Source organism: Burkholderia anthina (assembly GCF_001547525.1).
GTDB classification, from domain to species: domain Bacteria; phylum Pseudomonadota; class Gammaproteobacteria; order Burkholderiales; family Burkholderiaceae; genus Burkholderia; species Burkholderia semiarida.
This window is the reverse complement of the sequence record NZ_LNJP01000004.1, coordinates 173,015-285,466: the sequence shown is the minus strand read 5'-3', so window position 1 is coordinate 285,466 and position 112,452 is coordinate 173,015. Positions and strand designations below refer to the sequence as shown.

General features: G+C 67.7%; 111 protein-coding genes and 3 pseudogenes (2 of these 114 only partly in view). 48 read left to right on the top strand and 66 right to left on the bottom strand.

The window, feature by feature from the left end; translation table 11 throughout:
• On the top strand, window positions 1–145 hold the 3' portion of the coding sequence (locus tag WS64_RS30495; RefSeq protein ID WP_059584900.1) for a hypothetical protein. The gene continues 104 nt to the left of window position 1, outside the view; 145 of the gene's 249 nt are visible here — the last part of the coding sequence; the start codon falls outside the window, past its left edge; its stop codon occupies window positions 143–145.
• Between the two features lie 151 nt (window positions 146–296).
• Window positions 297–770, top strand: coding sequence for a nuclear transport factor 2 family protein (locus tag WS64_RS30490; RefSeq protein ID WP_060968761.1), 474 nt, complete (start codon window positions 297–299; stop codon window positions 768–770).
• Window positions 771–794: 24 nt separating this feature from the next.
• Here the strand turns inward: WS64_RS30490 and WS64_RS30485 are convergent, their stop codons facing one another.
• Window positions 795–1,580: a BPL-N domain-containing protein gene (locus WS64_RS30485; protein WP_244166689.1), complete on the bottom strand. Its 786-nt coding sequence runs from the start codon at window positions 1,578–1,580 to the stop codon at window positions 795–797.
• Between the two features lie 371 nt (window positions 1,581–1,951).
• On the opposite strand from WS64_RS30485, the gene acnB reads away from it, so the two are divergent.
• Window positions 1,952–4,537 (top strand): bifunctional aconitate hydratase 2/2-methylisocitrate dehydratase, encoded by a 2,586-nt coding sequence (gene acnB / locus WS64_RS30480; RefSeq protein WP_059584897.1) that lies wholly within the window; start codon window positions 1,952–1,954, stop codon window positions 4,535–4,537.
• A 146-nt stretch (window positions 4,538–4,683) separates the two neighbouring features.
• On the opposite strand, the gene WS64_RS30475 is transcribed toward acnB, so the two are convergent.
• The 16 genes from WS64_RS30475 to WS64_RS30400 all read right to left on the bottom strand — a co-directional run bounded on the left by WS64_RS30475 (window position 4,684) and on the right by WS64_RS30400 (window position 19,318).
• A complete protein-coding gene (locus WS64_RS30475; RefSeq protein WP_060968759.1) occupies window positions 4,684–5,085 on the bottom strand; it encodes a PPC domain-containing DNA-binding protein in 402 nt (133 codons plus the stop codon).
• Between the two features lie 74 nt (window positions 5,086–5,159).
• Entirely contained in the window at window positions 5,160–5,711 is a 552-nt protein-coding gene (locus WS64_RS30470) for a GNAT family N-acetyltransferase (protein ID WP_060968758.1), read from the bottom strand.
• A gap of 169 nt (window positions 5,712–5,880) precedes the next feature.
• Entirely contained in the window at window positions 5,881–7,281 is a 1,401-nt protein-coding gene (locus WS64_RS30465) for an MFS transporter (protein ID WP_059639668.1), read from the bottom strand.
• A 38-nt stretch (window positions 7,282–7,319) separates the two neighbouring features.
• The gene (locus tag WS64_RS30460) at window positions 7,320–8,564 is read right to left on the bottom strand and encodes an NAD(P)/FAD-dependent oxidoreductase (protein WP_060968757.1); all 1,245 of its coding nucleotides are present in this window, start codon (window positions 8,562–8,564) and stop codon (window positions 7,320–7,322) included.
• Entirely contained in the window at window positions 8,561–9,523 is a 963-nt protein-coding gene (locus WS64_RS30455; protein ID WP_060968756.1) for a VOC family protein, read from the bottom strand. The genes WS64_RS30460 and WS64_RS30455 overlap by 4 nt, the downstream gene beginning before the upstream one ends.
• 18 nt (window positions 9,524–9,541) lie before the next feature.
• Entirely contained in the window at window positions 9,542–11,032 is a 1,491-nt protein-coding gene (locus tag WS64_RS30450) for an aldehyde dehydrogenase (protein WP_060968755.1), read from the bottom strand.
• 72 nt (window positions 11,033–11,104) lie between these two features.
• Window positions 11,105–11,932: an aspartate dehydrogenase gene (locus WS64_RS30445; protein WP_060968754.1), complete on the bottom strand. Its 828-nt coding sequence runs from the start codon at window positions 11,930–11,932 to the stop codon at window positions 11,105–11,107.
• Window positions 11,925–13,592, bottom strand: coding sequence for a thiamine pyrophosphate-binding protein (locus tag WS64_RS30440; protein WP_059639672.1), 1,668 nt, complete (start codon window positions 13,590–13,592; stop codon window positions 11,925–11,927). Before WS64_RS30440 ends, WS64_RS30445 begins: the two co-directional genes overlap by 8 nt.
• A complete protein-coding gene (locus WS64_RS30435; RefSeq protein ID WP_060968753.1) occupies window positions 13,585–14,382 on the bottom strand; it encodes an SDR family oxidoreductase in 798 nt (265 codons plus the stop codon). The genes WS64_RS30440 and WS64_RS30435 overlap by 8 nt, the downstream gene beginning before the upstream one ends.
• A gap of 79 nt (window positions 14,383–14,461) precedes the next feature.
• Window positions 14,462–15,319, bottom strand: coding sequence for an IclR family transcriptional regulator (locus WS64_RS30430; protein ID WP_059639674.1), 858 nt, complete (start codon window positions 15,317–15,319; stop codon window positions 14,462–14,464).
• Window positions 15,316–16,212 (bottom strand): alpha/beta fold hydrolase, encoded by an 897-nt coding sequence (locus tag WS64_RS30425; protein ID WP_060968752.1) that lies wholly within the window; start codon window positions 16,210–16,212, stop codon window positions 15,316–15,318. The genes WS64_RS30430 and WS64_RS30425 overlap by 4 nt, the downstream gene beginning before the upstream one ends.
• An 18-nt stretch (window positions 16,213–16,230) precedes the next feature.
• Complete coding sequence (locus tag WS64_RS30420; protein ID WP_034180369.1) at window positions 16,231–16,758, bottom strand: cupin domain-containing protein; 528 nt, start codon at window positions 16,756–16,758, stop codon at window positions 16,231–16,233.
• Window positions 16,759–16,792: 34 nt separating this feature from the next.
• Entirely contained in the window at window positions 16,793–17,563 is a 771-nt protein-coding gene (locus WS64_RS30415) for an SDR family oxidoreductase (RefSeq protein ID WP_060968751.1), read from the bottom strand.
• The gene (locus WS64_RS30410) at window positions 17,556–18,626 is read right to left on the bottom strand and encodes an aromatic ring-hydroxylating dioxygenase subunit alpha (RefSeq protein ID WP_060310752.1); all 1,071 of its coding nucleotides are present in this window, start codon (window positions 18,624–18,626) and stop codon (window positions 17,556–17,558) included. The genes WS64_RS30415 and WS64_RS30410 overlap by 8 nt, the downstream gene beginning before the upstream one ends.
• 60 nt (window positions 18,627–18,686) lie before the next feature.
• The gene (locus tag WS64_RS30405) at window positions 18,687–18,998 is read right to left on the bottom strand and encodes a recombinase-like helix-turn-helix domain-containing protein (RefSeq protein ID WP_060968750.1); all 312 of its coding nucleotides are present in this window, start codon (window positions 18,996–18,998) and stop codon (window positions 18,687–18,689) included.
• A gap of 2 nt (window positions 18,999–19,000) precedes the next feature.
• Window positions 19,001–19,318 (bottom strand): non-heme iron oxygenase ferredoxin subunit, encoded by a 318-nt coding sequence (locus tag WS64_RS30400; RefSeq protein ID WP_059584879.1) that lies wholly within the window; start codon window positions 19,316–19,318, stop codon window positions 19,001–19,003.
• A gap of 444 nt (window positions 19,319–19,762) precedes the next feature.
• On the opposite strand from WS64_RS30400, the gene WS64_RS30395 reads away from it, so the two are divergent.
• Complete coding sequence (locus WS64_RS30395; RefSeq protein ID WP_059639679.1) at window positions 19,763–20,842, top strand: porin; 1,080 nt, start codon at window positions 19,763–19,765, stop codon at window positions 20,840–20,842.
• A 107-nt stretch (window positions 20,843–20,949) separates the two neighbouring features.
• Here the strand turns inward: WS64_RS30395 and WS64_RS30390 are convergent, their stop codons facing one another.
• The 5 genes from WS64_RS30390 to WS64_RS30370 all read right to left on the bottom strand — a co-directional run bounded on the left by WS64_RS30390 (window position 20,950) and on the right by WS64_RS30370 (window position 25,384).
• Complete coding sequence (locus WS64_RS30390) at window positions 20,950–21,843, bottom strand: IclR family transcriptional regulator (RefSeq protein WP_059584877.1); 894 nt, start codon at window positions 21,841–21,843, stop codon at window positions 20,950–20,952.
• 286 nt (window positions 21,844–22,129) lie between these two features.
• Window positions 22,130–22,609 (bottom strand): type 6 secretion system effector deamidase TecA, encoded by a 480-nt coding sequence (gene tecA, locus WS64_RS30385; RefSeq protein ID WP_059639681.1) that lies wholly within the window; start codon window positions 22,607–22,609, stop codon window positions 22,130–22,132.
• 365 nt (window positions 22,610–22,974) lie between these two features.
• Window positions 22,975–23,181, bottom strand: coding sequence for a hypothetical protein (locus WS64_RS30380; RefSeq protein WP_059585120.1), 207 nt, complete (start codon window positions 23,179–23,181; stop codon window positions 22,975–22,977).
• Window positions 23,182–23,484: 303 nt separating this feature from the next.
• Window positions 23,485–24,084, bottom strand: a complete 600-nt coding sequence (locus WS64_RS30375) for an alpha-ketoglutarate-dependent dioxygenase AlkB family protein (protein WP_060968749.1) — start codon at window positions 24,082–24,084, stop codon at window positions 23,485–23,487.
• A 154-nt stretch (window positions 24,085–24,238) separates the two neighbouring features.
• Window positions 24,239–25,384: a metallophosphoesterase gene (locus WS64_RS30370; RefSeq protein WP_060968953.1), complete on the bottom strand. Its 1,146-nt coding sequence runs from the start codon at window positions 25,382–25,384 to the stop codon at window positions 24,239–24,241.
• Between the two features lie 127 nt (window positions 25,385–25,511).
• Here WS64_RS30370 and WS64_RS35620 point away from each other — a divergent pair.
• The 6 genes and pseudogenes from WS64_RS35620 to WS64_RS30335 all read left to right on the top strand — a co-directional run.
• Window positions 25,512–25,900: pseudogene (locus WS64_RS35620) on the top strand (LysR family transcriptional regulator); the annotation flags it as partial.
• 376 nt (window positions 25,901–26,276) lie between these two features.
• Window positions 26,277–26,570, top strand: a complete 294-nt coding sequence (locus WS64_RS30355; RefSeq protein ID WP_059584872.1) for a hypothetical protein — start codon at window positions 26,277–26,279, stop codon at window positions 26,568–26,570.
• Window positions 26,567–27,616, top strand: coding sequence for a multidrug transporter subunit MdtN (gene mdtN, locus WS64_RS30350; protein ID WP_060968746.1), 1,050 nt, complete (start codon window positions 26,567–26,569; stop codon window positions 27,614–27,616). The genes WS64_RS30355 and mdtN overlap by 4 nt, the downstream gene beginning before the upstream one ends.
• Window positions 27,597–29,639: an FUSC family protein gene (locus WS64_RS30345; RefSeq protein ID WP_060968745.1), complete on the top strand. Its 2,043-nt coding sequence runs from the start codon at window positions 27,597–27,599 to the stop codon at window positions 29,637–29,639. The genes mdtN and WS64_RS30345 overlap by 20 nt, the downstream gene beginning before the upstream one ends.
• Window positions 29,626–31,170: a TolC family protein gene (locus WS64_RS30340; RefSeq protein ID WP_060968744.1), complete on the top strand. Its 1,545-nt coding sequence runs from the start codon at window positions 29,626–29,628 to the stop codon at window positions 31,168–31,170. Before WS64_RS30345 ends, WS64_RS30340 begins: the two co-directional genes overlap by 14 nt.
• 302 nt (window positions 31,171–31,472) lie before the next feature.
• Window positions 31,473–32,180 (top strand): MgtC/SapB family protein, encoded by a 708-nt coding sequence (locus WS64_RS30335; RefSeq protein ID WP_059639689.1) that lies wholly within the window; start codon window positions 31,473–31,475, stop codon window positions 32,178–32,180.
• A gap of 48 nt (window positions 32,181–32,228) precedes the next feature.
• On the opposite strand, the gene WS64_RS30330 is transcribed toward WS64_RS30335, so the two are convergent.
• Window positions 32,229–32,948, bottom strand: coding sequence for an autoinducer binding domain-containing protein (locus WS64_RS30330; RefSeq protein WP_059584867.1), 720 nt, complete (start codon window positions 32,946–32,948; stop codon window positions 32,229–32,231).
• Window positions 32,949–33,021: 73 nt separating this feature from the next.
• Here WS64_RS30330 and WS64_RS30325 point away from each other — a divergent pair, with 73 nt between their 5' ends.
• From WS64_RS30325 to WS64_RS30315, 3 genes are all read left to right on the top strand, one after another.
• A complete protein-coding gene (locus WS64_RS30325) occupies window positions 33,022–33,465 on the top strand; it encodes a DUF4902 domain-containing protein (protein WP_060968743.1) in 444 nt (147 codons plus the stop codon).
• A 209-nt stretch (window positions 33,466–33,674) separates the two neighbouring features.
• Window positions 33,675–34,283 carry an acyl-homoserine-lactone synthase gene (locus tag WS64_RS30320; RefSeq protein ID WP_059584865.1) on the top strand — a complete coding sequence of 203 codons (609 nt, stop codon included), beginning with the start codon at window positions 33,675–33,677 and terminating at the stop codon, window positions 34,281–34,283.
• A gap of 51 nt (window positions 34,284–34,334) precedes the next feature.
• Window positions 34,335–35,099, top strand: coding sequence for a hypothetical protein (locus tag WS64_RS30315; protein WP_060968742.1), 765 nt, complete (start codon window positions 34,335–34,337; stop codon window positions 35,097–35,099).
• Between the two features lie 207 nt (window positions 35,100–35,306).
• Here WS64_RS30315 and WS64_RS30310 read toward each other — a convergent pair whose 3' ends face one another.
• Entirely contained in the window at window positions 35,307–35,597 is a 291-nt protein-coding gene (locus WS64_RS30310; protein WP_060968741.1) for a hypothetical protein, read from the bottom strand.
• 299 nt (window positions 35,598–35,896) lie between these two features.
• Here WS64_RS30310 and WS64_RS30305 point away from each other — a divergent pair, with 299 nt between their 5' ends.
• Window positions 35,897–36,283, top strand: a complete 387-nt coding sequence (locus WS64_RS30305) for a VOC family protein (RefSeq protein ID WP_060968740.1) — start codon at window positions 35,897–35,899, stop codon at window positions 36,281–36,283.
• A 281-nt stretch (window positions 36,284–36,564) separates the two neighbouring features.
• Here WS64_RS30305 and ribA read toward each other — a convergent pair whose 3' ends face one another.
• Entirely contained in the window at window positions 36,565–37,215 is a 651-nt protein-coding gene (gene ribA, locus WS64_RS30300) for a GTP cyclohydrolase II (protein ID WP_059584856.1), read from the bottom strand.
• 177 nt (window positions 37,216–37,392) lie between these two features.
• Here ribA and WS64_RS30295 point away from each other — a divergent pair, with 177 nt between their 5' ends.
• Window positions 37,393–37,854 (top strand): CBS domain-containing protein, encoded by a 462-nt coding sequence (locus WS64_RS30295; protein ID WP_012339746.1) that lies wholly within the window; start codon window positions 37,393–37,395, stop codon window positions 37,852–37,854.
• A 157-nt stretch (window positions 37,855–38,011) separates the two neighbouring features.
• Here the strand turns inward: WS64_RS30295 and WS64_RS30290 are convergent, their stop codons facing one another.
• Window positions 38,012–38,341 carry a DUF4148 domain-containing protein gene (locus tag WS64_RS30290; RefSeq protein ID WP_059584855.1) on the bottom strand — a complete coding sequence of 110 codons (330 nt, stop codon included), beginning with the start codon at window positions 38,339–38,341 and terminating at the stop codon, window positions 38,012–38,014.
• Between the two features lie 514 nt (window positions 38,342–38,855).
• On the opposite strand from WS64_RS30290, the gene WS64_RS30285 reads away from it, so the two are divergent.
• Window positions 38,856–39,254, top strand: coding sequence for a GreA/GreB family elongation factor (locus WS64_RS30285; RefSeq protein WP_027781009.1), 399 nt, complete (start codon window positions 38,856–38,858; stop codon window positions 39,252–39,254).
• 175 nt (window positions 39,255–39,429) lie between these two features.
• Here the strand turns inward: WS64_RS30285 and WS64_RS30280 are convergent, their stop codons facing one another.
• Entirely contained in the window at window positions 39,430–40,551 is a 1,122-nt protein-coding gene (locus tag WS64_RS30280; protein WP_060968739.1) for a porin, read from the bottom strand.
• A gap of 579 nt (window positions 40,552–41,130) precedes the next feature.
• Between WS64_RS30280 and WS64_RS33970 the strand changes: the two genes are divergently transcribed.
• Entirely contained in the window at window positions 41,131–41,502 is a 372-nt protein-coding gene (locus tag WS64_RS33970) for a YXWGXW repeat-containing protein (protein WP_081103981.1), read from the top strand.
• 222 nt (window positions 41,503–41,724) lie between these two features.
• On the opposite strand, the gene WS64_RS30275 is transcribed toward WS64_RS33970, so the two are convergent.
• Window positions 41,725–42,111: a winged helix-turn-helix transcriptional regulator gene (locus WS64_RS30275; protein WP_060968738.1), complete on the bottom strand. Its 387-nt coding sequence runs from the start codon at window positions 42,109–42,111 to the stop codon at window positions 41,725–41,727.
• A 324-nt stretch (window positions 42,112–42,435) separates the two neighbouring features.
• Here WS64_RS30275 and WS64_RS30270 point away from each other — a divergent pair, with 324 nt between their 5' ends.
• Window positions 42,436–42,912, top strand: coding sequence for a nuclear transport factor 2 family protein (locus tag WS64_RS30270; protein ID WP_059639697.1), 477 nt, complete (start codon window positions 42,436–42,438; stop codon window positions 42,910–42,912).
• A gap of 160 nt (window positions 42,913–43,072) precedes the next feature.
• Here WS64_RS30270 and WS64_RS30265 read toward each other — a convergent pair whose 3' ends face one another.
• From WS64_RS30265 to WS64_RS30240, 6 genes are all read right to left on the bottom strand, one after another.
• Entirely contained in the window at window positions 43,073–44,323 is a 1,251-nt protein-coding gene (locus WS64_RS30265; protein WP_060968737.1) for an MFS transporter, read from the bottom strand.
• 291 nt (window positions 44,324–44,614) lie between these two features.
• Window positions 44,615–45,262: a glutathione S-transferase family protein gene (locus tag WS64_RS30260; RefSeq protein ID WP_060968736.1), complete on the bottom strand. Its 648-nt coding sequence runs from the start codon at window positions 45,260–45,262 to the stop codon at window positions 44,615–44,617.
• Window positions 45,263–45,529: 267 nt separating this feature from the next.
• Window positions 45,530–45,985 (bottom strand): MarR family winged helix-turn-helix transcriptional regulator, encoded by a 456-nt coding sequence (locus WS64_RS30255; protein WP_059639700.1) that lies wholly within the window; start codon window positions 45,983–45,985, stop codon window positions 45,530–45,532.
• A gap of 161 nt (window positions 45,986–46,146) precedes the next feature.
• Entirely contained in the window at window positions 46,147–47,670 is a 1,524-nt protein-coding gene (locus tag WS64_RS30250; RefSeq protein ID WP_060968735.1) for an efflux transporter outer membrane subunit, read from the bottom strand.
• Window positions 47,667–50,840 carry an efflux RND transporter permease subunit gene (locus tag WS64_RS30245; protein WP_060968952.1) on the bottom strand — a complete coding sequence of 1,058 codons (3,174 nt, stop codon included), beginning with the start codon at window positions 50,838–50,840 and terminating at the stop codon, window positions 47,667–47,669. The genes WS64_RS30250 and WS64_RS30245 overlap by 4 nt, the downstream gene beginning before the upstream one ends.
• Window positions 50,841–50,853: 13 nt before the next feature.
• Window positions 50,854–52,020, bottom strand: a complete 1,167-nt coding sequence (locus tag WS64_RS30240; protein WP_060968734.1) for an efflux RND transporter periplasmic adaptor subunit — start codon at window positions 52,018–52,020, stop codon at window positions 50,854–50,856.
• Between the two features lie 79 nt (window positions 52,021–52,099).
• Here WS64_RS30240 and soxR point away from each other — a divergent pair, with 79 nt between their 5' ends.
• Window positions 52,100–52,579 carry a redox-sensitive transcriptional activator SoxR gene (gene soxR / locus WS64_RS30235; protein ID WP_059639703.1) on the top strand — a complete coding sequence of 160 codons (480 nt, stop codon included), beginning with the start codon at window positions 52,100–52,102 and terminating at the stop codon, window positions 52,577–52,579.
• A 24-nt stretch (window positions 52,580–52,603) separates the two neighbouring features.
• Here soxR and WS64_RS30230 read toward each other — a convergent pair whose 3' ends face one another.
• Window positions 52,604–53,365: an SDR family NAD(P)-dependent oxidoreductase gene (locus WS64_RS30230; RefSeq protein ID WP_060968733.1), complete on the bottom strand. Its 762-nt coding sequence runs from the start codon at window positions 53,363–53,365 to the stop codon at window positions 52,604–52,606.
• A gap of 108 nt (window positions 53,366–53,473) precedes the next feature.
• Here WS64_RS30230 and WS64_RS30225 point away from each other — a divergent pair, with 108 nt between their 5' ends.
• A complete protein-coding gene (locus WS64_RS30225; RefSeq protein WP_060968732.1) occupies window positions 53,474–54,385 on the top strand; it encodes a LysR family transcriptional regulator in 912 nt (303 codons plus the stop codon).
• Between the two features lie 24 nt (window positions 54,386–54,409).
• Here the strand turns inward: WS64_RS30225 and WS64_RS30220 are convergent, their stop codons facing one another.
• Window positions 54,410–55,063, bottom strand: coding sequence for a TetR/AcrR family transcriptional regulator (locus WS64_RS30220; protein ID WP_059584843.1), 654 nt, complete (start codon window positions 55,061–55,063; stop codon window positions 54,410–54,412).
• Between the two features lie 145 nt (window positions 55,064–55,208).
• Here WS64_RS30220 and WS64_RS30215 point away from each other — a divergent pair, with 145 nt between their 5' ends.
• Together WS64_RS30215 and WS64_RS30210 are read left to right on the top strand one after the other, a co-directional pair.
• Complete coding sequence (locus WS64_RS30215) at window positions 55,209–56,501, top strand: NAD(P)/FAD-dependent oxidoreductase (protein WP_059584842.1); 1,293 nt, start codon at window positions 55,209–55,211, stop codon at window positions 56,499–56,501.
• 44 nt (window positions 56,502–56,545) lie between these two features.
• On the top strand, window positions 56,546–56,935 hold the full coding sequence (locus WS64_RS30210) for a DUF3331 domain-containing protein (RefSeq protein WP_059584841.1): 390 nt from the start codon (window positions 56,546–56,548) through the stop codon (window positions 56,933–56,935).
• A gap of 3 nt (window positions 56,936–56,938) precedes the next feature.
• On the opposite strand, the gene WS64_RS30205 is transcribed toward WS64_RS30210, so the two are convergent.
• Together WS64_RS30205 and ggt are read right to left on the bottom strand one after the other, a co-directional pair.
• A complete protein-coding gene (locus WS64_RS30205; protein WP_059584840.1) occupies window positions 56,939–58,267 on the bottom strand; it encodes a dicarboxylate/amino acid:cation symporter in 1,329 nt (442 codons plus the stop codon).
• A 151-nt stretch (window positions 58,268–58,418) separates the two neighbouring features.
• Complete coding sequence (gene ggt, locus WS64_RS30200; protein WP_060968731.1) at window positions 58,419–60,170, bottom strand: gamma-glutamyltransferase; 1,752 nt, start codon at window positions 60,168–60,170, stop codon at window positions 58,419–58,421.
• 373 nt (window positions 60,171–60,543) lie between these two features.
• Here ggt and WS64_RS30195 point away from each other — a divergent pair, with 373 nt between their 5' ends.
• The 3 genes from WS64_RS30195 to WS64_RS30185 all read left to right on the top strand — a co-directional run bounded on the left by WS64_RS30195 (window position 60,544) and on the right by WS64_RS30185 (window position 62,879).
• Window positions 60,544–61,422, top strand: coding sequence for a MurR/RpiR family transcriptional regulator (locus tag WS64_RS30195; RefSeq protein ID WP_059639709.1), 879 nt, complete (start codon window positions 60,544–60,546; stop codon window positions 61,420–61,422).
• Window positions 61,423–61,573: 151 nt separating this feature from the next.
• Window positions 61,574–62,518 (top strand): metallophosphoesterase family protein, encoded by a 945-nt coding sequence (locus tag WS64_RS30190; protein ID WP_060968730.1) that lies wholly within the window; start codon window positions 61,574–61,576, stop codon window positions 62,516–62,518.
• A gap of 19 nt (window positions 62,519–62,537) precedes the next feature.
• Window positions 62,538–62,879 carry a cupredoxin domain-containing protein gene (locus tag WS64_RS30185; protein WP_060968951.1) on the top strand — a complete coding sequence of 114 codons (342 nt, stop codon included), beginning with the start codon at window positions 62,538–62,540 and terminating at the stop codon, window positions 62,877–62,879.
• Between the two features lie 30 nt (window positions 62,880–62,909).
• Here the strand turns inward: WS64_RS30185 and WS64_RS30180 are convergent, their stop codons facing one another.
• Window positions 62,910–64,079, bottom strand: a complete 1,170-nt coding sequence (locus WS64_RS30180) for an alpha/beta fold hydrolase (RefSeq protein ID WP_060968729.1) — start codon at window positions 64,077–64,079, stop codon at window positions 62,910–62,912.
• A gap of 346 nt (window positions 64,080–64,425) precedes the next feature.
• On the opposite strand from WS64_RS30180, the gene WS64_RS30175 reads away from it, so the two are divergent.
• Window positions 64,426–64,734: an ArsR/SmtB family transcription factor gene (locus tag WS64_RS30175; RefSeq protein WP_059584834.1), complete on the top strand. Its 309-nt coding sequence runs from the start codon at window positions 64,426–64,428 to the stop codon at window positions 64,732–64,734.
• A gap of 80 nt (window positions 64,735–64,814) precedes the next feature.
• Window positions 64,815–65,876, top strand: a complete 1,062-nt coding sequence (locus WS64_RS30170) for an alkene reductase (protein WP_060968728.1) — start codon at window positions 64,815–64,817, stop codon at window positions 65,874–65,876.
• A gap of 18 nt (window positions 65,877–65,894) precedes the next feature.
• Here WS64_RS30170 and WS64_RS30165 read toward each other — a convergent pair whose 3' ends face one another.
• The 10 genes from WS64_RS30165 to ypfJ form a co-directional block, all read right to left on the bottom strand.
• Entirely contained in the window at window positions 65,895–66,422 is a 528-nt protein-coding gene (locus WS64_RS30165) for a GNAT family N-acetyltransferase (RefSeq protein ID WP_059639714.1), read from the bottom strand.
• Between the two features lie 37 nt (window positions 66,423–66,459).
• Window positions 66,460–66,681, bottom strand: a complete 222-nt coding sequence (locus WS64_RS35725; protein ID WP_060968727.1) for a hypothetical protein — start codon at window positions 66,679–66,681, stop codon at window positions 66,460–66,462.
• Between the two features lie 92 nt (window positions 66,682–66,773).
• Window positions 66,774–67,985 (bottom strand): porin, encoded by a 1,212-nt coding sequence (locus tag WS64_RS30155; protein ID WP_060968726.1) that lies wholly within the window; start codon window positions 67,983–67,985, stop codon window positions 66,774–66,776.
• 171 nt (window positions 67,986–68,156) lie between these two features.
• Window positions 68,157–69,095: a helix-turn-helix domain-containing protein gene (locus WS64_RS30150; protein ID WP_059584816.1), complete on the bottom strand. Its 939-nt coding sequence runs from the start codon at window positions 69,093–69,095 to the stop codon at window positions 68,157–68,159.
• Window positions 69,096–69,164: 69 nt separating this feature from the next.
• Window positions 69,165–69,755 carry a DUF3156 family protein gene (locus WS64_RS30145; RefSeq protein ID WP_060968725.1) on the bottom strand — a complete coding sequence of 197 codons (591 nt, stop codon included), beginning with the start codon at window positions 69,753–69,755 and terminating at the stop codon, window positions 69,165–69,167.
• Window positions 69,752–71,254, bottom strand: coding sequence for an APC family permease (locus WS64_RS30140; protein WP_060968724.1), 1,503 nt, complete (start codon window positions 71,252–71,254; stop codon window positions 69,752–69,754). The genes WS64_RS30145 and WS64_RS30140 overlap by 4 nt, the downstream gene beginning before the upstream one ends.
• A 221-nt stretch (window positions 71,255–71,475) precedes the next feature.
• A complete protein-coding gene (locus WS64_RS30135; RefSeq protein ID WP_060968723.1) occupies window positions 71,476–72,816 on the bottom strand; it encodes an aspartate aminotransferase family protein in 1,341 nt (446 codons plus the stop codon).
• Window positions 72,817–72,877: 61 nt separating this feature from the next.
• Entirely contained in the window at window positions 72,878–74,380 is a 1,503-nt protein-coding gene (locus WS64_RS30130; RefSeq protein ID WP_060968722.1) for an aldehyde dehydrogenase family protein, read from the bottom strand.
• Window positions 74,381–74,549: 169 nt separating this feature from the next.
• Window positions 74,550–75,278 (bottom strand): helix-turn-helix transcriptional regulator, encoded by a 729-nt coding sequence (locus WS64_RS30125; RefSeq protein ID WP_060968721.1) that lies wholly within the window; start codon window positions 75,276–75,278, stop codon window positions 74,550–74,552.
• A 170-nt stretch (window positions 75,279–75,448) separates the two neighbouring features.
• A complete protein-coding gene (gene ypfJ, locus WS64_RS30120) occupies window positions 75,449–76,330 on the bottom strand; it encodes a KPN_02809 family neutral zinc metallopeptidase (RefSeq protein ID WP_059639988.1) in 882 nt (293 codons plus the stop codon).
• 439 nt (window positions 76,331–76,769) lie between these two features.
• On the opposite strand from ypfJ, the gene WS64_RS30115 reads away from it, so the two are divergent.
• From WS64_RS30115 to WS64_RS30095, 5 genes are all read left to right on the top strand, one after another.
• A complete protein-coding gene (locus tag WS64_RS30115) occupies window positions 76,770–77,561 on the top strand; it encodes an SDR family NAD(P)-dependent oxidoreductase (RefSeq protein WP_060968720.1) in 792 nt (263 codons plus the stop codon).
• A 102-nt stretch (window positions 77,562–77,663) separates the two neighbouring features.
• Window positions 77,664–78,689 (top strand): LysR family transcriptional regulator, encoded by a 1,026-nt coding sequence (locus WS64_RS30110; RefSeq protein ID WP_059639723.1) that lies wholly within the window; start codon window positions 77,664–77,666, stop codon window positions 78,687–78,689.
• 98 nt (window positions 78,690–78,787) lie between these two features.
• Window positions 78,788–79,477, top strand: a complete 690-nt coding sequence (locus tag WS64_RS30105) for a DUF4286 family protein (protein ID WP_060968719.1) — start codon at window positions 78,788–78,790, stop codon at window positions 79,475–79,477.
• Window positions 79,478–79,535: 58 nt separating this feature from the next.
• Window positions 79,536–80,855: an MFS transporter gene (locus tag WS64_RS30100; RefSeq protein WP_060968718.1), complete on the top strand. Its 1,320-nt coding sequence runs from the start codon at window positions 79,536–79,538 to the stop codon at window positions 80,853–80,855.
• Between the two features lie 49 nt (window positions 80,856–80,904).
• Window positions 80,905–81,606, top strand: coding sequence for a DUF2848 domain-containing protein (locus WS64_RS30095; protein ID WP_060968717.1), 702 nt, complete (start codon window positions 80,905–80,907; stop codon window positions 81,604–81,606).
• A gap of 365 nt (window positions 81,607–81,971) precedes the next feature.
• Here the strand turns inward: WS64_RS30095 and WS64_RS30090 are convergent, their stop codons facing one another.
• The gene (locus WS64_RS30090) at window positions 81,972–82,949 is read right to left on the bottom strand and encodes an NAD-dependent epimerase/dehydratase family protein (protein ID WP_060968716.1); all 978 of its coding nucleotides are present in this window, start codon (window positions 82,947–82,949) and stop codon (window positions 81,972–81,974) included.
• A gap of 99 nt (window positions 82,950–83,048) precedes the next feature.
• On the opposite strand from WS64_RS30090, the gene WS64_RS30085 reads away from it, so the two are divergent.
• A complete protein-coding gene (locus tag WS64_RS30085; RefSeq protein WP_060968715.1) occupies window positions 83,049–83,951 on the top strand; it encodes a LysR family transcriptional regulator in 903 nt (300 codons plus the stop codon).
• Between the two features lie 85 nt (window positions 83,952–84,036).
• Here WS64_RS30085 and WS64_RS30080 read toward each other — a convergent pair whose 3' ends face one another.
• Window positions 84,037–84,909 (bottom strand): LysR family transcriptional regulator, encoded by an 873-nt coding sequence (locus WS64_RS30080; protein ID WP_059584791.1) that lies wholly within the window; start codon window positions 84,907–84,909, stop codon window positions 84,037–84,039.
• Window positions 84,910–85,053: 144 nt separating this feature from the next.
• On the opposite strand from WS64_RS30080, the gene WS64_RS30075 reads away from it, so the two are divergent.
• Window positions 85,054–86,514: an MFS transporter gene (locus WS64_RS30075; protein WP_060968714.1), complete on the top strand. Its 1,461-nt coding sequence runs from the start codon at window positions 85,054–85,056 to the stop codon at window positions 86,512–86,514.
• 90 nt (window positions 86,515–86,604) lie between these two features.
• Here WS64_RS30075 and WS64_RS33960 read toward each other — a convergent pair whose 3' ends face one another.
• On the bottom strand, window positions 86,605–86,802 hold the full coding sequence (locus tag WS64_RS33960) for an oxidoreductase-like domain-containing protein (RefSeq protein ID WP_060310679.1): 198 nt from the start codon (window positions 86,800–86,802) through the stop codon (window positions 86,605–86,607).
• Between the two features lie 167 nt (window positions 86,803–86,969).
• Here WS64_RS33960 and WS64_RS30065 point away from each other — a divergent pair, with 167 nt between their 5' ends.
• Complete coding sequence (locus tag WS64_RS30065; protein ID WP_059584786.1) at window positions 86,970–87,392, top strand: RidA family protein; 423 nt, start codon at window positions 86,970–86,972, stop codon at window positions 87,390–87,392.
• Window positions 87,393–87,471: 79 nt separating this feature from the next.
• On the opposite strand, the gene creD is transcribed toward WS64_RS30065, so the two are convergent.
• The 4 genes from creD to WS64_RS30045 all read right to left on the bottom strand — a co-directional run bounded on the left by creD (window position 87,472) and on the right by WS64_RS30045 (window position 91,997).
• Window positions 87,472–88,866: a cell envelope integrity protein CreD gene (creD, locus tag WS64_RS30060; RefSeq protein ID WP_060968712.1), complete on the bottom strand. Its 1,395-nt coding sequence runs from the start codon at window positions 88,864–88,866 to the stop codon at window positions 87,472–87,474.
• Between the two features lie 105 nt (window positions 88,867–88,971).
• Complete coding sequence (gene creC, locus WS64_RS30055; RefSeq protein ID WP_060968711.1) at window positions 88,972–90,441, bottom strand: two-component system sensor histidine kinase CreC; 1,470 nt, start codon at window positions 90,439–90,441, stop codon at window positions 88,972–88,974.
• A gap of 15 nt (window positions 90,442–90,456) precedes the next feature.
• A complete protein-coding gene (gene creB, locus WS64_RS30050) occupies window positions 90,457–91,170 on the bottom strand; it encodes a two-component system response regulator CreB (protein WP_060968710.1) in 714 nt (237 codons plus the stop codon).
• A gap of 113 nt (window positions 91,171–91,283) precedes the next feature.
• Window positions 91,284–91,997, bottom strand: a complete 714-nt coding sequence (locus tag WS64_RS30045) for an SDR family NAD(P)-dependent oxidoreductase (RefSeq protein ID WP_060968709.1) — start codon at window positions 91,995–91,997, stop codon at window positions 91,284–91,286.
• A 406-nt stretch (window positions 91,998–92,403) separates the two neighbouring features.
• Here WS64_RS30045 and WS64_RS33955 point away from each other — a divergent pair.
• Window positions 92,404–93,110 (top strand): annotated as a pseudogene (locus WS64_RS33955) (dihydrodipicolinate reductase).
• 95 nt (window positions 93,111–93,205) lie between these two features.
• Here WS64_RS33955 and WS64_RS30030 read toward each other — a convergent pair.
• Both WS64_RS30030 and WS64_RS30025 read right to left on the bottom strand, forming a co-directional pair.
• Window positions 93,206–94,015, bottom strand: a complete 810-nt coding sequence (locus tag WS64_RS30030) for an SDR family oxidoreductase (RefSeq protein WP_060310672.1) — start codon at window positions 94,013–94,015, stop codon at window positions 93,206–93,208.
• A complete protein-coding gene (locus tag WS64_RS30025; RefSeq protein WP_060968949.1) occupies window positions 94,012–94,845 on the bottom strand; it encodes a molybdenum cofactor biosynthesis F family protein in 834 nt (277 codons plus the stop codon). The genes WS64_RS30030 and WS64_RS30025 overlap by 4 nt, the downstream gene beginning before the upstream one ends.
• A gap of 170 nt (window positions 94,846–95,015) precedes the next feature.
• Here WS64_RS30025 and WS64_RS30020 point away from each other — a divergent pair, with 170 nt between their 5' ends.
• The 3 genes from WS64_RS30020 (at window position 95,016) to WS64_RS30010 (ending at window position 97,676) form a co-directional block, all read left to right on the top strand.
• Window positions 95,016–95,810: an AraC family transcriptional regulator gene (locus WS64_RS30020; protein WP_060968706.1), complete on the top strand. Its 795-nt coding sequence runs from the start codon at window positions 95,016–95,018 to the stop codon at window positions 95,808–95,810.
• Between the two features lie 185 nt (window positions 95,811–95,995).
• Window positions 95,996–96,928: a DMT family transporter gene (locus tag WS64_RS30015; RefSeq protein WP_060968950.1), complete on the top strand. Its 933-nt coding sequence runs from the start codon at window positions 95,996–95,998 to the stop codon at window positions 96,926–96,928.
• Window positions 96,929–97,127: 199 nt separating this feature from the next.
• Window positions 97,128–97,676: a hypothetical protein gene (locus WS64_RS30010; RefSeq protein ID WP_060968705.1), complete on the top strand. Its 549-nt coding sequence runs from the start codon at window positions 97,128–97,130 to the stop codon at window positions 97,674–97,676.
• 94 nt (window positions 97,677–97,770) lie between these two features.
• Here WS64_RS30010 and WS64_RS30005 read toward each other — a convergent pair whose 3' ends face one another.
• A complete protein-coding gene (locus tag WS64_RS30005; RefSeq protein WP_006485835.1) occupies window positions 97,771–97,905 on the bottom strand; it encodes an entericidin A/B family lipoprotein in 135 nt (44 codons plus the stop codon).
• Window positions 97,906–98,138: 233 nt separating this feature from the next.
• Here WS64_RS30005 and WS64_RS30000 point away from each other — a divergent pair, with 233 nt between their 5' ends.
• Window positions 98,139–99,434 carry an aspartate carbamoyltransferase gene (locus WS64_RS30000; RefSeq protein ID WP_059584768.1) on the top strand — a complete coding sequence of 432 codons (1,296 nt, stop codon included), beginning with the start codon at window positions 98,139–98,141 and terminating at the stop codon, window positions 99,432–99,434.
• A gap of 140 nt (window positions 99,435–99,574) precedes the next feature.
• On the opposite strand, the pseudogene WS64_RS29995 reads toward WS64_RS30000, so the two are convergent.
• Window positions 99,575–99,730: pseudogene (locus WS64_RS29995) on the bottom strand (VapC toxin family PIN domain ribonuclease); the annotation flags it as partial.
• A 176-nt stretch (window positions 99,731–99,906) separates the two neighbouring features.
• Here WS64_RS29995 and WS64_RS29990 point away from each other — a divergent pair.
• Genes WS64_RS29990 through WS64_RS29980 form a run of 3 tightly spaced genes read left to right on the top strand, consistent with a single transcriptional unit; the run spans window position 99,907 to window position 103,589 of the window.
• Window positions 99,907–102,150: a TonB-dependent receptor gene (locus tag WS64_RS29990; RefSeq protein WP_060968704.1), complete on the top strand. Its 2,244-nt coding sequence runs from the start codon at window positions 99,907–99,909 to the stop codon at window positions 102,148–102,150.
• 3 nt (window positions 102,151–102,153) lie between these two features.
• Window positions 102,154–102,909 (top strand): tetratricopeptide repeat protein, encoded by a 756-nt coding sequence (locus tag WS64_RS29985; RefSeq protein ID WP_060968703.1) that lies wholly within the window; start codon window positions 102,154–102,156, stop codon window positions 102,907–102,909.
• Window positions 102,906–103,589, top strand: coding sequence for a Fe2+-dependent dioxygenase (locus WS64_RS29980; RefSeq protein ID WP_060968702.1), 684 nt, complete (start codon window positions 102,906–102,908; stop codon window positions 103,587–103,589). The genes WS64_RS29985 and WS64_RS29980 overlap by 4 nt, the downstream gene beginning before the upstream one ends.
• Window positions 103,590–103,630: 41 nt before the next feature.
• Here the strand turns inward: WS64_RS29980 and WS64_RS29975 are convergent, their stop codons facing one another.
• Entirely contained in the window at window positions 103,631–105,673 is a 2,043-nt protein-coding gene (locus WS64_RS29975) for a hypothetical protein (protein ID WP_060968701.1), read from the bottom strand.
• 185 nt (window positions 105,674–105,858) lie between these two features.
• Between WS64_RS29975 and WS64_RS29970 the strand changes: the two genes are divergently transcribed.
• From WS64_RS29970 to WS64_RS35040, 5 genes are all read left to right on the top strand, one after another.
• A complete protein-coding gene (locus tag WS64_RS29970; RefSeq protein WP_021158157.1) occupies window positions 105,859–106,098 on the top strand; it encodes a type II toxin-antitoxin system Phd/YefM family antitoxin in 240 nt (79 codons plus the stop codon).
• Entirely contained in the window at window positions 106,095–106,490 is a 396-nt protein-coding gene (locus WS64_RS29965) for a type II toxin-antitoxin system VapC family toxin (protein WP_060968948.1), read from the top strand. The genes WS64_RS29970 and WS64_RS29965 overlap by 4 nt, the downstream gene beginning before the upstream one ends.
• A gap of 170 nt (window positions 106,491–106,660) precedes the next feature.
• Window positions 106,661–106,858, top strand: a complete 198-nt coding sequence (locus WS64_RS35445) for a M15 family metallopeptidase (protein WP_347876650.1) — start codon at window positions 106,661–106,663, stop codon at window positions 106,856–106,858.
• Between the two features lie 102 nt (window positions 106,859–106,960).
• On the top strand, window positions 106,961–107,545 hold the full coding sequence (locus tag WS64_RS29960; RefSeq protein WP_059584758.1) for a nucleotidyltransferase family protein: 585 nt from the start codon (window positions 106,961–106,963) through the stop codon (window positions 107,543–107,545).
• Window positions 107,546–107,716: 171 nt separating this feature from the next.
• Window positions 107,717–107,857, top strand: a complete 141-nt coding sequence (locus WS64_RS35040; protein ID WP_012339712.1) for a hypothetical protein — start codon at window positions 107,717–107,719, stop codon at window positions 107,855–107,857.
• 51 nt (window positions 107,858–107,908) lie between these two features.
• On the opposite strand, the gene WS64_RS29950 is transcribed toward WS64_RS35040, so the two are convergent.
• The 5 genes in view from WS64_RS29950 to WS64_RS29930 are tightly spaced (at most 46 nt apart) and all read right to left on the bottom strand, a layout consistent with a single transcriptional unit that may run on beyond the window.
• Window positions 107,909–108,667, bottom strand: a complete 759-nt coding sequence (locus tag WS64_RS29950; RefSeq protein ID WP_060968699.1) for an SDR family oxidoreductase — start codon at window positions 108,665–108,667, stop codon at window positions 107,909–107,911.
• Window positions 108,664–110,211: an FGGY-family carbohydrate kinase gene (locus tag WS64_RS29945; RefSeq protein WP_060968947.1), complete on the bottom strand. Its 1,548-nt coding sequence runs from the start codon at window positions 110,209–110,211 to the stop codon at window positions 108,664–108,666. Before WS64_RS29945 ends, WS64_RS29950 begins: the two co-directional genes overlap by 4 nt.
• A 29-nt stretch (window positions 110,212–110,240) precedes the next feature.
• Window positions 110,241–111,329, bottom strand: a complete 1,089-nt coding sequence (locus WS64_RS29940) for an alcohol dehydrogenase catalytic domain-containing protein (RefSeq protein WP_059639746.1) — start codon at window positions 111,327–111,329, stop codon at window positions 110,241–110,243.
• A gap of 46 nt (window positions 111,330–111,375) precedes the next feature.
• Complete coding sequence (locus WS64_RS29935; protein WP_060968698.1) at window positions 111,376–112,383, bottom strand: ABC transporter permease; 1,008 nt, start codon at window positions 112,381–112,383, stop codon at window positions 111,376–111,378.
• Window positions 112,370–112,452, bottom strand: partial view of a sugar ABC transporter ATP-binding protein gene (locus tag WS64_RS29930; RefSeq protein ID WP_060968946.1) — the 3' end only. It continues 1,438 nt past the right edge of the window; only the last 83 of its 1,521 coding nucleotides appear in the window; its start codon lies off the right edge, out of view — the gene reads right to left on this strand; its stop codon occupies window positions 112,370–112,372. Before WS64_RS29930 ends, WS64_RS29935 begins: the two co-directional genes overlap by 14 nt.

Below are 112,452 nucleotides of genomic sequence, written 5' to 3'. Positions count from 1 at the left end.
CGAGCAAGGCGCCGCGCAAGTGAAGGCCGATGCGCTCGGCCGCGGCTTCGGCGAAGCCGCCGCCGGCAGCCAGAGCGAGGCCTTCATGTCGGGCTGCCTGGTGACGGGACGCAGCAGCCAGGACGTTGCGATGGCGGCCCGCTGACGCGTATCATCCGGCGGCAAACCAGCCGCGCCCGAGCCGGCCGCGCTCGACGTGGCTCGCGCGGGTGTCGGCTCGCGCTGCCCGCCGCCGCTTTTCCGTTCGACGTTTCGACGAACGTCACCACCCGCCTCCCCGCGCACTCATACCCGACATGACCGATCCGAACACCGCATTGATCCAGCGCTTCTACACGGCCTTTCAGCAGCGCGACATCGACGCGATGCTCGCGTGCTATGCCGACGACATCGTGTTCAGCGATCCCGCGTTCAGCGAACTGCGCGGCGAACTCGCGCGCGACATGTGGCGGATGCTGGTCGCGCGGGCGCAGGAATTCTCGCTGACGTTCGGCGAAGTCGCCGCGGACGGCCAGGCCGGGCGCGCGCAGTGGAGCGCGCATTACCGGTTCGCCGCGACCGGCCGAATGGTGGTCAACCGGATCGATGCGCGCTTCCGGTTTCGCGACGGACGCATCGTCGAGCATCGCGACCATTTCGACCTGTGGCGCTGGGCGCGTCAGGCGCTCGGGATGAAAGGCGCGCTGCTCGGCTGGACGCCTTTCATGCAGCGCGCGATCCGCGCGCAGGCGCGGAAGAATCTCGACGCGTATCGCGCCAAACGGCGATAAACCGCGCGCGCCGCGGCCACTCCGCTAAGGCTTCATCGTCGCGTCGATCAGGTCGTAGGCCAGGTCCGGCGCCACGCCGTCCGGGTTCGCGAGACCATTCTGGCGATACCAGCTTTCATCGGCCTCCGGATGCGGGCCGGCAAGGCCGACGCGCCCTTTGCCGTAGCGGTACGTGGCCGCCGCGATGTCCTTGTTCGGGTAGATCGCCAGCACGATCCCGCCGGAACCGATCGGCGCGACCGGGAGCCTCGCGCCGTCCTGAAAGTAGATCCAGCGCTTTTTCCCGCGCCAGACGACCGGCGTCACCGTGTCGGCGATGCCGTGAAGCGTCGAACCCGGCCGGCCGACCTCGGCATCGATATCGCCGGCAACCAGCCCGAAACCCTGCGCGCCGGCCAGGTAGGCGCCCATGCACAGTCCGAGATATCGGCCGCCGTTCGCTACGTATCGCCGCACGGCCCGCATTTCGTTTCGGCCGATGCTGGCTGCCGCGCCGGGAATGTCCTGCCCACCGCCGGGCTGCACGTAGAGCGCCGCACCGGCCAGCGCCGCGGGCGTGATCTTGAGCTTTTCCGCCGGCCCCACGTAGATCACCCGGAACCGGTGGTCCGATTCCCGCAGGCGCCTGGCGATGGTTTCGGCGCACCCGTCGCACGCGGCAGGACCGCGATAGACCAGCGCGACCGGCCGGCTCGCCGCATCCCGCGTTTCGTCGCCGGGCATGGCCGCGTGAACGGCCGGCGACGCGACGATCGCCATCATCAGGAAAATCGCGTCTCTGGAGCGCATGTGGTGGATCGCCGGAGTCAAGGGAATCGCTGCCGCCCGGGCCGGATCGACAGGCGCGCGACGACCTCCGCCTCCCGTTCCGACACTCGATGCAAGCCGCGTGACAGCAAGCGTAGCGGCCCGAACGCGCCCGGTGTGTACCGTTTCCTGCGCGCTTGTGCAGATATGTGCGACACCGGCGGACCTGAACCGACGCCCCAGCATCCGCCCGACAAGGCCGGCTGCGCGATACGGCCGCGCCCCGTCTTTCACACCTCCAAGTCTTATATAAGACATAAGACATTTGACGTTCCAGACCATTGAGACTAGAATCCCGCTCAAAGCAGTGCCTGGAATAGCCCCGGAGTGCCGGCAAGGCCTTCCCCTCCAACGCAATATCAGCAGGTCTCCCCATGCTTGAAAACTTTCGTGCTCACGTGGCCGCCCGCGCCGCGCTCGGTATTCCTCCCCTGCCGCTGACGGCTCAGCAAACCGCCGAACTGGTCGAATTGCTGACGAACCCGCCCGCCGGCGAAGAGCAGACGCTGCTCGACCTGATCACCCATCGCGTGCCGGCCGGCGTCGACGAAGCCGCCCGCGTGAAGGCCGGCTTCCTGGCCGCCGTGGCCAAGGGCGAGACCGCCTGCCCGCTGATCTCGCGGGCGCGCGCGACCGAACTCCTCGGCACGATGCTCGGCGGCTACAACATCCAGCCGCTGATCGAGCTGCTGTCCGACGAAGCCGTCGCCGCGGTCGCCGCCGACGCGCTGAAGAAAACCCTGCTGATGTTCGACCAGTTCCATGACGTGAAGGAACTCGCCGACAAGGGCAACGCGCACGCGAAGGCCGTGCTGCAGAGCTGGGCCGATGCCGAATGGTTCACGAGCCGTCCGGAAGTGCCGGAAAGCCTGACCATCACCGTCTTCAAGGTCACGGGCGAAACCAATACCGACGACCTGTCGCCTGCGCCGGACGCCACCACCCGCCCCGACATCCCGATGCACGCGCTGGCGATGCTGAAGAACGCGCGCCCGGGCATCACGCCGGAAGAAGACGGCAAGCGCGGCCCCGTCAAGTTCATCGAATCGCTGAAGGAAAAGGGCCACCTGGTCGCGTACGTCGGCGACGTGGTCGGCACCGGCTCCTCGCGCAAGTCGGCCACCAACTCGGTGCTGTGGTTCACCGGCGAGGACATCCCGTTCGTGCCGAACAAGCGCTTCGGCGGCGTGTGCCTCGGCGGCAAGATCGCCCCGATCTTCTACAACACGATGGAAGACGCCGGCGCGCTGCCGATCGAGCTCGACGTGTCGCAGATGAACATGGGCGACGTGGTCGAACTGCGCCCGTACGAAGGCAAGGCGCTGAAGGACGGCAAGGTCATCGCCGAATTCCAGGTGAAGTCCGACGTGCTGTTCGACGAAGTGCGCGCCGGCGGCCGCATTCCGCTGATCATCGGCCGCGGCCTGACCGCGAAGGCGCGTGAAGCGCTGGGCCTGCCGCCGTCGACGCTGTTCCGCCTGCCGCACCAGCCGGCCGACAGCGGCAAGGGCTTCTCGCTCGCGCAGAAGATGGTCGGCCGCGCATGCGGTCTGCCGGAAGGCCAGGGCGTGCGCCCGGGCACGTACTGCGAACCGAAGATGACCTCGGTCGGCTCGCAGGACACCACCGGCCCGATGACCCGCGACGAACTGAAGGACCTCGCGTGCCTCGGCTTCTCGGCCGACCTCGTGATGCAGTCGTTCTGCCACACCGCCGCGTACCCGAAGCCGGTTGACGTGAAGACGCACCAGACGCTGCCGAACTTCATCAGCACGCGCGGCGGCATCGCGCTGCGCCCGGGCGACGGCGTGATCCACTCGTGGCTGAACCGCATGCTGCTGCCCGACACCGTCGGCACCGGCGGCGATTCGCACACGCGCTTCCCGATCGGCATCAGCTTCCCGGCAGGCTCGGGCCTCGTCGCATTCGCGGCCGCCACCGGCACGATGCCGCTCGACATGCCGGAATCGGTGCTGGTCCGCTTCAAGGGCAAGATGCAGCCTGGCGTCACGCTGCGTGACCTCGTCAACGCGATTCCGCTGTACGCGATCAAGCAAGGCATGCTGACGGTCGCGAAGCAAGGCAAGAAGAACATCTTCTCGGGCCGCATTCTCGAGATCGAAGGCCTGCCCGACCTCAAGGTCGAGCAAGCGTTCGAGCTGTCCGACGCGTCCGCCGAGCGTTCGGCTGCCGGTTGCACGGTGCGCCTGAACAAGGAGCCGATCATCGAATACCTGAACAGCAACATCACGCTGCTCAAGTGGATGATCGCGCAGGGCTACCAGGATCCGCGCAGCCTGCAGCGCCGGATCGCGGCGATGGAACAGTGGCTGGCCGACCCGCAACTGCTCGCGCCGGACGCCGACGCCGAATACGCGGCCGTCATCGAAATCGACCTCGCCGACATCCACGAGCCGATCGTCGCGTGCCCGAACGATCCGGACGACGTGAAGACGCTGTCCGACGTCGCCGGTGCGAAGATCGACGAAGTGTTCATCGGCTCGTGCATGACCAATATCGGTCACTTCCGCGCCGCGTCGAAGCTGCTGGAAGGCAAGCGCGACATTCCGGTCAAGCTGTGGGTCGCGCCGCCGACCAAGATGGACCAGAAGCAATTGACGGAAGAAGGCCACTACGGCGTGTTCGGCACGGCCGGCGCCCGCACCGAAATGCCGGGCTGCTCGCTGTGCATGGGTAACCAGGCGCAGGTGCGCGAAGGCGCGACGGTGATGTCGACGTCGACCCGCAACTTCCCGAACCGCCTCGGCAAGAACACGAACGTGTACCTCGGCTCGGCGGAACTGGCGGCGATCTGCTCGCGTCTGGGCAAGATCCCGACCAAGGAAGAGTACATGGCCGACATGGGCGTGCTCACCGCGAACGGCGACAAGATCTATCAGTACATGAACTTCGACCAGATCGAGGACTTCAAGGAAGTCGCCGACACCGTGCAGATCTAAGCGCGCAACCGGGCGGCGGCGGGTGGTCGACGTCGCCGCGCACCGCAAGGCGCCGCGGGCCGAATGGCCGCGGCGCCTTTTTTATGCGGGCGGAAAGGACGCAGCGATCGGCGCATCGCGGTGTCGATGCGGCGTCGCCACCCCGCTCACGAAGGCGCGCTCCGAATCACCAGTTCGTTGAAACCGGTGTCCGCATCGGGCTCGCGCGAAAAACGATGCGCGGGCAGCAGCGCGAGCAGGATCTCGGCCGTCGTGCGCACCAAGCAGCCGCTCGCGACGTGGCCGCCCGTCACGCGGCCGGCTGCATCCGAGATCGACATATGCAGATGCGCGCCGTCCGGCGACACCGAGCCGGCCAGCGTCAGGATTTCGAGGTCGCCGCGCAGTTCGGTCGGCTGATCGGCGCCGGCGAAACGCAACTGCGCGACGTTCAGGCTGCCGATGCCCTGGATCACGAAGGCCGCGTGCGAGTCGTGGCGGCGCAACGCCAGCTCGATCGCGCCGCGCAAATCGTCGCCGGGGGAAAGACGCAGAGGATGAGCTTGCATGGTCGATAACCGGTGGGTGGACCGTGATATCGACCAAGCGTACGTTCGCCCGGTGAATCCGGCAAGCCGGCCGTTTACGCGCGACGCTCGCGCGCCAGCAACCCGTACAGCGCACTGTCCGACACTTCGTCGCCGACGATCCAGCGTTCGCGCAGCAGCCCTTCCCGCACGAAGCCGAGCCGTTCGAGCAGCCGCGCCGACGCGGCATTGCGCGGATCGATATCGGCTTCGAGGCGGTTCAGTCGCAGCGTGGCGAAGGCATGATCGATCATGGCCGACGCCGCTTCGCGCATGTAGCCGCCGCCCCAGAACCTGCGCCGCAGGCTGAAGCCGATCTCCGCGCGCCGGCACTGCGCGTTCGCATGGAACAGCGCGCATTCGCCGAGCGCTTCGCCAGTCTCCCGCAGTTCGAGCACGCAGGTCAGGCTCTCCCCGCTCGCGGCGGTCTGCACGTTGCGCGCGACGCGCGCCTCGGCCTGTTCGAGCTGCGTCATCGGCGAGAACGAGAAGTAGCGCATCGCCTCCGCATCGGACCAGATCTCGAAGAAAGCATGTGCGTCGGCGTCGCGAAGGGGCCGCAGGACGAGGCGGGACGTATTCAGCGTGACGGGTTCGAACAGGGGCATGGCAACGGTCTGATGAAAATCGGGACCGTGAATTAGAACACGTGAGCCGTGCGGTAACCATGGCGCCCGTTGGCAGCGCTCGACATGGAACGACGGACCGCCGCGAAATAAAAAAGGCCCGGGGAACATCCCCGGGCCCGAGTACCTGAACTGTGACTGCCGGCCACGCTTACGCCTCGAGCGCCTCCAGCACCTTCCCCTTCGTCTCGATCCCGACGAAGTGCACGGTCGCCGCCGCGATCAGCGGCACGATGCCGATCAGGTAGAACGCCGGCGCGAGGTTCCCGCCGATGATCGCGTGCGGCACGATCATCGGCGCCGCGAACGACGCGATCTTCAGCCACGCGCTGCCGAGCCCGCAGCCCGACGCGCGGATGCTCGTCGGATACTGCTCCGGCGTATAGACGTACGCGGTAATGAAGCCCGACGCCATCAGCCCGAGCGACAGCGAGCAGAAAGTCGCGACCACATACACCGACGACGCGTGATAGATGCCCGCGAACGCCAGCGACAGCGCGCACAGCACGAACGACCACACGATCACCGGCTTGCGGCCGAGCTTGTCGACCAGCAGCGCGGAGGCCAGCGACCCGAGCACGCCCATCACCGAGCCGATCACCGCGAGGTTCAGCGCGAGCTGCAGCGGCGCGTGATAGAAGTTCTTGTAGATCGTCGGCAGCCAGGTCGACAGCCCGTACTGGATGAACCCGCAGGTCGCCCACAGCGTCGCCACCGCGAGCGTGCGCTTGCGATACGCGGCGCTGAACAGGTCGCTCATCCTGCGCTTCGGATGCTGACGCACCATCTCGTCGAACGCGGCCGCCTGCGTGGCCGGCGGCAACTCGCCGCGCACCGATTCCTCGAACGCGCCGACCGCACGCCCGGCCTCCGCGAGCCGCCCGCGCGACGCGAGCCAGCGCGGCGACTCCGGCACGAGATGCGTGAGCACGAGCGACAGAAGCAGCGGCAGCCCGCCGACGAAGTACATGATCTCCCAGCCGAAGCGCGGCACGAGCCACGCGCCGAGCGCCATCGACACGAGCAGGCCGATCGGGAACACGATCTCGTACAGCAGCACGAAGCGGCCGCGGCCATGCGCGCGCGTGATCTCGTTGATGTACGTCGCGGCGACCGGCAATTCGCCGCCGAGCCCGAGCCCCTGCAGGATCCGCAGCAGCACGAACACCTCGAACGTCGGCGCGAAGCCGCACGCGATGCTCGTGATCCCGATCACCGCCGAACTCCACGCGATCGCCTTCACGCGGCCGTGCTTTTCCGCGAGCGCGGGAAACAGGAAGGCGCCGATCAACTGGCCGATCGCGCCGGACGCGATCAGCATGCCGATCTGCGTCGGCGACAGCCCCCATTTATGAATCAGCAGCGGCAGCGTCGCCGCGATCGTGATCACGTCGAAGCCGTCGAAGAACGTCGCGGTGCCGATCAGCACGCGCGCACGGATCTGCATCGCGTTGGCCGGCAACCGCTCGAGCCGCGCGATGATCGCACCGGGCGTGGCGGCGGCAGCTTCCATCGTGGCCCTGCCGGCCACGACGTTGTCGAAAGTGCTCATGCGGGGTATCTCCTGGATCTCTTTCCGGGTTGGACCGGTCAGGCAAGCGCCTGGGTCGTGTCTGCCAGAGCTTCCGTATCCACCGCCCGGCCCTGGTTCATCCACTTGCGCGCGAGCTTCAACTCACGCGCGTTGTTCACCGCGACGACACCTCTCACATGCCCGTCGCCAACGAAAAACAGCGTCGCACGGCGCGCGGCGAGATCGCCGCGCACGACGAGCTGCGCATCGGCCGGCAGATCGCCGAGGATCTGCAGGTTCACGTCGTACTGATCGGACCAGAACCACGGAATCTCCGCATACGGCGCGCGTACGCCGAGCACGGCCTTCGCCGCCGCGATCGCCTGGTTCTGCGCGTTGGCCCACGATTCGAGCCGCACGCGCCGCTTCAGCCAGCCGTTGTGATGGTTCGCGACGTCGCCGCACGCGAAGATCGCCGGATCGCTGGTCGCGCCGTATTCGTCGACGACGATGCCGTCGTCGATCGCGAGCCCCGCGTCGCTCGCGAGCGACACGTTCAGCGCGAGGCCGATGCCGGCCACCGCGAAATCGGCGTCGATCGTCGTGCCGTCGGCAAGCGTCGCGCGTACCTTCGACGCGTCGTCCGGCTGCGGGTCGAGCGACGCGAGCGCCGCGCCCGTGCGCACCTCGACACCGTTCGAACGATGCAGGTCGAGCAGGAAGTCCGACACGATCTGCGGCACCGAACGGCCGCACAGGCGCGGCGCACCTTCGACCACGATCGCATCGACGCCGAGCTTGCGCGCCGTTGCCGCGACTTCGAGGCCGATCCAGCCGCCGCCGATCACGAGCACGCGCCGGCTCGCGCGCAGCTTCTCGCCGAGCGCGGCCGCTTCGTCGAGCGTGCGCAGGTAATGCAGGTTCGGCGTGTTGACGAGCGCATCGGGCAAGCGGCGCGACGTGCCGCCGGTCGCGATCACGAGCCGGTCGTATGCGATCTCGCGGCTGCTTTCGGTCTTCACCACGCGGCGCGCGCGATCGATCGACGCCGCGCGTTCCGGCTGCCACGCTTCGACGTTCAGCGCATCGAATTCGTCGGGGCGCACGACGCGCACGGTTTCGATGTCGGCGTCGCCGGCCAGCACGGCCTTCGACAGCGGCGGGCGCTCGTACGGCAGATGCGGCTCGTCGGCGATCATCACCAGGCGGCCCGCGAAGCCTTCCGCGCGCAGCGTCTTCAGCACCCAGCCGGCCGCCTGGCCGCCGCCGATCACGACGACCGTGCCCGGCGCGGCCGATTCCTGCGAGTTCGTTTCGCTCACGATTTCCGCTCCGTCATGAACTTGCCTTCCGGCGCCTTCGCGTTCTTCTGCCGGCGCGTGTTGCCGTCGAGGCCGCCGTCGACGGCCCATTCGGCGAACACGGTCGGGCCCGGCTCGAATTCGCGCGGCTGCCACTCGGGCGTGAGCACGTCCTCGTCCGCGTAGTACTCGATCAATGCGCCGGCCGGGTTCTGGAAGTACCAGAAGTACGCGGACGACACCGGATGACGCCCCGGGCCGAGCTGCGTTTGCCAGCCGCAGCGGTCGATGTGCATGCCGCCGCCGAACACTTCGTGGATGTCGCGCACGGTGAACGCGACGTGGTTCAGGCCGCGTTTTCCATTCGGCAGCGCGAGCAGGAACAGGTCGTGATGGCCGCCGTGCGGCGCGCAGCGCATGAACGCACCGCGGCCCGGGTAACGGTCCGACGTCTCGAAGCCGAGCAGTTCGTGATAGAACGTTTCCTGCGCGTCGAGGCAGTTCGTGAAGAACACGACGTGCCCGACCTCGACCGGCTCCGCGCGCGCATAGATCGGGCTCGGCTGGTCGACGCGCAGCGTCTGGCCCCACACGTTCGACGGCGAGCCCGTGATGTCGAGTGCGCGCTTGCGCGTGACTTCGACGCGGATCGCCATCCCGTTCGGATCGATGCAGCCGACCGCATCCTCCTGCGCGTAATAGCCGGGCTGGCCGGCGAGCTTCGTGCGCAGCGCGTCGAGTTCCTGCCGCGTCGCGACGCCCCACGTGACTTCACGCAGCGTCGGGCCGGCTTCGAATGCGGGCGGCAGCGACGGATCGTCGGCCCGCACGACCAGCACGGTGCAGCCGTTCAGCGTTTCGAAACGGGCGCGGGTGTCGTCGTGCGCGACTTCCTTCAAGCCCCAGTCGGCGAAAAAGCGCCGGCAGGTGGCGAGGTCGTCGACACCGTACGTGATCTGCTCGATTCCCAAGATGCTCATTGCGTCATTCCCCTTCGCTCAGTTCGCCCACGGCAGCGGCGCGTCGTTCAAGCCCCAGTAGAGGCTCTTCTGCTGCATGTATTCGCGGATGCCGAGACGCCCCTTCTCGCGCCCCATCCCGCTCTCCTTCCAGCCCGAGAACGGCGTGGAGATCGAGAACAGCTTGTACGTGTTGATCCACACGGTGCCCGTCTCCAGCGCCCGCGCGATGCGCCACGCACGCTTGTAGTCGCGCGTCCAGATGCCGGCCGCGAGGCCGAACACGCTGTCGTTCGCCTGTGCGATCAGCGACGCTTCGTCGTCGAACGGCATCGCGACCAGCACCGGCCCGAAGATTTCCTCCTGGCAGATGCGTGCGCTGTTCGGCAAGCCTTCGAGAATCGTCGGCTGATAGAAGAAGCCGTGCTCGCGCCCGTCGCCCGTCGGCCGCTCGCCGCCGCACAGCAGGCGGCCGCCTTCTTCCAGCCCGAGCACGACGTAGCGTTCCACCGACTCGCGATGCTTCGCGGTGATCAGCGGGCCCATCTGCGTGTCGGGCCGCGCCGGGTCGCCCACGCGCAGCGCGCGCGCGCCGGCCACCAGGCGCTGCATGAATGCGTCGTACACCGCGCGCTGCACGAACAGCCGCGACCCGGCGATGCACGCCTCGCCCGACGAGCTGAAGATCCCGTACAGCACGCCGTTGACCGCATGATCGAGATCGGCGTCGTCGCACACGATCGTCGGCGACTTGCCGCCCAGTTCGAGCGACACGGGCATCAGCTTCTCGGCCGCGATGCGCGCGATGCCGCGGCCTACCTCGGTGCCGCCGGTGAACGACACCTTCTTCACCAGCGGATGGCGCACGAGCACGTCGCCGATCACCGAACCCTTGCCCGGCAGCACGCTCAGCACGCCCTTCGGCACGCCGGCTTCCTCGCAGATGCGCGCCAGCGCGAGCGACACGAGCGGCGTGACCTCGGCCGGCTTGAGCACCACCGCGTTGCCGCCGGCCAGCGCCGGCGCAAGCTTCTGCGCGTCGGACGCGATCGGCGAATTCCACGGCGTGATCGCCGCGATCACGCCGATCGGCTCGTACACGCTCATCGTCAGGTAATCGCCGCGCGACGGCGTCAGTTCTTCGTCGAGCGTCTCGAGGCAGGCCGCGAAATAGCGGAACGTGTTCGCGGCGCTGGCCACCAGCACGCGCGTCTCGCCGATCGGCTTGCCGTTGTCGCGGCGCTGCAGGTGCGCGAGCGCTTCGTGGCGCTGCATGATCAGGTCGGCGACGCGGTACAGCACCTGCGCGCGCTGATGCGGTTTGAGCCCGGCCCAGTCGGCGCGGCGCCATGCGGCGTCGGCGGCCACGACGGCGTCGGCCGCGTCTTCCGCGTTCGCCGTCGACACTTCCATGTTCACCGTCTGGTCGGCCGGATAGATGCTCGTGTAAGGCGCGCCACGGCCGCGCCGCCACTCGCCGCCGACCAGGATGTTGCCGTCGGGCACGAGGCTCGTATCGAAAGAAGTCATGTCACCTATCCCACAAATCTGTCTCTGCGCATCCGCCCTCGCCGTGGCGCGGGCGGACGCTCGATGGTCCGGTCAGATCACGCAGCGGGCCGCGCGGTTGCGCAGCGCGCGGATCGCGCTGTACGCCGTCAGCGCGGACGTCTTCGGGTTGTCGGGCAGCGGCTTGCCGCTCATTTCCAGCGACATCTCGCCGAACGCGCCGCGCGCGGTGATGCGATGCACGTTGCGCGCGACCGTCGGATCGGCGATCAGGCGCACGTGGGTCGCGTCGAGCCCGAGGCCCGCGAGCGCGACCGTCGCCGCGACGTTCGCGTTCTTCGGATAGAGCCGCGCGGCGTCGCGCGCGGTGCCTTCGAAGATCACCTTCTCTTCGGTCATCGCGTGCAGGTCGCACAGTGCCTCGGCCGGCGTGCCGAGCCAGCCGAGCGGCGGTTTGCGGCCGACGTACAGCACTTCGTCGAGGCCGCCCTGCTTCGCGGACGCCAGCGCGTCGATGCCGCCGATCGCACCCGACAGCAGCGTCACCGTCGTGCCGCCTTCGTCGGCGGCCTGCGACAGCACGTCGAGCAGCGCGAGATCGGACAGCGCGCCGATCGACGCGACCGCGCAGTCGGTGCCGGCCTTCAGCAGCGGCACGACGTGATCGACGAGCGCGCTGTGGCCCGCGCATTCGAGCGCGAACTCGGGGCGGCGGGCCAGCGCGTCGACCGACGACACGACCTCCACCGCGCCGCCGAGATCACGCTGTACCGCCGCGCGCTGGTGTTCCGGCACGATCACGTGCGCGACGCGCAGCGACGCATCGTGCTCGACCGCGTGGTACACGGCCGCGCCGATCGCGCCGAAGCCGATCATCGCGATGTCGACCGGGGCGTGCGCCCGCTTTTGCCCGTTATGCATACTGGCGCTCCGTCGGCGCTTCCTGCTTCACCGGCGGGCCCGCGAAGGCGGACGCGAACGAGCCGACCGACAGCATGTCGACCTCGACCATCACCGGCCCTTCCTTCGCGATCCCTTCGCGCACGACCGCCTCGGCCTGGTCGAGCGACGTGATCCGGTAGTGCGTGAGGCCGAAGCTCGCGCAGAACTGCGCGAAATCCGGCTGGTGCAGCTGCACGAAGCAGCGGCGGCCGCCGTAGTGCGCGTCCTGGATGTTGCGGATCACGCCGTAGCACTGGTCGTTCATCAGCACGATCATCACGTTCGCGTTTTCCTGCACGGCCGTCACGAGTTCGCCGACGTTGACCATCAGGCCGCCGTCGCCGACGAGGCAGACCGTCTTCGCCGCGGCGCCCGCGAGCGCCGCGCCGATGCCCATCTGGATGCCCTGGCCAATACCGCCGCCGAGCGCATGCACGCCCGAGCGCGGCTCGAAGATCTTCAGCAGGCGGTTGCCCCACGTGCTGTTCGAGATCGTCACGTCGCGCACCCAGTTGTAGTCGCGGCCGACGGCGCCCTGCAGCGTGTCGACGAGCTTCTTGTACGGCCCGAGCCCCTTCGCCACGTCGGCCACCGCTTCCTCGCGGGCCGCCGCGAGATCGGCCGCGAATTGCGGATCGACGGACAGCCGGCCTTCGAGGCGGTCGGCCAGTTCGGCCAGCACGCGCTTCGAATCGCCATGCACGAACAGTTCGTTGCGATAGCCGCGGTTGTCGGCGAGCGCGTCGGCATCGACGCGGAACAGCGGCTGCGGCAGCGCGAGCTTGTACTTCAGCGTCTCGTTGCCGCGCAGGCGCGAGCCGACCACGACGAGCGCGTCGCAGGTCTTGTAGAACGCTTCGACCGACGCATGCACGTTGAACGCGCCGAGCGTCGCCGGGTGATCTTCCGGCAGCACGCCGCGGCCCTGCACGCTCGTCACGACGCCGAAGCCGAGCTTCACGAGGCGTTCGACTTCCTCGCGTGCATGTCGCGCGCCGCCGCCGAGCCACAGCAGCGGGCGGCGCTTGGCCGCGAGTGCGTCGGCAAGCTTCGCGACGCGCGCGGTGTCGTGCTCGCGCACCGCGACGTGGGCGGGTGCGAGGTCTTCCGGCCATTCGATTTCGGCCGCCTGGATGTCGATCGGAATCTCGACGGACACGGGGCCCGTCGGGGCGGTCTGCGCGATGCGCACGGCTTCGCGAATCGTCGGCAGCACGGTTTCGACGGTGCGCACGCGGAACGCGGCCTTCGAGATCGAGTCGAGCATCGACAACTGGTCGGGCGCTTCGTGGATGTACGCGAGATCGCGGTCGAGATACGGCGTCTCGATCTGCCCGGTCACGTGCAGGAGCGCGGTGCCGGCCGTCAGCGCCTCGACCATCGCGCCGGCCGCATTGCCGGCCGCCGTGCCCGTGCTCGTGAACGCGACGCCGAGGCCGCCCGACACGCGGGCCAGCCCGTCGGCCATGTTCAGCGCGCCGGCTTCACCGCGCGCCCCGACATAGCGGATGTTGCCGCGCGAGTTGATCGCGTCGAGGATCGGCATGTTGTGGATCGAGATGACGCCGAACGCGGTTTTCACGCCGCACTGCTCGAGAAAGGCGGCAATCAGCTCGCCAACCGTGGTTTTTTTAGACATGGCGTGCAAAGCCTCCAGAAACGTCGATATGGCTGCCCGTCGTGTAGGACGACAGATGCGTTGCGAGATAAAAAAGTGCCCAGGCGGCCTCGTCGGGCTTGCCGAAGCGATTCAGCGGAATGTTCTTCTTGCGGGCGAGCGCGCCCGTCCAGTCTTCCCAGCTTTCGCCGGGCTGCGCCTGCGTGTCGTAGCGGCGGCGCCACTGCCCCGACTCGACGATGCCGATCAGGATCGAGTTCACGCGGATGCGCTGCGGCGCCAGTTCGGTCGCGAGCGATTTCACGAGGCTCAGCACGCCGGCGCGCGCCGACGACGTCGCGACCATGTGCGGCTCCGGCTGCAGCGCGAGCAGCGAGTTCACGCAGGTGATCGTCGGTGCGGCCGCATCGCGCAGCAGCGGCAGGAAGGCGCGCGTCGGACGGATGATGCTGAAGTACTTCAATTCGAGTTCTTCGCGCCAGGCGTCGTCGGTCGTATCGGCGAAAGTCGACACGCGGCCCTGGCCTGCATTGTTGACCAGCATGTCGGCACGGCCGAAACGCGTGGACACCGCTTGCGCGAATGCGGTCACGTCGGCTTCGTCGAGCACGTCGCAGCGCGCGGCCAGCAGTCGTGCGCCTGCGTACTTGTCGCGCAGCATCGCTTCGGCGCGGGCGAGGCGTTCGCCGTCGCGGCCGCAGATCGCGACCGACGCGCCGGCCTGCAGGAACCGTTCGACGGTCGCGAGGCCGATGCCGGACGAACCGCCCGTCACCACCGCCACCTGCCCGGTCAGATCGATCTCGATCATGTCGTCGGTCCTCGCCGGGCCGCCCCAAGAAGATTGACCGCCCCGTCGGGGGGCAGCGTGCGAAGCATGCGTTGGGGTCTCATTTCAGTCCTAAAGCTTTCATGAACGTGTGCTCGTCATCCGAGCGGTAATTGAGCCGCCGCGACAATTCCGCCGCCGCGCGCTGCACCTTGTCGATCAGCCCGTCCGCGATCAGCGCCGCGTCGATCTCCGGCCTCGGCACCGTCACCGTGATGCACGCGACGATCTTCTGCGTCTCGTTGCGCACCGGCGCCGTGACGACCGAGATCCCGCGTTCGAACGACGAATTGCTGACGCCGTAGCCGCGCAGTGCGTCCTCGCGGATCACGTCGTACAGCGCGTCGACCGTTTCCGGCGTCGCGCTCGTCATCCGGTTCAGCACGCGTTCCGGATACAGCGCATGCAGTTCCTTCAGCGACAGGTCGCCCATCAGCACGTGGCCGTGCGTCGTCGCATGCGCGGGCAGCCGCGTGCCGACGTTCACGCGGATCGAGCTGAACACCGGCGACTGACTCTGCGCCTTCGCGACGAACACCACGTCGCGGCCGTCGCGGATCACGATGTGCGTCGTGAAGCCGGTCGCATCGCGCAGGCTCTCGATCACCGGCAGGCCGAGATCGGTCAGCTCCAGCGAGCTCAGGTATTCGAAGCCGAGCCGCAGCACCGCGATGCCGAGCTTGTAGTTGCGATCCTTGTCCGCGCGTTCGAGAAAGCCGAGCGATTCGAGTGTCTGCAGCAGACGGAACACCGTCGTGCGCGGAATGCCGAGCCGTTTCGACAGTTCGGGCGCGCCGAGCACGGGCTCGCGCGGCGAGAATTCGGCGAGAATCCGCAGCCCGCGTTCGAGGCCCGGCACCACATAGTTGGCCTCGGCCTTCGCGTTGTCGGATTCGTTTTGTTGCAGCGGTTCGCTCATGCCAGCCCCCACTGCGTCTCGCACTGCCGGCAGAAACCTTCGATCAATGCGGAATAGACGGCCGGCGCTTCCACGTAACCCGCATGCCCGGCCTGCGGAATCACCTGCAGCCCGACGTGCGCGGCCGCGGCGATCCGCTCGCACGCGGCGGGCGGCGTGATCGCATCGTGCGCGCCGACGGCCACGGCCGTGCGGCCGCGAAAGCCGGCGAGATCGGCCGCGAGATCGGCGTTCGCGAGCAGATGCGTGGCCTGCGCATAGCCGGCCGGCACGATGCGCGCCATGTTCCAGCGCACCCACGCCCGCGCCTCCTCGTTCGCGAAACCGGACAGCATGTTGCCGCTGCGCTGCTCGGCGAGCCCGGCCGGACCGAGTTCCGCGAGCATCGCGAGCCGCGCGTCGCGGCGCGATTCGCGGGTGTCGGCCGGTGCGCTGCCGTAGCCGCCGGCGGGCGACACCAGCAGCAGGCCGGCGATCCGCGCGGGCATCACACGGGCGAGACCGCCCGCGATGATCGCGCCGAGCGAATGGCCGACCAGCACGCAGCGTTCGATGCCGAGTGCCTCGAGCCACGCGTTCAGCGATGCCGCGTAATCGGCGGCGGCAGGCGACGCGCCGTGCACGGGCGTCGACACGCCGTAACCGGGCGCATCCCACGCGAGCACGCGGCGCGATGCGCCGAGCGTGTCGAGCTGGCACACCCACGATGCGGCGCCCGAGCCGATCCCGTGCAGCAGCACGGCGGGCAGCGCGCGGCCCGCATACCGCGCGCCGGCCTCACGGTAGCCGATCGTGCCCGCCGCGCCGGCTACGCAACGCTGTTCGGGAAACTGCCCGAGCAGCGCGGCGAACACCGCGGTGCGGTCGCGTTCACGTTTGTCGATGACACTCATTGCTTCGCCCGCCCCGCCTCAGCGCTTGATCTTCGCGAGCGGCGAATCGGGCGGATACGTCGGCGTGATCGGCTTCGGCGAACCGAGCATCACGCACATCAGCGCATCTTCCTCGCCGATGTTGATTTCCGTGCGATACACGCCCGGCGGCACCGAGATCAGGTCGCGCTCGCCGAGGATCGCTTCCCAGGTCTCGCCGTCGCGCTCGCAGATCACCTTCATCTTGCCGCGCAGCACGAAGAAGATTTCCTCGACGTCGATATGGATGTGGCTCGGGCCGATGTTGCCGGCCGGGATGACCATCGTCGAGAACGTGAAGTTGCCGGCCGGCACCGTGTTGACGTCCTTCGCGACGCCCGTGCCGCCCGTGCCGACGTAGCGCATCTGCGCGCGGCGGTACTTCGGGTCGTAGTCGGCCTGGAACTTCAGCGCGTCCCAGTCGTAGCGCCGCGTCGCGTAGCGCGCGACGCGCCCTTCCATCCAGTCGTTGAAGCTTGCGCCTTCCGGCTGGTCCCACGACTTGCGTTCGAGATCGGCGTCCGCCATCGTCCTCTCCTTCATTCCGAGTGAAAACTTCAATTCAGTTCATTACGAAGCCGCCGTTGACCGGCAGCAGTTGACCCGTGACGAAGCGCGCGCCGTCCGACAGCAGGAACAGCACGGGGCCCGTCACGTCGCCGGGCACCTGCGCGCGCGTCAGCGCACGGCCCTGCAGGTAGAACGCATGGCGCTCGGCCGGTACGTAGGCGGTCGCCTCGACTTCGGTGAGCCCCGGCGCGATCGCGTTGACCGTTACGCCGTGCGCGCCGAACTCGCGTGCCTGCGCATGCGTCATCGCGATCACCGCGCCCTTGCTCGCGACGTACGCGAGCAGCTTGGGCGCGCCCCACAACGCGGTATCCGACGCAAGATTCACGATCGCGCCGCGCCCCGACTGAGCGAGGTGCGGCAGCGCTGCATTGCTGACGAGCCACACGCCGCGCACGTTCACGTTCATCACGGCGTCCCAGGTCGCCACGTCGAGCTCCGTCGACAGCTTGCCGCCCGAGTTCGTGATCGCCGCGTTGTTGATCAGCGCGTCGATGCCGCCGAGCGCCGCCGCGCCCTGCGCGACGAAAGCGTCGATGCTGGCCGGATCGGCAAGGTCGAGTGCGAAGAAATGCGCGGCGTGGCCGGCTTGCGTGAGCTGCGCGGCGAGCGCGCGGCCCTCTTCCGCGAGCACGTCGCCGAACGCGACCTGTGCACCCGCTTCGACCAGCGCCTTCACGAACGCCGCGCCGAGACCGCGCGCGCCGCCCGTGACGAGCACGCGGCGACCGGGCAATGCCACGACCGGAGCGAACTCAGCCATTCGCGTGCTCCGAGGCGGCATGCGCCGCACGATGCGCGTCGAGCGCGGACAGGTGTTCCTGCGCACGCTGGCGCAGCATCCGGCGCACACGTGTGATGCCGACGTCGTGCTGGTACAGGTATTCGTGATCGCGCGCATGCGGCGCGAGGCTTTCGAGGACGTAGCGGTCCTGCTCGAGCACGTCCCAGTGCAGGCCTTCGAGGCGGTTGCGGTACATGAAGCGCCACACGTCGCGCTGCCAGCCGCCGACCTTGCGGGTACGCCAGAAATAGACCTGGCAGTGGTCGCCGTCGACCGGCGTCGCGAAGCCGATGATCCCGAAGTTGCCGCCCGGGCCGAATTTCTGCTTGTACGGAATCGCGAGGCGCATCCACAGGCAGCCGGTTTCGCCGAGTTCGACCCAGTCGAAGTTCACGTCGCGCTGGCCGATCTTCTCGAACATCAGGCCCGTGTCCGTCTTGCGCACGCGCATGTCGGCCTGCTTGTCGCCTTCGGCCATCGAGTGCGACGTCGCGTGCAGATACGCGCCGTGCATCGGGTCCATCACGTTGTCGATCGCGTACTGGTAATTGCACTTCCAGTTCGACACGCACAGGAAGTGCGCGTATTCGTCGGCGACCAGTTCTTCCGGCAGATTAAGCGGCGCCGGCTCGCCGTGCGCTTCGTCGCCGAACCACAGGAAGATCGCGCCGGCCTTCTCCTCGACCGGATACGACTTCACGCACTTCGTGCCTTCGAGCGGACAGTTCGATACCGCCGGCACGCGGTTGACCGTGCCGCCGCCGTCGACTTCGATGCCGTGATACCAGCACGCGATGTTGCCGCCAAGGTTCCAGCCGAGCGACAGGCGCGCGCCGCGGTGCGGGCAGCGGTCTTCCAGCGCGTGGACCTTGCCGTCGTGATCGCGCCACAGCACGATCTGCTCGGACAGGCGCGTGAGGCCGACGGGCGCGTTCGACACCTGCCAGCTGGGCGCGACGGGATACCAGTAGTTCTTGATGCCGCGATCGAGGTAGTCGCGGACCGGGTCGTGTTGGGTTTCGTGTTGGTCGGGGGACGTCATCAGTGTGCTCCGGATGCGGTTGTCGGGTCGGCGCTCAGGCGCGCGGCGCGGTCGGCGCGTTCATTCCGCCAGCGAGGCCATTTCGGCGCGGAAACGCTCAGGTGTCCAAACCGTACCGTCCGGCGCGCGAAAGCCGATGCGGTTCAGCCCCGCGACGACATCGTCCAGCTCGATCGCGCCGCTCTCGAACACGCGTTCGAGCGCATCGCCGAGGTCGTTCTCGTACTGGGTGGGTTCCGCCTTGCGGTTCTGCCAGACCAGGTTCTCGACCTGGCCGGGGATCTCGATCTGCCCCTTGCCCGCGACGTTGTTCGGCTGCGGCGCCACCCACGGCTTCAGGAAGGGATTGAAGTTGACGGTCGCTTCTTTCATGTTCAGTCCACCTTGATCTGGATTTCCTCGCCGGCGAGGCGCACCGCGTACTGCTTCAGCGCGCGCCCGCCCGGGCCCTTCAGGCATTCGCCCGTCTTGATGTCGAACACGGCCTCGTGCAGCGGGCATTCGACCGTGCCTTCGTCGACGAACCCCTGCGTCAGCAGCGCGTACGCATGCGGGCATACGTTCTCGAGCGCATACACGTCGTCGCCGACGCGGTAGATCCCGATTTCCACGCCGTCGGTCCGCTTGAACTCGATCGGCGTGTCTTCCGACAGCGCGCCGGCGTGACCGGCACAAATCCATTGCTCAGACATCTCGCACCCTTCCTTCTGATCGACTCTCGGTTTGTTCCGTTTTGTTCCATATCAGGAACATCAGTTTATGGATGGTGATTATAGGAGCGACTGTCCGCGAGCAAAATAAAAAGCTGCATGTCCTAGGGAAAACACCGACGCGCAGTTCGACCGCCCCCTTCGCCTACCTTATCGAATGTAATTTTTTGTTGTTTGACGCGGGTTTATCGGTTTTTCAAAGGCATCAGGCCTTGTTGTACGGCCTCACGGAGGCACTCATCCGTCCCGAAAAATTTATTTTTGATCGAACGCTCCGCGCCCCTATACTCCATTCCATCAGAGGCACGATGTTCCTTATATGGAACATACAAATGCCCACTCGACGATGCACCCGCGCGACGGCCGGCCGTCCCCGCGCAGGCCGTCGCAACACGTTTTCATCAGGTTGGAGAGTCAGGAGATCAAATGGTCAAGCATGCGGTAGCAGCGGCAGTCATCGGAATGGGTGCCGCGTCGGGCGCGTGGGCGCAGAGCAGCGTGGTGCTGTACGGCAGCATGGACGCGGGTGTCGCATACGTGAACAACGTCGGCGGCCACGCGAAGTGGGCGATGATCCAGGGCAATACGCAGCCCGACCGGTGGGGCCTGAAAGGCAAGGAAGATCTCGGCGGCGGGCTGTCGGCGATCTTCCAGCTGGAAAACGGCTTCTATACGAACAACGGCCAGTTCGCGACCGCGAACACGATCTGGAATCGCGCGGCGTTCGTCGGCCTCGGCGCCGAGCGCTACGGCACGCTGACGCTCGGCCGCCAGACGCCGCTGGCGTTCGACTATCTCGACCCGCTCAGCACCGCGTACCTCGCGATGAGCTGGTACGCGTTCCATCCGGGCAACATCGACGGGCTCGCCGCGACCGGCAACGTGCCGTACAACAATTCGATCAAGTATCGTTCACCGACCTTCGCGGGCTTTTCGGCCGCGGCGACGCTCGCGCTCGGCAACACGACGAACTTCTCGACCGGCAAATCGGTCGGCGTCGCACTGAACTATGCGAACGGGCCGTTCAAGGCGTCGGCCGTCTACTCGAACGAGCACGATCGCTCGCTCCTGATCGGCCAGACGGGCATCACGTCGTTCCAGGGGCAGAACACCGCGAACGGTTATCTCGCCAGCAAGGTCGAGAACATCGGCGCGGGCGCGTCCTACCAGATCGGCGACTTTCTCGTGCACGGCCTCTACACGCGCGTGAAGATGCAGTCGAACGGGTTTTCCGACACGTTCCAGAGCTACGACGCGGGCGTGAATTACCGCAGCAGCGCGTTCAACACGATCGCGGGCGGCGCGGCGACCACGACGCTGGCCGGCCGCCGCTGGACGCAGGTCGAACTCGGCGACATCTACGCGCTGTCCAAGCGCACGCAGTTGTATGCGAACGTGCTTTATGAACACGCTTCCGGCGGCGCGAAGGCCGCGTTCTTCACGGCCGGCGTGTCGAGCACCGCGAACCAGGTGATCGTACTGACCGGGATTCATCATTCGTTCTGAACGCGTTCGGGCACCGGGCTTCGGCGCCCGAAAACGACAAGAGCGGCCCACGGGCCGCTCTTGTCGTCTGCAATGCCGCGCGCGGCGGCCGGATCGATACGCGAGCGTCAGAACATCGCGACCTTGTGACGCGCATGCGCGAACGTCGGGTCGCTTTCGAGCGGACGATAGTTCAGCCGTTGCGACAGGTCGACCGCCGCACCGCACACGGCCTCGACGAGCCGCTCCTTCTCGCCGGCCTCGCCGATCTCCGAGCGTGGCACCGTCGCGGTGATCGCCGCGACGATCGAGCCCGAATGATCGCGCACGGGTGCGGTCACGGCCGAAATGCCGCTCTCGAACGCCGCCTCGCTGACCGCATAGCCGAGCCGAGCGTAGTGACGCACGCGTTCGTACAGTTCGTCGACGGTGCCGGGCGTGCGCTCGGTGAACTGTTCGAGTTTTTTCTCCGGATAGAGCTGCCGCATCGCATCGCGCGTCAGGTCCCCCATCAGCACGTGGCCGTGCACGGTCGCATGCGCGGGCAGGCGCGTGCCGACGTGCACCTTCACCGAACCGAACATCGACGCATTGCTCTGCGCCTTCGCGACGAACACCACGTCGCGCTGGTCGCGGATCAGCAGGTGCGTCGACAGGCCGGTCGAATCGCGCAGCCGTTCGAGCACGGGCGTGCCGAGATCGGTCAGTTCGAGCGAATTCAGGTATTCGAAGCCGAGCCGCAGCACGCCGACGCCGAGCCGGAAATAGCGATCGCCGTTCACGCGTTCGAGAAAACCAAGCGCCTCGAGCGTCTGCAGCAGGCGGAACGTCGTGGTGCGCGGAATGCCGATGCGCTTCGACAGTTCCGGCGCACCGAGCACGGGTTCGCGCGCGGAGAATTCGGCGAGGATCCGCAACCCGCGTTCGAGCCCCGGCACCAGATAGGACGAAGCGCCGCCCGACGATTCTTCGTCGCCGGGCGCCGCCGGATCGGGTGCGCCGCTCATCGTTGTCTTGACCATGTGGACATGGACGGAAGGAAATCGGTCACGAAACAGGTCATCGATCGTCGTGGATATTCAGTCATGCTACCTCAGTGCGCGCGTGGGCTCGCACCGGCGCGCGGCGCCGCGACGCAGCATGCGCGTCCACGCCACCATGACGCGTCATTCAAGGTCGAGAGGATAGCAGCGTTGGACCGCGCGACGCCATGCAGAAATCGCCGGACGCCAGCGCGCTGACCGCACGGCGCCCGCCCACGGCGCGGTCGGACGACGGCCAGCAGCACGGAACTTGACGTCGGACCGCCTACAGGCGCGACAGATAGACACGAATGGTCGTGCGGTCGTACGTAAAACCGCCGGCCGGATCCGGCTGCAGCACGCGTGCCAGATCGACCGGATGCAGCCAGCCGGCGCCCAGCAGGCCGCCGTTGATCCCGCGGATCCGGGTGCCGCCGACGGCAATCGCCGCGTGAAAGACATTCGCGCCGCGGGCGAAGCCGACCGCGGTGCCCGCCGGAATGCTCGCGCGCCCGTCCCATTGAGTGCCGGTCTCGAAGTTGAAGCGCGTCCTCCACGACTGGCCGATCGTGTCGAGCAGCGCCGCGGGCGTGATCATCGCGTCCGCGCGCAGCAGATACCGCACGTAGGCCGCGGCATCGTAGCAGACGCCGCCGGACATGTACTCGTCGATGTTCGCCATCCCGAACATCAGCGCCTGCGCGTGTTTTTGCCGTTCGGCGATGCCGGATTGGGCGACATGCCCGCCTAACTGGGTCAGTTGCACGGATAGCTCCTTTCAGGAAAGCGGGACGTCATTGTCTCGCCGATGCAATAACCTCATATCTTATTACGATATGAATCGGCGTTTTCCACGCTCCCTCGTGCGATACGTGGTTGCACCTGCTCGGGAGGTCATGAGCCTGCGTGCAGACTTTCGCTACGCGTGTCGCATCGTCGACGCGATGCCCGCGCATCGGAGGCGGCATAGGCATGCCTGTGTCGAACGGCACGGACCATTTGGCACAGCGAACGCCGGCAAACGGTCGCATTTCGCGCCTGGAGAAAAAAACGGAAGCAGTCGGAAAAGCGCCGTCCGGCAACGGACGGCACAGAGGAAGGCGATCCCCGCGCCGGATCCCCGCGACGACGTCAGGCCGTCACGGCGGCGTCATATTCGGCGCGGGCAAGCTGGCCAGCGGCGTATGCCTCGGCTTCGCCGCGAAAGCCTTCGCGGCTGAACGCCACGACTTTCACGCCGACGCCGGTCGCCCGCTTCACCGTCAGCGCCCATTGCCATCCGCCGTCTTGCTCGAAGACGTGCAGCGAGGGTTCGAAGGAAGGGTCGAATACGGTCACGCGTTGTGCTCCTGCCCCGTCGCGCGCTGCATCGGCAACGCACGGAGGCATGTCGAAAAGGGGGCGCGCCGGTGTGCCGACGCGCTTCTGCCATTCCACAGTCTAATCAGCGATTGTTGCGACGCACCATCAGAGGTTTCACTCATCTATCGGAACCGCCCGTTCGATCGAATCTGACTCAAAGCCTTGCGGGGCGGGGCTGAGCGACACGTCGGCCGGCCCGACATCGCGTTCGTGCGGCAACGTGCCGCACGCGCGATGGCTTGCGTTGGCCTTTCGCGAATCGCGGAAACGGGGTGCGACCTATTCGGCCGCCATCGACACGCGCCGGAAGGTCAGGTTGACGCGTTCGCCCTGTACGCTGGGCGCCTTCGGCACGCGGTGCTGCCATTCGGCCTGCGTGCGTCCGCGCATCACGAGCAGGCTGCCATGCACGAGGCGGTATGCATGCGTGACGCCGGTCGCGCGATGGCGAAGATCGAACACCCGCATCGCGCCGAGGCTCACCGACGCGATCACCGGCGCATCGCCGAGTTCGGGTTCGTTGTCCGCATGCCAGCCGAGGCTGTCCAGCCCGTTGCGATAGCGATTGAGCAGCACGCTGTTGAAACGCACGCCGCACGTCGCCTCGACCGCATGCTTGAGGCCGAGCACGGCCGGCGTCCATGGCTCCGGCACGTTGCGGATTCCCGAGTACACGTACACGGCATCCGGTTCGCCCTGCCACGCGGTGAGCCTCGGCAGCGGAATGCGTCCGCGCGGCGTACGGATCGTGTCCTGCCGCCACGCGACCTCGTCGATCAGCGCGGCCAGCGCGCGATCGGCGTCGGGCGGCGCCAGCCAGTCCGGGTACCAGTCCACGTCGGGCACGGGCGTATCAGCGAAGAGATCGGGCGTCGACATGTCGGCGGAACGGGCAAGGAACGGAGCGAACGCGCATGTCTGCATACTAGCCAACGGCGCCGCACGCCGCCATGCGCTGTCATTCCCGACGAAAGGAAACCGCGGGGCGCGCGATGCGCGTTCGCGTCGCATAACGGCCGTCCTCGGCCACCGGCTACCCGCGTGTCAGCCGAATCAGCGTGATCTCGGACGGCACGCCGAAGCGGTTCGGCGGCCCCCAGTACCCAGTGCCGCGGCTCGTATACAGCCACATGTCGCCGATGCGGTTCAGCCCGCCGATCACCGGCTGCTGCAGACGCACGAACGGCGGCCACGGCAGGAACTGGCCGCCATGCGTGTGCCCCGACAACTGCACGGTAAAGCCCGCGCGGTTCGCCGCTTCCGCGCTGCGCGGCTGGTGCGCGAGCAGGATCTTCGTGCCGACATCGGGCGGCGCACCGGCCAACGCCCGCTCGGGATCGCTGCGATGGGCGGGATCGAAGCCGCCGGCCGTGAAGTCGGTCACGCCCGCGAGCACCGCCCGCGCGCCGCCGCGCTCGATCAGCACATGCTCGTTCAGCAGCACGGTCAGCCCGATACGACGAAATTCGTCGATCCACGCATGCGCACCTGCGTAGTACTCGTGGTTGCCCGTCACGAGGAAGGTGCCGTGCCGCGAGCGCATCTCGCCGAGCGGCGCCGTATGTTCGCGCAGGCGCTTGACCGAACCGTCCACCACGTCGCCCGTCACGACCACCAGGTCGGCGTCGAGCGCATTGACCGCGCGCACGATCCGTTCGATGTAGGGCCGCTTGATCGTCGGGCCGACGTGGATGTCGGACAGTTGCACGATCGTCAGCCCGTCGAGCGCGGCCGGCAGGCCGGCGACCGGAATCGACACGCGCTTGACCGCCGCCGTGCGGCGCGCGCCGACGAACCCGATCGCCGTCACGAGCACCGCGGCCGCCAGCACGCCGAGCGCCGTGTCGGGCGCCGCGCCGCTCCATGCGCCGTCATGCCCGAGATGCCGCCACGCGAGCACGCCGAGCAGCACGATGTCGCGCAGGAACGTCAGCACCAGCAGCGACGAGAAGAAGCCCATCGCGAGCGCGCCCGCCCAGCCGAGCAGCGTCGCCGCCCACCCTTCGTCGAAGCGGCGCGAGAACATCCCGACCGGAATCAAGACGACGAAACTCGCCAGCACGAGCGCCGCGATCGTGCGCGCGAGCGGCGACACGAACGCATCGGGAATGATCCGCATCCCGACGTACAGATGGAACAGCACGCCGATCGCAATGAACCGGACAAAGAAACTTCGCATGGAACGCTCACCTTCGTTGCACGACCGCTTCCGCGACGCGCGCCGCATCGGGCCGTGATGCCCGGTGCCGCGCGTCGCACCCTACGCACGATGGTACACAGATCCCGGCCGCGACGACGGGTCGCGGCCGGCGGTGCGGCGCCGCTGTCTCGTCGATCATCCGCACGTGACGATCGACATGCAGGAACGGGTGAGCCCCGACATCGTGCGCGCTGCGCAGGCAGGCTTGATCGACGCCGGCATCGTGGCCGGCGACGTGCTGCGCATGCTGCGCAGGCGCATCCAGGTCGGCAACTTCGAGACGGCCTGCCGAATGATCGAAGCAAACGTCGCGTGCTGCCCGAAGGCACCGCGCGCCGTCATGCGAAGACGATGGCGCCGCGCCTCGTCGCGCTCGAAGACGACTGGGCCGAGCGCCGGCTGCAGATCTGCGTCGCCGATCTCGATGCGCCTCCGCGTTTCGCGCGCGATTTCACCGGCCTGCTCGTCGAGGACGGCCGCGGCCAGCCGGACTGATTCGCATGCGTTCGAGCGGCAATCGGCGGTTTGCGCGCCAATTGCCGCTGCGTCGACATGGCAAACTCCGCTGCACGATTTCGTCTGACGATCCTTGACAGTCCATTCGCAACCCTGCACGAGCGGGTGCTGGCAGAATCGCGGCGGTCCGATCATCGCTGCCGACACGCACTGCCGGACCGTCCGGCATGACCGATGGCGCGGCCGCGGTCAGCCTCGCCCCTGCCGTGAACGCGCGCCGGATCGCTGGCGATCCGCATTACGCTGATTTATGATCGGCCCCGTATCCTGAAATCGTCGTCGCGGCCCGGCCGGTTGCGACGATCCGCATTGCGCCGCGCCCGGCATCCACCCCCAACGTCGAGCTCGTCACACCATGAGAACAACAACGCCGCGCGCGCCGCTGCGTATCGCCGCCGTCCTCGCGCCCGCCCTGCCGCTCGCGGGCTGTGCATCGCGCGGCGCGCCGTCCTACGTGCTGTTCGGCGCGTACTTCCCGTTGTGGCTCGTCAGCGCAATCGTCGGCATCGTCGGCGCGATCGTCGCGCACCGCGTGTTCGTCGCGACCGGCTGGGCCGCGACGGTGCCCTACCAACTCGCCGTCTGCACCGCGATCGGGCTCGTGGTCGCCGTGCTCGTCTGGCTCACCGGCACGGGGCCGTTCGCATGAAGGCCGCCGGCATCGCCCGCCCCTCCGTGAAAGGCCGCGTCATCGCGCTCGCGATCGTCGCGCTCGGCATCGCGGCGCTCGCGTACGCGTACCACCGCACGACGGCCTACCCGTCCACCGACGACGCGTCGATCGACGCGGACGTCGTGCACGTCGCGTCGCCGGTCGGCGGCCGCATCGTGCAGCTCGCGGTGCATGAAAACCAGCGCGTCGCGAAAGGCGACCTGCTGTACGTGATCGATCCCGTCCCGTACCGGCTGACCGTCGCGCAGGCGCAGGCCGATCTCGAACTCGCGCGCGCGTCGCTCGACACACGCCGCCGCTCGCTGATCGGCGAGCGTTCGAACGCGTCCGTCGCCGCCGAGCAGGTCAAGCGCGCGACGCAGAACTACGATCTCGCGACGCGCGACGTGAACCGGCTCGCGCCGCTCGCCGCGCAGGGCTACGTCAGCGCGCAGCAGTTCGACCAGGCGAAGGTGCGCCAGCGCGACGCGTCCGTCTCGCTCGCACAGGCACGGGAACAACAGCGCGCGTCCGCGCAGACGATCGGCGACGACGCCGACGCGATCGCGACGCTGCACGCGCGCGAAGCGGCGCTGGCCCGCGCACGGCATGCGCTCGACGATACGGTCGTGCGCGCGCCGCACGACGGGCTCGTGACGGGCCTGAGCGTGCTCCCCGGCGAAACGCTTGCGCCGAACCAGTCGATCTTCACGCTGATCGACGCGAGCGAATGGTTCGCGGTCGGCAATTTCCGCGAAACGTCGCTCAATCGCATCGCGGTGGGCGACTGCGCGACCGTCTATTCGATGATCGACCGCGACCGCCCGATGACGGGCAAGGTCGTCGGCATCGGCGCGGGCATCGCGGACAGCGAGCGCATCAACCTGCCGCGCTCGCTGCCGATCGTGCAGCGCTCGGTGAACTGGGTGCACGTCGCGCAGCGCTTCCCCGTGCGCGTGAAGCTCGACGAACCCGACGGCAAGCTCGTGCGCGTCGGCGCGAGCGCGATCGTCGAGGTCCGGCATGGCTCAGCCTGCCGCTGACGTCCGCTCGCCGGGCCCGCGCGAAGTCCTGCGGCTGCTCGCGCCGTTTCCGGGGCGCGCGGCCATGGCCGTGCGCGTCGCGCTGATCTGTGCGCTCGTCGTGCTCGTGACGAGCGGATACGGCACACCCGAAGCCGCGATTTCCGCGTATGTCGTCTTCTTCCTGAACCGCGCCGATCGCGTGACGAGCGCCGTGCTCGCGGTCGCGATGCTGTTGCTCGTCACGCTCGTGATCGCGCTCGTGATCGGCGTCGCGATCTTCAGCATCGAGTATTCGGTGCTGCGCGTCGCGTGCATGGCCGTGCTGTCGGTCGGCCTGCTCTACCTGACGTCCGCCAGCAAGCTGCGCCCGGTCGGCGCGATTCTCGCGATGATCGTCGGCTTCGGACTCGACGAGCTGGGCCTGGCGCCGGTCGGCGAAGCCGCGACGCGCGCGCTGCTCTATGCGTGGCTGATGGTCGCGATCCCCGTCGGCGTCGCGATCGTCGTCAACCTGCTGATCGCACCGTCGCCGCGCAAGCTTGCGCACGCGCAGCTCGCGAAGCGGCTGCGGCTCGCCGCGCGGCGGCTGCGCGGCGACGACAGCGCGCGCGACGCGTTCGATGCCAGCCTGCGCGAAGGCGACAAGCAGTTGCTCACGTGGCTCAAGCTGTCGAAATTCGAAGGTTCGTCGCCCAGTGCCGATGTCGTCGCGTTGCGGCAGGCCGTCGCGTCGAGCACCGCGCTGCTCGTCGCGGTCGCGCTTGCGGATCGCGAACCGGCGGCGCGGCTGCCCGACGCATTCGCCACGCCGATCGCGGCGACGCTCGACGAGATGGCCGCGATCCTCGAACAGGGCGGCTATCCGGTCGACGTGACGCTCGCGCTGCCGGCGCCCGATGCACTGCCGCCGCTCGCACGCGTCGTCGCGGCGGACCTGCACATCGCGATCACGCAGTTCGCGCAGCCGCCGGCAACCGACGCACCGGCCGTATCGGCCTCATCAACCGATACCGCCGCCGACAAACCGGCGGAACCCGCCGCACCGCCCGCCCCGCGTGGCGGCTTCTTCCTGCCCGACGCGCGCACCAATCCCGACCACGTCCGCTATGCGCTGAAAACGACGGCAGCGGCAATGTTCTGCTACCTGCTGTACTCGCAACTCGACTGGTCGGGCATCCATACCTGCTTCATCACCTGCTACATGGTGTCGCTCGGCTCGACCGCGGAAACGGTCGAGAAACTCACGCTGCGCATCGCCGGCTGCATCGTCGGCGCGCTGATCGGCACCGCCGCGCTCGTGTTCGTCGTCCCGTCGCTGTCGTCGATCGGCGAACTGATGGCGCTCGTCTTCGCCGGCGCGTGGCTGTCCGCGTGGGTCGCATTCGGCTCGCCGCGCATCGCGTACGCGGGTTTCCAGGTCGCGTTCGCGTTCTTCCTGTGCGTGATCCAGGGCGCCGGCCCCGGCTTCGACCTGACGCTCGCGCGCGATCGCACGATCGGCATCCTGCTCGGCAACGTCGTCGTGTATCTCGTGTTCACGCGCATCTGGCCCGTCAGCATCGGCAAGCAGATCGACACGGCGCTCGCGGCGCTGCTCGACCAGTGGCGACGCATCGCGCAGATCGCGCAGCCGGCCGAACGGCGCGCGCTGGCCGCCGAAGCGTTCGCCCGGCACGGCGCGATCTCGCAGGAGCTCGGCCTGATCCATTACGAGCCGTCGTGGGTGCGGCCGGCCGCGGCGTGGCTCGCCACGCGACGGCGCGCACTCGCGGAACTCGGTGCGCTCGAAGGCCCGCTGTTCCTGCTCGCCGAACGCAAACCCGGCGACGCGGCGATCGGCGAGCAACTCGCGCGCGTGACCGCGCCGGGCGATGACGAAACCGCGCCCCGCGCGAATGCCCCGGCGGCGCCATCGAGCACAGCCCATACCGACCCCGCACGCGACGCGCTGCTGAACCTGATCGACACGCGGCTCGCGCACATCGCCGACGCCGCCCGTCAAGCCACACCGAAGGAGCCTGCCCCTCATGCGCGTACCTGAACCGCCGGCCGCCCCGATCGCCGCCGCCGCGCTCGCGACCGCCGTCGCGCTGGCCGGCTGCGCGACGTCGTCGATCGATCTGGCGCCGGAGGCGTCCGACCGCCCGTGGCAGCCGCAAACGTCGGCCGCGGGCGACATCGTGGCGGCGCCGCCACACGCCGCCGTGCAAGGTGCGCACGACTACACGCTGCCCGCGTCGCCGGCGCTCGCGTCGGTGCCGCCGCCGGCCGCGCTCGATGCCGCGCATGCGTACACGCTGCCGGAACTGATCGATCTCGCCGAATCGGCCAATCCGCTGACCCGCATCGCATGGAACGACGCGCGCAACGCGGCGCTGGCGGTCGGCCTCGCCAAGTCCGCATACCTGCCGCGCCTGTCGGCGACGGCAATGGGTGCGTACCAGGCGAACCACGGCTCGACGTCGACGATCCTAGGCGATTCGTCGAGCAACACCAGCGTGCACGGAACGATTTCGGCGCTGTCGCTGCAATGGCTGCTGTTCGATTTCGGCGGCCGCGCGGCACGCGTCGAAGCGGCCGAACAGGCGTCGATCGCATCGAACGTCGCGTTCACGGCCGTGCACCAGCAGGTGATCCACGACGTGACGGTCTCGTACTACCGCTACGAAGCCGCTCGCTCGCGCGCCCTGAGCGCGCAACAGGGCCTCGCGAACGCGGATGCGATTCTCGCGGCGTCCCGCGCGCGGCTCAAGCACGGCGTCGGCACGGTCGTGGAGCTCGCGCAGGCGACGCAGAACCGCGCGCAGGCGAACCTCGCGCTCGTGCAGGCCAACGGCGCCGAGAGCGACGGTTACCTCGCGCTCGTCTCCGCGCTCGGCATCTCGCCGCTGTCGAAGCCGGCGATCGCCGCGTTGCCGAAGCGGCCGCTGCCGCCTGCGCTCGGTTCGTCCGTCGACGCGATCGTGTCGGACGCGATCGCGCGCCGCCCCGACCTGCAGGGTGCGTTCGCGCTCGAAAAGGCCAATCGCGCGAAGATCAAGGCGGCGCAAGCCGCGTTCATGCCGAAGATCTTCCTGTCCGCGTCGACGTCGTATGCGAGCGGCGGCACGTCCATCTCCGCGCTGCCCGCGATCGGCGACCAGGCGCCGACCGTCAACCTGAACGGCAGCCGCTACGGCGGCGGCGTGTTCCTCGGCGTGACGATCCCGCTGTACGACGGCGGCCTGCGCTCGGCCGTGCTGATGCAGGCGCGCAACGACGCGGAAAGCGCATCCGCGCGCCTCACGCGGACCAAGGAGGAAGCGGTGCGCCAGATCGTCGCCGCGCAGAACGCGGTGCAGACGAGCCTCGCGTCGCACGACGCCGCGAAGGCGCTCGTCGATGCCGCGCAAACGAGCTACGATGCGGCGCTGACCGCGTACCGGAACGGCGTCGGCTCGGTCACCGACGCGACGATCGCGCAAAGCCAGTTGCTCGCCGCGCGCAACGCGGAAGTCGACAGCTATGCCGGCGCCTTGTCGGCCGCCGCCGCGCTCGCGCTCGCGACGGGCACGATCGGCTCGGCGCAGTAGCACCGCCCAGGCGGTTGACGCGGCCGCGCGCCGCCTACTAGAATGCCGCCCATTCTTCCTTCAGGAACCATCGTGGACAGTTGCAGCACTCCGTTGCGTGCGCCGCTTGCCGCCTGAACGCCTGTCCGCCGCAGTTCTCCTGCCCCGGCTCGCGTTCCGCGAGCCGCACGCCATCCGTTTCACATTTGAATGACGCATTCGCGCGGTACAGTACCGCGCGATGACGGCTGACGCCGCGTCGCCTTCGGCCTTGCGCCGCGGCGACGCGAGCCGGCACGCGCTTCTTGCACGGCAGGACAACCATGACTTTCGATTTCGCACTCCGTCTTTTCACCGCGTTCGCCTGCGGCGTCGCCATCGGCCTCGAGCGCCAGATGCGCCAGCGCACGGCCGGCCTGCGCACCATCACGCTCGTCGCGAGCGGCGCATGCCTGTTCGTCACGCTGGGCGTGCTGACCGGCAACGGCGTGGCGGGCGTCACGCAGATCGCCGCCTACGTCGTGTCCGGCGTCGGCTTTCTCGGCGGCGGCGTGATCATGCGCGACAAGGGCTCGATCCAGGGCATCAACACGGCCGCGACGCTGTGGTGCTCGGCCGCCGTCGGCGTGCTGGCCGGCTCCGGCCACTACGTGCCCGCGCTTGCCGGCACGGGCGTCGTGCTGCTCACCAATACGGTGTTGCGCGGCGTCAGCCAGGCGATCAACGCGACGCCCGTCTCGAACGCCGACCTCGTGCGCGAATACCAGATCACCGTGATCTGCCTCGCGGCCGACGAAGTCCACATCCGCACGCTGCTGTCGAACGCGATGTATGCGAAGCCGCTGTCGTTCCAGAGCCTCACGAGCGAAGACGTGCCCGACCAGCCGGACCGGCTGAAGGTCACCGCGACGCTGAAGCTGCATCCGAAGGATCAGCAGAAACTCGAGCAGATCGCGAGCCGGATGAGCATGGAGAAAAGCATTTCCAGCGTGAGCTGGACGGCGAAGGAAGTGGAACCGATGATGGAGTGAGCCGCGTGGCGGCAGCCGCCTCCGGCGGCGCCGTCGCGCAACGTCACGTCACGGTGCTTCGATGAGCCCGGCCGAGATCGCCTTGACGACCGCCTGGACCTTGTTGGTCGCGCCGAGCTTCTCGAGGATGTTGTTCACGTGGAAGTTCACAGTCCGCTCCGAGATGCTGAGGATCTGGCCGATTTCGCACGCGGTCTTGCCCTCGGCCGTCCAGCACAGCACCTCGCGCTCGCGCGCGGTCAGCGTGACGCCCGCCGCGGGCGACAGCTTCGGCACCATGAAGCGGCTCATCAGCGAATGCGACAGGTTCGCGAGCCAGTTGGTCTGCAGCGTCAGCATGTTGATCTCGGCCGGCGTCAGCCGGTCGGCATGACGGGCGATGCTCAGCAGACCGAACGCACCGCGCGCCGCCCAGCTCGACTGCGCGACGCCCACCGACAGCCCGAAATCGCGCGCGTCCTGCCACAGCGGGCACGGGTCGATGTTGTCGACGTCCGGCCAGACGATCATGTTGGTGCTGAGTGCGCCGTCGCGAACCGTCGAATCGATCTCGATATAGTTCCGCGCCTGGTAGTGCGCCATCCAGCCGTCCGGATAGGTATTGAAGATGGCGACCGCCGGCTTCGAAACGGGCAGCGGTACGCGAATGCCGTAACAGCAGTATTCGAATCCCAACCGCTTGGAATAGGCAGCAATCCGCTGGAAGAGCTGCTGCTCGTCTTCCGCGGCGCTGAATTGTTGGTAGGCATCCTGCCAGCGCAGTTCCATTCTTTCTCCGACAACGTCACGCTGTCATACTTGTCAGGTTCCAGCACCCTTTCGAGGCTGATACATTCCGCGCATGACTTCACCCTTGCTGCACCCTGTCGCCGGCCCGTCCCCGGACGGCTACGTACGCCTGTCAGAAAGCGCACTGGCCGCCCTCGTGCTCGACCATGTCGAGAGCGGCCTCGACCCGTCGCTGCTGGCCGAACTGCGCGACAACGCGATCGACGCGCGCCTCGCCGGCTATACCGAATGGCATCGCGCGGCCGGTGCCGGCGTCGCGTACGTGACGGTCGGCTGGGACTGGTATCTCGAACGCGCGACGGGCACGTTCGTGATCGCGGGCGGCGATGTCCGCAGCAACGTGATGGCCATCGACGCCAAGGGTGCCGACATCGGCATGTTCCGCACGGCCGCCGCGCTCGCCGCAAGGCTCGCCGCCATCGACTGGCCCGCCGCGGTCGCATCGGCCCTCCTCGGACACAACGACGCCTATCATGCCGGTCCGACGCTCCAGTGACAACTGGCTGCGCATTCCTCTGACGATATTGCAAGACTGGCGCTCTTTATAAGCAAAAGCGGCCCGGTTTTCAATCCCGTCGATCAAGAAACCGTTGCCACGTCCCCAATGGCGTCCATCGACGCCACCCTGTAAGAGTTACCAGTTACAGGCTCCTCGTGCCGCGCGCTGTAATGCACGCATACAAAAGCACAGATCCGAGGACATCCATGCAGACCTTCGTTCACGAGGAAGGGCGGTTGCCACACGAACTCGCGGCGGATCTAGGGCGCTATCGGCGCCGTGTGTTCGTCGAACAGCTCGGCTGGGCGCTCCCGTCGGCGAACGAAAGTTTCGAGCGCGACCAGTTCGATCGCGACGATACCGTCTACGTGTTCGCGCGAAACGCCGCCGGCGACATGTGCGGATGCGCGCGCCTGCTGCCGACGACGCGCCCGTACCTGCTGAAGTCGCTGTTCGCCGACCTGGTCGCCGAGGACATGCCGCTGCCGCAGTCTGCCGCCGTCTGGGAACTGTCCCGATTCGCGGCGACCGACGACGAAGGCGGGCCCGGCAACGCCGAATGGGCCGTACGCCCGATGCTCGCGGCCGTCGTCGAGTGTGCGGCGCAGCTCGGCGCGCGGCAGTTGATCGGCGTGACGTTCGCGAGCATGGAGCGGCTGTTCCGCCGGATCGGCATCCACGCGCACCGCGCAGGCCCGCCGAAGCAGGTGGACGGGCGTCTGGTGGTCGCGTGCTGGATCGACATCGATCCGCAAACGTTTGCCGCACTGGGAATCGAGCCCGGGCAGGTCGCCCGGCAAGCTATCGCCGCCTGAGCCGGAACGCGCGTTTCCGTCCAGGCGGCATCGTAACGAAGGAGAACCAACGTGGACCAGTCTCAGGTCTTTCGCGCGATGATGCCCGGGTTGACGGGCGCCGGCGGCGCCCGCATCACGGTCGCCTATCCGTCGTTTCCGAGGCCGTTGCCGCTCGTGCGGCTCGACCGCCGCGGGCTCGTGTTTCGCGCCGCCGGCGCCGCGCCGCTCGTGTGCGGGCTGCCGCGCCCGGCAACCCTGCTGGTCGCGGACGAACCGCTGTGCTCGCTGCGCCTCGTGATCCGCGACATCGCCGCGACCGGCGACGGCCGGCACGACCTGACGATGCAGCCGTCCGGCGCCGCCGGCGACGAACTGCTGTGGCACGCATTGCGCGATCGGGCGCCGTACCGGCGGATCCGGCACCCGCTCGCGCCGGTCGATCGGCCGGTCGCCGTCGACGGCGAACCGCATGCGGCGGCCGGCGAAATCGCGTCACGCCCGTCGCGCAGCGCGGCTTTTCGCCTGCCCTGCCACAGCGACGCGCTGTTCTTCGCCGACTGGCTCGAATATCACTTCGACGAACTTCGCGCGCTGTCGCAACAGCACGGGCCGCAACTGCAGCTCAATCAGCTCGAACGACAGGTCGACGAGGACGAGGTTGGCGTGCGTTTCGTCTACGACATCGATGGGCATGCGACGCGGCACGCACTGACCGACTGCGCGCGCGAGGCGTGCGCATGGATCGAGACGGAGATGCGCAGCAAATATGCGCTGCCCGTCGCGCAACGGCGGTTCGGCGCGTTTGCGGCGCATGCACGAGCCGGCGGCGTGTGAACGAAGCCCGTGCAGCGCGCCGCCATCCGGGCGGGCTGGGGCGGCGGCAGGTTGTGCGGATACAACAAGCGCTTGCAAACGTCCGGGTTTTCCCTTAAATTTACGTCTGTCTCCTCCATGTCTCCAAACATGGATTCGGCCCGCTCAAGCAGCGGGCTTTTTTATTGCCTGAACGGTTTTCGGGGCCATATCCAGCCCCACGTCAGGCTAGCCCGCTGGACGCACGCTGGCCGGGCGTAGCCAGTAGTGATGCACCGCAAATATCAGCGCGACCACCACGACCAGTATCAGCAGCAGGTACAACCAGCCCTTTCTGGTCGACGGCAGGTCCGTCACGGCGCCGACGTCGCCCGTCAGCGCCGCCAATGCGACCATCGTCAGGCCGGCCAGCGCCAACGTCCCTTTTGCCACCCATCCGAAGGCAACCTCTAGTCCGGCCGCCCATCGCGACTGGCGATAAGGTCCGGCAACCGGCCGGCGAAGATCGGGCTTACCCATTCGTCACCTCCGGCCCGGTATGCGCATATCCGTACGTCGTGCGGCAGGCGCAGCCGAACGCATGCCTTCAAAGGTCTTGCTGACGAGTGGCCACTGCAATGCGGTGTGCACACACTGGATCGAGAAGCGTCATGTTTTTTCTTGCGCGAAACGTGGCTCGACAATTCGATCCGTTTGGCCGCGTCGAATCGATATCGTTCGATACGGCAAGTATCGCCCGAAGCGCGGTTCGCTCGCCTCGCGCAATCGCGATCGGCCGCTTATCATCGAGCGGCCCACCACTTCCCGCCGAGGCCATCTTGCACGCCCATCTGCGCATTGCCCGCCCGGTCAGCAACCTCGCCCGCACCGAGCGCATGTATCGCGACGCCCTCGATCTGTCGGTACTGGCGCGCTTCGAGGATCACGACGGCTTTTTCGGCGTGATGCTCGGACGCGAAGGCCTCGACTACCACTTCGAGTTCACGCACTGCCCCGACCATCCGATCGCGCCGTCGCCGACGCCCGAGGACCTGATCGTGTTCTACGTGCCCGATCGTCCGGAATGGGAAGCCGCCTGCGAGCGCGCGACCGAACACGGCTTCATGCCGGTGACGTCGTTCAATCCATACTGGGAAATATCAGGTCAAACCTTCGAGGATGCCGACGGCTACCGGATCGTGTTGCAGAACGGGACGTGGCATTGACGGGCTGACGCGCGTGAGCCGTTACACGCCGACGTGGCCGTCGTCGCGGTCGCGTCTCCGCGTCGGCCGGTTGCGAGCGACGCTGCGTCAGGCATTCGGTTTCGATTCAGCGGCGTGATCATGACGGGAGTACGGAGCGGACGGACGCCGCGCACAACGCAGCCGACGTCACATGCCCGGTACTGGAATGCATGACGGAAGACGATCGCGATCGTCGCGTGTACCGGCAACGATCGGAAGAACAGATGACGAGAAACGGGGCGCTGGCGCGCCCCGCCCGGTTATTCGTTTTCTTCGAAGTAATGCCCGAACTTCGTTTGCTTCGTGCGGATATAACGTTCGTTTTCCTCGCGCACAGGCACCGCGAGCGCCACGCGCTCGCAGACGGGAATACCGTGCTTCACGAGCGTGTCGAACTTCTTCGGGTTGTTGCTCATCAGCCGAACCGACGTCACGCCGAGGATGCGCAGGATCGCGGCGGCCGAGTCGTATTCGCGGGCGTCGTCGGGGAGACCGAGATCGAGGTTCGCCTCGACGGTATCGCGCCCCTGCTCCTGCAGCGCGTACGCGCGGATCTTGTTGCTCAGGCCGATGCCGCGGCCTTCATGACCGCGCAGATACAGCAGCACGCCGCGGTTTTCGGCGGCGATGTAGCGCAACGCGAGATCGAGTTGCTCGCCGCAATCGCAGCGGTACGAGCCGAACACGTCACCGGTCAGGCATTCGGAATGCAGACGGGTGAGCACGGACTGCTCGCCGGTCACGTCGCCCATCACGAGCGCGAGATGTTCGGCATCGCTGCCCGATACGCGAAACGCGTATGACGTGAACGTACCGTAGCGCGTAGGCAGCGACGCGGTGGCGACGAGCGTCACGCACTCGTCGGCCTGGCCATTGCCCGGCGAGGGCGATTGGGGACGCGAAGACATCATGAATTCAATCGAAACGTTCAGGAATGTAGGAGTTGTGTGGATGGTGCGTGACGGGAGTTTACCGCTAATCTGGAAACGTCACGCGACTGCCGCCGCCCGCCCGGCTATACTGGGCTCACCGGGTGACGCGCATCACGTCCCGCCTGCCCTGCATCGACCTGCATACGGAGAAAGCGAATGAGCACGACTGTCGCGCAGATTCTCAAGGCCAAGCCGGATTCGGGCCGTACCATCTACACCGTCACGAAGACCGATCTCGTCTACGACGCCATCAAGCTGATGGCCGAAAAGGGTATCGGTGCACTGCTGGTCGTGGACGGCGACGACATCGCGGGCATCGTCACCGAGCGCGACTACGCGCGCAAGATCGTCCTGCAGGACCGCTCGTCGAAAGCCACCCGCGTCGAGGAAATCATGACGGCGAAGGTGCGCTACGTCGAACCGTCACAATCCACGGACGAGTGCATGGCGCTGATGACCGAGCACCGGATGCGCCACCTGCCCGTGCTCGACGGCGGCAAGCTGGTCGGCCTCATCTCGATCGGCGACCTCGTGAAGAGCGTGATTGCCGATCAGCAGTTCACGATCAGCCAGCTCGAACACTATATCCACGGCACGCCTACCGTCACGTCGGCCTGATTCGCGTCAGCAAAAAAGGCCCAAACGCGTCAGCGTCTGGGCTCAAAGCCGCCGGCATGCGGCGACGGAGGTTCTGCTCCTGCGGGCGAACGACGCGCGGTCAGCGCGCGTCTCGTCGATTCAGCGGTGCGCTCGGGCAGACCCGGGGAACGTTCAATTAGTTACCGAAGTAGACCGAATTCACGGGATTCGGCGCTTCCCGCGTCACACGGCGGCCGGATTGTGCGGCACCCGTCGCCACGGCACCGTAGCCGCTCGTATCGGCCTGAGCGAGCGCCGGCTGGTTCGGCTGGATACGCTGTTCGGCAGCCTGGATGTCGCTCGGATATTGCGAATCGCTCGCCACCGGCTTGTAGCCATTCTGCTCGAGTTGCACGAGTTCGGCCTTGACCTGAGCGCGGGTCAACCCCTGCTCGGACTGCGCGAACGATGCAATCGGAGCGGCAAGGACGGATGCGGCGATGGCTGCGTAGACGATCGACTTCATGATTTACCTCCGGAATATGTTCTCTTTTGACGTCGCCTCGACGGGGACTGTCTGAAGCGATTGAGTCCAGTGTAGTGCTCGCCAAACCAAGGGGAAACCCTTAGTTTGAATATACAGCGTTGCATTTCTGGAAAAAATCGCCGATGGTTTTCAGTCGGAGGCGTTGCAACTTGCTTCATCCACACAACAATCGCTGACGAAACGCCAACAATCGAATCACTTGCCCGGAAGGTTGTGTTGTAGAATCGTAAGGTTTTATTCGCCAGTCGATATTCCGTCCACCATGTACGCGCTCACGCCCCTTTCGGTTTCGCCGTCCGGCCCGGCCGGCGTGCGCGCGTGCGCCGGCCAGCCGGCACATCCCCTCGCTCGACGCACGGCCCAGGCGCCGCTCGCCCCTGCCCGGCGCCTGATCTGACCGCTCGGTCTCCACCCCGGAGCCCGGTCAGACAGGCTCCGGGCGATCCTCATAGGCACGCCACGCCTGCCCCTGCCGATCATTTGGAGAACTCCCATGAAACAACGCCTTTACCAACTGACCGAACTCGACGTCGCTCGCCTCGAAAAGCACGCCGAGCACAACCCGCGCTTCCAGACGATGCTCGACACGCTGCTCGAACGCGCCGATATCGTTCAGCCCGACGCCATCAAGGCGAACGTCGTCACGATGAACTCGCAGATCACGCTACTCGACGAAGCGACCCAGGAACAGGCCACCTGGACGATCGTTTATCCGGACGCCGCCAACCTCGAACTCGGCCGTTTGAACGTCTTCTCGCCCGTCGGCATGGCGCTGCTGGGCACGCAACGCGGCCAGATGGTCAAGGTGATGCAGCCGAGCGGTGCCGAAAAGCTGATGAAGGTCGCCGAGATCGTGTTCCAGCCGGAAGCCAACGGCGAATACACGCGCTGAGCCACCGGTCGACCCGCACCGCGCCATACGGGCGCAGAACGAAAAAGCGAGGCACGAGCCTCGCTTTTTTGCATTCGGACGCTCCCGATTATCGTCATCGCTTTCTGCGGACGAAAAAAAGGCGCCCGAAGGCGCCTTTTCGATGCTGCGAAGCGGGTTGCCCCGCCCGTCACGCTTAGAAGCGGTGACGCAGACCAACCGTTGCTGCGGTTTGGTTGATCGACGAGCTCGGCAGGTTGTCAGCAAAGCTGTTGCCGTTGTAGATCTGTGCGCCGATGCCGTTCTTCGCTGCACGCTGGTACACAGCTTGTGCGTAGACGTCGGTGCGCTTCGACAGCGCGTAGTCAGCTTGCAGACCGAACTGGTTCCAGTGCGTGCTGCCGTTGCTGATCTTCGCGTTCGTGTACGTGTAAGCAGCACCCAGGCCGAGAGCCGGCGTCAGGTTGTACTTGGCGTTGACTTCGTAGTTGTCGGTGCGCACCGTGCCCAGAGCACCGGCTGCGTTGTTGTCGAGACGTGCTTGCGTCCATGCAGCGCCGACTTGTGCCGGGCCGAATGCGTAGCCAGCAGCAGCACCGTACGTGCGGACGCGGCCTTGGCTAGCGACACCACCGATTGCCGACGACGTTGCGCCGCTTCCGTTCGTACCGTCACCCAGGTTCGCTTGCGAGTATGCACCCGCCAGCTTCAGGCCTTGGAACTGGTATGCAACGCCTGCGCTGTACGCACGGTTGTTGCCGAAGTTCGTGTTGTTCGAGAACGAGTACGTGCCGCCGAATTGCAGGCCAGCGTAGTTCGCGCTCGTGAACTTGATCGTGTTGTTCGATGCGACGTCGCCGGTCGTGCTCAGGCGATCGAGGTTCAGCGGGTGCGCGAAGTACGTGCCGCCCCACGAGCCCGTTGCCGTCAGCGGCGCCAGGTAGTCTTGCGTTGCGTCGTACTGCTTACCCAGCGTGACCGTGCCGTACTGGCTCGACAGACCGACAAATGCTTGACGGTTGAACATGCCGCCGTTGTTGCCCAGACGGCCGTCACCGATGCCGAAGCCGCTTTCCAACGTGAAGATTGCCTTCAGGCCGCCACCCAGGTCTTCCGAACCACGCAGGCCGAAACGGCTCTGGTCAATGCCCGAACCCATCGCCCAACGCGACTTGCCAGCTTGGCCGAGTGCCGGCTGGACGTTGCTCGTGTAGGTGATGCCTGCGTCCAGCACGCCGTACAGCGTGACGCTGCTTTGTGCGTGAGCGACGGTAGCGAACGATGCTGCAGCTGCTGCAACGATCAGAGTCTTGTTCATTCGTGGAGCTCCCTTCTAAAAAGAGGCAGGTCTCGCGACCTTGTTCATAAACGGTCTCAACCGCCCGGGAGCGCCATCGGTCCTGCTGGCGGCGCCCGGATAGTTGCCCGTTTGGGAACCGTGAGTTTAGGGGTGTACCCTAGGGGAGCGATCCGCAAATAAAGAAATAACCTTTTCCAGAACTAGAAATAATGAAAGTGGGGATGCGTCATAAGTATTTGTTTTAACGTTTGTTTTTGACTTCTTGACGCGTGGTTTTTGGAGCCTTTCATCGCACCATTCTTACATGTCAGCGTCTTGACGGTTGCATAGAAACAACAAGCGGATTCGGTTCGGCACCCCAAAATCGGTAATTGTTACCCGATTCAATCTCAAATATTGGCCAGCCGGCATCTCGGACGGCCCCTCCGCCCCACAAACCGGAGCGACGCCCAAAGCCACGGCGAGATCGCGTCAGCCGTCAAAAAGGGAAGAGTGGCGTTTCGTGACACTCGGTAACAGCCTTGACCGCCCGTGTAACCCTCCGGGCGCGCCGGCAGGCTAATGTAAGGCGACCTCGAATACTGAACAGGAATCGCCATGAATCGACGCTCGCTGCTGCGCGCCATCGGATTGACCGCCGCCTTCGCGGGTACCGGCTGGCTGCGCGCCGCCTCGGCCCAGCCCGCCCCGCCCGTGTACCGTCCATCCGGCCCGAACCGCGTACCGGGCGGCCCGCCCCATGCGGATCGCCCGACCTTCGCGCCGCCGGCCGCGCGGCGCGACCGCCGCCCACCACCGCCACGGCCGCATGGCTATATATGGACGGACGGCTACTGGCGCTGGCAGCGCGGCCGCTATATATGGGTGCCCGGTCGCTGGGTCGCCCGGCGCCCCGGGCGCCGCTGGGTGCCCGGCTACTGGCGCCGCCAGGGGCCCGTGTGGGTCTACGTCGACGGTTCGTGGCGGTAAACAGCAGCCCGGCTCCGGCCGATGAAGGTTCCGAGCGGAACGGCGCGCGCGAGCCGGCGCCGTCCGCGCCACGGAATCATGCGCGACGGCAGCGGGTGCCCGGCAACATATCGTCGGGCTATCCATTTCGACTACATCTTTTGGATCGCGAAGTGATTTCGTGACGATGCAAGTGCATCCGCCACGCTTCACCGCGCCCCGCTCATTCGCCACGTACCACGCTCACCTCACGCCCTCTTCCGACTCGCGCGCACGACGGCGCGCCGCGCGGATCGCACGATGATGTTCATCGGCCCACCGGATCATCGCGTGCATCGGTGTCAGGAACGACCGCCCGAGGTCGGTCAACGCATATTCGACCCGCGGCGGCACTTCGGCGAACAGCGTGCGGCTGACGAAGCCATCCTGCTCCAGCCGCTTCAGCGTACGCGACAGCATCTGGTTCGACACATCGCCGATCGTACGGCCGAGTTCGTTGAAGCGCATCGTTCCGCCCGACAGCGCCTCGAGCACGAGCAGGCTCCACTGGTCGCCGATGCGGTCCAGCACATCGCGGATCGGGCACGGCTGATCGAGATCGACGGATTCGTCGGCGGACGGCAGCGGCATGACGGAATTCTCTTTCACGGGCGGTACACAGTCACCGCGGCGTGACCTGTTCACACCGCGGTGACTTCTTGTGACGGGTTCGCGGCAACTGTACCATTCGATCGGCCCGACAGCCGCCTGCCCGTCGTCCGGATTCGCCAGTTCAACGAAGCATGACGATATCGCGCACTATCGGCAGCGGCATCTCGTGGTCTTGTCGGCGAATCGTTCATGCCGATACGGGATGCATCGCGCGGCCACGGCTCGATCGCTCGCCGGCCAGCGCGTTCAGCGCCGCCCGAGTCGCGCCTCCCTCCATGCATCGTCAGACCAGGAAAACGCTACATGTCATCGTTTCGCTCCCCCGTTCACGCCGTTGCCGCAGTCGTTCTGCTGGCCGCATCGACGGCCGCGCTGGCCACCGGCCCGGCCACGCGCGACCTGGCGGCCGAGGAAGCCAACCGCCAGCTCGTGCTGACGTTCTACGACCGCTTCTTCAACCGGCACGAAGCGCTCGAGGCCGCCGCCGTCGTCGCGGACGACTACAAACAGCACAACCCGCACGTGCCGGACGGCAAGAAGCCGTTCGTGTCGTACTTCGTCGGCGCGTTCCAGAAGAATCCGGCGTCACGCGCACGCATCGTCCGCAGCGCGGCCGACGGGGATCTGGTGTACCTGCACGTGCATGCGACCGAGCGCCCGGGCGATCGCGGCGAAGCGGTGGTCGACATCTTCCGCGTGAAGGACGGCAAGATCGTCGAACATTGGGACGTGATCCAGCCGGTGCCGGAAACGTCGGCGAACCGGAACACCATGTTCTGAGGCATCGCGCCGGCGCGTCGCGATGCCAGGCGGCTGGGACGCGGCCCGGACCGCGTCCGCCGCGCCGGTGTCGGGCCGTGCGAAGTTGCGCGACGACCACGCACGGGGCCCCGTTCGACAGGAGCGGGCCAACGTCGCGCGGCCCACGACAGCCCCCCCCCTACGACAACACGGCCGTTCGCGCGCCCGGCCGCGTACGGCCGTACGCCACCATCATCGCGAAGCTGAACAGGAAACCCGCGCCGCCGATCAGCAGCAATCCGATTTCGCCGAATACCGGCAGCAGATTCGTCAGCGCGCCCGTCACGACCCACGCGACCGCCATCACCGAGCCCGCGACGCCGAGCGCCCAGCCCTGCCGATCGTCGCTGACGGCGTCGGAAAACGCCGTATACATCGTCGTGTACGCAACCATATCGAAGCAGCCGACGACCATCGCGAGCGTCCACAGCACCGGTTCATGCGGGAACAGCGCGGACAGGATCTGGCCAAGGCCGGCCACGAGCAGGCCCGTCTTCGCGATATCGATCACGCGCCACACGCGCAGCATCAGCCGCACGACGCACAACAGGCCGAACACGAAGCAGATGCCGATCACGCCGCTGAACAACCCGAGCCGCGCGCTCGTGTAACCGAATTTCGCCTGCAACAGCAGCATGACGGTCTGCAGGTAGAGCCCGTAGCCGACCTGCATCAGGAAGAACACCACCGACAGGAATGCGACGTCGCGCTGCCGCGCGGCTTCCCGGATGATCCGCAGCGGCAACAACGGATCGATGCGCGTGTCGCCGCGCGGCGCCGCGGAATCGCGATACGACGCCCAGGTCCAGCACGCGCAGATCAGCGACAACGCGGCGACCAGTGCGAACGGCGTGCCGTAGTCGAACAGCGGCGAGATCGTCCGGTCGGACGTCACGCCGCCGAGCACCGGGCCGACGATCACGCCCGCGCTGAACGCGAGCGACATGATGCTCATGTTGTACGCCTTCGTCTCGGGCGTGCTGAGATCGGTGATGGCCGCCTGCGCGATGCCCTGGCAGCCGGCCATCAAGCCCGTGAGCCCGCGCCCGGCCAGCAGCAGCGCGACGCCGGCATGCGACGCACCGGCCGCCATCATCGCGTAGCCGGCCGCGAGGCCGAACACGCACAGCAGCAGGATCCGGCGGCGGCCGTAGCGATCGGACAGTTCGCCCATCAGCGACGAGCCGAAGAACATGCACAGCGGATAGATCCCGTAGCCGAGGCCGAGATAGAAATTGCGCACGTGCACGCCGGCGTCGGCCGGCAGGATGCCCGCGTGCGGATCGCTGAAAATGGCGGACATCATCGGATAAACGAGGCCGAACCCCATCGCGTCGAGCGCGATGGCGAGCAAGCAGGGGCCGAGCAACTTGTAGTCGAGCCGGGACATGGCGACCTTCCGGACAGAGTGGATGATCGCGCCAGCGTAAAGACCAGGCGACGGCCGCGGTAGGCCGCCGGACGCGATGCTGATCATCGGCTCGCCCGATACCCGCGATACCGCCTGCGCCGATGGGTCGCCGTCCCGCCCGGGCGGCCGCTACATCGGGCGCGCAGCGCGTCGGGGCGCCGCACCACACGGCCCTGCCCGCCGCCCGCGTGCGACGGGCTCATCCGTCTGAACCACACGAAGCGCACGCCTTGGTGCGATCACGGCCCAGGCAGCGCCGGCGATGTGACGTCAGTGCGCCGCCTCGGCCGTCGGCACCCGGCATGCGCTCAGGCCGCGCTGAACGGCCGGCCGCGCGGCGATCTCGGCGAGCCAGCGCTCGACGTGCGGAAAGCCGGCAAGGTCGAGATCCAGCTCGGCCGCCGTGCGCAGCCACGGGAACGCGGCAATGTCGGCGATCGAATACCGCGACGACGCGAGATACGCCGATTCCGACAAGCGGCCGTTCACGACGCCGTAGAGACGCAGCGCCTCCTTCCGGTAGCGGTCGATCGCTTCCGCATTGCCCGTCTTCGAGGCGTGCAGGAACCACCACAGCTGACCGAGCATCGGCCCGATCCCGCCGATCTGGACATGCAGCCATTGCTGGACCGCCGTGCGCTCGGCCAGCGTTTCAGGCTGCAGGCAGCCCGTCTTCTCGGCGAGATAGCCGAGGATCGCGCCGGATTCGAATACGGCCAGCCCCGTGTCGTGGTCGACGATGGCCGGGATCTTGCCGTTCGGATTGATCGCGAGATACGCCGCGCTGCGCTGCTCGCCGGCGGACAGGTTCACCTGCACGCGGTCGTGGGCAAGCCCGGCCTCTTCCAGGTAGATCGCGATCTTGTGCCCGTTCGGCGTGTCGGCTGTATAGAACGTGAGGGAGTGCGTCGAGGTCATGTCGGTCCTTGTCATCAGTTAGCATTGCAACTGCAATCGTTGCAATTGCAATCCTATGCCGAAACCGGCGATGCCGGCGACATGCCAGTACTCGAAGGAGGGACATGCAGATGGCGCGGCCTGGTCCGCCCGTGCGGCGCCCGACACCTGCCGCGCCGCGTCGTCAGCCCGCCTCGAACGGCTGACGACGCGGCGGCTCGTGCCGCATGGCCGGCCGGCGGCCGCGCTCGATGGGCGGCGCGCGGCCGCTCCGTGTGCCGGATACCGTTACTTCACTCCGGCTGCCGCGTCGCGCGCGGCAGCGGCCGCGCGATCGAGCGCAACGGCCATCGCCGCCCGCTCCTTGCCGGTGAACTGGTCGAGAAAAAGCTCGGCGACCGTCGACTGGTAGACCTTCCACATCTTTTTGCGCAGCGTCCGCCCCTTGGCGGTGATGCTCGCGAACGCGGCGCGGCCGTCGTCCGCCGAACGCGTGCGCGTGACGAGCCCCTCCTGTTCGAGCCGGTCGATGAGCCGCGTCAGGTTGTAGCGCTCGATCGCCAGCACATCGGCCAGTTCGTGCATGCGGCGCGTGCCGTCGGGCCCGCTTTCGAGCCCCCACAGTGCGTCGTACCACGCGTATGCGGGCAGGGACGCCGCCGCGAGGCGACGCTCGATCTCGCGAATCATCGTCCGGTGCGCGCGGACGAACGAGAACCACAGATCGGGTTCGGTTGCGCTCATGTCAGGTCGTTCCTCTCTCTTAATTGCATTTGCAATCAAATTTTACCGCGAGAACGATGACCCTTTCATGCGATTGCAATGGCCGCCTTGCTCGCCGATCGCTGCGCGTTGCTTCGCGCGGAGCGACGCGACGCTACGATCGCCGCGCCGCACTGTTCGCGCTACTTCTCCGACTGAGCAAGCGGGCCTTGTTCGCCCCGCCCCGTACCCGACGGCCAGCCGCCCGCGAGCGCCTTGTACAGCGCGACCGTCGATGCCGCGCTGCGCATCCGCCCGTCGGCCGCCGCGTCCTGCGCCTGCAGCAGCGTCCGTTGCGCGTCGAGCACTTCGTAGTAGTCGATCGCGCCCGCCGAGAAGCGCGCCTGCGCAAGCTGCGCGGCGCGCGCGCTGTCGTCGGCCGCGCGCACGAGATGGGCGGTCTCGTCACGCGTGCGCGCGACGCGCAGCAGTGCGTTCTCGGTTTCCTCCAGCGCGCCGAGCACGGTCTGCCGGTACTGCGCAAGCTGGCCGGCGGCCTCCGCGTCGCTCGCGGCGATCCGCGCGCGCACGCGGCCGACGTCGAGGAACGACCAGTCGATGCCGAGCGCGATCAGGTTCGTGTCGCTGCCCGCGCGGAAGAACCCGTAGCTGCTCGTCGCGCTGCCGAGCAGCCCCGACAGCGTGAAGCGCGGAAACAGGTCGGCCGTCGCGACGCCGACGCGCGCGGTCGCCGCATGCAGCCGCGCCTCGGCGGCCGCGACATCGGGGCGGCGGCGCAGCAAGTCGCCTGGCGTGCCGGGATCGATGTCGGCCGCGAGCGCCGGCAGCGGCACCGGTGCGGCCGTCTTCGGCGGGTCGAACCGGCCGATCAACGCATCCGGCGTCTGCCCGGTCAGCACCGCGAGCCGATGCTCGTCGACGCCGATCGCGGCTTCGTACACGGCGATCCGCGACGTCGTCGATTCGTACTGCGCACGCGCTCGCGCCGCATCGAGTTCGGAGCCGCGCCCCGCGCCGACGCGCGCATTGATCAGCGCAAGCGTCTGCTTCTGGTTGTCGGCGTTCTCGCGCGCGATCCGCAACCGTTCCTGCGAGCCTCGCAGTTCGACGTACGTGCTCGCGACCTCCCCCGCGATCGCGACGCGCACCGCGCGCACGTCGGCCGCGCTGGCGGCCGTTTCCGCGCGCTGCGATTCGATCGAGCGCCGCACGCGGCCGAACAGGTCGAGTTCCCACGCGGCATTGACGCCCACGCTCGACGTCGGCGCATCGCGCTGGCTGCGCGGCGCGCCGAACGCCTGGTCCTTGCTCATCAACTGATGGCCGATCCGGCCGCTCGCGGTGATTGTCGGATAGCGGTCGAACGTCGCCTGCGACAGCAACGCATTCGCCGCGTCGTAGCGCGATACGGCCACCTGCAGATCCTGGTTCGCCGCGAGCGCCGCGTCGATCAACTGCGTCAGCGCCGGATCGCCGAAACCGCGCCAGAACGCGGCATCGGCCGCCGCCGATGCGTCGGGCGGCATATCGGGCCGTGTATCGGACCATGTATCGGCCGGCGCCGCATCGCGCTGCGTCGCCGGATGCGCATCGCGCGCGAACCGCGCGGCCGTGGCCGTATCCGGTCGTTTGAAATCGGGGCCGACCGCGCATGCGGCAAGCGTCACCGACATCGCGAGCGCGGAAAGACGGAAAGCGGCGCTCATCGGTTTTCTCCTTCGAGGGTGCCATGCTGTTCGCTCCAGACGGCCGGCGTGCCGCCCGCGAGCTTGCGGATCGCCACGTAGAACACGGGCGTCAGGAACAGCCCGAACAGCGTGACGCCCAGCATCCCGGCGAACACGGTGACGCCGGTGGCCGCCCGCACCTCGCTGCCCGCGCCGCTGCCGATCAGCAGCGGCACCGAGCCCGCGATGAACGCGACCGACGTCATCACGATCGGACGCAACCGCAGCTTGCACGCTTCGAGCGCCGCCTCGACCACACCCTTGCCCTGGATCTCGAGCTCGCGCGCGAATTCGACGATCAGGATCGCGTTCTTGCACGCCAGCCCCATCAGCACGACGAGACCGACCTGCACGAACACGTTGTTGTCGCCGCCGGACAGCCACACGCCGAACAGCGCCGCGCACATGCACACGGGCACGATCAGGATCACCGCGAGCGGCAGCGTCCAGCTCTCGTACAGCGACGCGAGCACCAGGAACACGAGCATCACGGCCAGCGGGAACACGACGATCGCCGCGTTGCTCTGCGTGACCTGCTGGTAGCTGAGGTCGGTCCATTCGAGCGTGATGCCCGGCGGCAGCACGTCCTTCGCGATCTGCTGCAGCTTCGCGATCGCCTGCGACGACGACATCGTCTTCGGGTCGGCATCGCCGATGAGGTCGGCGGCCGGATAGCCGTTGTAGCGCACGACCGGATCGGGGCCGTACGCGGGCCCGACCGTCACCATCGAGCCGATCGGCACCATCTCGCCCTTCGCGTTGCGTGTGCGCAGGTTCGCGATGTCGGCGGCCGTCTGCCGGTGGCCGGCATCCGCCTGCGCCATCACGCGATATACGCGGCCGAACACGTTGAAGTCGTTCACGTACATCGAGCCGAGATACACCTGCAACGTATTGAACAGATCGGTCAGCGCGACGCCCTGCGCCTTCGCCTTCAGCCGGTCGACCTTCACCTCGAGCTGCGGGATGTTCGCCTGGTACGAGCTGACGGGATAGCTCATCCCCGGCGTCTTCGCGACCGCGGCCTGGAACGCGGCGAGCGCCTTCTGCAATTCGCCGTAGCCGAGGCCGCCGCGATCCTCCAGATACAGCGCGTACCCGGAGCCGTTGCCCAGGCCCTGGATCGGCGGCGGCATCAGGGCATACGTGATGCCGCCGCCAATCGCCGCGAAGCGCGCGTTCAGGTCCGCGTTGATCCGCGCGGCGCTGCGGTGACGCTGGTCGAACGGCTTGAGGATCACGTAGGAGTTCGTGATGTTCGGCGTGTTCACGCCCTGCAGCGCATTCAGCCCGGCGAACGCCGGCACCATCTCGACGCCGTCGGTACCGAGCGCGATCTTCGTCATCTGCTCGGTCACCGCGCTGGTGCGCGCGAGCGACGCGCCTTCCGGCAGCTTCGCGCCCGCGAACAGGTACAGCTTGTCCTGCACCGGGATGAAACCGCCCGGCACCGCGTCGAACAGCAGCGCGGTCGCCGCGAGCAGCGCCGCATAAACCGCGAACACCACGCCGCGCCGCTTCAGCGTGCGCGCGACGACGCCGTGATAGCGATCGGCGCTGCGCTCGAAGAAGCGGTTGAACGGATGAAACAACCAGCCGAATGCGCGGTCGAGCGCGCGCGTCAGCGCATCCTTCGGCGCGCCGTGCGGACGCAGCAGCTTCGCGGCGAGCGCGGGCGACAGCGTCAGCGAGTTGATCGCGGAGATCACCGTCGAGATCGCGATCGTCACCGCGAACTGCTTGTAGAACTGGCCGGTGACGCCCGACATGAACGCCATCGGCACGAACACCGCGCACAGCACGAGCGCGATCGCGACGATCGGCCCCGACACCTCGCGCATCGCCTGGTGCGCGGCATCGCGCGGGCTCAACCCTTGCGCGATGTTGCGCTCGACGTTCTCGACCACGACGATCGCATCGTCGACGACGATCCCGATCGCGAGCACGAGCCCGAACAGCGTCAGCGTGTTGATCGAATAGCCGAGCAGATAGAGCCACGCGAACGTGCCGACCACCGATACCGGCACCGCGACGAGCGGAATGATCGACGCGCGCCACGTCTGCAGGAACAGGATCACGACGAGCACGACCAGCACCACGGCCTCGATCAGCGTGTGCTGCACCGCGCGGATCGATTCGCGCACGAACACCGTCGGGTCCCACACCGGGCGGTACGCGACGCCGGGCGGGAAACGCTTCGACAGCTCGTCGAGCTTCGCATACACGGCCTTCGCGACGTCGAGCGCGTTCGCGCCCGGCGACAGGAAGATGCCGACCACGGCCGAATGCTTGTCGTTGAAATACGAGCGCAGCGTGTAGTCGCCCGCGCCGAGCTCGATGCGCGCGACGTCGGACAGCTTCACGACCTGCCCGTCGTCGCCGTTGCGCAGCACGATGTCGCTGAATTCCTGCACCGTGCGCAGGCGGCCGCGCACGTTGATCGACACGAGAAAGTCGTTCTTCTTCGGCGACGGCTCCGCGCCGAGCTGGCCGGCCGACACCTGCACGTTCTGCTCGCGCACGGCCGCGATCACGTCGCTCGCGGTCAGGCCGCGCGATGCGAGCCGGTTCGGGTCGAGCCACAGCCGCATCGCGTAATCGCCCGAGCCGTACACGCCAACGTCGCCGATGCCGGTCAGCCGCGACAACTCGTCCTTCACGTTCAGCGTCAGGTAGTTGCGCAGGTACAGCGAATCGCGGCTGTTGTCCGGCGAATAGAGGCTCACGTACATCAGCGGCGTGGGCGACTGCTTCTGCGTGGTCACGCCGTACTGGCGGACCTCGTCGGGCAGGCGCGACAGCGCCTGACTCACGCGGTTCTGCACGCGCACGGCGGCCGTGTCGGGATCGACGCCCTGCAGGAACGTGACGACGACCTGCAGGCTGCCGTCCGACCCGGCGACCGACTTCATGTACATGATGCCTTCGACGCCGTTGATCGCCTCTTCCAGCGGTTCGGCGACCGACTCGGCGATTTCCTTCGGGTTCGCGCCCGGGTACGTCGCACGCACGACGACGCTCGGCGGCACGACTTCGGGATATTCGCCGGCCGGCAGCATCGGGATCGAGATCAGGCCGATCGCGAAAATGACGATCGACAGCACGACCGCGAAAATCGGGCGGTCGATGAAGAAGCGGGAGAAATCCATCGTATCGCTCCCGTCATTGCGCGGCAGGCGCGCCGGCATCGGCGCGCGCGGGCAGCGCCTTCGGCTTCACCTGCGCGCCCGGATAGTAGATGCGCTGCACGCCGTCGACCACCACGCGGTCGCCCGCCTGCAACCCCTTCTCGACGATCCGCTCGCCGTCGAGTTCGCGGCCGATCGTCACGTCGCGACGCAACGCCTTGTCGCCGGGGCCGATCACGTACACGTACTTGCGGTCCTGGTCGGTCAGCACGGCCTTGTCGTCGACCAGCAATGCGTCCTGGTCGCGGCCGCTCATGAGCTGCACGCGCGCATACAGGCCCGGCGTAAACGTATGGTCCGCATTCGGCAGCCGCACGCGGGCGCGGATCGTGCCGGTTTGCGGATCGAGCCGGTTGTCGAGGAAATCGACGGTGCCCGCATGCGGGAAGCCCGTCTCGTTCGCGAGGCCGACGCGCACCGGATCGGCGCCGATCGCGCGATGCGCCGGATCGGTACGCCGCGCGTTGTAGCGCAGGTAGCTCTGCTCGTCGCAATCGAAATACACGTAGACCGGATCCTGCGACACGACGGTCGTCAGCAGCGTGTCGTCCGCGCGCGCGAGGTTGCCGACGGTCGCGACCGCGCGGCCGACGCGGCCCGCGATCGGCGCGCGCACTTCGGTGAAGCCGAGATTGAGCTTCGCGTCGGCAACGGCCGCGTCGGCTGCCTGCAGGTCGGCGCGCGCCTGCTCGGCGGTGGCGCGCGCGTTGTCGAGTTCCTCCTGCGACGTCGCATGCGCATCGATCAGCGTCTGCACGCGCTTGAGCTGCAGGTTCGCGAGGTTCGCGGCCGCACGGGCGCGCTGCTGCTGCGCATTCGCACGGTCGAGCGCGATCCGGTACGGGCGCGGATCGATCTCGAACAGCAGCGCGCCCTGCGCGACCACGTCGCCCTCCTTGTACGCGACACGCTGCAGATAGCCGCTCACGCGCGGCCGCAACTCGACCGCGTCGACCGCTTCGACGCGTCCGTTGAATTCGTCCGCGAGGCGAACGGTACGCGGCGCGACGGTGGCGACGCCGACTTCGGGCAGCGGCTGGGCCGACGACGTGCCTTTGCCGTCGTGACAGCCCGACAACGCCAGCAACAGGGCGCAGGCCACGCCCAAAGGCGACGTCCTGCGTAGGGAAAAGGAGCGCATGATGCCTCGCGACGGGTTAAACTGCCGCGTAGCATAAAAGTTGAAGTTAACTTCAAGTCAAGCTTTCCCGGAGGGCGTCATGGGTATCCCGGAAACCCCGCAATGGCCGCTGATGTCGATCCGCGAAGTGGCCGCGCGCAGCGGCGTGCCGGCGTCGACGCTGCGTTTCTACGAGATGCGCGGGCTGATCAAGTCGCACCGCAACGGCTCGAGCCATCGCCACTATTCGCGTGCGGTGCTGCGGCTGATCGCGTTCATCGTGTTCGCGCAGAAGATCGGCTATTCGCTCGACGAAATCGCCGAGCAGCTCGTCAGCCTGCCCGAGGACACCGCGCCGACCAACAAGGACTGGCAGCGGCTGTCGCGCGGCTGGAAGCAGCGCGTCGCGAGCCGGATCGAGGAATTGCAGCGGCTCTACATCAACCTCGACGAATGCATCGGCTGCGGCTGCCTGTCGCTGAAACGCTGCAAGCTGACCAACCCGGAAGACCGCGCGGGCCGCAACGGGCCCGGCGCGCGACGCTGGCTCGGCGACAAGCCGCCGACGGATTGCGAATGACGCGCCGATCGTGGATGCCGTGCGTCACCCGACGCGCCAGCCGCCGTTCACCGCGATCGTCGCGCCGGTGACGAACGACGCGCGCGGCCCGGCGAGCCAGGCAACCGCATCGGCGACGTCGTCCGGCTGCCCGGCGCGGCCGGCCGGCGTCTGCGCGCGGATCATCGCCGCGACCGCCGGGGCGACCCCGCCGTCCCCGAAGAAACGCGTGCCGGCGATATAGCCGGGCGCCACCGTATTGACCGTTGCGCCGCGCGGCCCGAGTTCGCGTGCCAGCGCGACGGTGAAGCCTTCGACGCCGGCCTTCGCGGCCGCATAGGCGAGGCCGCCCGGCAACAGGCTGCCGGCGCGCGCCGCGATCGAGCCGATGTTGACGATTCGCGCCGCGCGATCGGCGAGATGCGGCAGCACGGCCATCGTCGTCAGGAACAGGCTCTTGAGGTTTGCGCCGAGCACGGTATCCCACACGGCCTCGGCCTCGCTCGCTTCGGTGTCCGCACTGACGCGAGCGGTCCGCCCCGCGTTGTTGACGAGGACGTCGATACGCGGCCATCTTGCGACGATCGCCGCCACCACCGCCTCCGCATCGCGTCGCACGCTCAGATCGCCGGCCTGCCCGACTGCCGCTCCGCCCAGACGCGCGACAGCCGCCTCCAGCCGCGCCGCATCGCGCCCGACGAGCGCGACGCGATACCCGTCCCGCACCAGCCGGCTCGCGATCGCGAAGCCGATCCCGCTCGACCCGCCCGTGACGATGGCCGTGCGCTGCTGTTCATTGCCCGTCATGATCTGCCCTCCCGAGTATCGACGGTTGACGACAAGGACATTCTGGGCAGCGCAGGGTGATAGGTAAAATACGAATTCGATGATCTACTGATACATGGAAGGTATCGCATGATCGATCTGCGCCAGTTCCGGCAATTCATCGCGGTCGCCGAAACGCTCAGCTTCCGGCGCGCGGCCGAGCGACTGCACATGGCTCAGCCGCCGCTCAGCGCGGCGATCCGCAAGCTCGAGGACGAACTGGGCGTCGCATTGCTCGAGCGCGACAACCGCGGCTCGCGGCTCACGCCGGCCGGCGAAGCGTTCCTGCTCGAAGCGCGGCGCGCGCTCGAACAGGCCGAGCGCGCGGTGGCCGTGGCGCGCCGCGCGGGCGCCGGCCTCGGCGGCACGCTGCGGCTGCGCTTCGTCGACAGCACGGTCAACGCGCTGTTGCCGCTGATCCTGCGCGCGTTCCAGCAGCGCCATCCGGACGTCGATTTCCAGCTCGAGGAAGGTACGACCGCCGAGCAGATGCTCGCGCTGCGTCAGGACCGCACGGACGTCGGCATCGTCGTGCTGCCGGTGGCCGATGCCGGCGACGTGCATGTCGAGCCGCTGCTGCGCGACCGGATGGTGGCCGCGCTGCCCGACGGCCACCGGCTCGCGCGGCGCCGCCGCATCGCGCTGGCCGAGCTGGCGGATGAACCGTGGGTCATGTTTGCCGCGCACCACGGGCCCGGCATGCACGCGCTGATCGTGACGGCGTGCGCGCAGGCGGGCTTCGCGCCGCGCGTGGTCCAGCAGCCGCGCCAGATGCAGACGACGGCCGGGCTCGTCGCGGGCGGCATCGGCGTCGCGCTGATGCCGCGCCTGTTCGTGCCGATGCAGCCGCGAGGCATTACGTTCTGCGAACTGAAGGGCGCGGGCAGCCCGCTCGCGTACGAGCTGGCGATCGCATACCGCGCGCCGTCGCCGCTCGTCGATGCGCTGCGCGAGAGCGCGCGGAACGCGGTGCGCGAGCTGGGGCTGGTTGCGGCGACGTGACCGCGCGCATCGCGCGCGCGGCGCTCAGTCGCCGAGAATGTTCAGCGCGACCGCGAGCACGGCCTGCCTGAATTCGTGCTGCCGCGTGGGCAGCGACGTGAACTCCAGCATCATGTGGCTGTACGACACGGTCGTACCCACGGCGCTCGCGATCATGAAGAACAGCACGTTCGGATCGACCGGACGAATCGCGCCGGCCTCGACCGCGTCCGCCAGCAGCGGAAACATCGCGTCGTGGTACGGGCGCACGAGCCGCTCCCGCAGCCGGTCGAGCCGCGCGCCCTCCTCGGTCGCCGCCGTCGAGAAGAACATGCCGATATCCGGCTCCGCGAATTCGTGATCGACGCACAGCTCGAGCGCGCGCCGCACGCGCTCGCGATGCGGCAGCGGCGACGCGCGCAACGCACGCAGCGCGTCGAACATCGGTTCGGCCAGCTCGACGATCTGCTCGACGACCGCCAGCCACAACGTTTCCTTCGTGCCGAAGTGATGGGCGATCAGCGCCGCGTCGATGCCCAGCTCGCGCGCGACTTCACGCACGCTCGTCGCGTCGTAGCCGCGCTTCGCGAACGTCCGGCGCGCGGCCCGCAATATCACGTCCGGACCGACGGACGCATCCGCCAGCGGCCGTCCGCGCGTCCGCCGCTTCGACGGCGCGCGCTCAGTGACTTCTGCCACGTTTTTCCTGCTCCTTAAACGATTCGAATGCCCGTGTCCGGCCCCGCTTCGACGTGCCGGAATCGGGCGGTCCACCCCGCTCCGTTGACACGCGGAGCCGGGAAGCGCTAGGATCATACCTTATTCATCACGTGATGATTTATCCATGACAACCCCTACACGCATCGTCATCGTCGGCGGCGGGATCGCCGGGCTGCAGCTCGCGACCCGCCTGGGCGAGCGTCTCGGCCGGTCCGGGCAGGCACGGATCACGGTCGTCGATCGGAGCCCGACGCACATCTGGAAGCCGATGCTGCACACGATCGCGGCCGGCACGCGCGACGTCCAGCAGCAACAGGTGATCTTCCTCGCCCATGCGCGCGACCACGGCTACACATACCAGCCCGGCGAACTGAAGGGGCTCGATCGCGCGCGCCGCCGCGTGCAGCTCGGCGCGATCCGCTCGCGGGACGGCGACGTGGTGATCGGCGCACGCGAACTCGAATACGACGTGCTGATCCTCGCGCTCGGCAGCCAGGCCAACGATTTCGGCGTGCCCGGCGTGCGTGAGCACTGCTACTTCATCGACAGCCAGCAGCAAGCCGAGACCTTCAACGAAGCGTTGCGGATGCGCGTGTTCCGCAGCATCGCGCGCGACGAGCCGTTTCGCGTCGCGATCGTCGGCGCGGGCGCGACGGGCGTGGAACTCGCGGCGGAGCTGAGCCGCTTGCTGGAAGTGGCGCAGGCGTACGGCGACGAGACGGTACGCGAGCGGCTGCAGCTCACGCTGCTCGAAAGCGGCCCGCGCATCCTCAACGCGTTTCCGCCGCGCATTTCCGCGTCGGCCCGGCGGCGGCTCGAACAGATCGGCTTTCGCGTGCTGACGTCGACGCGCGTCACGTCGGCCGACGCGAACGGTTTCCACTACGGCGACGGGTCGTTCGCCGAAGCCGACCTGATGGTCTGGGCGGCCGGCGTGAAGGCGCCCGATTTCATGCAGGCGCTGGGCGGGCTCGACACGAACCGCGCGAACCAGATCGTCGTCGGCCCCACGCTGCAGGCAACCGGCGACGAATGCGTGTTCGCGATCGGCGATTGCGGCAGCCTGCTGCCCGACGGCCACGAACGGCCGCTGCCGCCGACCGCGCAGGTCGCGACGCAGCAGGCCGAGCACCTCGCGAAGCATCTGCCCGCATGGCTCGACGGCACGCCGATTCCACCGTTCGCATTCCACGATTTCGGCGCGCTGGTGTCGATCAGCGATTACGACGCATTCGGCACGCTCGGGCAGTTCGGGTTCTTCCGCGGCGGCTTCATCCAGGGGCGCTTCGCGCAGTTCAGCCACCTGATGCTCTACCGGCGGCACCAGCAGGCGCTGCACGGTTTTTCCAAGGCGACCTTGCTGTGGATCGCCGAACGGATCAACGGCTGGGTGCAGCCGCGCATCCGCCTGTCGTGATGCCGCGCGTCGCGGCACCGCGTAACGTTTCGAGGAACAGAGACATGAACAACCGTGCAGCGCCCTGGCTCATGACCGTCGCCGCGATCGGCAGCTTCGACATGCCGTCCGTCTCGTGGGGTGCGCCGCGGCGGCGCAGCGTCACGCGCGACCGGCTGCCGTCGTGGGACGCGACGAGCAAGCCGACCATCGACGTGCTCGAACGGCCCACGGCCGACACCGTGATGATTTCGTGGTGCGACGCGTGCACCGGACACTACGGCTACCAGAAATGGCGCCTGTTCACGACGCGCAAGCGCGGCGTGTGCGCGCTGTCGGGGCGGCCGATCGAGATCGGCGACAGCGTCTATGCGCCGCAACTGCTCGGCTCAACGCCGGGCAACGCCGCCGCGATGGTCCTCGCGGCATGCATCGACGACGCGCTGGCGGCCTGAGCGTCAGGTCGCCGTGGTCTGACCGGCGCCGTAGGCCGGATCGCCGTTCTGCCGTTCGAGTTCGGCATCGAGATGCGCGGCATGCGCGCGTGCTTCGGACTCCGACATCAGCTCGCCTTCCCACTTCGCGACCACCGCGCTCGCGATCGAGTTGCCGACCGCATTGGTGGCCGAGCGGCCCATGTCGAGGAACGTGTCGACCCCGAGAATCAGCAGCAGCCCGGCTTCCGGGATGTTGAACTGGTGCAGCGTCGCCGCGATCACGACGAGCGACGCGCGCGGCACGCCGGCCATCCCCTTCGACGTGAGCATCAGCACGAGCAGCATCGTGATCTGCGTGCCGAGCGACAGGTGGATGTTGTACGCCTGCGCGATGAACAGCGACGCGAACGTGCAGTACATCATCGAGCCGTCGAGATTGAACGAATAGCCCATCGGCATCACGAAACTGGAGATCTTGCGCTTCACGCCGAAGCGGTCGAGCGCGTCGAGAATCTTCGGATACGCGGCTTCGGAGCTGGCCGTCGCGAACGACAGCATGAACGCTTCCTTGATCAACGCGAGCAGCTTGAACACGCGGCGGCCGAGGAACAGCAGCCCGGCCGCGACGAGCGCGGCCCACAGCAGCACGAGGCTCGCGTAGAAGTCGCCCATGAACACCGCGAACTTCAGCAGGATCGACAGCCCGTTGACCGCGACGGTCGACGCCATCGCGGCCATCACCGCGAGCGGCGCGAGCTTCATCACGTAGCCGGTGATCTTCAGCATCACGTGCGCGAGCTGGTCGATCGCGGCGACGAGAATCTTGCCGCGTTCGCCGAGCGCGGCGAGCGCCACGCCGAAGAACAGCGAGAACACGACGATCTGCAGGATTTCGTTGTTCGCCATCGCCTCGGCGATCGACTTCGGCACCATATGGCCGACGAAATCCTTCAGCGTGAACTTGGACGTCGCGAGATGCGCGGACGCGCCGATGTCCGGCAGCGGCAGGCCGAGATTCTCGCCCGGCCGCAACAAGTTCGCCATCAGCAGGCCCAGCAGCAGCGAGACCAGCGACGCGGTGACGAACCAGCCGAACGCTTTCGCGAACACGCGCCCGACCGACGCCGCGTCGCCCATGTGCGCGATGCCGACGACCAGCGTCGAGAACACCAGCGGCCCGATCACCATCTTGATCAGCCGCAGGAACACGTCGGACACGAGCGAGATGTAGCCGGCGATTTCCGCGGCCGACTGCTTGTCCGGAAGCTGCGTGTAGATCAGGTAGCCGATCAGGATGCCGGCTGCCATGGCGAGCAGGATCCAGCCTGCCGCAGACATTCGTTTGTTCATGACGGAGTTCGCCGAGTGGCGATGGAGTTGACGGAAGAAAGGTGCGCGCCGCTCAGGCTGGTGGATGTCCGCCGACGGGCGCGCTGCCGCCGCACCGGCATTCGCGGCAACGCGAACGCCGGCGGCAGCGATTCGGGATGAAACGGTCGGGTCAGTAGCCGATCGCCGAACCGGCCGGACGGCGCGGGTCGTTGTAGCCGTAGATGAAGCCGACACGCACGTTGCCGGACACGGACGAATCGTTCCCGGAACTCTGGCGGCTCGCCGCTTCGGTGCCCGGCAGGCCGACCATGATCAGCTCGGCGGCGCCCCACGGCGTCTGCTCGACCATCTTGTAGCCCATGTTGCGCAGGATCGCGAGCGTGTCGGGCGACAGGCCGTAGGTTTCGTAATAGACCGCGTCGGGCAGCCACTGGTGATGGATGCGCGGCGCGGCGACCGCGTCCTGCGGCGTCATCCCGTAGTCGATCACGTTCAGCACGGTCTGCAGCGTGATCGTGATGATGCGCGAGCCGCCCGGCGAGCCGACCACCATGAACACCTTGCCGTCCTTCTTCACGATGGTCGGCGCCATCGACGACAGCGGACGCTTGCCCGGCGCGATCGAGTTGCGCGTGCCCTGCACGAGGCCGAACAGGTTCTGCGCGCCGACCTTCACGGTGAAGTCGTCCATCTCGTCGTTGAGGAAGAAACCCGTGCCCGGCGCGATGACCACGGCGCCGAAGCGGCCGTTGACCGTATAGGTCGTCGACACCGCATTGCCGTCGTGGTCGACGATCGAGTAATGCGTCGTTTCCGGCTTCTCGTGCACGCCGACACCGGGCTGCACGTCGACCGACGGCGTAGCCGTATCCGCATGGATGCTCTTGCGGATCTGCGCCGCGTATTCCTTGCTCGTCAGCTTCGCGACCGGGTTGTCGATGAAGTCCGGATCGCCGAGGAGCGTGTTGCGGTCTTCGTACGCGTGGCGCATCGCTTCGGTCATGTAGTGGACCGCCGCGGCCGAGTGGTAGCCGAGCTTGCGCAGGTCATACCCTTCGAGGATGTTCAGCGTCTCGCACATCGTCACGCCGCCCGAGCTCGGCGGCGGCGCCGACACGAACTCGTAGCCGCGATACGTGCACGTCAGCGGCGCCATGTCCTGCGCGCGATAGGACGCGAAGTCTGCCGCCGTGATCACGCCGCCGCCGCGCTTGGCGGCCGCCTCGACGATCTTCGGGATCTCGCCGTGATAGAACGCGTCGGGCCCCTGCTCCGCGATGCGTTCGAGCGTGCGGGCCAGATCCTTCTGCACCAGGCGGTCGCCCGGCTGCAGCGCCGAGCCGTCCGGGCGCAGGAAGATGCGTGCGGCTTCGGGATCCTTCCTGAAGCGCTCGACCGTCGTGTCGAGGATGTCGGTATCGCCGCGCGTCAGCACGAAGCCGTCACGCGCGAGCCGGATCGCCGGCGCCATCACCTGCCGGCGCGTCAGCTTCCCGTACTTGCGCTGCGCGAGATCGAGGCCCGCCACCGTACCCGGTACGCCGACCGCGCGATAGCCGTACAGGCTCTGCTCCGGAATGACGTTGCCCGACGCATCGAGATACATGTTCGCGGACGCCGCGGCCGGCGCCGTCTCGCGGAAATTGATGAAGCGGTCGCGACCGTCGGCCAGATGGATCGTCATGAAACCGCCGCCGCCGATGTTGCCGCAGCACGAATTGGTCACCGCCTGCGCATAGCCGACGGCGACCGCCGCGTCCACCGCGTTGCCGCCTGCCTTCAGGATGTCGACGCCGATCTGCGACGCGAAGTGCTGCGACGACACGACCATGCCGTTCTTCGCTTCGACCGCCGGGTCCGACGCGGCGAACGCGCACACGCTCATCGCCGACAACAGGGTGAGTATTACGAGCCGCCTCATGACGGGATCCTCCAGACGAATAAACCGGGCCATGCGGGAATGCACCGGTGCGCAACTACGTGTCGACGCTGCCAATCCGAAATGTAATAAACGATACATTCCAGTGAGGCCGCGATCATAGCACTCGGTTTTTTGGGCCAAAACCTAGGGTAAGCCCTGAATTTGACGCGAAAGCACGTCGATAAGACTGACAATGAATGTTCGATTTATTACACATATGAACGTATTCGTTGAGCAGGGTGATGCGTCCCTCTAATTTCAGGCCGTACGCGGCCTGCGGCACGTCGATCGGCTAACATGCGTGCAGTTGGCGGCAGACGCCCGTCTGCCGTTTGGTCGTTCAGTTCAATTCAGATAGAAAGCCGGAGTACCGATGGGGACGAGCATCAGGGCGTTGTTGTTATCCCAGATGGATAGCTTCACGCCGTCGGAACAGAAGGTCGCGCAGGCGTTGCTGGAGCGCTATCCCAGTCTCGGGCTGGGCCCCATCGCGCAGTTTGCGAAGCAGGCGGAAGTCAGCGACCCGACCGTGTTCCGCTTCGTCGTCCGGATCGGTTTCCCGAACTACTCGTCGTTCCAACAGGCGCTGCACGACGAGATCGACACCGCGATGAATTCGCCGCTCGCGCGGATGGATGCGTTCCACTCGGAAACCGGCATGCGCGACAGTCATGCGGCGATCTTCCAGCGGCTGTCCGAATCGCTCGCGGCGACGATCGAAGGGCTCGACGCGGCCGCGTTCGACGCGGCCGTGGCGGTGCTGGCCGATCCGGACGTACGCATTTTCTGCGGCGGCGGGCGGTATACGGCGCCGCTCGCGTCGCTGTTCTCGTTCACGCTCGCCTATGCGCGGCCGCGTGTGCAGTACGTCGAGCCGAACGTGAATCTCGCATCCGTCGCGCTGGTCGACATGGGGCGCAACGACGTGCTCGTGATCTTCGACTTTCGCCGTTACCAGAAGGACAGCATCCGCTTCGCGCAGGCCGCGCACCGGCTCGGCGCGCGAATCCTGCTGATCACCGACGAATGGCGCTCGCCGATCGCCGCGTTCGCGGAAATCGTGCTGCGGATCCAGGGGCGCCCGTTCGCGATGCTGCAGACCAACGTGCCGGCGCTGGCGCTCACCGAGGCGCTCGTGATTGCCGTGACGAACCGGCTGCCGGAGCTCGCGCGGCAGCGGATGGAAAAGATCGAGCGGCTCAATGCCGGCGGGATCGAGTGGGATACCAACCAGCGCGACCTGCCCGAATGACGATCGTTCGCGTGGCGGGCGCGGGCGCCGGCTTTCGACCTCGCAACGGCTGGGAATAAATCCGCCGCTTCGCCGGTATCGCATGCGAAGGCGCCGGCTTATTCCAGGACGATCCGGCCGTCCGGTTTCGTCACGCGAATGCGAGGCTCACATGGCTTCATCGACCCCCACCCGCCCGTCGCGTCGCAAGGCTCTGCAATGCATGGCCTTCGGCGGGCTCGGCACGCTGTTCACGCTGTCGGGCGGCATCCTCACGCCGTTCGATATCGCCCTCGCGCAGGCCGGCGACGCGCGCCCGGCCGCCGCGGGCCAGCCGCTGTTCGTGCAGATCAGCGATACGCACATCGGCTTCAACAAGGACGCGAATCCCGACGTGTCGGCCACGCTGAAGCAGACGATCGATCTCGTCAACGGGATGCCTGCGCTGCCCGCGCTGGCGATCCATACCGGCGACATCACGCATCTGTCGAAGCCCGAGGAATTCGACCACGCGTCGCAGTTGCTGTCCGCGCTGCGCGTGCCGGAACTGCACACGGTGCCCGGCGAACACGACGTCACCGACGGTTCGGGTGCCGAATATTTCGGCCGGTTCGGCAACGCGTCGGACAACCGCGGCTATTACAGCTTCGACCACGCGGGCGTGCACTTCATCGGCCTCGTCAACGTGATGCACTTCAAGCCGAACGGGCTCGGCAGCTTCGGCGACGAGCAGCTCGCGTGGCTCGCGCAGGACCTGAAAGGCCGCTCGTCGAGCACGCCAATCGTCGTGTTCTCGCACATGCCGATGTGGACCATCTACGAACCGTGGGGCTGGGGCACCGGCGATGCGCCGCAGACGATGGCGCTGCTGCGCCGCTTCGGCTCGGTCACCGTGCTGAACGGGCACATCCACCAGATCGTGTCGAAGGTCGAGGGCAACGTGACGTTTCATACCGCCCGCTCGACCGCGTTCCCGCAGCCGACGGCCGGCAACGGCCCGGGACCGGTGCCGCTCACGGTGCCGCACGACCGGCTGCCTTCGATGCTCGGCGTGACGACCGTCGAATTCGCCGGCCATCCGGTCGCGTCGTCGCTGCATGACACGACGCTTGCGTGACAAAAATAAGGAGACCGACATGATCCGCTTCAAGCCATCTCGAATCGTCGCGGTGCTGTTCCTGTGCGGCGCGGCCGCCGGCATGCCGCCCGCCGCGTTCGCGCAAGGCCCGAACGGCCCGCTCGTGACGATCCGCAATTTCATGTTCTCGCCGATGTCGACCACGATCAAGGCCGGCACGACGATCACGTGGAAGAACCTCGACGCGGAGCCGCACACCGTCGTCAACGATGCCGGCATCTTTCATTCGAAGGCGCTCGACCAGGACGAGACGTATGCGTTCCGCTTCGACAAGCCGGGCGTCTACAAGGTGTTCTGCGGCATCCATCCGTACATGAAGGAAACGATCACCGTCGAATGACGATGCCGGCCGGTCGTCATCGGCGTATGCTCACTGCCCCGCCGAGCGCATGCCCGGCGCAGTACCGGCGACGACCGGGCACGACTGCGGCAGCGCCTGCCCGAACAGCACGGCCAGCCCGCAAGCGGATGTGAACATGCCGAGGCCGTCATGCCCGACGCCCGGCACTTCGACGACCTGCTGCGCGAGATCGTCCGGATGCCGCTTCTTCAGGTAATCGAAATACGCGAGCCCGCGCGCGAGCCGGTACGGCCCCTGCGCCATCGCCGCGCACGAACGGTCGATGAAATGCGTGGTGGGATTCGTGTCGGCCTGCCCAAGCAGGTACACGACATGGCGCGCGACGTAGCGCGTTTCGAGATCGCGCACGTCCTGCGACGCAACGTAAGGCGGCGCCGACTTCAACCCGTACTTCCATTCGGTCGCGCGCGGGCAGGCGCCGCCTGCCATGGCCTCGGCATTCGGCCGTTCGTCGTCGAAATACACATAGCTCGACGGGTTCGCAACCACGTAGCGCACGGCAATGCCGGTACGCGCGAGCGCGTCGCCTTCGCGCCCGGCCACCGCATAACGCTGCAGCAACTGTGCACCGGCCGAGTGGCCGATCACGACGACCGTCGACAACGACGGGTACCGGCCGCGGTCGGCGAAATGCGCGAGCAGCGCGTCGAGCGCCGCGAACGAGCTGATCGGGCCCGGCTGGCGGGCCGGTTCACCGCCCTTCCATCCTTCCTGCGTCCATGCGAGCGTCGGCGCGGGCAACGAAAACGCGCGCACGTCGGCGCGTGTCAGGAACTGCGGCGCGACGACCATCGTGCCCGTGCCGGCCGCACCGGCCTTCTCGACGACCTCGCGCCCCGATGCGTAGTACGCGTCGGCATTACGCAGCGTGCCGTGAATCACGATGAACACGCGCGTGACGTCGGGCGCGGCCTGGTCGAGCGGATGATCGGCGTAGACGGGCAACACCGCACGGCCTTGCGGCGTGTCGACGGTTATGCGCTGGTCGGCGACGGCCTTGACCGGCGCTTCGAGACGTTCGCGCTGTGTGGGCGTAATGGCTTCGGCCGGCCGCGCGCCGACCAGCATGCCGACGGCGGCACAGGCCAGCGCGAGCGGAACGGCATAGGACAGGGCTCGAGCGGCCGGCAGCATGCGCGAGAGTCGGATGCGGGAAAAGGCAGCGGAAGTGACGGACATGGCGGCGGCTCGGGTGGCGGATATGACTTGAACGGCGATGGTCGCAGAATCCGTCGCGCGCCGCCGGTCCGTTGCGGAAAACGAATCAGCCCGCCGGTTGCGTACCGCGCTCCGCGCCGATGCACGCTTCGCCCGATCTCGTACGGCGATAGCGGATTGCAGGCAAGGCGACCTGAAGCCGGCGGCCCCATCGACGGCGGTTCACGTCGCGCTCTATCCGACCCCGAGATTACAACGTCCTATCAACCCCATTGCCGGCAGTGCTTTCAAACATATCGCAAAAAGACGATATATGATTCGCCCATCGACGATACCCGTTTGCCCGACCGAAACACCCAGCCTTTCCATGCCGACCGAACTCGACATCGACGCGATCCTGAAAGCGCTCTCGAACCCCGTGCGCCGGGAAATCCTCGTCTGGCTGAAAACGCCCGACGAGCATTTTCCGCAGCAGACGCTGCCATACGAACACGGCGTCTGCGCGGGCCAGATCGACGCGCGCTGCGGGCTGTCGCAGTCGACCGTCTCCGCGCACCTCGCGACGCTGCAGCGCGCGGGGCTCGTGACGTCGACGCGGATCGGCCAGTGGGCGTTCTTCCGGCGCAACGAGGCCGTCATCGACGCATTTCACGACGCGCTGCGTCGCGAACTCTAGCCAACGGCCGAACCGGCCATGCGGAGCGCCGTCGTATCCGACGCGACGGCTTCTCCGCCTTTCGTAAGAGGTTATTTGCCATGCCCACGCTGTTCGATCCCGTTACCCTCGGTGACCTGACCCTGCCGAACCGCATCGTGATGGCGCCGCTCACCCGCGCCCGTGCGGGCACGGCGCGCGTGCCGAACGCGCTGATGGCGCGCTACTACGCCGAGCGCGCATCGGCCGGCCTGATCATCACCGAAGCGACGTCGGTCACGCCGCAAGGCGTCGGCTATGCCGACACGCCCGGCATCTGGTCCGACGAGCAGGTCGAAGGCTGGAAGCAGATCACGCAGGCCGTGCACGCGGCCGGCGGGCGCATCGTGCTGCAACTCTGGCACGTCGGCCGGATCTCCGATCCGATGTTCCTGAACGGCGACCTGCCGGTCGCGCCGAGCGCGATCGCCGCGGGCGGCCACGTGAGCCTCGTGCGTCCGCCGCGTCCGTTCGTGACGCCGCGCGCACTCGAACTCGACGAGATTCCGGGCATCGTCGCCGCGTATCGCAAGGGCGCCGAGAACGCGAAGGCAGCCGGCTTCGACGGCGTGGAGATTCACGGCGCGAACGGCTACCTGCTCGACCAGTTCCTGCAGGACAGCACCAATCGCCGCACCGATGCATACGGCGGCCCGATCGAGAATCGCGCGCGCCTGCTGCTCGAAGTGGTCGACGCGGCGATCGACGTGTGGGGCGCGGGCCGGGTCGGCGTGCATCTGGCACCGCGCGGCGACGCGCATACGATGGGCGATTCCGATCCGGCGGCAACCTTCGGTTATGTCGCGCGCGAACTCGGCCGCCGCAAGATCGCGTTCATCTTCACGCGCGAATCGTATTCGGGCGATCAGTTGAGCCCGCGCCTGAAGGAAGCGTTCGGCGGCCCGCTGATCGCGAACGAGCAGTTCACGCTCGACACCGCGCAGGCCGCGCTCGCGAACGGCACCGCCGACGCGATCGCGTGGGGCAAGCTGTTCATCGCGAACCCGGACCTGCCGCGCCGTCTCGAACTCGGCGCGCCGCTCAACCAGCCGGTGCCGGAGACGTTCTACGCGGAAGGCGAAACCGGCTACACCGACTACCCGGCGCTGAGCGACGCGGCCTGACGGCACAACGGCGCGGGTTCAGATGCGCACGTCCGCGCGCATGAACACGCGCCGTGTTTCGTCGAGACCGAGCGCGACGTGGTGCGCACGGATCGCGCGCAGCGCGTCGTCGAGTGCTGCATCGTCGATGATCCGGAAACCGAGGCGCGCGTAGTACGGCGCATTCCACGGCGCGTCGCGGAACGTCGACAGCACGATCTCCGTGATCCCTTCCCGCGCCGCGCGCGCCGTCACCTGTTCGATCAGGCGCGCGCCGATACGCTGCCCCGCATGCGACGGCGCGACATCCAGTTCCTCCAGATACAACCGCCGCGCATCGAGCAGCCGGTAGAACGCGAACCCCACGCACGTGCGTTGCGGATCGACCGCGACGTACGCGCGGCCGTCGTCGATGCGCTCGAGCACGGCGGCCGCATCGGTCGGCTCTCCGTCGGCGATGTCGGCCATGCCGATCGCACGAAACCGCTGCGCTGCGGCGACTTCCACGGCGGCCATCGCGGCCGCGTCTTCCCGCGTGGCGGGGCGAATCAGGATCGATGCAGGCATCACGGCAATTCAGGCAGGCAGTCTGGAACGGCCGTCACTATAGTCGAAACTTCACACGTATCGTGTCGAATGCCCGATCCAGGCGATCGTCGTGGATCACGAGCGCGCCGTCCGGATGGTCGATCGTCAACGTCGCGTTGTCGGGCCATGCGGTCAGGTCGATGCAGAGCGCAGGCAGCGTGCCGCCGCCATGCCAGCGCGGACGGGGATGCCGTGCGCGATCCGGCTGCCCCGCCTTGCGGGACCATGTGTCGCGCACGCGCCCGACCTGCCCGGCCAGAGATTCCTAACCGGACCTTCCCGGCCGGACCTTCCCGGCCAGACCTTCCCGGCCAGACCTTCCCGGCCAGATCAGAAGTTCACGCGAATCCCGGCCATGACCGCCAGTTGCCGGCTCGAATTGCTGTTCGCGAGCACCGGAATCTGCGCATAGTTCGCCGCGTTGCCGTCCGCATCGGTGCCGAGCCCCGTGCCGCTCGCGATCTGGCCGATCGCGACCGCATACAGCGCGGTGCGCTTCGACAGGCTGTAGTTCGTGCCGACGTTTACCTGGTGGAACCGCGTCGTGCCGCGCCCGTCCGTATGCGCGGCGTTGAAGATGTACGCGACGCCGCCTTGCAGCGCCGGCGTGAACATGTACGTGACGTTCAGCTCGCCGACGTCGAACGTGAACGCCTGCGTGCGCGGCTGCGCAGCGGTCGAAAAATAGCGGCTGTCGCCGAGTCGCGTATGCGTATAGGTCAGCGCGAGCGTCGCCGCGCCGAGCGTGACCGACCCGCCCGCGCCGAACGCGCGCATCGAGCCCGCATCCTGCAGCAGACAATACATCGCGCCCGGGTTGCCGCACGCGAAATCACCGATATAGCCGCTCGCGCCGCCGAGCGCCGCGTCGAGCGGCTGGTGCAGGTCGAGGTAGCCGACCGAGAAGGCCACCGGCGAGCGCGTGTACGTCGCGGCTACCGCATAGCCACGCTTCGCGGAAAAATCGCCGGCCTGGCCGCCGAAGCTGAACGTGCCGCCGAACGTGAGGCCGTTGAAATCGGCGCTGGTGAACTTCACCGCGTTGTTGAAGTTGAACGCGGCATTCAGGTTGTCGACGTCGCCGAGGTGCGAGCCATACGGCGTCGCCCAGTTGTTGCTCGACACGTACGCGCCGAGCATGTCCGTGTACGAATCGTATTGGCGGCCGAGGCCGAGCGTGCCGATCGAATCGTGGCGCAGCCCGACCCACGCCTGCCGGCTGAACGCGGTGCCGCCCTGCAGCGCCTGCCCGCTCGCGGACAGGAACTGCTGCTCGAGCGTGAACACCGCATTCAGGCCGCCGCCGAGCGGCTCGGCGCCCTGGAAGCCGAAACGGGACGGCACGAGGTTGCCGCCGCCCATCTGCCATGCATGGCCGCCGCCCGTGCTGCCGTCGGCGCGCGTGAACTGCTGGTTCGTCGAATAGATGATGCCGGTGTCCACGGTGCCGTACAGCGTCACGCTCCCCGTCGTCTGCGCGTGCGCCGCATGCGCGCAACCCAGCATGGCCGCAGCTGCGGCCAGTCGTCGTCCGTTCTTCATGTCCCGCCCCTCCGTGATCATCGATACGCAGTGCGAATCGATGGTGTTGTCGATATGGGTGGCAGGACTGTATCCAGCGAAAATTCCGGACCTCTATCCCAAATCAGCAAATGGTGATGAGGACGGGCGACACATGACGATACTCGGCGGCGCGGCCGCGGCGGGAAGGCGTCATTCGGGACGCAAGGTTTGCGACGGCAGCTCGCCGAACAGGTCGCGATACTCGCGCGCGAAATAGCCGAGATGCGTGAAGCCCCAGCTCGCGGCGGCTTCGCCGACGCCGAGTTGCCGCACCGACGTCGTGCGCAGCAGGCGGCGCACCGCATTCAGCCGGATCGTGCGCAGGTAGCCGACCGGCGTGACGTCGGCCACGCGCTGGAAGCTCGTTTGCAGCGTACGACGGCTGCAACGCAGCGCGCGGCAGAGTTCGAGCACGGTGACGGGTTCCTCGGGCCGGTCGCGCAGATGCTTCTCGCAGCGGCTCACGATGTCGCTGTAGGTGGCGTGCGTGATGTCGCGGCGCTCGACGCCGATCCCCTGTTCGAGCGCGTCGAGGAACATGCCGAGCATCGCGTCGCGAAACATCTTGCGGGTGGCCGCGTATTCGAGGCAGCCCGGATTGCGCTGCGCGTCGTCGATCAGCGACGACAGCCGCACGCCGAGCGCGACGCCCTGCGCGTCGGACAGCCGCGTCACGTGCCGCAGCCGGCGCGCGCCGGCCGCGCCGAATTCGGCCTCGCACAGCTCGTCGACCATGTCGGACGCCGCGCTGATCCCGACGAGCCCCATCCCTTCCGGCGTGTGGAATTCGAAATCCTCGCCGGCGCGCAGCGCGAGCAGCGCATAGCCGTCGACCGGCTGGCCCTGGAACGTGCCCGCGAGCGGCACGGACAACGGCACCGCGAGCGACGTGCGCCCGGCCGGCGCGAGCCCGGTTTGCGCGACGCGCCGGTTGGTCGTTTCCCGGAAAAAGTGAAAATCGTCGTACAGCACCTGCGTGACGGTGCCCTTGAAACGGCCCGGCGTCATCTGACGGTACACCTGATGCCAGCCCGCGATCGCGAGCCCGTGATCGTGCACGTCTTCGTGTGAGCGTGACTGGAACAGCATCGGCACCTCCGGTAAAACCCTGATTCCTCGATGCGGCCGCCGGGTTCATGCGGCACGCATCGCCACAGCTTACCCTCGCAAAATCCCGCGCAGTGCGGCTTCGAACGCAAGACAGGCCGCCGACAGCGCGGCGGCCTGCTCGTCGATCAGCCTGACATAGCGGCGAAACGACGGCATCCGGTTCACGACCTCGCTACCGCCGAACGGCACGATCGCGAGCGTCCAGCGGCCGTCGCGCGCGGCGATCGCGCAGTCGGTCAGGTGCAGCCCACGCAGCGCGTCGGCCAGCGACGGCCCGGCAAGCAGCGCGGCCAGCGTGTCGATGAAGACGGGGTCGCATCCGGGCGCGGGCACGGCTTCGATACCCGTACGGCGCAGCCAGCCGGTCTGCCGCACGCATGCGCTGCCCTGCGCGGCCGGGCCGTCGACGGCGGCCGTCACCGTCACGCTGACCGTATGCATCAGGAACTGGCGCTCGACGCGCTCGTCGATGCCCACGCGCACGCCGTTCGGCAGCCGTGCCGAGACGCCGCCACCGACCCCGTCGGCGTCGCGCACGGCCCGCAGGTCGGCGAGCACGCGCGCGGCGATCGCGCCGGGCCGATGGCCGGGCGGCGGCGCATCGGGCGCCGCACGCCGCGAGCCAAGCGCGGCCTTCACGACGCGACGTGCTCGTTGCGCAGCACGTCCTCGACCGGCACCGGCCTGAACGGATGCCGGCGCTGCACGACGAGCGTCCAGAACAGCGCATACAGCGCGGTGAGCCCGAGCATCGCGCCGAACGGCACGTAGATGTCGCGCGGGTTCATGCCAGGCGGCGTGATGTACCAGATCGCGAGCACGATGCCGACGCTCGACACGATCTGCGGCAGCGGGAACAGCGGCGAGCGGTACGGGCGCGGCAAGTCAGGCCGGCGGATGCGCAGCATCACGACCGACGCGGTGACGAGCAGGTACGCGGTGCCCCACGCGCAGGTGGCGGCGAGCACGAGGTGGAGGATGCTGTCGAGATTGCCGTTGATCAGCCACGCATGAACGATCGGCACGATCGCCGACACGACGATGCCGACCACCGGCGTCTTGAAGCGCGGATGCAGGTACGCGAAGCAGCGCGGCAGCGCCCCGTCGATCGCCATCCCGTACAGGATGCGCGGCAGCCCGGCCATCAGCGTGTTGATCGTCGCGGCGCCCGCGCACAGGAACGCGATGCCGAACCACACGCGCCCGAACGGCCCGAGCACCTGCAGCGCGAACGCGGGGATCGCGCCCGGCGTGTCGAGCAGATGCGTGAGGCCGTCGGGGCTCACCGGCACGTTCGCGACCTGGCGGCGGATCGCCGCGCCGTACAGGAACATGCAGATCGCGACGCCGACGAGGCCGAGCGCCATCGCGCGCGGAATCGTGCGCCCCGGCGCCTTCATTTCCGGCGCGAGCGGCGTGACGAACTCGCAGCCGACGAACATGAACATCGCCATCCCGACCAGCGACAGCACGGACGGGATCGACGTACCGACTTCCGAGCCGCCGAACCAGCCGTCCAGATGCACGGCCGGCGCGGCCGCGAGCCCGAGGATCCCGAAGGTCATCAGCGACAGCCACATGCCGGCCGTCAGCACGATCTCCAGCTTGCTGAACACCTTGATGCCGATGATGTTGGTGATCGCGAACGTGACCACGAGGCCGACGCCGACGAGCCACGCGCTGTTGTGCTTCTCGAACGCCGCGTTCAGCGATTCGAAGTTCACGAGCGCCATGATGCCGCTCAGGATCGTCTCCGCCGTGCCGGCGAACACGTGCACGAGGAAATACGCGGAAATCGTGCCGGTGATCGCCCAGAAGCGGCCGAGCCCGCACGACAGGTAATCGTAAACCGAGCCGGCCGTCGGCAGCATCGCGGCGGCTTCGGAGAAGGTCGTCGCCTGCGCCTGCATCATCACGAACGCGACGATCATCGCGACCGCGAACGCCCAGCCGCCCATCCCGAAGCCCGACGTCGCGGTGAGGATCACCGGGCTCGCCATGATGAGGCCGACCGCGCTCGCCAGCGCGGTCGGGAAACCGACCGCACCGGCCTTCAATGCGGCGCCGCCGCCTGCTTCAGCCGGCGAGCCGGCGGACGTATCGCCCGCGGCGCCGGTCATTCCCGACCATCCCGACATCGTTGTCTCCTTCGTGGGTTGGCCCGAACCGGCGCTTCGTCAGCGGCCGGGGCCAGATGCTTTGCGGTCGGCCCCGGGCGGTGCGTCAGCGCGTCGATGCCCGGGGCCCCTGTCGATCACACCGTGATCCGATGTCGAAAAAATACGCAGGCAAAATAATCCGGTCATAGCGCAAATCGGCAAACCCGCGATGGCGTTTACCCGCCGCCGCGGGTTGGCCGTCATGCGAACGGCACGGCCTCGAAGCCGGCGGCGAGCGCGTCGACGATCCGGTCGAGCTGTTCGCGCTGGATCACGAGCGGCGGCGACAGGATGATCTTCGTGCCGACCGGGCGCACCAGCACGCCGTTCTCGCGCGCGACTTCCGCGACCGCGTTCGCGTAGCCGGACAGCGGATCGATCGGCTCGCGCGTGTCCTTGTTCGCGACGAGGTCGAGCGCGAGCATCAGCCCCTTGCCGCGCACCTCGCCGACCGCCGCGAAGCGTTCCGCGAACGGCCGCAGCGCCTCGAGCAGATACGCGCCCTGCTTCGCCGCATTCGCCGGCAGATCCTCCTTCACGACGATGTCGAGGCTCGCGATCGCGGCCGCGCATGCGACCGGGTGGCCGGCGTACGTGTAGCCGTGCATGATCGCGCCGCCGAAATCGGCGTTCGCGGCGAACGCGTCCTCGATCCGCGCGTTCACGACCGTCGCGCCGAGCGGCACGTAGCCCGACGAAATCCCCTTCGCGAGACACATGATGTCCGGGCGCACGCCCCACCCGCGGCTGCCGAACATACTGCCGCTGCGGCCGAAGCCCGTCACGACTTCGTCGGCGATCAGCAGCACGCCGTAGCGGTCGCACACCTCGCGCACGAGCGGCCAGTAGTTGGCCGGCGGCACGATCACGCCGCCCGCACCCTGGATCGGCTCCGCGATGAACGCGGCGACGGTGTCGGGGCTCTGGAACTCGATCTCGCGCGCCAGCATTTCCGCGCAGATTCGGCCGAGTTCCTCCGGGTCCTGCGTAAACGGATTGCGGTACAGCCACGGCGTCTCGACGTGGAAGCAGCCGGGCAAATTCGGCTCGTAGTTGCGGCGGAACACCGTGTTGCCGTTCACCGACGCGCCGCCGAAATGCGTGCCGTGATAACCCTGCTTCAGCGAGATGAACTTCGTGCGATCGGCCTGGCCGCGCACCTTCCAGTACTGGCGCGCGATCTTCAGCGCGGTCTCGATCGAATCGGAGCCGCCCGAGCTGTACAGCACGCGGCGCATCCCTTCCGGTTCGAGCATGTCGATCACCTTCTTCGACAGCTCCTCGGCGCGCGGATGCGAGATACCGTCGAACAGCTGGAAGTATTCGAGCTCGTCGAGCTGGCGCACGATCGCGTCCTTCACTTCCTGACGGTTGTGGCCGACGTTCACGTTCCACAGACCCGCGACGCCGTCGACGAGTTGCTTGCCGGTCTCGTCGAACACGTAGCAGCCGTCGCCGCGCACGATGCGGATCGGCTTGCGCTGTTTCATTTCGTTCGGGTGCAGCATCGGGTGCCAGAACTTCGCTTCGTTGTAGCTCATTGCAGTCTCCACTTTCGGATCGGTTGTTGCAGTTTTTGCGGTGGTCGGATCGGCCCGCGCGTCAGTGCGCGATGCACACGGATTTGGTTTCGGTGAAGCCTTCGATCGCGTACTGCCCGAATTCGCGGCCGATGCCCGATTGCTTGTAGCCGCCGAACGGCATCGACGGATCGAGCGGGATATGGCAGTTCACCCACACGGTGCCGGCCTCGATCCGCGGCACGAGATTCATCACGCGCTTCAGGTCGTTGCTCCAGATGCTCGCGGCGAGGCCGTACGGCGACGCGTTCGCGAGGCGTATCGCGTCGGCCGCGTCGTCGAACGGCACGACGACGATCACCGGGCCGAACACCTCGTCGCGCACGATCGCGCTGTCCGGATGCGGATCGGCGATCACGGCCGGCTTCACGTAATAGCCGGGCAGATCGTCGGCCGGCGTGCCGCCCGCGAGGAACGTGAGGCCCGCGCGGCGCGCGCCTTCGATGTGCTCGACCACCTTGTCGCGATGGTGCGCGGACACGAGCGGGTTGATCTGCGCGGTGGTGTCGAGCCCCGCGCCGAGCTTCATCGACCGCGCGACGCCCGCGAGGCCGTCCGCGAGCTGCGCGAACTTGCTGCGATGCACATAAAGGCGCGACGCGGCCGCGCACACCTGCCCCTGGTTGAAGAACGCGCCGGCGGCGACGCCGTCGAGCGCCTGCGCGACGTCGACGTCGTCGAGCATCACGATCGGGTTCTTGCCGCCGAGCTCCAGCGAGAAGCGCGTCATGTTCTGCACGGCCGCCGCGCCGACCAGCTTGCCGGTCGCGGTCGACCCGGTGAACGAGATCTTCGCGATCGACGGATGGCTCGCGAGCGCCGCGCCGCAGACACGCCCGCCCGTAACGACGTTGAACACGCCGGGCGGCACGCCGGCGTCACGCGCGAGCTCGGCGAGGCGCAGCGCGGTGAGCGGCGTTTCCGGCGACGGCTTCAGCACGATCGTGCAGCCGGCCGCGAGCGCGGGAATCAGTTTCCACACCGCGATCATCAGCGGGAAATTCCACGGCACGATCGCGGCGACCACGCCGACGGGCTCCTTGCGCGTATAGGCCGTATAGCGCGCGCCGGGCGGAAACGGAATCGACACGTCGAGCGTCTGGCCGGTGATCTTGGTCGCCCAGCCGGCCATGTAGCGCACGTATTCGACGCTCGCGCCGACTTCGATCGCGCGCGACACGTGAATCGACTTGCCCTGGTTCAGCGTTTCGAGCTGCGCGAGCGTTTCGGCGTCGGCTTCGATCAGGTCCGCGAGTTTCAGAAGGATGCGCTCGCGCTCGGCCGGCCGCAGCCCGCTCCACACGCGCGCGTCGAACGCGTGTTTCGCGCTGGCGACCGCGCGGTCGACGTCGTGTGCGTCGGCGTCCGCGACGGTGGCGAGCCGCTCGCCCGTGGCCGGGTTGTACACGTCGAGGCGTGCCGCCGCATGCGCGGGCTGCATGGCGCCGTCGACGAAGAGGCCGAAATCGCGCGCGACGAAGGTGCGCACGGTGTCGCTGACGGCGACGAAGTTCGTGTTGCTCATGGGCGTCTCGTTGATTGTCGTGGCTGGGCCGCGTGCCGGTAAGGCACGCGGGCGTCGGACCACTGTATCGACGAGGGATCGCGCCCGGTGAGCGCAAATTGGCAGCGCGTCATCGGCAAGACGATCGCGCATCGAATTGCACGATCTCGCGGGCCGGCCGGCAGCGCGATTACAGGAACAATGCGCCGACCAGCTCCGTGCGATTCGACACGCCGAGCTTGCGGTACATGCGCATCAGGTGGGTCTTGATCGTCGGTTGCGCGAGCGCGAGATCGCGCGCGATCTCCTTGTTCGAGCGGCCGTCGCGCACGAGCCGTGCGATCTGCTCCTCGCGGTAGGTCAGCCGTTCCTCGCAACCGATCCGGTGGATTCCGCGCCGCACGCGCAGCAGCGGGCTCAGCGCGGCTTCGGCGACAGGTTGCAGCCGCGCGAGCGCGTCGATCTCGCCGGGTGCGAACCGTCCTGCCGTGCCGTTGCCGTTCGCGTCGCCCATGCCGAAGCGCAGCAGCGAGAACGCGCCGACCGTGCGGCCCGCGTCGCGCAGCCAGATCTCGACGACGTCGGCCACGTCGTGCCGCCGCAGAAACCGGGTCCAGTACGCGGACGCGGCGCGTCTTTCGTCAGGCAGTTGGGATGCGAGCGTGACGACCGCGCATTCGCCCGACGCGCAGCGCGACGGATGCAGCGGATCGAGCATCCGGTAGCGGGCGACATAGGTGCGATGCATCGATTCCGGCATCCCGAACAGCTCGAAATCGGCCGGCTCGCCGCTGTGGTCGAGCCGATAGAACACGATCGCCGACGGGCTCGCGAATGCGTCGAACGCGTCCACGCACGCGCGCAGCGTGCGTCGCCAGTCGGCGGCGTCGTGGTCGGCGGAAACGAATGAGGTCGGCATCGGGAATCGGCTGGCGGATGGACGACAACGAATGTCGACGTCCGGGCCAGCCTACCGGCGCCGAAAAAGCGCCGGTGAGCACAAATCGGCAAATCGTGCCGGGCCGGCCAGCGGCCAGTGGCCGGTTCAGCCGAGACGATATCGGCGCGCGACGGTGCGCGCGCCTCGTTTCAGCGGGCGTTCGCGGCGAACGTGTCGCAGGCGCTCACCTCGCCCGACTCCATCCCCCGCCGCAGCCAGTACACGCGCTGTTCGCTGGTGCCGTGCGTGAAGCTTTCGGGCACGACGTAGCCCTGCCCTTGCTGCTGCAGACGGTCGTCGCCGATCGCGGCCGCCGCCTTCAGCCCCTGCTCGAAATCGCCGGGCTCCATCAGCCGCTGGTTCGCGCGCTGCGCGTTGTTCGCCCACACGCCGGCGAAACAGTCGGCCTGCAGTTCCATCCGCACCGACAGCGCATTCGCGCGCGTCTGGCTCGATCGCCGGCGCGCGGCATCGACCTTGTCGGCGATGCCGAGCAGGTTCTGCACGTGATGGCCGACTTCGTGCGCGATCACGTAGGCCTGCGCGAAATCGCCGCCCGCGCCGAAGCGCTTGCGCAGCTCGTCGTAGAAGCCGAGATCGATGTACACGTTGCGGTCGCCCGGGCAGTAGAACGGCCCCATCGCGGTCTGGCCGGTGCCGCACGCGGTCGGCGTCGAGTTCGTGAACATCACGAGCTTCGGCGGTTCGTACTGCGCGTGCAATTGCGTGTTGAACACGCCCGTCCACGTGCGTTCGATATTGCCGAGCACCTTGCGCGTGAACACCGCGCCCGGATCGTTCGCCGGCGCGCCCTGGCGCTGGGTCGGCGCGGGCTGCGCCTGCTGCTGGCGGCCCTGCAGCGCCGACGCGCCTTCGAGCACGACGCGCGGGTCGATGCCGAAGAAATACGATGCGGCCAGCGCGACCACGATCGTGCCGATGCCGATCGTCGCGCCGCGTCCGCCGCCGAAACCGCCGGCGCCACGGCGATCCTCGACGTTCATGCTTTCTCTTTCGTCGTCCAGCCTCATTGCCGGCCCCTCCCTGTTCTTGTCGATGGTCCGCCCGCGCCAACGCGCGACCGGGCGATACGCCGTGGCGACACGATCCGTCGGCGGACGCGATACCTGCGCATCGGATGCCCGCTCGCGCCGATCCCGCCTGCCGCGCATTTTGCCGGCCGCGCCTTCGCCGGCCGCGCCCTTGCGGGTTGCACGATTCGTACGACGGAATCGGACGGCCGACGCACCGCTGCGCGCCCGCCCACGCTATTTTGCCGGGCTTTCGTGGCTTATCGCAAAAATGTGGAGGATAGAGCGATTCGGCGCCGAACATCGTCAGCCTTTGCAAAATGGGCCCCGGCCGCCGCGCTTGGCCATCCGGACGGCCCGCGTTCATCCTTTCGGCGGATACCGGCGCGCGCCGGCGCCGCCTAAAGTGGCCGGAACACCCCCCTTTCCGGAGAACGACATGACGCACCCGCCACCCCGCACGATCGCGATCACCGGCGCAGGCACCGGCATCGGCGCTGCGTGCGCGCGCCGCTTCGCCCGTCGCGGCGACCGCGTCGTGCTGATCGGGCGCCGCCCGGCGCCGCTCGCTGCACTCGCGGCCGAAACCGGCGGCCTCGCGCTTGCTGGCGACGCCGCCAGCGCAGCCGACTGGGCCGCTTTCCTGCCACGCATCGCCGATCGCTTCGGCCGCGTCGACGCACTCGTCGCGTGCGCGGGCGGCCACGGCGTCGGCCGCGCGGACGAAACCGGCGACGCGCAATGGCGCGACGCGATGCACGCGAACCTCGATACCGCGTTCGTCAGTGCGCGCGCATGCCTGCCCGACCTGATCGCGCAGCGCGGCAATATCGTGCTGGTCGCGTCGATCGCGGCGCTCGCGGCCGGGCCCGGCGTATGCGGCTATACGGTCGGCAAGCACGCGCTGCTCGGGCTGGCGCGATCGCTCGCACGCGACTACGGCCCGCACGGCGTGCGGGCGAACGCCGTCTGCCCGGGCTGGGTCCGCACGCCGATGGCCGATGCGGAAATGGCACCGCTGATGGCCGCGCACGGCGATTCGCTCGACGATGCGTACACACGCGTGAGCGCCGACGTGCCGCTGCGGCGCGCGGCCGATCCGGACGAGATCGCGGCCGTCTGCGCGTTCCTGGCGTCGCCGGACGCCTCGTTCGTGACCGGCGCGACGCTCGTCGCGGACGGCGGCGCGCTGGCCGTCGACGTGCCGACGCTCGCGTTCGACCGGCTTTGACGCCCACAAGAAGGCGTCGCGCGTGCCCGCCCGCTGCCGAATCCGCTAACATCGTCCCGATCCGCCGCCCGGGCGCGGCACCGCCTCACCGTTCGGAACGCGATGAACATCCGGTTTCTGGAAACCTTCGTCTGGCTCGCGAAGCTGGAAAACTTCCGGCTCACGGCCGAGAAACTGCACACCACGCAGGCCGCCGTGTCGAGCCGCATCGCATCGCTCGAGGAAGCGTTCGACGTGCGCCTGTTCGACCGCAACACGCGCTCGGCCACGCTCACGCCCGCGGGCCGGCGCATGCTGGCCTACGCGGAGCGGATCGTGCGGCTCGACGGAGAAATGCGGCGCGACATCGACGCGGCGAGCGATGCGGGCCTGATCCGGATCGGCGTGATCGAATCGATCGTGCACAGCTGGTTTCCCGCGCTGATGGCGCAACTGCGCGAGCGCTACCCGCGCCTCGACGTCGAGATCACCAGCGACACGACGCTGCATCTGACGCGCCTGCTCAGCACCGACGGCGTCGACCTGATCCTGCAGACCGATCCGGTGCCGGGGCCGGACTTCACGAACCTGCCGCTGTGCGAATTCCCGGTGCGCTGGGCCGCGAGCCCGCGCCTCGGGCTCGGCGGCCAGCCGCTAGACGTCGCGCGCCTGGCCGGGTTTCCGATCATCAGCTTCTCGCGCCATTCGGGGCCGCACGCGACGATCGAGCGGCTGTTCGCCGCCGTCGAACGGCCGGCCAGCATCAACTGCATCACGTCGGTCGCCGCGATGATCCGCCTCGTCGCCGACGGCTTCGGCGTGGCCGCGCTGCCGCCTGCCATCATCGGGCGCGAGCTACACGAAGGCACGCTCGAACTGCTCGACGTCGAGCCCGAATTCCCGGCGCTGCCGCTCGTCGCGACGTACCGCAGCCAGGGGCTGCCGGTGGCCGCGCGCATCGCGGAACTCGCGAGCGAAGTGGCGCGTGCGACGGGGGCCGCCGATCGCGTCGACGCAACGGCCGCCGACTCAATGCCCACGCGCAACGCGACCGCGACAACGACGCGCCCCACGGCGAAAGCGAAGCGCACGACGAAAGCCGCGTCGCCTGCCGCGCCCACCGCCAAACGCCGCCCGCGCCGCTCATAAGAAAACCTGTTCACCGCGAATTTGTTTTCTTGTTGGACTGGCGCGGCCGGTCTTCGGGACACTGAGGTTCCTGACATCCCCGTCACGAGGAACCCGCGATGACCCGCTTTTCCCTTCCGCACGGCCAGCTTTGCGTCTGGACGGATATCGACCCCGCGCACGAGGCCGATTTCAACGCGTGGTACGACCGCGAGCACATGCAGGAGCGTGTCGCGATTCCCGGCTTCACGCATGCGCGGCGGTTTCGCGCGACCGACGGCGGCCCGCGCCGATACCTCGCGCTGTACGTGACGGATTCGCTCGACGTGTTCCGCGGCGACGCGTACCGGCGGGCGTTCACGCAGCAGACCGCATGGTCGCTCGCGAACTTCGCGCGCATGACGGGTACGCAGCGGCGTGTCGGCGAGCTGACGATCGAGGCCGGCGACGGCGAAGGCGCGCATCTCGCGCTGTTCGTGCTGCCGCCCGACCGCATCGATGTGCCCCGCCTGCGCGAGCGCTTCGACACGGCCCTGCAAGAACCGGGCATCCACGCCGCGCGACTCTTCCGCACGTCCCCGGATCTGTCCGCGCCGATCGGCGCCGCCGCGGCCGCCCGCCCGGCCGCCGATGCGCTGGTGCTGATCGAAGGCAGCGACGCAGCGGCCACGCGCCGCGTGTCCGCCTCGCTCGCCGGACACGACGACGTGCGCACCTTCGGCCTGCTATGGCGCGCCGCTTCACCGCTGCCTGCCCGGCGACGCGACGCCGAAACCGAACCGGCCGCCGCTGCCGCCCTGTCTGCCTGAAACGCCCGACGCCGACGCCAACACCGGCCCCACGCTTCACCCCGTCACCCGTCACGATCTGCCCGACACCATGAACACGCTCGCCCAGCCCGCCGCCCACGCGCCCCGTCGTGTCCGCAACAGCCGACTCGCGACCGCGAGCATGATCGGCACGTCGCTCGAGTGGTACGACTTCACGATCTACAACACGCTCGCCGCGCTCGTTTTCAACCATCTGTTCTTCCCGTCGGTCGATCCGCTGGCCGGCACGATCCTCGCGTTCTCGACCTATGCGGTCGGCTACGTGTCACGCCCGCTCGGCGGCTTCGTGTTCGGCAACCTCGGCGACCGCATCGGCCGCCGCGCGGTGCTGATGCTCACGCTCGTGCTGATGGGCGTGACGACCGCGTTGATGGGCGCGCTGCCGACCTACGCGCAGGCCGGCATCCTGAGCCCGATCCTGCTCGTCGCGCTGCGTTTCGTGCAGGGCGTCGCGCTCGGCGGCGAATGGGCCGGCGCGGTGCTGCTGTCGGTCGAGCATGGCGACCAGAAGCGGCGCGGGCTGTCCGCGTCGTGGACGCAGATCGGCCCGTCGTTCGGCACGCTGCTCGGCACCGGCTGCATCGCGCTCGTCACGCTGTCGACCACCTCGGAGAACTTCCTGTCGTGGGGCTGGCGCGTGCCGTTCGCGGCCAGCGCGCTGCTCGTCGCGTTCGGCTTCTGGGTGCGGCGCGGCGTCGACGAAACGCCGCAGTTCGAGCAACTCGCCGAATCGCACGCAACCGCCGAAGTGCCCGTCGCCGACGTGCTGAAGTACCACTGGAAGCGCCTGCTGATCGCGGGCGGCTCGCGAATCGGCTCGGACGTGCTGTACGCGCTGATCGTCGTATTCACGCTGACCTACGTGACGACCGTGCTGCACCTGTCGCGCCCCGTCGCGCTGACGGCCGTGATGATCGGCACGGCCTGCAACGCGCTCGCGGTGCCGTTCTTCGGCGCGCTGTCGGACCGTTTCGGCCGTCGGCCCGTGTATCTCGCCGGCGCAATGGCCGGCATCGTATGGGCGTTCGTGTTCTTCGCGCTGCTCGATTCGGCGCGCCCCGCGGCGATCGTCGCGGCCGTCGCGATCGGCCTCGTGATCCATGCGGTGATGTATGGCCCGCAGGGCGCGTTCGTGACCGAGCAATTCCCGACACGCGTGCGCTATGCGGGCTCGTCGCTTGCGTACACGCTCGCCGGCATCGTCGGCGGCGGCTTCGCGCCGCTCGTGATCGCCGCGCTGTTCCGGCAGACGGGCACGACGACGGCCGTGTCGCTGTACGTCACCGCCGCGCTCGTCGTCACGTCGATCGCGCTCGTCGCCGCGCGCGAGACCGCGCACCGGCCGCTCGAGGGCTGAGCGTCGCCGCCGGCCGAATCATTCCTTCGCATTTCAAACGGATAGCCGCATGCCAACCCTGTCGTTCAACGTGATTTCCCTGCAACACGCGCCGGCCGCCGTCGACGTCGACATCGAGCGCGTCGTGATCGCCGGCTGGGCCGGACGCGACCCGGCCGCGATCCACGCGCATATCGACGAACTCGCGGCGCTCGGCGTCGCGCCGCCGTCGACCACGCCGTGCTTCTATCGCGTGTCGGCCGCGCTGCTTACGCAGGCACCGTCGATCGGCGTGCTCGGCGCGCGCTCGGGCGGCGAGATCGAATGCGTGCTGGTCGACAGCCCGGCCGGCACGCTCGTCACGATCGGCTCCGATCACACGGATCGCGAAGTGGAGGCGTACGGCGTGGCCGTGTCGAAGCAGGTGTGCGCGAAGCCGCTCGGCCGCGACGCGTGGCGTCATGCGGATGTCGCCGATCACTGGGATGCGCTCGAGATGCGCTCATGGCTGATTGCGCGCGACGGCGAGCGGACGGCGTACCAGCACGGCCCGGTCAGCGGCCTGCTCGCGCCCGACGTGCTGTGGCAGCGGTTCGACGGTCGCCGCACGATGCCCGCGCGCTGCGCGATGTATGGCGGGACCGTCGCCGTGCATGGCGAAATTGCCGCGATGAGCGACGGCGACGCGTTCGAAATGGAACTGCACGATCCGGTGCTCGGGCGCAGTCTCACGCATCGCTATGCAGTCGAGGTGTTGCCGGTCATCGCGTAACGGCAAGCCCTGACGGCAAGCGGAAAACCGCACGGGGCACGGGCACGACGGCATTCAGGCGTCGCGCCTGTTCCTACCTGTACGACTCAAAGCAGTGGTAGTCCGGAAAGTTGAACTGCGAGTTGCCGCAATACAGCACGCCGGCCAGGTTCGTACATCCACTCAATGTGAACATGATTGCTCCCGCAACCGACATTTTCCACCCGAAGTACCCCATCGCGCCCCCGTTTTCGCGTTATCGGCATTGCCCGACATGATGCGCATCGGACGCGCGCGGGTATGTGGAGAATTGTGGCCCCGCGGCTTCTTCGGTTCGGCATGGCGCGTTTCCGTGCGGGGGCGCAGCCTTTACTGCCTGCCGTTGCTCACCCGAGACAACCGAGCCCCGCCAGCGTCGCCTCCACCGCCGTATCGAGCGGCGTCACCGGCTCGCGGCCGAGCACCGCGGTCACGCGCGCGTTGCCCATCCGGATCGGTTCGCGCCACAGGTAGCGCATCTCGAGCAATTCGCGCAGCGTCGTCACGAACGGCGCGGCGACCCACACGAGCCACCACGGAAAATCGCGCAGCGCCGGCCGCATGCCGTGCCGCTGCGCGACGCGTTGCACGGCCCGCGCCATCTGCATGCCGTCTTCGTCCCAATGCCCGCCCAGATGGAAACGCGCGAACGGCTCCAGCGTCTCGCGCCGCTCGATCAGCTCGACCATCGTGCGGGCCACGTCCGGCACATACGCCCATTGATGGCCAACGCCGCGGCTCGGCACGCTGATGGCCGCGACGGGCCGCCCCGGCTTGACCAGCCCCTGCGAGAACCAGCTGTTGCCGAGTTGCGGCCCGAAGAAATCGCCGGCGCGCACGACGATCGTCCGCACGCCGTGCGCGCTGGCGTCCTGCAGCCGCCGCTCCAGTTCGACGCGGATCGCGCCCTTGCGGGTCGCCGGATGCTGCGGCGCATCTTCCCGCAGCACCGGAAATGCATCGGCGCCGAAGTTGTAGACCGTGCCCGGCAGCACGACGGTCGCCTGCGCGGCCCCGGCCGCCGCGATCGTGTTGTCGATCATCGGCAGCACCTGCGTGGCCCAGTTCCGGTATCCGGGCGGGTTCACCGCATGCACGATCACGCTGCAGCCGCGGGCGGCGCGCACCACTGCATCGCGATCCAGCGCGTCGCCGCCCACCCATGCGATGCCGTCGCGCTCCACGCCCTCGGCATCGAGCCCGCGCTTGAGCGCACGCACCTGCCAGCCCGCATCGCGCAACTGCCGTGCGACTTCCCCGCCGATCCCGCCGCTCGCGCCGAGCACGAGCGCCTGCCGTTGCATCCCGCTTGCGTTTGCCGTCATTGCCGCTCTCCTTGAATGAAACCATCACGACACGCATTCTGAGGCGCCGATGGCTATCAAGGAATTGCCGAACCCAGTCGATCAGCTATACATTTATGCATGACCACCGATCTGAACTGGGAACGCTACCGCACCTTCCTCGCGGTGCTGACGGAAGGCTCGCTGTCCGGCGCGGCCCGCGCGCTCGGCATCACGCAGCCGACGGCCGGCCGCCATGTCGCGGCGCTCGAAGCCGCGTTCGGCCAGACGCTGTTCACGCGGTCGCCGTCGGGCCTGCTGCCGACCGAGGCCGCGCTCGCGCTGCGCGGCCATGCGGAGGCGCTGCGCAGCGCGGCGGCCGCGTTCGAGCGCGCGGCGGCCAGCCACGGCGCCGGCGTGCGCGGCATCGTGCGGATCTCGGCCAGCGACGTGATCGCCGTCGAGGTGCTGCCGCCGATGCTCGCGCAATTGCGGCGCGACCATCCGGGGCTCGTGATCGAACTGGTGCCGACCGACCGCATCCAGGACGTGCTCAAGCGCGAGGCCGACATCGCGGTCCGGATGGCGCCGCCCGCGCAGGACGCGCTCGTCGCGCGGCGTGTCGGCGAAATCGAGGTCGGACTGTATGCCCGCGACGATTACCTGGCGCACCACGGCGCGCCGGCGACGATCGACGCGCTCGCCCATCACGCGCTGATCGGCTTCGATACGGTCACGCCGTTCATCCGCTCGGCGGGGCGCGGCATGCCGCAGTGGAAGCGCGACGCGTTCGCGCTGCGCACCGACAGCAACCTCGCGCAGCTTGCGCTGATCCGCGCCGGCTACGGGATCGGCTTCTGCCAGACGGCGCTCGCGAAACGCGACGCGCGGCTCGTGCGCGTGCTGCCCGACGGGCCCGCGATGCGGCTGGAAACCTGGGTCGTGATGCACGAGGATCTGCGGACGAGCCCGCGCTGCCGGGCCGTGTTCGATGCACTGGCCAACGGGCTGCGTACGTATGCGGACGGTGAGCTCGCCGAGTAGAAAGCGGCGTGCGTGAATCGCGCGGGCCGCGCTATTCGAGGATTTTTCCCGGCGAACAGATGTCCGCGATGCGCGCGGCACGGTTTTACATCAGCAATTGACGCGACAGCACCTCGCGCGCCTGGGTGACGGTCTCGCGCTCGCCCGGCAGCGGCGGCGTCAGCGAAAACACCGCGTCGGGCAGCGGCGGCAGCCGGTATTTCGTGCCGAGCCGCATCAGGCCGTCGCCGATCGCCGACGCACACAGGCAGCCGACCCCGAGCCCCGCCGCGAGCATCGACTGCAACCCCGCGACGCCCGACGCGCTGTGCACGAGCACGTACGGCGTATGCCGCTCGTCGAGCGAGCGCACCGCGACCTGATGCATCATGCAGTCGTCCGGCAGCAACACGAGCGGCAGCGGTTCGGGCAACTGCTCGGCGAGCGCGGGCGACGCGACCCACGACAGCGGTTCGCGCCGCAGCACCCAGCGCGTATCGGCCGACACCGGCCGGAACGGCCCGCTCGACATGTTCATCACGACGCCCAGATCGATCTGCCCGCGCGCATGCGCCGCTTCGATATCCGCGCTCTTCATCGCGCTCACGTGCAGGCTCAGCTGCGGATAGCACTCGCGCAGCCGCGCCAGCATGCCCGCCACTTCGTTCGTGCGGTAGTAGTCGGTGATCGCGACGCGCAACTCGCCCTTGATCGCCTGCCCACGCAGTTCGTCGAACGCGGCCTCGTTCAGCGCGACGATGCGCCGCGCGTGCTGCAACAGCCGCGAGCCGGCCGGCGTCGGCTCGACACCGCGCTTGCTGCGCACGAACAGCGGCACGCCCGCGCGCGATTCGAGCTTGCGCACCTGCTCGCTGACCGTCGATTGCGACAGGTGCAGCAGCGGCGCGGCGGCCGTCAGGCTGCCGGCGTCCGCGACCGCCGCGAACGTGCGCAACTGGTCCAGATCGAAACCGCGCATCGCCTTCCTCCATCCATCGAATAACCCGATGGATGCTACCACTCTTTCCCGCTTTTCCGAACCATGAGCGATGACCAGAATATGGGGTCAACGGCCTGCTCGCGTCCATCGCTTATCGGGCCCTCTTTTTCTGGATCCGCTTTCATGACGAACAACACCCTTGCCCCCTGCGCGTCGGCCGGCGCGGCTGCCGCGGCGACGCCCCGCAGCCATCACGGCTGGGCGCTCGTGGTCCTGCTGGTCGGTGCCATTCTGCCGCCGCTCGACTACTTCATCGTGAATCTCGCGCTGCCGGCCATTCGCGACGGCATCGGCGCGCGCCAGGCCGAGTTGCAGCTCGTCGTGTCGGCCTATGCATGCGCTAACGCGGTCGCCCAGATCACCGGCGGGCGGCTCGGCGACCTGTACGGACGCAAACGCATGTTCATGGTCGGCATGGCCGGCTTCGTGCTCGCGTCGACGCTGTGCGGGCTCGCCGACAACGGCACCGTGCTCGTCGGCGGACGCGTGCTGCAAGGCCTGTTCGCCGCGATCCTCGCGCCGCAGGTGCTCGCGACGATCCGCAGCGTGTTCAGCCCGCACGAACAGGTGCGCGTGATGGGCTTCTACGGGTTCGCGTTCGGCCTGGCGGCCGTAATCGGCCAGCTCGGCGGCGGCGCGCTGATCAGCCTGCATCCGTTCGGGCTCGGCTGGCGCGCGATCTTCCTCGTCAATCTGCCGATCGGCATCCTGGCGCTGATCGGCAGCTGGCGCTTCATCCCGGAAAACCGTCCGCCGCGCGGCCAGCGCATCGACGTGCCGGGCACGGTGCTGCTGTCGCTGTTCCTGCTGATGCTCGTGTATCCGCTCACGCACGGCCGCGAAGCCGGCTGGCCGCTATGGATGATCGCGTGCGGCGTCGGCGCGCTGCCGATGCTCGGCGCGCTGCTGACGGTCGAATCGCGCCGGCTCGCGCGCGGCCGCGATCCGCTGCTCGACGTGCGCCTGTTCCGCAACCCGGTCGTCGCGCTCGGGCTCCTGCTCGCGTTCCTGTTCTACATGCTGAGCGCGTTCTTCCTGAGCTACGGGATCTATCTGCAGGGCTGCCTGAACTGGTCGCCGCTCGCGTCCGGGTTCGCGATCCTGCCGCTCGGGCTCGGTTTTCTCGCGAGCCCGCTGCTGATGCCGCGCCTCGTCGCCCGGTTCGGCGCGTATCGCGTGCTCACGCTCGGCTTCGCGATGCTCGCGGCCGGCGTCGCGACCGCCGCCACGCTCGCCCGCGACGGCGTGCCCGGGCCCGGCTTCTATGCGGGCATCGCGGCGATCGGCATCGGGCAAGGGCTCGTGCTGCCGTCGGTCGTGCGGATCGTGCTCGCGGAAGTCGACGCGGCCCGCGCGGGCGTGGCGTCGGGAATGGTCAGCGCGATGCTGCAGATTGGCGCGGCGGTCGGCGCCGCGACGATCGGCGGCGTGTTCTTCGCGCGGCTCGGCGTGCATCCGGCCGCGCTCGATTACGTGCAGGGGTTCAGGGTGTCGATGTTCACGCTGACGGCCGTGTTGCTCGGCTGCAGCGCGCTGTCGATGGCGCTCGGGCCGCTGCATCGGCGGCTGCATGCGGATGCGTGACGCCTGATGCGCGACGGAAATGGCCTCGTCAGTCCAACGCCGGCAACCGATGCGGTGCATGCAATGCATGGCCGCTCGCAGGCATCCGGCTTATTTGCGATGCTCGCGCTGCGCTTGCCGCGCCTCCCATTCGGCCAGCTCGACGCGATAGCGCGCGAGCGCTTCGTCGTACAGGTCGAAGACGCACGGCGAGCAGCCGCTGTTGCAGCAGTCTTCCAGTTCGGGTTGGATAGGCGGGATCGGACGGGGATCGTCGATGGACGGATCTCCGGAAGCTTGGTTAGGCACGGCGTGGTCCGGTAATGTGGAGAAGCGAGTATAGGGCGATCCGGGCCGCCGCCGCTTTCGGCAGGGCTGGCCGTCGACGATGAACGCGTCCACGTTCATCATGGCGCGATCGCCGAACGCGGCACGCCGCTGCGTTACCCCATTTCCGCCCCCACAGGAGCTGCGCGATGGCCGAAGCCGTGAATCCGCCGGAAGTCTGGGCGCCGTTCGGCGCATTCTCGATGGCCGTGATCCAGGGCGACGGCCGGATCGTGCACCTGAAGGGTCAGGTCGCGCTCGACCGCGCCGGGCAGGTCGTCGGCGCCGGCGACATGCGCGCCCAGGTCCGGCAAACGCTCGACAACATCCGCGACGTGCTGGCCGCACTGGGCGGGCAAATGCGCGACGTGATCTCGCTCGTCCATTACGCCATCGACATCGACGCATTCATGCACGCCGGCGACATCCGCAACGCTTATTTCGCCGAACCCTACCCGGTGACGACGACCGTCCAGGTCGAGCGTCTCTACCGTCCCGACCTGCTGATCGAGATCGCGGCCATCGCCGAGATTCCGCTGGCGCGGTTTCGTCGTCCCGGGACGGCCGCATGAAGGGTATCCTGCCCGCCTGAAACCGCGCGCCGGTCGCGGCATTCCCGACCGGCGCGCGCTTGCTCGCCTCCCCGCTCACCTACTTCGCGGGCGGGCCCACCTTCACCGCGTCCGGTTTGTCGGCCAGCGGCTGCCACGCGGCGCCGAGCGAATACCAGTCGACGCGGCGCGTGAGCGTCATGATGCCGGCGAGGATCGCGAACAGCAGCAGCGAGCCGAGCATCAGCGCATTGTCTTCCGACAGCAGCAGCCCGTAGAGCGCCGCGTACAGCATCGCGAGCAGCGCCGTGAACGTCGCGCCGCGCTTCACGCTGTGCAGCACGAACGACAGGTAGAAGCCGAGCAGCCCGATGCATGCGCCGCTCGCCACGAGATACGCATAGCCGAACGCAATGTGTTCGGACAGGCTCAGCAGCAGCAGGAAGAACAGCGCGAGCGACAGGCCGACCAGCGTGTACTGGATCGGGTGAATGCGCAACCGCTTCACGAGTTCGTACATGAAGAAGCTCGCGAACGTGAGCATCACGAACAGCGCACCGTATTTCGTCGCGCGTTCGGCCTGCAGATAGACGTTCACGGGTTCGATCACCGACACCGACGCCCTCTCGATCCCACCGTCGCCGTTGCCGTTGCCGGACGCCACTTGCTCGCGCGCCTTCGTGTTGAACGACGTCACGCGCCAGTTGCTGACGAAGCCGCGCGCATCGACCGTGCGCTCGGCCGGCAGGAATTCGCCGCCGAAGCTCGGGTGCGGCCAAGTCGATTTCAGCGAGAAGTCGTTCTGGTCGCCCACCGGCGCGAACGCGACCGACTCCGCACCGGCCAGCGGCAGCGCAATGCTGAACGGCACGACCGTCGCCCCCGCGTTTGCGTCCGCCAGCGCCGCGAGATCGACGTTCGCATGCACGCCCTGGCGCAGGCTGTCGAGCCGCGTGCCCTGTTCCACGTCGATCCGCGTGCCGCCGATGCGCAGGTCGGGCTGCGCCTTCAGCCCGCGAAGATCGCCGATGCCGAGCGCGACGTACGCGCCGTCGACCTTGAAGCTCACGTGGCCGTCGGCCTGCGGCAGCTTCTTCAGGTCCGGCAGCGGCAGCGTGCCGGTCATCCGGCTGTCGAGCGCGTACACGAGCGCCTTGTGAATGCCGCGATAGCGCGTGCTGACCGACAGCGTGCCGTCGACGTTCAACGTCTTCGGGAACACGAGCAGCCGTTTCGCCTCGCTTTTCAGGCTGGTTTTCGCCTTGCCGCCGGCCCGCACGTCGTCGCTCACGCGCGTGACTTCCGTGTAACGGACGACAAGCACCGGCCCCGTCACCGTCTGCGGCCCCGCATAGCTCGCCCAGATGCTTTCCAGCGCACTTCGCCGATAGTCGGCGCGTTCCCGCACGATGCTCTGGACCATCTGCAGCGGGATCAGGATCGCCAGCGCGAGAAACGCGGTGATCATGGACTTGAACAACAGGACTCGATTCATTGCTGGCAGGCACCGGAGTGGAAGGTACGGTCAGCATGAGCGGCCCCGGTGAAGGGCGATTGAAGCCGATGTGAAGCGAATGTGTGGCGGGCGTGAAGCGCGCGATCAGCCGGCCGACGGCAGCGTGAGCGTTGCACACGCGCCGCCTTCCGCGCGGTTCGCGAGCGCGACCTGGCCGCGGTGCAGCATCGCGACTTCACGGACGAAACACAGCCCGAGGCCCGTGCTGCGATCCTGCCCGTCGGGCCTCGGCAGCGAATAGAAGCGTTCGAACACGCGCGACAATGCGTAGTCGGGCACGCCGGGGCCGTCGTCCGCCACGCGCACGACCGCGACGTGCGCCCTGCCCGCCGGCTGCCGCTCGAGCGCGATCCGGATGGTGCTGCCCGGCGGCGCGAAATCCAGCGCGTTGTCGAGCAGGTTGCCGAGCGCCTGCCGCAGCAGGAACGGATCGCCGTCGACGACCACCGCATCGGCCCCATCGGCCGCATCCGCCGCACCATTCGCGTCGATCCGCAAGCTCACGCCGCGCTGCCGCGCGCGCGGCTCGATATCGTCGACGAGCTGTTCGAGCACCGGCCGCAGCGCGACCGGTTCGTGCACCGACAGGCGCTGCTTCTGCTCGACCTCGGCCAGCGCGAGCAGCTTGCGGATCATCTGTTCCAAGCGGCCGGCCTGACGGCGGATGTTCTCGGTGAAGCGCCGGCGGTTCGCGACCGGCATGTCCTCCTGCAACAGCTCGGCCGCGCCGCTGATCGCGGCCAGCGGGCTCTTCATCTCGTGCGTGAGCGTGTGAATGTAGGTTTCGACGTATTGCCGGTCTTCCAGCCGCCGATGCATGCTTTCCACCGCGCGCCCGAGCTCGGCCAGCTCGTTCGCGCCCTGCAGCGGCATCGACGCGCGCTCGCCGGCCGCGATCGCGCGCGCATAGCGCTGCAGGCGCCGCAGCCCGAGCACCAGCCACCCCGTGCACCCGACGCCGATCAGCATCGCGCCGCCCATCAGCAACGCACCGTACAGCATGATCTTGCGCTGGCTGCGCGCGATGAACGGCGCGACCGTCTGGTTCGGTTTCGCGATCGTCAGCACGCCGATGATCTCGTCGCCGCGCCGGATCGGCGCCGCCACGTGCATCACGGTGCTGCCGTCGTCGTTCGGATCGCTGCGCGTGCTGCGCGCGCCGTATTCGCCGCGCAGCGTCCGGTACACGTCGTTCCAGCGAGAGTAGTCCTGCCCGACCGCGCTGCCGGACGAGTCGTAGCGCACGATGCCGTGTGCGTCGGTGATGTAGAGGCGGTAGCCGATCGCGTTCTTCTGGATGCCCCACACGTTCGCGCTGACCGGGCGCTCGTGCAGTTTCCCGAGCTGCCGCGCGAACGCGCCGTCGGCGATATGCCCGTTCGCCATGTCGTCGGCGGCCAGCGTCGCCAGCACCTGCGCGGTGTCGACGAGCGTGTCCTCCATCGCTTCGCGCACGCCGGGCTTCACCTCCTGCACGAACACGCGCAGCGTGATCAGCGCGGCCAGGCCGACGATCAGGAAAAAGCCGAAGAAGATGCGCAGGCCGATATGCATGGGCGGAGCCGATCGTTACGGTTGCAGCGAATAACCCATCCCGCGATGCGTGCGGATCGGGTCGCGCTCGGGATCGATCGCGCGCAGCTTGGCGCGCAGCGTCTTGATATGCGTGTCGACCGTGCGGTCGGCCGAATCGAGCGCTTCGTGCCACACGAGATCCATCAGTTGCTCGCGCGAGTAGATGCGCCCCGGATGCCGGACCAGCAGCGCGAGCAGCCCGAATTCGTAGCGCGTGAGGTCCAGCGCGTGGCCGAGCCACGACACGCGCGCGCCGTCGATGTCGAGCGTGAAGCCGGAGGCAACCGGTGCGCACGCATCGGCTGGCACGGGCGCGGGCACCGGTTCCGGCGCGGCCGCCCGGTGGAAGCGGCGCAGGATCACGCGCACCCGCGCCGCCAGCTCGCGCGGCGAAAACGGCTTGACGACGTAATCGTCGGCGCCGATCTCGAGCCCGACGATCCGGTCGATCTCGTCGTGCCGCGCGGTCAGGAAGATCACCGGGATATCGGTGAACGTGCGCAGCCGCCGGCATACCTCGAAGCCGCTGAGGTCCGGCAGGCCGACGTCGAGCACCACGAGATCGACACGCGTAGCGCGCAGATGATCGAGCGCCGCCTGCCCGAGCGTGCAGTGCATGGTCTGCATGCCGTCGGTGCCGAGGGCATAGACGATCGTGTCCGCGATCGCCTGTTCGTCTTCGACGATCAGGATGGTGGGCTGGGTCATGGCCTCGGATTCGGGTCTCGTATTCGGTCTCGGATTCGGGTCTCGGGTTCGGGTCGCGCGATCCGGTGCGACATTGTACGCACGGCCGGACCCGGCACGCCCTCCCCGGTGCACTACGCGACGCGCCCGCTCACCGGAATCGACGCACCGGTGATCGCCTGCGCGTCGGGCGACAGCAGGAATCCGATCGTCGCCGCGAGCTGTTCCGGGCGGACCCAGCGCGAGAAGTCGGCGTCGGGCATGTCCTTGCGGTTCGGCGGCGTGTCGATGATGCTCGGCAACAGCGCGTTCACGGTCACGCCGCGATCGAGCAGCTCCGCCGCGAGCGCCTCGGTGAGCCGCGCGACACCCGCCTTCGCGGCCGCATACGCGCCCATCCCCGCGCCGGCCTTGAACGCCGCGCCCGCGCCGATGTTGACGATGCGGCCGGCCTGGCTCGCCACCAGGTATGGCAGCGCGGCCTTCGACGCATTCAGCGCCGTCTTCACGTTCAGTTCGTACATGCGGTCCCACGTGGCGGCATCGCCGTCAGCGATCGTCTGCCACACGAATGCGCCGGCGATGTTCAGCAGCGCGTCGACCCGGCCGAATTCGCGGTTGACCGTTTCGAGCGCCTGCACGGCGGCCCGCGGATCGACGAGATCGATGCCGCCGATGCGCAACGCATCGGCCGGCACGCCGGGCAGCGCCTGCGCCGCCGGAGCCGTGCCGCGGCCGATCAGCGCGACGCGGGCGCCGCGCTCGCCGAGCCACATAGCCGTCGCGACGCCCAGATGACCGAAGCCGCCGGTGATCGCGACCGCCTTGCCTTTCAGGTGGTGTTCCATCGATGTGTTCTCCTGGATCGAGGGTGATAGGTTGAAATGCCGACAGCGTAGCGCCGTTCACGCGTTCGTGCGCACGGCGATGAGGGTGCCGTAATGCGGTTTCGGCCGTTTCGCTTTGGTTGCGCGGGAGCCCGCCCGGCGGCGTCAGGAAGCGGATCGCGGCCCACACGCCGCGGGACATCGCAACGTCGCGGGAGAGATCGGTTGCCGAGGATTGCCGAGGGTTGGACGTCGGCGAGCCTATGCGCCGCGGCACCCCATGCCCGGCCCGACAAGCGCGCCAACGGACAGCCGGGCATAATGCGCGATGTCCGCCAGGCGCGGCGCGCGGCACGACAACCAAGCCCGCCTGCCCGACGGCATGTACCACCGCCGACTCGCCTCCCCAATCTCAACCGTCAATCCCATGCAAGTACTCGTCATCGGAACCGGCAAGCTCGCCAACGAGTTGCTCGGCTCGCACACGCTCGACCCGGCCGCCTGCCGCGTGATGCCGTGGCCGGACAGCGCGCGAACCGACGCCCGACGTAGCGACGCCCGACATACCGACGCCCGAACGATCGTCGTCCATGCCGGCTCGGGCCGCGAACTCCCCGACGCGATCGCATTCTGCCAGGCCACCGCGTCGCCGCTCGTCGAGTTGTCGACCGGCTCCGACCTCGAAACCGGGACGTACGGCTTTCCGGTCGTGCTGTGCCCGAACACGAACATCCTGATGCTGAAGTTCATGTGCATGCTGGAAGCCAGCGGCCACCTGTTTCGCGACTGCGAGATCGGCGTGACGGAATCGCATCAGGCCGGCAAGACGTCCGTCCCCGGCACGGCCGTCGGTATCGCCCAATCGCTCGGCGTACGGCCGGAAGACATCCGCTCCGTGCGCGACCCGGCCGTGCAGCGCAGCGAATTCGGCATCCCGACGATCAGCTCGGCCGCCATGCGGTTCACCGGATACGCATCGACGACGGCGCATGCAGCCTGCAGTTCGAATCGCGCGTATCCGGCGCGACACCCTATGCGGATGGCGTATCGCGCATCGTCGAAGCCGTCCGGCAGCACGATCTCGAGCATCGCCGCTATTCGATCGTCGAGTTCATCCGCAACGGCTGGCTGTAGTCGCGGCACGGCGTGCGGCACGTGCCCTCATGATACGGGCCGTCCGCAGATGCCCGCACGGCCTCGCCGAAACCGATGCCCTCGCTGGCTCACCGCTACCCGTTGCCCAGCACCGCCCCGCTCTCCGGCAAGGTCGCGCCGCCGTCGACGACGATCGTCTGCCCGGTGATGTACGCCGCGTCGGCCGATGCGAGAAACAGCATCGCGTTCGCGATGTCCTCGGGCTCGCCCATCCGCGCGAGCGGAATGTCGCGCGCGATCTGCGCCGCGACGGACGCGTCGCCGAGATTGCCGGCCGCCGGCGTGCGGATCATCCCCGGTTCGACGCCGTTGACCGTCACGTTGCGACGCGCCAGCTCCAGCGCCGCCGCCCGAATGAAGCCGTTCACGCCGGCCTTCGACGCCGCGTAATGCGCGAGCCCCGGATAGACGACGCGCGGCCCCGTCACCGACGACGTGACGAGCAGCCGCCCGGCCCCCGCGCGCTCGAAGGCCGGCAATGCGGCCTGCGCAAGCCAGAACAGCGCCGACAGGTTGACCGACAGCGTGCGCTCGAGCGTCGGCTCGTCGATCCGCGTGAACGGCGTCAATGGAAAATACGCGGCATTGTGGACGACGACATCGAGCCGGCCGCCGTCGCGCTCGACGGCCGCAACGAGCGCATCCAGTTCGTCCCGGCTTGCGGCATCGACCCGATACGCGCGCGCTTCGCCGCCCGCGCTCGCCAGCGCGTCGGCCTGCACGGCCGCCGCGTCGCCGTTCAGGTCGGCCACGGCGACGAATGCGCCGGATTCCGCGAAACGGCGCGCGATCGCCGCGCCGATTCCTTGCGCGGCGCCCGTGACGAGCACGACGCGCCCGCTGAAATCCGCATGCAGGCGGCCGCTGCCCCGCACGGCAGTCATCGCTGCGCCTCGTCGCCGAGCGGATGCACGGTTTCGTTCAGCACCTGCGCGTAAGCGCCGACCGGGAAATTCGACAGCGTGCCGAAATCGCCGCCCTGATAGCCGAAGATCTTGCCGTCGGTCTTGCGTTGCGCGAGGTCGATCAGCACGACGCCGAGCGTCGGCACCACCTTTTCGCGCCACACGAACAGATACAGCTCGTCCGCAATCTTGAAGTAATGACAGCGGTCGACATCGGCCAGCCCGCCTTCGACGCCCTGCAGACACTGCCATGCGTAGAAATTCTCGTTCAGGTAGATGTGCTCGTAGCATTCGGTCGGGCTGTAGCGATACATCGTGCGTTTGCCGATCAGCTCGCGCGTGGGCGCGTGAAGCGGGCCCGGCTCGGCGTGGCCGCCGAGCGTGCCATGCCGGAATTGCGCGTCGACGGCCGTCAGCGGCAGCCCGCGCGCGACGCGCGTGAACGCATCGATGCGCGTGTCGGCTTCCGTCGGCAACGTACCGACGACCGACGTCCACACGCCGTTGTCGAGATCGATCACGAGGCTGACCGATGTCGCCCGAGCGGTGGCATCGATGTAGTCGACGAAGTACAGCCCGTCGCGCAGCCGCGTCACGCGGCACGGCGCGCGGCCGCCCGTATCGGCCACCGCGTCGCGCCACTGCAGCGCGCCCGGCTCGAACGTATGGACGCGCCACGCGCCCGATGCGTCGACGAGCGTCAGCGTCCGCCCGACGAGCGCGTCGACGGATGCGAGGATGTTCGCCTCGGGCGCGAAGCCGTCCGCGAGCGCACCCACCTGAATGAATACCGGATCCTGTCGTTCCACCTGCCGCCTCCCGCGCAGCCTCAGGCCCGGCGGGCCGTGTACGCTGCTCATGCGCACATGGTGCGGGCTGCGCGCGCCGCGCGGTATCGGCCAAAAGGATGAAGGGCGCGCGGCGCCGGAACACGCTAAAGTGCACGTGATCCGCGCCGCACCCGGCGCGAGGAGCGCACATGCACCGTGTCATCCATTACCGACGCACCGGCGAAGGCATCGAGGCAATCAGCCTCGAGTCCGACCGCGCGTTTCCGCGCCACGCGCACGACGAATTCGGGGTCGGCGTGATCGTCAGCGGTGCGCACCGGTCGTGGAGCGGCCGCGGTCAGGTCGACGCGCTCGCAGGCGACGCAATCATGGTCAACCCGGGCGAGGTGCACGACGGCTCGCCGCTCGAGGCCGGCACCGGGCGGCGCTGGCGGATGCTCTATCTCGCCCCCGCGCTGGTCGCGGGCGTCGCGGCGGAAGAAGGCCTCGGCGGCGTCGAGCTTGCGCATCCGGCCGTGCGCGACACGCGGCTTGCGGCCGCCGTCGGCAGGCTGCATGCGCGCATCGTGGCAGGCGAAACCCAGCCGCTGGCCCGCGACGAAGCGCTCGTCATGCTCGTCGCCGGGTTGCTCGCCCGGCACGCAAGCCGCACGCTGCCGGCGGCCGGCGTCGCGCCGGCGGTCCACGCCGCGCGGGAGCGGCTCGACGCGGCGCCGGCCGCACCCGTGTCGCTCGCCGAGCTGGCCGAGTTGAGCGGCGTCAGCCGCTTCCAGTTGCTGCGCGGCTTTGCGCGCGAGCTCGGCATCACGCCGCATGCATACCTGGTTCAGTCGCGCACGCGGCTGGCGCGCGCGCTGCTGGCCAGCGGCCTGCCGATCGCCGATGCCGCGGCCGAAGCCGGCTTCGCCGATCAGAGCCACCTGACGCGCGCATTCGCGCGCCAGTTCGGCATCACGCCGGGGCGGTTTACGCAAGCGGGTTGAGTAACGCCGTCGGCCGCGCAACGCCCGGGGGCGCCGGGCGCACTGCGTTCGAAAGCGACTACCCCCTCGAAGGCCACCGCGACCTGTTGCGTCAGCGCAAGCCGACGGTTCGCCACCGTCAGTCCAGTCCCTGGCTGCAATTTCGTTCAAGACGCACGTTGCCGCCATACACGACGATGCAGCGCATGAAGACACGACTGATCGGCTATCTCTATCTCGCCGCCGCGATGGCGGGCGTCGGCAGCACCGTCATCGCGAGCCGTCTCGCGGCCGGCGGCCTGCCGCCGTTCGCGGCCACCGCGCTGCGCTTCCTGATCGCGACCCCGTTGCTGTTCGCGATGATGCGCGCGCAGCGCATGCGCTGGCCACGCATTTGCGCACGCGATGCCGTGCTGCTCGTCATTCAGGCGGCGGCGGGTGGCGTCGGCTATACGGTGCTGCTGATCAGCGGCACGAAACTGTCGTCGCCGCTCGATGCCGGCGTAATGCTCGGCACGTTGCCGGCCATGTCGACGCTGATCGCGGCCGTCGTGCTGCGCGAGCGGCAGACGCCGCGCGACTGGCTGGCCGCCGCGCTCGCCACGGCCGGCGTGCTGTTCGTCACGTTCGCGCCGGGCCATGCGATGCCGTCGCTGCAAACGCTCGTTGGCGATGCGCTGGTGCTGGCGGCCGTCGCATGCGAAGCGGTCTTCATCCTGCTCAACCGTCGGCTTGCCGCGCCGTTGCCGCCGCTTGCGCTATCCACCGCGATGTCGGGCCTCGGCTTCGTGCTCGCACTCGTGCCGGCCGCGTTCGAATGGCATGCGGTGGCGAGCGGCTGGACCGTCGGCGCCGTGTCGGCGATCGCCTACTACGCATTGATTCCGACCGTGCTGGGTTACCTGTGCTGGTATGCGGGCTCGGCGCGCACGAGCGGCACCGAGGCGGCCCTGTTCACCGCGGTCGCGCCGGTTTCGGCCGTGCTGTTCGCGGTCGCGCTGTTCGGCGAAACGCTGACCGGCACACGTGTCGCCGGCATCGCGCTCGTCGTCGCCGGCATGCTCGTCGGCGCGATGCGACGGCGCGAGCCGCCCGTCGAATCGCTCGCCGCGCGCGCCGCGCAGGCCGCCGCCGACTGACTCGCGTTCGTCGCGTCCCCGCGGAGACGGCGGCGCCTCCGTCGACGTCGCAGCGCTCGTCGATCCAGCCTTTCCGTCACATGGCGGGCGACTGTAGGAATGTGTCCGCGCACCGCAAAACCGTTGCGCACGACTGCGCAAGATGCAATATTCGCGTGGCCGGCCCTTTGACCATCATCGAACAACACTCCGCCACGCAATGAACAGGAAGGAAGCCAAAACAAGAATCGCGGTGCTGCTGTCCGCGGGAACGAGGAAGGCCGACGCACTGGCCGAGCTATCCGGGCAAGGGCTCAAGGATCGCGTGCTCGCGCACCTGATCGCGTCGCGCCCCGACCCTGAACGCTGCCGCAAGAACAAGATACACATCCGGATCCTGATCGCGCTCGGCATCGCGCAGTTGGTCATCAGCCTGATGCTTGCATACTACTTCCTCGCGTCCGGCGCCGGCGGCGTCCTGGTCACCGCCTTCCTGGCGTTGACCGTGCCGCTGTCGCTGCTGTTCATCTGGGGCTTTGCGACCCATCGTGTCGGCGCATATCACGCGTTCATCCTGTTGTCGCTGCTGCAGATGCCGAAGACCGTCGCCGATCTCGGGCGGGATCCGTCCGCCGCGCTGCCGAGCCTCGCGATCACGGCCGCGCTGGTCGGTTATGTCTGGTTCGTCCGCAACCGGTTGTTCCCCGACTACGGCTGGTTCACGCCGCGCAAGGTCGAGGGCCGCTACGCGTTCGTGGAACGCGCCTGACGCCGGCGGCATCGATTCGTACGCAAAAAAGGCGCCGGGCCGCCCCGCCATCGCGGGAAGGCCCGGCGCCTTCTGCATGCCGGAACCGGTCGGCTTACTTGGCCTTTTCAGCCGAATCGCTGATCGCCTGGCCGCCCTTCGAAATGTCCTGGCCCACGCCGGCGACGGTATTGCAACCGGCGAGCGCGGCGGTCACCACCAGCAGCATTGCAGCAATCGTACGCGTCATTCTCATTCTCCTTCGAATCAACAAGCCCGACCGGGCGAATCGTGTGCGGCGCGGCGCCCGGCACGCTGCCGGACACGGGGCCTGACCTGATTATACGGAGACGCGCGCCGCGCGCCAGTACGGCCGCGTCGAGTGTCATGCGCCACACCCGCTGTGCGCACAGATTTTTCTTGACTTCATCGCGGCAGAAACTAATATACGCACCGCGTATATTTTCCGCCCAGGAGCCGCCGATGACCGTTCCCCAGCAAGCCTTCCTCCGCGACGCGATGCGCCGCCTCAACATGACCCGCGAGGCATTCGCGAATCGCATCGGCGTCAGCCGCCGCGCGCTGGATACGTGGCTGCTTCCGGACGATTCGCAGGAATCGCGCGGGATGCCCGAGATCGTCGAGCGCTTCGTGTCGGAAATCGTCGAGCGTTCGGCGCCGGATGGCGAGAACTATACGCAAAGCGTAGACAAACAAGGGCTCGCGAAGCAGTTCCTGTTCGAAGGCAAGCCGCAATTGATCTCGGTCGACCAGTTTTCGCGGGATTCGGTCGAGGCGCTGTTCCGCGTGGCGGACGTCATGCAGCCGATCGCGCGGCGTCACAAGATTTCACGCGTGCTCGAAGGCGCCGTGCTCGGCAACCTGTTCTTCGAGGCCAGCACGCGCACGCGCGTGTCGTTCGGCGCGGCCTTCTGCCGGCTCGGCGGCTCGGTGTGCGACACGACGGGCTTCACGTTCTCGTCGATGGCGAAGGGCGAATCGATCTACGACACGAGCCGCGTGATGGCCGGCTACGTCGACGCGCTCGTGATCCGCCATCCGGAAAAAGGCTCGGTGGCCGAATTCGCACGGGCGACCAACCTGCCGGTGATCAACGGCGGCGACGGCCCCGGCGAGCACCCGAGCCAGGCGCTGCTCGACCTCTACACGATCCAGCGCGAGTTTTCGCGGCTCGGCAAGATCGTCGACGGCGCGCACATCGCGCTGGTCGGCGACCTGAAGTACGGCCGCACCGTGCACTCGCTTGTCAAGCTGCTCGCGCTGTACCGCGGGCTGAAGTTCACGCTCGTGTCGCCGCCGACGCTCGAGATGCCGGCGTACATCGTCGACCAGATTTCGACGAACGGCCACGCGGTCGAGCAGACGAACGATCTCGCGGCGGGCTTGCGCGGCGCGGACGTGGTCTACGCGACGCGGATCCAGAAGGAGCGCTTCACCGACGAGTCGTTCGAAGGCTATACGCCGGATTTCCAGATCAACCAGGCGCTCGTCGACTCGGTGTGCAAGCCCGACACGCTGATCATGCACCCGCTGCCGCGCGACAGCCGGCCCGGCGCGAACGACCTGTCGGTCGACCTGAACCGCGACCCGCGTCTCGCGATCTTCCGGCAGACCGACAACGGCATTCCGGTGCGGATGGCGATCTTCGCGGTGCTGCTGGGCGTCGAGAATCTCGTCCAGCATTCGATGCGCGACGCGACATGGCGCCCGCCGGCATACCTGGGGCCGGAGGATGCGGTGTTTCACGGAATCGACTGATCTGCGGCCGGTGTCGCGCGCCTGAACGGGAATTTGCTGCAGTTCAAGGGCCGCGCGCAGACGTAACGCATTCAACGCGCCGACTTGCACGGCGCGTTGTCATTTTCGGCGCCGGGGACGTGACGGCCGCCGACCCGGCGTCAGCGGAACCAAGGGTCGATCACACGCAGGCCTGCTGCTTCGAACGGCGCGACGTCGCGCGTGGCCACGATCGAACCGTTCGAGGCGGCGATTGCAGCGACGAAGCCATCGGCAGACGCCATTGCGTTGCCTGTCGCTCCCCGGCCACGAGCCTTCGACCCCTCCGCCACATTCGTCAACAATTCCCCGACAAATGAGAACAAGAACGCTTCTCATTCGTAAAGAAATTACATAGAATGCCGCCTGAAAACAAATCGTAATAATCCCCGCCGGCATGCACATTTCCGTAGCGCACTGCCCCGGGAGCCACACCGCGAGGTCGAAGCGCACCATGAAGTCCCGTCCCGACGAGCTGAAGCTCGGCAAGTTCACCACCCTCTGCAGCGTGCTGGCCGCGAGCCCCGCGTTCGCCGACGGCGCGCCGCCCGCGGCGCCCGCCGGCACCGAAGGCCATCTCGCGCCGATCGAGATCCAGGGCAAGACCGAGCACAGCTACAAGGCCGACTTTTCCGCTTCCGCGAAATTCACCGCGCCGCTCGTCGACACGCCCAAATCCGTCACCGTGATCCCGCAGGAACTGATCCAGAACAGCGGCGCGACCACGCTGACCGAGGCGCTGCGTACCGTGCCCGGCATCACGTTCGGCGCCGGCGAGGGCGGCAACCCGCTCGGCGACCGTCCGTTCATCCGCGGCTACGACACGCAGGGCAGCATGTTCGTCGACGGCATGCGCGACACGGGCGCCACCACGCGCGAGATCTTCAACACCGAGCGCGTCGAGATCACCAAGGGTTCCGACGGCGCGTACGGCGGCCGCGGCGGCGCGGGCGGCAGCATCAACCTGATCACGAAGGCCCCGCACCTCGGCACGACGGCCGCCGCGAGCGCGGGCCTCGGCACCGACCGCTATCGCCGCTTCACCGCCGACGGCAACTGGCAGTTCGCCGATCACGCCGCGTTCCGCCTGAACCTGATGAGCCACAACAACGACGTGGCCGGCCGCGACGCCGTCAACAACGAGCGCTGGGGCGTCGCGCCGTCGATCGCGTTCGGTCTCGGCACGCCGACGCGCGTGACCGCGAGCTACTACCACCTGCAGACGGACGACATGCCCGACGGCGGCATCCCGTACTTCTATACGACGTCGAACAAGCCCGCGAACGTCGGCACGATCTATCCGGCGCCCGTCGATCGCCACAACTTCTACGGCCTGATCGACCGCGACTTCCGCAAGACCACGTCGGACATCAGCACGATCAGGATCGAGCACGACATCACGCCGAACCTCACGGTGCGCAACACCGCGCGCTACACGGAATCGACGCAGGACTACATCTGGACGCAGCCGGACGACAGCCAGGGCAACGTGGTGAACGGCAAGGTCTGGCGCCGCAACAACAACCGCAACAGCGCGATCAACAGCCTCGCGAACCTGACCGAGCTGTTCGGTGAATTCCGCACGGGCCCGTTCAAGCACAGCTTCAACACCGGCATCGAGCTGTCGCGCGAATGGGGCAAGCGCGACTCGTACAAGGTCGCGACCGACACCGGCAAGATCTGCCAGCAAGGCATCGGCGCCGCGTCGGGCTACAACTGCACGAGCCTGTGGTCGCCGAACCCGAGCGATCCGTGGGCCGGCTCGATCTCGCGCAACAACGACTACGCACATGCGCGCACCACGACGAAGTCGATCTACGGCTTCGACACGATCGAGATCACGCCGCGCTGGCAGGTCAACGCCGGCGTGCGCGTCGACGACTACTCGACCCGCTTCACCGATACCAAGGCGAATGGCAGCAAGACCTACACGCGCGACGACACGCTGTTCAACTGGCAGGCAGGCCTCGTGTTCAAGCCCGCGCGCAACGGCAGCATCTATGCGTCGTATGCGACGTCGTCGACGCCCGCCGGCATGCTGCTCGGCGAAGGCAGCGAAACGCAGTCGCTCACGCCGGGCCGCGGCGGCGTCGGCCCGAATGCCGATCAGCTTTCGCCGGAAAAGAACCGCAGCATCGAGCTCGGCACGAAATGGAACGTGCTGAACGACAAGCTGTCGCTGACGGCCGCGCTGTTCCAGATCGACACGACGAACGCGCGCGTGACGCTGCCGAACAACCAGTACGCGATGGTCGGCAACAAGCGCGTGCAAGGCCTCGAGCTCGGCGTCGCGGGCCAGATCACGAAGCAGTGGCAGGTGTTCGGCGGCTACACGTACATGAAGAGCGAACTGCGCGACAACGGTAAGGACACCGCGAACAACGGCAACCGCTTCCCGAACACGCCGAAGCACAGCCTCACGATGTGGTCGAACTACGACATCACGCCGAAGTTCACGGTCGGCGGCGGCGCGTTCTACATGTCGGAAGTGTTCGGCGATCCCGCGAACCTGCGCGCCGTGCCGTCGTACTGGCGCTTCGACGCGATGGCGCAGTACCGGATCAACAAGAAGCTCGATCTGCAACTGAACGTGAACAACCTGTTCAACCGCACCTACTTCGATCAGGCGTATCCGGCGCACTATGCGTCGATCGCGCCGGGCCGCTCGGCGTTCGTCACGCTGAACGCGCGCTACTGATCGATGGAGGCCGTGTCGCTGAAGGCGCTCGCGTCGGTCACGCCGCGCGAGTTCGCCGACATCCTGGCCGGGCCGCCCGAGCGCGCCGCCGCGTGGGTCGCGGCGGCGGCCGAGCACGGCATCGTCGATGCGCAGGCCGTGTACGGGCAATACCTGCTCGACGGCCACGGCGTGCCGCGCGATCCCGCGGCCGCGCTCACGTGGTTCCGGCATGCCGCGCAGGCGAATCATCCGATGGCGATGAACATGCTCGGACGCTGCTACGAGTTCGGCTGGGGCACGGCCGCGTGCGCGCCGGTCGCCGTGTACTGGTACCGGCTCGCCGCGCAGGCGGGCCTCGACTGGGGCATGTACAACTACGCGACCGCACTCGCCCTCGGCAACGGCGTCGACGAGAACCGCGCCGACGCGCTCGAGTGGTTTCGCCGCGCGGCCGCGCTCGGCCATGCGAAATCGATCAACCTGATCGGCGGCTTCTACGAGGACGGCTGGGTCGTACCGGTCGATATCGACGCCGCGTTCGACCACTATCGCCGTGCCGCCGTTGCCGGCGATTTTCGCGGCCAGTTCAACTACGCGCGGCTGCTCGCCGAGCGCGGGCGCGTCGACGAAGCGCTCGTGTGGCTCGCGCGGGTGCCGGCCACCGCGACACCCGCGTTCATCGCGAAGATGCGCGCGTATCTCGTGTCGTCGCCGCTCGACGCGTTTCGGTCGGCGGCGATGCAACTGGCGCCGCACGCAATGGAATCCGTATCATGATGCTTCACATCCCCGGCGTACTGACGAAAGCGCAGGTCGCGCAATGCCGCGAACTTCTCGATCGCGCCGAATGGATCGACGGCAACGCGACGTCCGGCGCGCAGTCGGCGCTCGCGAAACGCAACCGGCAATTGCCGGAAGGCTCGCCGGCCGCACGCGCGGTGGGCGACGCGATCCAGGATGCGCTCGCCCGCCATCCGCTGTTCTTTTCCGCGGCGCTGCCGCTCAAGGTGTTTCCGCCGCTGTTCAATCGCTATGCAGGCGGCGAGACGTTCGGCACGCACGTCGACAACGCGATCCGGCTGCTGCGCGGCACGGATTTCCGCGTGCGCAGCGACCTGTCGGCCACGCTGTTCCTCGAAGAACCCGATGCGTACGACGGTGGCGAGCTGTGCGTGGAGGATACGTACGGCGTGCATCGCGCGAAGCTGCCGGCGGGCGACCTCGTGCTGTATCCGGCATCGAGCCTGCATCACGTCACACCGGTGACGCGCGGCGAGCGCGTGGCGTCGTTCTTCTGGATCCAGAGCATGGTGCGCGACGACGGCGACCGCACGCTGCTGTTCCAGCTCGATACGCAGATTCAGGCGCTTTCCGCGGAAAAAGGCGCGAAGGATCCGATGGTCATTTCGCTGACCGGGATTTATCACAATCTGTTGAGGAAGTGGGCGGATGCGTGAAGCGACATGACGTTGGGCAATACCCCCGCCGTCACCGATGCTCAATGGACACCATCCATCTTTTCCGCGGCGGGAATATAGCCCGAATAACCTGCCTCGTAGCTTCTCCCACCTGCACTCGCATAACTGACGACCTGATCCTTCGGGATCGTAATGCGAACGCAGCTCAGATCGGCATCTTTGACTAACGGCGCGGTCGGCGCCATCACGCTCACGGCGCCGACCGCCTTCGTCCCGCTCGCCGCGCCGCCGCCCGAAGCCTTCGTCTTGTCGCTGGACTTTTCGGCTTGTACGGGCGCCCGCTTCAACGCGCGTGTCCGCAATTCAAGGAGAAACGGATCGCAACCGTGCCCCTGCTCATGAGATATCGAATCTCGAACCGCCATGGTCAACACCAGCGTCTGAGCCGACACATTCGCGGATACCGCACTCGACGGCCTCGAAGCGGCCGCCGGAACCGGCTTCGCCGCGCGCCGTGAACCGGTCTCGGGAACGTGCACAGCGCGCGGCTGCGCAACGGTGGCCGACTTCCGTGCGATCACCGGGCCGGTGTCCGCGGAAGAATCGGTGCGCAGCATCAACTCGATCACCATCGATGAGCCGAGGCGGTTGACGATATTGACGTGAGTCAACGTAATCGAGCCATCCTTGCCGGTCGAACACCGTACACCGAATGGAGCCAGCGTCGCGCACTGCTGGCCAGACAGCGCCATGCTCAATGCATGTCGATTACCAAACCCGAGCGTCGTGACGAGCATGCGAGGAAACAGCAACGGGTTCTGCGCAATCGTAGGCACCGAGGCAAAGGCAGCGATGGCAACCATCACGCACAATCCAGCACGTGTCTTCCACCCGCGCGTCGAAAATGCCGCCCAGTTAAATACGCTGAGCAACGATATCGTCATGAAAAGTATCTGCGCGCGATCCTTGGCATGAGTCATGTCGACCAGGAAATACGCGGACAGCAACACCCAGACAGTGCAAAATGCAAATACGACCGTGACGCACAGTTTCGCCACGATCAGCTTCGACGGACCGTTCCAGCGAGCAAGCAACCTCGGGCCGCCCCCGCCGACAATACTTGTATTCGCCAGCCTACCCCGCAAGACCCGCCAAATCAGCCACAGCAGTCCCACCACGCCCGTAGCCGCGCCCACGACCGACAGCGCAAGCCAATTGGCTTGCCACAGCCATTCGAAGCGTGCATGATCGACCATCCACGAGCTGCTCGCCAGGACGAATGCCGCAATCGCGATCCCCAGAACCCAGCGTAATCCGACTCTCAACGCTCGATTCGAGACGCTCGCGCTTCGTCCCGTCCAGCGCCGCCGTACTAACAACGCGACCGAGACCACAACCAACACCGACGGGATCCAAAGGTGCGCCGTTATCCACTCAATCCCTATCCTGGCGACCGGCGCCAGCTTCGAGCAGGCGAAGGCGAGCGGATGTGCCTGGTCCGCCAGCGCGGGATCAACCATGATCGGTTTCAAACGAGCTGCCAGTTGCAATGCGACGAGTACCACTGCCCCGAAAGCGAATACGCTCCACAGCACCCGAGTCCGCCCACTGGTCGCGATCGACTCGTTGTCGATCAATAACCCGATCAGCCCAGCGTAGGTCATCAGGTAGCCGACGACAGTCAGCCAAGCCAATGCCGGACCGATCCAGTATACAAACGGAGACGCCAGCGCTTCCCCCCATAGCAGGCCAGTCAGCATCGTCGCCAGCAAGATGAAGCGCCCTCGCAGCAAACGGTCGCGCATCTGTTGGTTCTGTGTCGGTGACCCGGACTGTCCGATCGAAGCTGTAGGATTGTCTTCGTAAAACTGATCGAGCACGAAACGCGCGGAGAATCCAGCGAACAGAAAGTAAATAGCGAACAACCCGGCGAGCCCGATCTCGATGACGAAAGCCGCTATCAGTGCGCCTGTCAGGTCCGTCAGCGTGAAATCGGGGAGTTGGCCAATGCTGACGGAATAAAGCAGGAGCGGTGCTCCACCGAGAGAAAGTACAAGTAATGACAGAAGCGTAAACGGATGATCGTCGACGATTTTCTCGAATCGTTGGCGGAACGTTCTCATATTCGAATTGTTTGTGATTTATTCAATTCCGCTCCGCGCGTCCCCCCTCAGTCGGGACCTCTGCGCTGGAGAGGCGGCCATCCGGATTCTACTCAACATCGCAGCAGCCGGCCTCAAGGCCAATTGCTTGCAGTGGCGCAGGCTCCACCCTACAATGACCATCGTCACGTGACCATGAACATATCATGATGCCGCACGCTCCCGTATCGAAATCCGAATTCAAGGCTCGCGCGCTCGAATACTTCCGGCTCGTCGAGGCGTCGGGCGAAAGCCTGATCGTCACCGACCACGGCAAACCGACGCTCGAGATCCGCCCGTATCGCTCGCGCGAAGCCCAGCCGTTGGACATATTGCGCGGGTCGGTCATGCGCTACGACAATCCTCTCGATCCGATTGCGGAAGATGATTGGGAGGCGTCGCGGTGATCGTGCTGGATACGCATGCATTGGTGTGGTGGATAGCGGGCGACCCCGCGCTCAGCAAGAAGGCGCGGAGCGCGATCGATCGCGCGCGGAGCGAAGGCGCGCTCGCCGCATCGGCGATCTCCGCGTGGGAAATCGCGATGCTGGTGCGCAACGATCGCCTCGCCCTGACGATGGATGTCGACGCGTGGCTCGCCACCGTCGCGCAGATCGACGGCATGCGTTTCGTGCCGGTCGATGCCGACATCGCCGCGAAATCCACCGACCTGCCCGGCACGTTCCACAAGGATCCGGCCGATCGCATGATCGTCGCGACCGCGCGGCGTCTCGGCGCGCCGCTCGTCACGCGCGACGAAAAAATCCGCGCGTACGCGCACGTCAAGACGCTCTGGTAAGCGTCGCCCGCGCTCGCATCAAATCGCGGCGCATTCTCCACGAGACTCTGGCATATTGGCGATTCGTCTGACCAAAACGACCGCGGCCACCCTGCTCGACATCGGCCGACGGCCTGCAACCGGCCTCGCCATCATGAACGCCACCGACCAGGAATCGTCCGGCGCGTGCTATACGCACAACCCGTTCATCAGCCGCGCGAAACCGCCAGATCCTGATCGACGCGCTGACGGACGCCGGCTTCACGAATTACCCGTCCGAATGGTGGCACTGGTCGCTCGGCGATCGCTATTGGGCCGTGATCCAGAACGAATCGCACGCAATTTACGGTCCTGTCGACGAAAGCATGCTCGACGAAGCGGCGCGATGACAGTTTTCCCGATCCGGCAGGCGTGATTCGGTAACATCCTCACTTGCCGATCCCCGTGTGCTCCCGCACAATCGCAGCACCTGCCTCACTCCCCTCGCGCCGATGTCCTATGCGTCACTCGCCACCGGCGTCCTGCTCGCCGGCGGCCTTGGTCAACGCTTCGACCCGAGCGGCCTGCACAGCAAGCTGCTCGCCCGGCTCCCCGACGGCACGCCGGTTGCGGTGGCCGCCGCCCGCCGTCTCGCGGCAGCCACCGCCGACGTGATCGCCGTCGTGCGTCCCGGCGCCGAAACGCTTGCAATTCTGCTGAACGAAGCCGGCTGCCAGGTCGTCTATGCACCCGACGCGTTGCGGGGCATGGGCGCGAGCCTCGCGGCCGGCGTCCGCACGACGCCCGACGCGAGCGGCTGGCTCGTCGCGCTCGGCGACATGCCGTGGATCGCCGCTTCCACCTACGAAACGGTCGCACGCGCGCTCGAAGCCGACAACGCATCGATCGTCGCGCCCGCGCATCGCGGCGTGCGCGGGCATCCAGTCGGTTTCGCCGCGCACCACTTCGAAGCACTTGCCGCCCTCGACGGCGACACGGGCGCCCGCGCGCTGTTCGCCAGCGCACCGGTGCAACTGCTCGACATCGACGATCCCGGCATCCTGCGCGACGTCGATACACCGGCGGACTTGCGCTGACTTCGATTGCGCGACCTCGCGAGATTCCGCACGAACACCGTCAATACGCGGATTTCGCCGACGATCGGCAGCCTGCCACAAGAACCCGCTGCAAACGCGCCCTCGATTGGCTATAACCAAGACGAGGCGCGTCCGCCGCGCCACCGCCGTCACGCACCGCACGAGTTCTCCATGAGCGACCACACGACCCCGACGCCCGAGCCACCGGCCGACCCGAACCGCGACCCGGAAGACGATCCGTTCTCGTCGCCGCCCGGCCATCACGACAACCCGCAGCAGCCGGACGGACCGCCGAGCAAGGATCCCGTCTAGCCGCGCGCCGGCCGCTCCACGAATGCCGCCCGCCACGTCCGTGACGAAGGCCTAGCGCGCCGTATACCCGCCGTCGATCGGCAACGACACACCGCTGATCATCGACGCCGCATCGCTCAGCAAAAACAGGATCGGCTCGACGACTTCGTCCGGCTGCGCGAACCGGCCGAGCGGAATCGCGGCGAGCATCGGTTCGCGCTTGTCCGGTTCGCTCCACGCGACCTGCGCCATCGGCGTGAGCGTGACGGTGGGATTCACGCTGTTCACACGAATGCCGTGCGGGCCGAGCTCGATGCACAGCACGCGCGTGATCGCGTCCATCGCCGCCTTCGACGCGCAATAGCTCAGATGCGCGGGCAGCCCGACGAGCGACGCCTGGCTCGACACGTTGACGATGCTGCCCCGCGCGTGCGCGTCACCGCGTCCGTCGCGCTCGATCATCCTTCGCGCCACGGCCCGCGCGACGAGCGCCGCACCGCGCGCATTGACGGCCATCACGCGATCGAAATGCGCGGCTTCGACGTCGAGCGCAGGCTCGAGCGACGCGATCCCTGCGCAATTGACGAGGCCGTCGAACGCATCGTACGCGGCGAGTGCGGCATCGATCGCGTGTTCGTCGCCGCCGACATCCATACGCAACGTATCGCACGCAATCTCCGCGGCGAGCGTGTCGAGCGCGGCCATGTCGCGCGCCGCCGCGACGACGCGCGCGCCTGCATGCGCCAGCGCGACCGCGCACGCACGGCCGATTCCGCTCGAGGCGCCCGTGACGAGCACCGTCGACCCACTGAAATCGAATCGTGTGTTCATGATGATGTCCCGAGCGTGTGCATGATCGGCTTGAGTGCCGGATACAGCGCCGTGTAGAGCGAAAAACGCGCGTCGTACGTTTTCGCGCGGTCGGCGTCGGGCCGTGCGCGCTCGACGAGCGTGACCCAGCCGCCCTGTGCGTCGTCGCGTGACACGAGCCCTGCGCCGACGCCCGCGAGCAGCGCGGCGCCCATTGCGGCTTCGACGTCCTGCTCGATCGTCCACACCGGAAAACCCGTCACGTCGGCGATGATCTGCATCCACAGCGCCGAATGCGCGGCGCCGCCGACCACGATCAATCGATCGTCCAGCGCCGCCGCGCCACGGCGGCCGACCTCGATGTTGTGGCGCAACGCGAACGCGACGCCTTCGAGTACCGCACGATAAAGATGCGCACGCGTATGCGCGAGACTCAGCCCGACGAACGCGCCGCTCGCCTTGGCATCCCACACCGGGCTGCGCTCGCCCATCAGGTACGGCAGGAACAGCACGCCGTCGGCGCCGGCCGGCACGCGCTCGGCCGCCTCCTCGAGCAACATGTGCGGATCGCCGTGCGGCAGCAGGCGCGCCGCATCGATTTCCGCGTGACAGAACTGGTCGCGAAACCATGCGATCGACGCGCCGGCCGTGATCGCGCCGCCGAACACGTACAGGTCGCGCTGCCCGTCGAACACGTGCGGCATGCTGACGAGGCCGTGGCGCGCATCGACGTGCCGGTTCACGTAGCCCCAGCACATGCTCGTGCCGATCATCGCGACGTGCTGTCCGGTGCGCGTAGCACCGGCCGCGAAGGTCGCCACCGACGCATCGACGCCGCCTGCCACGACGGGCGTGCCGGCCGGCAGGCCGAGCTGCGCGGTCCATTGCGACAGCAGGCCGCCGACGACGTCCGTCGAATCGACCAGCCGCTCGGGCATCATCGTCGCCGGAATGCCGAGCATGTCGAGCGCGTCGTCCGACCACTCGCGGCGCGCGACGTCGTACACGCCGCCGATATTGCCGGCCGAACTGTGGTCGACCGCGACTTCGCCGGTCAGCAGATAGATCACGTACGCGTTCGGCGGCAGGAAATAGCGCACGTTCGCCCACACGTCCGGCCGCTGGTCGCGCAGCCACAGCATCTTGGTGAACCCGTAGTAGCTGTCGACGCCGTTGCCGGTAATCACGCGCAGCCGCTCGACGTTCACGTGTTCGTTGACCCAGTCGACTTGCGCGGTCGCGCGCCGGTCCATCCAGATCAGGCACGGATGCAGCGGCCGCATATCGATGTCGACCGGGATGCCCGAGCCGCCGTACAGGCTGCTCACGCATACCGCGCGAATCGCATCGGCCGGCACGCCCTGCGCGCGCGCGTCGCTCACGCAGCCCGCGATGCAGTCGAGCACCGCGTCGAACCATACCTTCGGCCACTGCTCGGCCCACAACGGGCGCGGCGTATCGGGCTGGTAGCCGGCCGAGCGCCGCGCGACGATCGTGCCGTGCCGGTCGACGAGCAGCGCCTTGGTGCTCTGCGTGCCGATGTCGACGCCTATGACGTATTCCATGATGTCTCCGGTGAGGCGCACGCCGGCCGTCAGCGGGCCGGCTTCAGCAGCACCTTGATCGATTCGGGCGATTTCGCGACGCGGATCGCGTCGTCCCATTCCTCGAGCGCGAAACCGTGCGTGACGATGCCCTTCGACGTGACGAGCCCGCGCGCGAGCAGGTCGATCGCGACCGGATAGCAGTATGGCCCGAGGTGCGCGCCGCGTACGTCGAGCTCCTTGCGGTCGCCGATGATCGACCAGTCGACGGTCGCGTCCTCGCCGAACACGCTGAATTCGACGAAGCGGCCGAGCTTGCGGATCAGGTCGAGCCCCTGGTTCACGCCGACCGGCGCACCGGTCGTCTCGATGTACACGTCGCAGCCATAGCCGTCGGTGAGCGCACGGACGATCTCGCGCGCGTCGTCGCGCTTCGGGTTGATCGTCACGTCGGCGCCGTACTGCCGCGCGAGTTCGAGCCGTTCGTCGATCAGGTCGATCACGACGAGTTTCTTCGGGGTCTTCAGGTGCGCGACCTGCGTCATCATCAGCCCGAGCGGGCCCGCGCCCGCGATCACGACGACGTCGTCGAGCTGGACGTCGCCGCGGTTCACCGTGTGGATCGCGCACGACAGCGGCTCGATGATCGCGGCATCCTCGAGCGATATGCCGAGCGGGATCTTGTGGACGATCGCGGTCGGCGGAATGCGCATGTACTCGGCCATGCCGCCGTCGGCGACCTCGCGCTGGAAGCCGAAAATGTTGTGCACCTCGCACATCCAGTACTGGCCCGATCTGCAATAGCGGCACTTGCCGCACGGCACGATCTGCTCGGCGATCACGCGCTCGCCCAGCGCGACGCCGAAATGCTCGGCCGCGCCGTCGCCGAGCGCTTCGACATAGCCGAAGAATTCGTGGCCGGGAATCACCGGCGCCTTCACCCACGGGCTCGGGCCGCCCCAGAACATCTTGGCGCCGGTGTAGCACTTGCAGTCGCTCGCGCAGATGCCGCACGCGGCGATGCGGATCACGAGCTCGTTCGTGCCGGGGCGCGGCATCGCGACCTGTTCGACGCGATAGTCCTCGGGGCCGTGGCAGACGACCGCGGTCATGCGCGGTTGGGCTTCGGGTGTCGTCATGAGTTGTCTCTTTTCTGAATGATTCGGATAACCGATATTTCCGTCGTTACCGCGATCGCTCGCGGCTGATGTAGATCGCGAGCAGGATGATTCCGCCCTTGATCACGTTCTGCACATACGGGTTCACGCCGATCATGTTGAGCCCGTTGTTGAGCACGCCGAGCAACAGTGCGCCCACCAGCGTGCCGAGAATCGCGCCGCGCCCGCCGGAGATCGACGTGCCGCCCATCACGACGGCCGCGATCGCGTCGAGCTCGAAGCCCACGCCCGCGTTCGGCTGCCCGCTCATCAGGCGCCCGGTCAGCACGATCGCGGCAAGCGCGGACGTGAGCCCGGCCAGCGTGTAGACGATCAGCTTCACGCGCGCGACGCGCACGCCGGTGAGCCGCGTCGCCTGCTCGTTGCCGCCGATCGCATACACGTAGCGGCCGAACGGCATCCGGTCGAGCAGCAGCCACGCGATCGCATAGACCACCAGCATGATCAGCACCGGCGCCTGGATGCCGAGCACCTTGCCGCTGCCGAAGAACGCGACCCAGTCGGGCAGCCCGTCGATCGGATAGCCGCCCGTGTAGATCAGCGCGAGGCCGCGCGCGATGCCCATCGTCGCGAGCGTGACGATGATCGGCGGCATCCCCGCGAACGCGACGAACACCCCGTTCAGGACACCGAAGCCGAGGCCGACCGCGATGCCGATCGCCAGCGCGGCGACCGCGTTGACGCCCGCGACCATCAGCCCTGCCGCGAGCGTGCCCGACAGCGCCATCACCGAGCCGACGGACAGGTCGATCCCGCCCGTCAGGATCACGCAGGTCATGCCGACCGCGATGATCGCGTTGATCGACACCTGGCGCAGCACGTTCTCGAGGTTCGCGGCGGACAGGAAGCTCGGGCTCGCGATCATCATCGCGATGCAGACCACGACGAGGCCGACGAGCGGATAGAACAGCGTCGAGCGGCGCAGTTGCGCCCACATCGCGCGGGGCGGCGGCGCGTCGCCGGCCGTGGCCGCGAGCGTCGTGGATGGCGTGGAAGAAGAATCAGGCAGGTTCATGGGTCGCTCCTCGCGTGCCGGCCGTGGCATAGGTCATGACCGTGTCGGGATCGATCTCGTCGCCGGAGA

Excerpts from the sequence above, each read along its gene's own strand:
- WS64_RS30245 (WP_060968952.1), bottom strand. The coding sequence starts at position 50,840 with ATGGATTTCTCCCGCTTCTTCATCGACCGCCCGATTTTCGCGGTCGTG.
- WS64_RS30430 (WP_059639674.1), bottom strand. The coding sequence starts at position 15,319 with ATGAGCGAACCGCTGCAACAAAACGAATCCGACAACGCGAAGGCCGAG.
- WS64_RS30170 (WP_060968728.1), top strand. The coding sequence starts at position 64,815 with ATGCCCACGCTGTTCGATCCCGTTACCCTCGGTGACCTGACCCTGCCG.
- WS64_RS30110 (WP_059639723.1), top strand. The coding sequence starts at position 77,664 with ATGAACATCCGGTTTCTGGAAACCTTCGTCTGGCTCGCGAAGCTGGAA.
- WS64_RS30030 (WP_060310672.1), bottom strand. The coding sequence starts at position 94,015 with ATGACTGCCGTGCGGGGCAGCGGCCGCCTGCATGCGGATTTCAGCGGG.
- WS64_RS29945 (WP_060968947.1), bottom strand. The coding sequence starts at position 110,211 with ATGGAATACGTCATAGGCGTCGACATCGGCACGCAGAGCACCAAGGCG.
- WS64_RS30085 (WP_060968715.1), top strand. The coding sequence starts at position 83,049 with ATGACCACCGATCTGAACTGGGAACGCTACCGCACCTTCCTCGCGGTG.
- WS64_RS30190 (WP_060968730.1), top strand. The coding sequence starts at position 61,574 with ATGGCTTCATCGACCCCCACCCGCCCGTCGCGTCGCAAGGCTCTGCAA.
- WS64_RS30230 (WP_060968733.1), bottom strand. The coding sequence starts at position 53,365 with ATGACGGGCAATGAACAGCAGCGCACGGCCATCGTCACGGGCGGGTCG.
- WS64_RS30165 (WP_059639714.1), bottom strand. The coding sequence starts at position 66,422 with ATGCCTGCATCGATCCTGATTCGCCCCGCCACGCGGGAAGACGCGGCC.
- WS64_RS30250 (WP_060968735.1), bottom strand. The coding sequence starts at position 47,670 with ATGAGCGCCGCTTTCCGTCTTTCCGCGCTCGCGATGTCGGTGACGCTT.
- ribA (WP_059584856.1), bottom strand. The coding sequence starts at position 37,215 with ATGATGTCTTCGCGTCCCCAATCGCCCTCGCCGGGCAATGGCCAGGCC.
- WS64_RS30455 (WP_060968756.1), bottom strand. The coding sequence starts at position 9,523 with ATGAGCATCTTGGGAATCGAGCAGATCACGTACGGTGTCGACGACCTC.
- WS64_RS30370 (WP_060968953.1), bottom strand. The coding sequence starts at position 25,384 with ATGCGAAGTTTCTTTGTCCGGTTCATTGCGATCGGCGTGCTGTTCCAT.
- WS64_RS29950 (WP_060968699.1), bottom strand. The coding sequence starts at position 108,667 with ATGAACACACGATTCGATTTCAGTGGGTCGACGGTGCTCGTCACGGGC.
- WS64_RS30325 (WP_060968743.1), top strand. The coding sequence starts at position 33,022 with ATGACTTCACCCTTGCTGCACCCTGTCGCCGGCCCGTCCCCGGACGGC.
- WS64_RS30445 (WP_060968754.1), bottom strand. The coding sequence starts at position 11,932 with ATGCATAACGGGCAAAAGCGGGCGCACGCCCCGGTCGACATCGCGATG.
- WS64_RS30090 (WP_060968716.1), bottom strand. The coding sequence starts at position 82,949 with ATGACGGCAAACGCAAGCGGGATGCAACGGCAGGCGCTCGTGCTCGGC.
- WS64_RS30400 (WP_059584879.1), bottom strand. The coding sequence starts at position 19,318 with ATGTCTGAGCAATGGATTTGTGCCGGTCACGCCGGCGCGCTGTCGGAA.
- WS64_RS30010 (WP_060968705.1), top strand. The coding sequence starts at position 97,128 with ATGAACAGGAAGGAAGCCAAAACAAGAATCGCGGTGCTGCTGTCCGCG.
- WS64_RS30080 (WP_059584791.1), bottom strand. The coding sequence starts at position 84,909 with ATGCGCGGTTTCGATCTGGACCAGTTGCGCACGTTCGCGGCGGTCGCG.
- WS64_RS30290 (WP_059584855.1), bottom strand. The coding sequence starts at position 38,341 with ATGAAGTCGATCGTCTACGCAGCCATCGCCGCATCCGTCCTTGCCGCT.
- WS64_RS30415 (WP_060968751.1), bottom strand. The coding sequence starts at position 17,563 with ATGGCTGAGTTCGCTCCGGTCGTGGCATTGCCCGGTCGCCGCGTGCTC.
- WS64_RS30215 (WP_059584842.1), top strand. The coding sequence starts at position 55,209 with ATGACAACCCCTACACGCATCGTCATCGTCGGCGGCGGGATCGCCGGG.
- WS64_RS30015 (WP_060968950.1), top strand. The coding sequence starts at position 95,996 with ATGAAGACACGACTGATCGGCTATCTCTATCTCGCCGCCGCGATGGCG.
- WS64_RS30355 (WP_059584872.1), top strand. The coding sequence starts at position 26,277 with ATGAGAACAACAACGCCGCGCGCGCCGCTGCGTATCGCCGCCGTCCTC.
- WS64_RS30125 (WP_060968721.1), bottom strand. The coding sequence starts at position 75,278 with ATGCCGACCTCATTCGTTTCCGCCGACCACGACGCCGCCGACTGGCGA.
- WS64_RS29970 (WP_021158157.1), top strand. The coding sequence starts at position 105,859 with ATGATGCCGCACGCTCCCGTATCGAAATCCGAATTCAAGGCTCGCGCG.
- WS64_RS30410 (WP_060310752.1), bottom strand. The coding sequence starts at position 18,626 with ATGACGTCCCCCGACCAACACGAAACCCAACACGACCCGGTCCGCGAC.
- WS64_RS30345 (WP_060968745.1), top strand. The coding sequence starts at position 27,597 with ATGGCTCAGCCTGCCGCTGACGTCCGCTCGCCGGGCCCGCGCGAAGTC.
- WS64_RS30295 (WP_012339746.1), top strand. The coding sequence starts at position 37,393 with ATGAGCACGACTGTCGCGCAGATTCTCAAGGCCAAGCCGGATTCGGGC.
- WS64_RS30395 (WP_059639679.1), top strand. The coding sequence starts at position 19,763 with ATGGTCAAGCATGCGGTAGCAGCGGCAGTCATCGGAATGGGTGCCGCG.
- WS64_RS30270 (WP_059639697.1), top strand. The coding sequence starts at position 42,436 with ATGTCATCGTTTCGCTCCCCCGTTCACGCCGTTGCCGCAGTCGTTCTG.
- WS64_RS29980 (WP_060968702.1), top strand. The coding sequence starts at position 102,906 with ATGATGCTTCACATCCCCGGCGTACTGACGAAAGCGCAGGTCGCGCAA.
- ypfJ (WP_059639988.1), bottom strand. The coding sequence starts at position 76,330 with ATGAGGCTGGACGACGAAAGAGAAAGCATGAACGTCGAGGATCGCCGT.
- WS64_RS30265 (WP_060968737.1), bottom strand. The coding sequence starts at position 44,323 with ATGTCCCGGCTCGACTACAAGTTGCTCGGCCCCTGCTTGCTCGCCATC.
- WS64_RS30225 (WP_060968732.1), top strand. The coding sequence starts at position 53,474 with ATGATCGATCTGCGCCAGTTCCGGCAATTCATCGCGGTCGCCGAAACG.
- WS64_RS29935 (WP_060968698.1), bottom strand. The coding sequence starts at position 112,383 with ATGAACCTGCCTGATTCTTCTTCCACGCCATCCACGACGCTCGCGGCC.
- WS64_RS30150 (WP_059584816.1), bottom strand. The coding sequence starts at position 69,095 with ATGCTGTTCCAGTCACGCTCACACGAAGACGTGCACGATCACGGGCTC.
- WS64_RS30420 (WP_034180369.1), bottom strand. The coding sequence starts at position 16,758 with ATGGCGGACGCCGATCTCGAACGCAAGTCGTGGGACCAGCCGGAAGGC.
- WS64_RS30470 (WP_060968758.1), bottom strand. The coding sequence starts at position 5,711 with ATGCCCCTGTTCGAACCCGTCACGCTGAATACGTCCCGCCTCGTCCTG.
- WS64_RS30185 (WP_060968951.1), top strand. The coding sequence starts at position 62,538 with ATGATCCGCTTCAAGCCATCTCGAATCGTCGCGGTGCTGTTCCTGTGC.
- creD (WP_060968712.1), bottom strand. The coding sequence starts at position 88,866 with ATGAATCGAGTCCTGTTGTTCAAGTCCATGATCACCGCGTTTCTCGCG.
- WS64_RS30390 (WP_059584877.1), bottom strand. The coding sequence starts at position 21,843 with ATGGTCAAGACAACGATGAGCGGCGCACCCGATCCGGCGGCGCCCGGC.
- WS64_RS30045 (WP_060968709.1), bottom strand. The coding sequence starts at position 91,997 with ATGGAACACCACCTGAAAGGCAAGGCGGTCGCGATCACCGGCGGCTTC.
- WS64_RS30000 (WP_059584768.1), top strand. The coding sequence starts at position 98,139 with ATGACCGTTCCCCAGCAAGCCTTCCTCCGCGACGCGATGCGCCGCCTC.
- WS64_RS29975 (WP_060968701.1), bottom strand. The coding sequence starts at position 105,673 with ATGAGAACGTTCCGCCAACGATTCGAGAAAATCGTCGACGATCATCCG.
- WS64_RS30340 (WP_060968744.1), top strand. The coding sequence starts at position 29,626 with ATGCGCGTACCTGAACCGCCGGCCGCCCCGATCGCCGCCGCCGCGCTC.
- WS64_RS30465 (WP_059639668.1), bottom strand. The coding sequence starts at position 7,281 with ATGAGCACTTTCGACAACGTCGTGGCCGGCAGGGCCACGATGGAAGCT.
- WS64_RS30320 (WP_059584865.1), top strand. The coding sequence starts at position 33,675 with ATGCAGACCTTCGTTCACGAGGAAGGGCGGTTGCCACACGAACTCGCG.
- WS64_RS29940 (WP_059639746.1), bottom strand. The coding sequence starts at position 111,329 with ATGACGACACCCGAAGCCCAACCGCGCATGACCGCGGTCGTCTGCCAC.
- WS64_RS30075 (WP_060968714.1), top strand. The coding sequence starts at position 85,054 with ATGACGAACAACACCCTTGCCCCCTGCGCGTCGGCCGGCGCGGCTGCC.
- WS64_RS29960 (WP_059584758.1), top strand. The coding sequence starts at position 106,961 with ATGTCCTATGCGTCACTCGCCACCGGCGTCCTGCTCGCCGGCGGCCTT.
- WS64_RS30310 (WP_060968741.1), bottom strand. The coding sequence starts at position 35,597 with ATGGGTAAGCCCGATCTTCGCCGGCCGGTTGCCGGACCTTATCGCCAG.
- WS64_RS30210 (WP_059584841.1), top strand. The coding sequence starts at position 56,546 with ATGAACAACCGTGCAGCGCCCTGGCTCATGACCGTCGCCGCGATCGGC.
- WS64_RS30330 (WP_059584867.1), bottom strand. The coding sequence starts at position 32,948 with ATGGAACTGCGCTGGCAGGATGCCTACCAACAATTCAGCGCCGCGGAA.
- mdtN (WP_060968746.1), top strand. The coding sequence starts at position 26,567 with ATGAAGGCCGCCGGCATCGCCCGCCCCTCCGTGAAAGGCCGCGTCATC.
- WS64_RS30335 (WP_059639689.1), top strand. The coding sequence starts at position 31,473 with ATGACTTTCGATTTCGCACTCCGTCTTTTCACCGCGTTCGCCTGCGGC.
- WS64_RS30275 (WP_060968738.1), bottom strand. The coding sequence starts at position 42,111 with ATGCCGCTGCCGTCCGCCGACGAATCCGTCGATCTCGATCAGCCGTGC.
- WS64_RS30440 (WP_059639672.1), bottom strand. The coding sequence starts at position 13,592 with ATGTCTAAAAAAACCACGGTTGGCGAGCTGATTGCCGCCTTTCTCGAG.
- WS64_RS30105 (WP_060968719.1), top strand. The coding sequence starts at position 78,788 with ATGACCCGCTTTTCCCTTCCGCACGGCCAGCTTTGCGTCTGGACGGAT.
- soxR (WP_059639703.1), top strand. The coding sequence starts at position 52,100 with ATGGGTATCCCGGAAACCCCGCAATGGCCGCTGATGTCGATCCGCGAA.
- WS64_RS30435 (WP_060968753.1), bottom strand. The coding sequence starts at position 14,382 with ATGATCGAGATCGATCTGACCGGGCAGGTGGCGGTGGTGACGGGCGGT.
- ggt (WP_060968731.1), bottom strand. The coding sequence starts at position 60,170 with ATGAGGCGGCTCGTAATACTCACCCTGTTGTCGGCGATGAGCGTGTGC.
- WS64_RS30005 (WP_006485835.1), bottom strand. The coding sequence starts at position 97,905 with ATGACGCGTACGATTGCTGCAATGCTGCTGGTGGTGACCGCCGCGCTC.
- WS64_RS30450 (WP_060968755.1), bottom strand. The coding sequence starts at position 11,032 with ATGACTTCTTTCGATACGAGCCTCGTGCCCGACGGCAACATCCTGGTC.
- WS64_RS30285 (WP_027781009.1), top strand. The coding sequence starts at position 38,856 with ATGAAACAACGCCTTTACCAACTGACCGAACTCGACGTCGCTCGCCTC.
- WS64_RS30405 (WP_060968750.1), bottom strand. The coding sequence starts at position 18,998 with ATGAAAGAAGCGACCGTCAACTTCAATCCCTTCCTGAAGCCGTGGGTG.
- WS64_RS30020 (WP_060968706.1), top strand. The coding sequence starts at position 95,016 with ATGCACCGTGTCATCCATTACCGACGCACCGGCGAAGGCATCGAGGCA.
- WS64_RS30180 (WP_060968729.1), bottom strand. The coding sequence starts at position 64,079 with ATGTCCGTCACTTCCGCTGCCTTTTCCCGCATCCGACTCTCGCGCATG.
- WS64_RS30135 (WP_060968723.1), bottom strand. The coding sequence starts at position 72,816 with ATGAGCTACAACGAAGCGAAGTTCTGGCACCCGATGCTGCACCCGAAC.
- WS64_RS29985 (WP_060968703.1), top strand. The coding sequence starts at position 102,154 with ATGGAGGCCGTGTCGCTGAAGGCGCTCGCGTCGGTCACGCCGCGCGAG.
- acnB (WP_059584897.1), top strand. The coding sequence starts at position 1,952 with ATGCTTGAAAACTTTCGTGCTCACGTGGCCGCCCGCGCCGCGCTCGGT.
- WS64_RS29990 (WP_060968704.1), top strand. The coding sequence starts at position 99,907 with ATGAAGTCCCGTCCCGACGAGCTGAAGCTCGGCAAGTTCACCACCCTC.
- WS64_RS30195 (WP_059639709.1), top strand. The coding sequence starts at position 60,544 with ATGGGGACGAGCATCAGGGCGTTGTTGTTATCCCAGATGGATAGCTTC.
- WS64_RS33970 (WP_081103981.1), top strand. The coding sequence starts at position 41,131 with ATGAATCGACGCTCGCTGCTGCGCGCCATCGGATTGACCGCCGCCTTC.
- WS64_RS30065 (WP_059584786.1), top strand. The coding sequence starts at position 86,970 with ATGGCCGAAGCCGTGAATCCGCCGGAAGTCTGGGCGCCGTTCGGCGCA.
- creB (WP_060968710.1), bottom strand. The coding sequence starts at position 91,170 with ATGACCCAGCCCACCATCCTGATCGTCGAAGACGAACAGGCGATCGCG.
- WS64_RS30375 (WP_060968749.1), bottom strand. The coding sequence starts at position 24,084 with ATGTCGACGCCCGATCTCTTCGCTGATACGCCCGTGCCCGACGTGGAC.
- WS64_RS30095 (WP_060968717.1), top strand. The coding sequence starts at position 80,905 with ATGCCAACCCTGTCGTTCAACGTGATTTCCCTGCAACACGCGCCGGCC.
- WS64_RS30475 (WP_060968759.1), bottom strand. The coding sequence starts at position 5,085 with ATGCAAGCTCATCCTCTGCGTCTTTCCCCCGGCGACGATTTGCGCGGC.
- WS64_RS30155 (WP_060968726.1), bottom strand. The coding sequence starts at position 67,985 with ATGAAGAACGGACGACGACTGGCCGCAGCTGCGGCCATGCTGGGTTGC.
- WS64_RS30425 (WP_060968752.1), bottom strand. The coding sequence starts at position 16,212 with ATGAGTGTCATCGACAAACGTGAACGCGACCGCACCGCGGTGTTCGCC.
- WS64_RS30255 (WP_059639700.1), bottom strand. The coding sequence starts at position 45,985 with ATGAGCGCAACCGAACCCGATCTGTGGTTCTCGTTCGTCCGCGCGCAC.
- WS64_RS35040 (WP_012339712.1), top strand. The coding sequence starts at position 107,717 with ATGAGCGACCACACGACCCCGACGCCCGAGCCACCGGCCGACCCGAAC.
- WS64_RS30130 (WP_060968722.1), bottom strand. The coding sequence starts at position 74,380 with ATGAGCAACACGAACTTCGTCGCCGTCAGCGACACCGTGCGCACCTTC.
- WS64_RS30490 (WP_060968761.1), top strand. The coding sequence starts at position 297 with ATGACCGATCCGAACACCGCATTGATCCAGCGCTTCTACACGGCCTTT.
- WS64_RS30140 (WP_060968724.1), bottom strand. The coding sequence starts at position 71,254 with ATGTCGGGATGGTCGGGAATGACCGGCGCCGCGGGCGATACGTCCGCC.
- WS64_RS30205 (WP_059584840.1), bottom strand. The coding sequence starts at position 58,267 with ATGAACAAACGAATGTCTGCGGCAGGCTGGATCCTGCTCGCCATGGCA.
- creC (WP_060968711.1), bottom strand. The coding sequence starts at position 90,441 with ATGCATATCGGCCTGCGCATCTTCTTCGGCTTTTTCCTGATCGTCGGC.
- WS64_RS30260 (WP_060968736.1), bottom strand. The coding sequence starts at position 45,262 with ATGACCTCGACGCACTCCCTCACGTTCTATACAGCCGACACGCCGAAC.
- WS64_RS30175 (WP_059584834.1), top strand. The coding sequence starts at position 64,426 with ATGCCGACCGAACTCGACATCGACGCGATCCTGAAAGCGCTCTCGAAC.
- WS64_RS30240 (WP_060968734.1), bottom strand. The coding sequence starts at position 52,020 with ATGCGCTCCTTTTCCCTACGCAGGACGTCGCCTTTGGGCGTGGCCTGC.
- WS64_RS30280 (WP_060968739.1), bottom strand. The coding sequence starts at position 40,551 with ATGAACAAGACTCTGATCGTTGCAGCAGCTGCAGCATCGTTCGCTACC.
- WS64_RS30115 (WP_060968720.1), top strand. The coding sequence starts at position 76,770 with ATGACGCACCCGCCACCCCGCACGATCGCGATCACCGGCGCAGGCACC.